Source organism: Paenibacillus baekrokdamisoli, assembly GCF_003945345.1.
In the GTDB taxonomy this organism is placed as follows: Bacteria; Bacillota; Bacilli; order Paenibacillales; family Paenibacillaceae; genus Paenibacillus_Z; species Paenibacillus_Z baekrokdamisoli.
Genome location: NZ_AP019308.1, coordinates 6,253,015 through 6,368,357 on the forward strand (window position 1 = coordinate 6,253,015; position 115,343 = coordinate 6,368,357).

Annotated in this window: 79 protein-coding genes and 1 pseudogene (2 of these 80 only partly in view); 75 read left to right on the forward strand and 5 right to left on the reverse strand. The window is 46.7% G+C overall.

All coding sequences use genetic code 11. The annotated features are described in order from the left end of the window. The 20 genes from EKN16_RS27530 to EKN16_RS27625 form a co-directional block, all read left to right on the forward strand. A protein-coding gene (locus EKN16_RS27530; RefSeq protein ID WP_125664237.1) for an alpha-amylase family protein crosses the window boundary here: on the forward strand, window positions 1-1,523 show its 3' portion. It extends 88 nt beyond the left edge of the window; only the last 1,523 of its 1,611 coding nucleotides appear in the window; the start codon falls outside the window, past its left edge; the stop codon is at window positions 1,521-1,523. Between the two features lie 359 nt (window positions 1,524-1,882). Beyond that, window positions 1,883-4,054, forward strand: coding sequence for a GLUG motif-containing protein (locus EKN16_RS27535; protein WP_232016597.1), 2,172 nt, complete (start codon window positions 1,883-1,885; stop codon window positions 4,052-4,054). Window positions 4,055-4,127: 73 nt separating this feature from the next. After that, a complete protein-coding gene (locus EKN16_RS27540; protein WP_125664241.1) occupies window positions 4,128-5,477 on the forward strand; it encodes an S-layer homology domain-containing protein in 1,350 nt (449 codons plus the stop codon). A 261-nt stretch (window positions 5,478-5,738) separates the two neighbouring features. Beyond that, window positions 5,739-7,082: an ABC transporter substrate-binding protein gene (locus EKN16_RS27545; protein ID WP_232016049.1), complete on the forward strand. Its 1,344-nt coding sequence runs from the start codon at window positions 5,739-5,741 to the stop codon at window positions 7,080-7,082. A gap of 162 nt (window positions 7,083-7,244) precedes the next feature. Further along, window positions 7,245-8,129 (forward strand): ROK family protein, encoded by an 885-nt coding sequence (locus EKN16_RS27550; RefSeq protein ID WP_125664243.1) that lies wholly within the window; start codon window positions 7,245-7,247, stop codon window positions 8,127-8,129. Between the two features lie 35 nt (window positions 8,130-8,164). Continuing rightward, complete coding sequence (locus EKN16_RS27555) at window positions 8,165-9,982, forward strand: cache domain-containing sensor histidine kinase (RefSeq protein WP_232016050.1); 1,818 nt, start codon at window positions 8,165-8,167, stop codon at window positions 9,980-9,982. Between the two features lie 3 nt (window positions 9,983-9,985). Further along, window positions 9,986-11,614: a response regulator transcription factor gene (locus EKN16_RS27560; protein WP_125664245.1), complete on the forward strand. Its 1,629-nt coding sequence runs from the start codon at window positions 9,986-9,988 to the stop codon at window positions 11,612-11,614. 239 nt (window positions 11,615-11,853) lie between these two features. Further along, entirely contained in the window at window positions 11,854-13,713 is a 1,860-nt protein-coding gene (locus tag EKN16_RS27565) for a glycoside hydrolase family 32 protein (RefSeq protein WP_125664247.1), read from the forward strand. A gap of 123 nt (window positions 13,714-13,836) precedes the next feature. Continuing rightward, entirely contained in the window at window positions 13,837-14,952 is a 1,116-nt protein-coding gene (locus tag EKN16_RS27570) for a Gfo/Idh/MocA family protein (RefSeq protein ID WP_125664249.1), read from the forward strand. A 22-nt stretch (window positions 14,953-14,974) separates the two neighbouring features. Continuing rightward, window positions 14,975-17,833 (forward strand): extracellular solute-binding protein, encoded by a 2,859-nt coding sequence (locus EKN16_RS27575; RefSeq protein WP_125664251.1) that lies wholly within the window; start codon window positions 14,975-14,977, stop codon window positions 17,831-17,833. Continuing rightward, on the forward strand, window positions 17,830-18,729 hold the full coding sequence (locus tag EKN16_RS27580; RefSeq protein ID WP_125664252.1) for a carbohydrate ABC transporter permease: 900 nt from the start codon (window positions 17,830-17,832) through the stop codon (window positions 18,727-18,729). The genes EKN16_RS27575 and EKN16_RS27580 overlap by 4 nt, the downstream gene beginning before the upstream one ends. Before the next feature lie 19 nt (window positions 18,730-18,748). Then, window positions 18,749-19,618, forward strand: coding sequence for a carbohydrate ABC transporter permease (locus tag EKN16_RS27585; RefSeq protein ID WP_197719111.1), 870 nt, complete (start codon window positions 18,749-18,751; stop codon window positions 19,616-19,618). A 19-nt stretch (window positions 19,619-19,637) separates the two neighbouring features. Then, the gene (locus EKN16_RS27590; protein WP_125664254.1) at window positions 19,638-21,131 is read left to right on the forward strand and encodes a hypothetical protein; all 1,494 of its coding nucleotides are present in this window, start codon (window positions 19,638-19,640) and stop codon (window positions 21,129-21,131) included. Further along, a complete protein-coding gene (locus EKN16_RS27595) occupies window positions 21,128-21,760 on the forward strand; it encodes a Yip1 family protein (protein WP_125664256.1) in 633 nt (210 codons plus the stop codon). Before EKN16_RS27590 ends, EKN16_RS27595 begins: the two co-directional genes overlap by 4 nt. A gap of 32 nt (window positions 21,761-21,792) precedes the next feature. Continuing rightward, window positions 21,793-24,051: a DUF5696 domain-containing protein gene (locus EKN16_RS27600; RefSeq protein ID WP_125664258.1), complete on the forward strand. Its 2,259-nt coding sequence runs from the start codon at window positions 21,793-21,795 to the stop codon at window positions 24,049-24,051. Beyond that, window positions 24,048-24,950: a carbohydrate ABC transporter permease gene (locus EKN16_RS27605; RefSeq protein ID WP_125664260.1), complete on the forward strand. Its 903-nt coding sequence runs from the start codon at window positions 24,048-24,050 to the stop codon at window positions 24,948-24,950. The genes EKN16_RS27600 and EKN16_RS27605 overlap by 4 nt, the downstream gene beginning before the upstream one ends. 37 nt (window positions 24,951-24,987) lie before the next feature. Next, entirely contained in the window at window positions 24,988-25,932 is a 945-nt protein-coding gene (locus EKN16_RS27610) for a carbohydrate ABC transporter permease (protein WP_125664262.1), read from the forward strand. Between the two features lie 162 nt (window positions 25,933-26,094). Beyond that, window positions 26,095-27,468 carry an ABC transporter substrate-binding protein gene (locus EKN16_RS27615; protein WP_125664264.1) on the forward strand — a complete coding sequence of 458 codons (1,374 nt, stop codon included), beginning with the start codon at window positions 26,095-26,097 and terminating at the stop codon, window positions 27,466-27,468. Window positions 27,469-27,578: 110 nt separating this feature from the next. Further along, the gene (locus EKN16_RS27620; protein WP_125664266.1) at window positions 27,579-29,018 is read left to right on the forward strand and encodes a glycoside hydrolase family 32 protein; all 1,440 of its coding nucleotides are present in this window, start codon (window positions 27,579-27,581) and stop codon (window positions 29,016-29,018) included. Between the two features lie 46 nt (window positions 29,019-29,064). Further along, window positions 29,065-30,552, forward strand: a complete 1,488-nt coding sequence (locus EKN16_RS27625; protein ID WP_179955568.1) for a glycoside hydrolase family 32 protein — start codon at window positions 29,065-29,067, stop codon at window positions 30,550-30,552. A 262-nt stretch (window positions 30,553-30,814) separates the two neighbouring features. On the opposite strand, the gene EKN16_RS27630 is transcribed toward EKN16_RS27625, so the two are convergent. After that, a complete protein-coding gene (locus EKN16_RS27630) occupies window positions 30,815-31,654 on the reverse strand; it encodes an alpha/beta hydrolase (protein WP_125664270.1) in 840 nt (279 codons plus the stop codon). An 82-nt stretch (window positions 31,655-31,736) separates the two neighbouring features. Further along, entirely contained in the window at window positions 31,737-32,744 is a 1,008-nt protein-coding gene (gene namA / locus EKN16_RS27635; protein ID WP_269462716.1) for an NADPH dehydrogenase NamA, read from the reverse strand. Between the two features lie 124 nt (window positions 32,745-32,868). On the opposite strand from namA, the gene EKN16_RS27640 reads away from it, so the two are divergent. The 7 genes from EKN16_RS27640 to EKN16_RS27670 all read left to right on the forward strand — a co-directional run bounded on the left by EKN16_RS27640 (window position 32,869) and on the right by EKN16_RS27670 (window position 41,764). Beyond that, window positions 32,869-33,867, forward strand: coding sequence for an aldose 1-epimerase family protein (locus EKN16_RS27640; RefSeq protein ID WP_232016051.1), 999 nt, complete (start codon window positions 32,869-32,871; stop codon window positions 33,865-33,867). 20 nt (window positions 33,868-33,887) lie between these two features. Further along, complete coding sequence (locus EKN16_RS27645; RefSeq protein WP_125664276.1) at window positions 33,888-36,173, forward strand: glycoside hydrolase family protein; 2,286 nt, start codon at window positions 33,888-33,890, stop codon at window positions 36,171-36,173. Between the two features lie 37 nt (window positions 36,174-36,210). After that, on the forward strand, window positions 36,211-36,837 hold the full coding sequence (locus tag EKN16_RS27650; RefSeq protein WP_125664278.1) for an SGNH/GDSL hydrolase family protein: 627 nt from the start codon (window positions 36,211-36,213) through the stop codon (window positions 36,835-36,837). Window positions 36,838-37,011: 174 nt separating this feature from the next. Beyond that, window positions 37,012-37,614: an SGNH/GDSL hydrolase family protein gene (locus tag EKN16_RS27655; RefSeq protein WP_125664280.1), complete on the forward strand. Its 603-nt coding sequence runs from the start codon at window positions 37,012-37,014 to the stop codon at window positions 37,612-37,614. Window positions 37,615-37,854: 240 nt separating this feature from the next. After that, the gene (locus tag EKN16_RS27660; RefSeq protein ID WP_125664281.1) at window positions 37,855-38,787 is read left to right on the forward strand and encodes an ABC transporter permease; all 933 of its coding nucleotides are present in this window, start codon (window positions 37,855-37,857) and stop codon (window positions 38,785-38,787) included. Window positions 38,788-39,092: 305 nt separating this feature from the next. Beyond that, entirely contained in the window at window positions 39,093-39,974 is an 882-nt protein-coding gene (locus tag EKN16_RS27665) for a carbohydrate ABC transporter permease (protein ID WP_125664283.1), read from the forward strand. A gap of 62 nt (window positions 39,975-40,036) precedes the next feature. Further along, the gene (locus tag EKN16_RS27670) at window positions 40,037-41,764 is read left to right on the forward strand and encodes a DUF3502 domain-containing protein (protein WP_125664285.1); all 1,728 of its coding nucleotides are present in this window, start codon (window positions 40,037-40,039) and stop codon (window positions 41,762-41,764) included. Between the two features lie 279 nt (window positions 41,765-42,043). Here EKN16_RS27670 and EKN16_RS27675 read toward each other — a convergent pair whose 3' ends face one another. Beyond that, window positions 42,044-42,961, reverse strand: coding sequence for a helix-turn-helix domain-containing protein (locus tag EKN16_RS27675; RefSeq protein WP_125664287.1), 918 nt, complete (start codon window positions 42,959-42,961; stop codon window positions 42,044-42,046). Window positions 42,962-43,161: 200 nt separating this feature from the next. On the opposite strand from EKN16_RS27675, the gene EKN16_RS27680 reads away from it, so the two are divergent. The 27 genes from EKN16_RS27680 to EKN16_RS27810 all read left to right on the forward strand — a co-directional run bounded on the left by EKN16_RS27680 (window position 43,162) and on the right by EKN16_RS27810 (window position 82,427). After that, the gene (locus tag EKN16_RS27680) at window positions 43,162-44,148 is read left to right on the forward strand and encodes a Gfo/Idh/MocA family protein (RefSeq protein ID WP_125664288.1); all 987 of its coding nucleotides are present in this window, start codon (window positions 43,162-43,164) and stop codon (window positions 44,146-44,148) included. Between the two features lie 29 nt (window positions 44,149-44,177). Continuing rightward, window positions 44,178-45,233, forward strand: a complete 1,056-nt coding sequence (locus EKN16_RS27685; protein ID WP_125664290.1) for a Gfo/Idh/MocA family protein — start codon at window positions 44,178-44,180, stop codon at window positions 45,231-45,233. Next, window positions 45,230-46,096, forward strand: a complete 867-nt coding sequence (locus EKN16_RS27690) for a sugar phosphate isomerase/epimerase family protein (RefSeq protein ID WP_125664292.1) — start codon at window positions 45,230-45,232, stop codon at window positions 46,094-46,096. The genes EKN16_RS27685 and EKN16_RS27690 overlap by 4 nt, the downstream gene beginning before the upstream one ends. Window positions 46,097-46,290: 194 nt before the next feature. Further along, the gene (locus tag EKN16_RS27695) at window positions 46,291-48,987 is read left to right on the forward strand and encodes a discoidin domain-containing protein (protein ID WP_125664294.1); all 2,697 of its coding nucleotides are present in this window, start codon (window positions 46,291-46,293) and stop codon (window positions 48,985-48,987) included. A 142-nt stretch (window positions 48,988-49,129) separates the two neighbouring features. After that, window positions 49,130-49,945: an IclR family transcriptional regulator gene (locus tag EKN16_RS27700; protein WP_232016052.1), complete on the forward strand. Its 816-nt coding sequence runs from the start codon at window positions 49,130-49,132 to the stop codon at window positions 49,943-49,945. Between the two features lie 377 nt (window positions 49,946-50,322). Then, entirely contained in the window at window positions 50,323-52,683 is a 2,361-nt protein-coding gene (locus EKN16_RS27705; RefSeq protein ID WP_164523015.1) for a DUF4838 domain-containing protein, read from the forward strand. Window positions 52,684-52,743: 60 nt separating this feature from the next. Beyond that, entirely contained in the window at window positions 52,744-58,095 is a 5,352-nt protein-coding gene (locus EKN16_RS27710; RefSeq protein ID WP_125664298.1) for a DUF4838 domain-containing protein, read from the forward strand. Window positions 58,096-58,400: 305 nt separating this feature from the next. Beyond that, window positions 58,401-59,876: an extracellular solute-binding protein gene (locus EKN16_RS27715; RefSeq protein ID WP_125664300.1), complete on the forward strand. Its 1,476-nt coding sequence runs from the start codon at window positions 58,401-58,403 to the stop codon at window positions 59,874-59,876. Window positions 59,877-59,961: 85 nt separating this feature from the next. After that, window positions 59,962-60,900 (forward strand): carbohydrate ABC transporter permease, encoded by a 939-nt coding sequence (locus EKN16_RS27720; RefSeq protein WP_125664302.1) that lies wholly within the window; start codon window positions 59,962-59,964, stop codon window positions 60,898-60,900. A gap of 29 nt (window positions 60,901-60,929) precedes the next feature. Then, window positions 60,930-61,769 (forward strand): carbohydrate ABC transporter permease, encoded by an 840-nt coding sequence (locus tag EKN16_RS27725; protein WP_232016053.1) that lies wholly within the window; start codon window positions 60,930-60,932, stop codon window positions 61,767-61,769. A 28-nt stretch (window positions 61,770-61,797) separates the two neighbouring features. After that, entirely contained in the window at window positions 61,798-62,556 is a 759-nt protein-coding gene (locus tag EKN16_RS27730; protein WP_125664304.1) for an SDR family NAD(P)-dependent oxidoreductase, read from the forward strand. After that, a complete protein-coding gene (locus EKN16_RS27735) occupies window positions 62,553-63,332 on the forward strand; it encodes a creatininase family protein (protein WP_125664306.1) in 780 nt (259 codons plus the stop codon). The genes EKN16_RS27730 and EKN16_RS27735 overlap by 4 nt, the downstream gene beginning before the upstream one ends. Next, window positions 63,332-64,447 carry a hypothetical protein gene (locus EKN16_RS27740; RefSeq protein WP_125664308.1) on the forward strand — a complete coding sequence of 372 codons (1,116 nt, stop codon included), beginning with the start codon at window positions 63,332-63,334 and terminating at the stop codon, window positions 64,445-64,447. Before EKN16_RS27735 ends, EKN16_RS27740 begins: the two co-directional genes overlap by 1 nt. A 29-nt stretch (window positions 64,448-64,476) precedes the next feature. Then, entirely contained in the window at window positions 64,477-64,869 is a 393-nt protein-coding gene (locus EKN16_RS27745) for a RidA family protein (protein WP_125664310.1), read from the forward strand. 30 nt (window positions 64,870-64,899) lie between these two features. Then, window positions 64,900-65,745, forward strand: coding sequence for an SMP-30/gluconolactonase/LRE family protein (locus tag EKN16_RS27750; protein WP_125664312.1), 846 nt, complete (start codon window positions 64,900-64,902; stop codon window positions 65,743-65,745). 42 nt (window positions 65,746-65,787) lie between these two features. Then, entirely contained in the window at window positions 65,788-67,248 is a 1,461-nt protein-coding gene (locus tag EKN16_RS27755; protein WP_125666743.1) for a M81 family metallopeptidase, read from the forward strand. Window positions 67,249-67,264: 16 nt separating this feature from the next. Further along, complete coding sequence (locus EKN16_RS27760; protein ID WP_164523016.1) at window positions 67,265-68,392, forward strand: mandelate racemase/muconate lactonizing enzyme family protein; 1,128 nt, start codon at window positions 67,265-67,267, stop codon at window positions 68,390-68,392. A 43-nt stretch (window positions 68,393-68,435) separates the two neighbouring features. Continuing rightward, the gene (locus EKN16_RS27765) at window positions 68,436-69,218 is read left to right on the forward strand and encodes an SDR family NAD(P)-dependent oxidoreductase (protein WP_125664316.1); all 783 of its coding nucleotides are present in this window, start codon (window positions 68,436-68,438) and stop codon (window positions 69,216-69,218) included. 45 nt (window positions 69,219-69,263) lie between these two features. Further along, complete coding sequence (locus EKN16_RS27770; protein ID WP_125664318.1) at window positions 69,264-69,479, forward strand: tautomerase family protein; 216 nt, start codon at window positions 69,264-69,266, stop codon at window positions 69,477-69,479. Then, window positions 69,472-70,470, forward strand: coding sequence for a thiamine pyrophosphate-dependent dehydrogenase E1 component subunit alpha (locus EKN16_RS27775; protein ID WP_197719112.1), 999 nt, complete (start codon window positions 69,472-69,474; stop codon window positions 70,468-70,470). The genes EKN16_RS27770 and EKN16_RS27775 overlap by 8 nt, the downstream gene beginning before the upstream one ends. Next, complete coding sequence (locus EKN16_RS27780; RefSeq protein ID WP_125664320.1) at window positions 70,460-71,443, forward strand: alpha-ketoacid dehydrogenase subunit beta; 984 nt, start codon at window positions 70,460-70,462, stop codon at window positions 71,441-71,443. Before EKN16_RS27775 ends, EKN16_RS27780 begins: the two co-directional genes overlap by 11 nt. Window positions 71,444-71,460: 17 nt before the next feature. Then, a complete protein-coding gene (lpdA, locus tag EKN16_RS27785; protein ID WP_125664321.1) occupies window positions 71,461-72,900 on the forward strand; it encodes a dihydrolipoyl dehydrogenase in 1,440 nt (479 codons plus the stop codon). Window positions 72,901-72,918: 18 nt separating this feature from the next. After that, window positions 72,919-74,067 (forward strand): dihydrolipoamide acetyltransferase family protein, encoded by a 1,149-nt coding sequence (locus EKN16_RS27790; protein ID WP_125664323.1) that lies wholly within the window; start codon window positions 72,919-72,921, stop codon window positions 74,065-74,067. Between the two features lie 249 nt (window positions 74,068-74,316). After that, window positions 74,317-76,224, forward strand: a complete 1,908-nt coding sequence (locus EKN16_RS27795) for a type 2 periplasmic-binding domain-containing protein (RefSeq protein ID WP_125664325.1) — start codon at window positions 74,317-74,319, stop codon at window positions 76,222-76,224. Window positions 76,225-76,365: 141 nt separating this feature from the next. Further along, a complete protein-coding gene (locus EKN16_RS27800) occupies window positions 76,366-80,133 on the forward strand; it encodes a discoidin domain-containing protein (RefSeq protein WP_125664327.1) in 3,768 nt (1,255 codons plus the stop codon). Between the two features lie 90 nt (window positions 80,134-80,223). Then, a complete protein-coding gene (locus EKN16_RS27805; protein ID WP_125664329.1) occupies window positions 80,224-81,132 on the forward strand; it encodes a GNAT family N-acetyltransferase in 909 nt (302 codons plus the stop codon). Further along, entirely contained in the window at window positions 81,111-82,427 is a 1,317-nt protein-coding gene (locus EKN16_RS27810) for a neutral/alkaline non-lysosomal ceramidase N-terminal domain-containing protein (RefSeq protein ID WP_125664331.1), read from the forward strand. The genes EKN16_RS27805 and EKN16_RS27810 overlap by 22 nt, the downstream gene beginning before the upstream one ends. Window positions 82,428-82,603: 176 nt before the next feature. Here EKN16_RS27810 and EKN16_RS27815 read toward each other — a convergent pair whose 3' ends face one another. Further along, window positions 82,604-84,184, reverse strand: coding sequence for a type 2 periplasmic-binding domain-containing protein (locus EKN16_RS27815; protein WP_164523018.1), 1,581 nt, complete (start codon window positions 84,182-84,184; stop codon window positions 82,604-82,606). A gap of 171 nt (window positions 84,185-84,355) precedes the next feature. Here EKN16_RS27815 and EKN16_RS27820 point away from each other — a divergent pair, with 171 nt between their 5' ends. The 18 genes from EKN16_RS27820 to EKN16_RS27900 all read left to right on the forward strand — a co-directional run bounded on the left by EKN16_RS27820 (window position 84,356) and on the right by EKN16_RS27900 (window position 111,638). Beyond that, the gene (locus tag EKN16_RS27820; RefSeq protein WP_164523019.1) at window positions 84,356-86,605 is read left to right on the forward strand and encodes a helix-turn-helix domain-containing protein; all 2,250 of its coding nucleotides are present in this window, start codon (window positions 84,356-84,358) and stop codon (window positions 86,603-86,605) included. Between the two features lie 226 nt (window positions 86,606-86,831). Next, window positions 86,832-88,313: an extracellular solute-binding protein gene (locus EKN16_RS27825; protein WP_125664337.1), complete on the forward strand. Its 1,482-nt coding sequence runs from the start codon at window positions 86,832-86,834 to the stop codon at window positions 88,311-88,313. Window positions 88,314-88,406: 93 nt separating this feature from the next. Beyond that, window positions 88,407-89,345: a carbohydrate ABC transporter permease gene (locus tag EKN16_RS27830; RefSeq protein WP_125666747.1), complete on the forward strand. Its 939-nt coding sequence runs from the start codon at window positions 88,407-88,409 to the stop codon at window positions 89,343-89,345. Between the two features lie 24 nt (window positions 89,346-89,369). Continuing rightward, entirely contained in the window at window positions 89,370-90,206 is an 837-nt protein-coding gene (locus tag EKN16_RS27835; RefSeq protein ID WP_125664339.1) for a carbohydrate ABC transporter permease, read from the forward strand. 30 nt (window positions 90,207-90,236) lie between these two features. Then, complete coding sequence (locus EKN16_RS27840; RefSeq protein WP_125664341.1) at window positions 90,237-95,693, forward strand: DUF4838 domain-containing protein; 5,457 nt, start codon at window positions 90,237-90,239, stop codon at window positions 95,691-95,693. Between the two features lie 107 nt (window positions 95,694-95,800). After that, on the forward strand, window positions 95,801-97,003 hold the full coding sequence (locus tag EKN16_RS27845; RefSeq protein ID WP_164523020.1) for a Gfo/Idh/MocA family protein: 1,203 nt from the start codon (window positions 95,801-95,803) through the stop codon (window positions 97,001-97,003). 254 nt (window positions 97,004-97,257) lie between these two features. Continuing rightward, complete coding sequence (locus EKN16_RS27850) at window positions 97,258-98,892, forward strand: response regulator (RefSeq protein WP_125664345.1); 1,635 nt, start codon at window positions 97,258-97,260, stop codon at window positions 98,890-98,892. A 34-nt stretch (window positions 98,893-98,926) separates the two neighbouring features. Then, window positions 98,927-100,633, forward strand: coding sequence for a sensor histidine kinase (locus EKN16_RS27855; protein ID WP_164523021.1), 1,707 nt, complete (start codon window positions 98,927-98,929; stop codon window positions 100,631-100,633). Between the two features lie 150 nt (window positions 100,634-100,783). Continuing rightward, window positions 100,784-101,704 carry an ABC transporter permease gene (locus tag EKN16_RS27860; protein ID WP_125664349.1) on the forward strand — a complete coding sequence of 307 codons (921 nt, stop codon included), beginning with the start codon at window positions 100,784-100,786 and terminating at the stop codon, window positions 101,702-101,704. Window positions 101,705-101,716: 12 nt separating this feature from the next. Next, a complete protein-coding gene (locus tag EKN16_RS27865; protein ID WP_125664351.1) occupies window positions 101,717-102,610 on the forward strand; it encodes a carbohydrate ABC transporter permease in 894 nt (297 codons plus the stop codon). A gap of 226 nt (window positions 102,611-102,836) precedes the next feature. Further along, window positions 102,837-103,010 carry a hypothetical protein gene (locus EKN16_RS32520; RefSeq protein ID WP_221226821.1) on the forward strand — a complete coding sequence of 58 codons (174 nt, stop codon included), beginning with the start codon at window positions 102,837-102,839 and terminating at the stop codon, window positions 103,008-103,010. A 2-nt stretch (window positions 103,011-103,012) separates the two neighbouring features. Further along, window positions 103,013-104,779, forward strand: coding sequence for a sensor histidine kinase (locus tag EKN16_RS27870; RefSeq protein WP_164523023.1), 1,767 nt, complete (start codon window positions 103,013-103,015; stop codon window positions 104,777-104,779). After that, window positions 104,772-105,818, forward strand: coding sequence for a response regulator transcription factor (locus tag EKN16_RS27875; RefSeq protein ID WP_125664355.1), 1,047 nt, complete (start codon window positions 104,772-104,774; stop codon window positions 105,816-105,818). Before EKN16_RS27870 ends, EKN16_RS27875 begins: the two co-directional genes overlap by 8 nt. Before the next feature lie 213 nt (window positions 105,819-106,031). Continuing rightward, window positions 106,032-107,027 (forward strand): DUF1861 family protein, encoded by a 996-nt coding sequence (locus tag EKN16_RS27880; protein ID WP_125664357.1) that lies wholly within the window; start codon window positions 106,032-106,034, stop codon window positions 107,025-107,027. A gap of 30 nt (window positions 107,028-107,057) precedes the next feature. Continuing rightward, entirely contained in the window at window positions 107,058-108,221 is a 1,164-nt protein-coding gene (locus tag EKN16_RS27885) for a glycoside hydrolase family 130 protein (protein WP_125664358.1), read from the forward strand. 236 nt (window positions 108,222-108,457) lie between these two features. After that, window positions 108,458-109,843 (forward strand): UDP-N-acetylmuramoyl-tripeptide--D-alanyl-D-alanine ligase, encoded by a 1,386-nt coding sequence (locus EKN16_RS27890; RefSeq protein WP_125666749.1) that lies wholly within the window; start codon window positions 108,458-108,460, stop codon window positions 109,841-109,843. Between the two features lie 102 nt (window positions 109,844-109,945). After that, window positions 109,946-110,488 (forward strand): GNAT family N-acetyltransferase, encoded by a 543-nt coding sequence (locus tag EKN16_RS27895; RefSeq protein ID WP_125664360.1) that lies wholly within the window; start codon window positions 109,946-109,948, stop codon window positions 110,486-110,488. Window positions 110,489-110,678: 190 nt separating this feature from the next. After that, window positions 110,679-111,638: a hypothetical protein gene (locus EKN16_RS27900; RefSeq protein ID WP_125664362.1), complete on the forward strand. Its 960-nt coding sequence runs from the start codon at window positions 110,679-110,681 to the stop codon at window positions 111,636-111,638. Between the two features lie 216 nt (window positions 111,639-111,854). Here the strand turns inward: EKN16_RS27900 and EKN16_RS27905 are convergent, their stop codons facing one another. Next, window positions 111,855-113,057, reverse strand: a complete 1,203-nt coding sequence (locus EKN16_RS27905) for an IS110 family RNA-guided transposase (RefSeq protein ID WP_125659312.1) — start codon at window positions 113,055-113,057, stop codon at window positions 111,855-111,857. A gap of 409 nt (window positions 113,058-113,466) precedes the next feature. On the opposite strand from EKN16_RS27905, the gene hisB reads away from it, so the two are divergent. The 3 genes and pseudogenes from hisB to EKN16_RS27920 form a co-directional block, all read left to right on the forward strand. Further along, window positions 113,467-114,051 carry an imidazoleglycerol-phosphate dehydratase HisB gene (hisB, locus tag EKN16_RS27910; RefSeq protein ID WP_125664364.1) on the forward strand — a complete coding sequence of 195 codons (585 nt, stop codon included), beginning with the start codon at window positions 113,467-113,469 and terminating at the stop codon, window positions 114,049-114,051. A gap of 316 nt (window positions 114,052-114,367) precedes the next feature. Continuing rightward, window positions 114,368-114,633, forward strand: a pseudogene (locus EKN16_RS27915) (CD3324 family protein). A 161-nt stretch (window positions 114,634-114,794) separates the two neighbouring features. Then, on the forward strand, window positions 114,795-115,343 hold the 5' portion of the coding sequence (locus tag EKN16_RS27920; RefSeq protein WP_125664366.1) for a phosphotransferase enzyme family protein. Its footprint extends 465 nt past the window's final position; 549 of the gene's 1,014 nt are visible here — the first part of the coding sequence; its start codon is at window positions 114,795-114,797; its stop codon lies beyond the right edge, outside the window.

Consider the following 115,343-nt stretch of genomic DNA (forward strand, 5'->3'; position numbering starts at 1 on the left):
AATGGCAGGATAAAGGACTTGAGCTGACGATTGCACGTAATCAAGACGTTGTAACGGTCGAACTCGAAGCAGCGACGATACCGGTCAAAACAATTAAGCTTCGTTGGACGGTTCCTACGCGTGGCCCTTTGACTGTCCTTGGTGATCACTGGGAGCGGGCTTATGGGGATCTCGAGTGGAGGGGCATCGTACCAGAAAGAACGATGCCGTGGTACTTTCTCACCAATGATGGTACGGTGACGAATGGTTATGGCGTGAAAACAGGGGCTCGGTCATTTTGTTACTGGCATCTCGATAGAGATGGAATAACGTTTACAGCTGATGTTCGTAATGGCAGCGAAGGTGTTCGGCTTGGGCAAAGAAAGCTGACAGTCGCCGAAATCGTTGGCTACGAGGGCGTGGACAAGGAGTCAAGCTTCACCGCGGCAACCCGTTTCTGCGCGATCATGTGCGAACGTCCTGTCATGCCAGCACAGCCGGTCTACGGCGGTAACAATTGGTATTATGCATACGGTAATAGCTCGCATCAGGAAATATTGGAGGATTCGAAGTTCATGTCGTCTTTAGCATCCTCGACGACGAATCGTCCCTACATGGTTATCGACGATGGCTGGCAATTGTCTAGCGGCGGTGCATGTAATGGCGGCCCTTGGCTGGGAAATAAGCATTTTCCACAGATGGAGCAATTGGCAGGCGAGATGAAGGAAATTGGAGTGAAGCCGGGCATTTGGTTTCGTCCGCTTCTTACGAGTGACTCTGAATTACGGGAAGGTATTCGATACACCGCTTCGGGCGGTAACATCTTGGATCCAAGCATGCCGAGTGTGCTGGATTACATAGCAGAATCGCAAGCTCGCATGGTTTCGTGGGGCTTTGAGATGATCAAGCATGATTTCTCAACCATTGACATGCTTGGTCAGTGGGGTTTCGAGATGAAATCCAGAACAAATGCTTTGACCCAGCCATTCCATGATCGTACTAGAACGACAGCAGAGATTACGCTCGATCTATATCGCGTGCTAGCTGAATCTTCTGGTAAAAGCGTCGTTATCGGCTGCAACACGGTTAGTCATTTGGCAGCGGGACTCTTTGAAATTCAGCGAACAGGTGACGATACGAGCGGCAGGTCATGGGAGCGGACAAGGTATATGGGGATTAATACACTTGCCTTCCGGATGCCGCAGCACGGCACTTTCTACAGTCACGATGCAGACTGTATTGGGATCACCGATCAAATTCCGTGGGAGCTTAATAAGCAATGGCTCGAGTTGTTAGCGGGAAGCGGGACTCCACTATTCGTTTCCGCTTCGCCTTCTGCTGTTACAAAGGAGCAGGAAGCTGCACTTCGCGCAGCTTTCGAGCTTGCGGCGAGACCGCTTCCGTCAGGCGAACCGCTGGACTGGCTGGAGACAACCTGTCCAAGCCGCTGGCTGCTGAATGGCAAGGAAACAGAATTTGCGTGGAACCGCGAATCGGTAGAGCTGATTACTAGCGCTGGCGAAGATAATAGCTGGTGGAAGTAAACGGGTAACATCAGCGAGGTAAGCATTGAACTTGCAATCGTATTGTAATGAAGCTGACATATAATTTTCAGCTTGCTTTCATAATCGTCCCTTATACTAAGAACAACCCCCCTTTTTACAATAGAATTACTTTTAAGACCCACAGCCCGTAGCTGTGGGTCTTTTTTTGTCTGCCAAAGGAGGTATCCGCTGGGAGATACATCTTTAGAAAAGTACCGATGTGAATGGCTTTTACCGCTCCTTGTAGGCGTACTCTTTTCCTAATGTCGAAGTTTGTCATTTTGCCGTCATTGGAGGGTGATAGAATAGTCTTGATGAAGCAATAACATGAATTTAGAGGAGGAAATGGAGTGCGTAATATGTATAAAAAAGGAATGTCCATCATTCTAGTCATGCTGATGGTGATGGGTGGAATATCGGGAATTATTGTGCCTGGAGGAGGAACAGCGTATGCTGCGGCTGATTTTGCAGTAGGAGCGGGTACAAAAGCTAATCCGTTCGAAATTGCAACAGCTGATGAGCTCAATGCGGTGAGGGATCATTTAGGTGATTATTTCAAGTTGACAGCGGATATTAATTTGAGTAGCTACGCTTGGCAGCCGATAGGCGATCAAAGTTATCCGTTTCACGGAAATATAGACGGCAACGATCACATCATTACGGGGCTTACAATTAATCAGCCTAACGGGACATATGTGGGGTTATTTGGCTCTGTAGGTGCGGATGGTTCTATTATGAATTTGAAGCTGAAAAATGTTGATATTCTTGGTAAAAATAGTGTCGGCGGCTTGGTTGGTCAAAATTACGGAACAATCAGCGACAGCTATGTCACTGGAATTATACAAGGTGGCACGGGAAGTAGGTATGTAGGCGGCTTGGTTGGTGTTAACATTGGAACAATCAGCAACAGCTCTGCGATAGGAATTGTGAGTGTAGAACAATATGGAGGCAACTTGGTTGGTAACAATGGGAATGGTGCCCTAATCAGCAACAGTCACGCCTTAGGAACATTGAATGGAGCTGCTGCTGGTAGATTGTTTGGATATGTATATAACAATGCAGATATCAGTAACAGTTTCTATGGATGGGATTCTGTAGCTCTGACACCAGGAACCAAAGTCGGAACTACGAAGTTGAACAATGTCTATTATGGTATGGAATATTCGACTAACAATGGTGTTGCGTACACGGAAATCACGAATACTTCTGTCGATGACATTGTTGTAAATGAGGGAAATTCAATCCGTGTCCGTGCAGCAGTAATTCCCTCAAGTGAAAAGATAATAACGGTTAAACAAGCGGACATCCAGTGGGATCTCGATTCACTTCAATTGGAGTCAAATGCTGGTATAGTTACGCAGGGGAAAGTAAAAGTTGTGAGAATACCTGCAACAAGTAGCACTTTTTGGGCAACCCCTGGACAAGTAACTGCAGAGGCGGATCCGGGAGTAGGGACAATGCTTAGCGATGTTGGCAAGTACAGCATTAATTTAAGCCAAACCCCTTTTGTACCGGCTGTCGCTGGTAATATCATTTCAGTTGTTGAGGTAGATAACACGAAAAAAGTGATTGGCTATAAGACAATTGAAGTTGCCACTGAGAATATCGGCAAGGTTCTACCACTGGTCGACAAGGAGAATCCGATTCTTCAAATAGCAATGAACGGAAGCAGCAGAATTTACGCTGGGGATCTGTACAATGACGCAGAAAATCATGGGATGACGATTGTCAGCGTTGAAAGCTCGAAACCAAATGTGGTTGGTGCAGCATTGATCCCTAATGGGAAAACCCCTTATGTACAGCTAAATGGTGTAGCATTAGGCACTGCTGTTGTGCACATCGATGTTGAGGATAATTTAACACATGACAAGTTCGGGAAGACAGTGCATGTCAATGTATTGAAGAGAGGACCTTATATTTATAACAATTCTGAGAGTGATTTTGTCGGTAGTGCAAGCAGTATAGAGATTGAACTTCCTGATAGTGAATGGGCATTGCCGACAATTGAAGTGAACGATGTGGTTGTACCGAGTACGAGCTTCAGCTATACTCCTGGGGATTATGCTAGTAAAGCAAAAGGGAAAATTTTGCTCAAGGCAGGTGTGTTGTCGGCTGGTCGGAATCATATTACTGTGAAGGTTGCTGGCTATGTTGATGGAGAAACCTATATAGATCTTTACAATTCCGAAGATAGTTTCTATATGGATATCGAAAAGACAAGCGATGGTCTAAAAGCATCTGTTAATGTCGTTTTGAATATTAAGGCTGGTTATTATTACTGGGGTAAGGCGACTGTTGTATTCCAACTCATGAATGGCAATGTACCGGTAAAAACGTATTCTACTCCAGTAAATGAGATGAAGGGATTTCAAACCTTTTCAGTTGATATCCCAGCTAATTCCAATTATTCGGTTAGAGCTTTTATCATTACGGGAGGAACTGCCTACGAGGATAATATGGGCTACAATCTAGCGAAGCAAGTAAACGCAGACGATTTTAAACAGCACTATGAGGATTGGTGGAATGACTAGATAAGAAAAGATAAAAAAAGAAAAGAAAAGAAAAGAAAAGAAAAGAATAGAATAGAAAAGAGGCAAAATAGAAATGAGAATACGTACATGGAGTTTAACCTTAATTATCGGACTATGCGTAGCGATGTTCCCCAGCTCATTATTTGCAGCTGTAACAGTGAGTCCAATATCCAATACTGTCCAACTGGGCGGTCAAGTAACGATAAAGGGCACATCAGATCAAACGGAGGTCATTATCAAAATCTATCGTCCTGATCTTAGCCTCCTGTATTTCAATATAGTCCAGGTGGTGAAAGGTTCTTACATCGACACCATTACCCTTGGAACGAATGAAGTTATTGGAACCTACGAGATCAAAGTCGGAAAAGGGGACCAAATTGAAACGACACCGTTGAAAGTGACAACCGCCAGCAGCGTAGGCGGTTCAATTACGCCAAGCGATGACACCGTTACCTCAACGGATGGCAAATTAACACTTCCCGTCGGCAAAAGGGGTCTGGTTAGTTTGGGAGATGCTGTCTCCATCACGATTCCGGCTAATGCGACTAACAAAGAGCTGAAATTAACGATCGAGAAATTGCTGGATACTCAAACTCTTCTAAACCATAAAGAATTTCTAGCCAGCCCTGTATTTGAGATTCTAAAAAATTTCACAGATAACTTCACCAATCCCATTACATTGACCTTTGCGTTCGATCCTACGATCTTGAAAAGCAACCAAAAGGCATCTGTGTTTTATTATGATGAAGTGAAGAAGGTATGGGTAGAAGTCGGCGGCAAGGTAAACGGTAATCACATAACCGTGGAAGTTAATCATTTTACGAAGTATGCGGTAATGGCTGTAGACACGTCAACGGAAGTACCCGTTCCCGGTACGACCGATAAGAGCTTTAGCGATATCGCTGGACACTGGGCCGAGGCTAATATCAAGCAAGCAGTAAGCGATGGAATCGTCAGCGGTTATCCGAACGGCACATTCAAGCCGAATGCTAGCGTGACACGCGCGGAATTCGCTGTGATGCTAATGAATGCATTGAAGCCACAAGATGAAGGAACAGCACTAACCTTCACGGATGCGGCGAAGATCGGGGCATGGGCGCAGAAAGCAGTCGCACAAGCTGTACAAGCAGGCATTATTACAGGGTACAAAGATAGCACTTTCCGTCCGGATGCAGACATTACGCGTGCTGAAATGGCAGCGATGGTCTCCAAGGCTCTGGGTAAATCACTCGAAGCGAATGCCGCAACAGGCTTTGCAGATGACAAAGATATTCCGGCGTGGGCCAAAGGCAGCATTGCTTACGTGAAACAAGCAGGCATTGTCCAAGGGAAAGGCGGTAACCGATTCGCCGCTCAAGACCTTACTACAAGAGCTGAGGCTGTTACGGTTCTGCTGAATATGTTGGTACAAAAAAGCAAATAAAGTTTATAAATAGAAAGCAAAAATGTCCTTTAGGTCAATTCCTAAAGGGCTTTTTTGCAGCATTGAAGGTGATGACAGATTACGCTGGACAGCTTAGAATGTTTAAGGCAGGGCTTAATCCAACTACTTTCAAAGTGATGATTCCTAATAAACTAATCATTTCAAAAGTCCTTATCCGAGAATAATGAAATCTGTACGGTCGCTTGATGGGTAAGATACAACTAGAGAGCTTCATCTTGTAGAGTGAAGGGGTCGACAAATTTGATAAATAAAGTACACCGACTGCGACTAATTATCTCGCTTGCAGCATTCAGCCTGTTGATGGGCTGCTCCTCTAATCATAATCAGTCCAAGGTGCCAGCCGAGGGGGCCGATAAGCTAGCGACGGAAGACGGCGTGACACTTACCTTCTGGAGGAACTCCGGGAATGATGCGGAGAATGCCGCCTACGAGAAGCTTGTTGCTCAATTCAATATGAATAATCCAACCATAACGATTGAGATGAATCCTATTCCCTATTCCGACTATGATACGAAGCTGCGTACGTCCATTGCTTCGGGCAATCCTCCTGATATTATGACAATCGATGCGCCGAGTATGGCCTCTTACGCTGAAGCAGGTGCGCTGAAGCCGTTGACAGGTTTCTTCAAATCAGACGGTAACCTGGAGGATATCCCAACAGCAACCTTATCTGCGTATACGTATAAGAATGATATCTTCATGGCCCCGCTTACGGAATCCTCCATCGCGTTGTTCTACAATAAGAAGATGTTTGAAACCAAGGGCATTCCGCTCCCATCTAAAAATCCGGAGGAGCCACTGACATGGGAACAAGTCCTGGATGCGGCCAAAAAGCTGACGGATTCATCCAAAGGCATCTATGGTATTGATCCTGCGCAAGGCTTCCAGAATGCGGGAGCGACGGCCTATTTCAAATACCCGATCATATGGCAGTTCGGTGGCGAAGTGATGAATGCCGATGGAACGACTTCGAAGGGCGAGCTGGATTCTCCGGCAACGAAGAAGGCGCTTCAGTTTTATGCCGATTTATATAATAAAGATAAGGTTTCTGCACTTGAGTATCCACCGGATCCGTTCCCCAATGGGAAGCTGGCGATGACTGTCGACGGATCCTGGTCGCTCTCCCATTATGCGAGCGATTTTCCTGATTTCAAGCTAGGGGAAGATTATGATATTGCCCCACTGCCCAAGGGAACCCGGCAGGCAGTAGCGAATGGCAGCTGGTCACTTGCGATCTCATCGAAGAGTAAACATGCAGAAGCTGCGTGGAAATTCGTAAACTTCGTTACTGGTTATGAAGGCCAGAAGGCCTATGTGGCGATGACTAAGGATATCCCTGTTCGCTATTCCGTGGCCAAGGAGATTGCAGAGCTGAATGATTATCCGAAGAACATCTTCGTCGTTCAAAATCAGAAATTTGGTCGTTCCCGTCCGATCACACCGATCTTCCCGCAAATGTCGGATGCGGTAAACAAAGTATTCGAGGAAGTGACAATCGGTAAGCGTGACATCGATACATCGGTTGCCGACGCGATCAAGAAGATTGACGAAGCTTATGCGGGCCTGCAAGCCCAAATTAAATAATCGCGTTAACAAAGAAGAGACATTCGGTGACGAATGTCTCTTCTTGCATGCAAGAAACAAGAAAATTGAAAGTCGAAGTCTGATGATAATGGAAGGATTGCGACATCGCGTCTGCTACAATGAAACCAAATAAATTTCAACCTTTAAGAGGAGACTTCATATATGCGTATTGGCGCCATTGAGGCAGGAGGCACGAAATTCGTCTGCGGTATCGGAAATGAACTTGGAACGATTGAGGATCGGGTCAGTTTCCCTACTGAGCATCCGGAACGGACGTTAAGCAGCATCATTGCTTATTTTGAAGATAAGCAAGTGGAAGCGATTGGAATCGGCACCTTCGGTCCGATCGATATTAATCCGGCAAGCTCGACCTATGGCTTCGTGACGACAACACCAAAGCCAGGGTGGTCGGGATTTGATTTCCTAGGGACGATGAAGCAAGCATTTGATCTGCCTTTTGGATGGGATACGGATGTTAATGCTGCTGCTTACGGCGAAGCGGCATGGGGCGCAGCCAAAGGGTTAGACAGCTGTGTCTATTATACGGTGGGTACCGGAATCGGTGTTGGCGTGTACGCGGAAGGCAAGCTTGTTCACGGTCTTGTACATCCGGAGGGCGGGCATATTCTAGTTAGAAGGCACAAGGACGATACGTTTCTAGGAAATTGCCCTTACCACGGTGACTGCTTGGAAGGAATGGCATCTGGTCCGGCTATTGAACAACGTTGGAAAGTCAAAGGAAACGAGCTTTCTACGGCTCATTCAGCTTGGGAGATGGAAGCCTACTATATCGCTCAAGCCATTACGAGTACAATTCTGCTCCTTTCTCCGAAGAAAGTCATCCTTGGCGGCGGAGTCATGCAGCAGAAGCAGTTATTTCCATTGATTCGCGCAGAGGTACAGCGTCACTTGAATGGCTATGTAAGCAGCTGCATGATCATGGGAGCGATAGAGACGTATATTGTACCCCCTGGTTTAGGCGATAATGCGGGTCTATGTGGCGCGCTCGCGCTTGGTTTAGCTGCTGTCAATCAAGCGAAGGGCTAACCCTATCTGGACAATGGCATCTATTTGTAGGATGCTTGGCATACAGACAGGATGAAGTCAGAGGTGATGACATGTTCTACTCGCTGCGCAGTCGGCTTATGCTCGTATTCTCAATTCTGCTCATTGTTCCGTATACCACTTTCATAGTGGTGCTTAGTAAAGAATCCTCTAATCTTATTCAGCATTCGATTGAGACGTCGACTGCTCAATCGATTGATCAGTTTGCCTCGCATGTTACGACGCTGCTTACTCAGATGGAGGATATCGGCACACAGGTAATGAGCAGCCGAATTACGCAGGATTGGGTTGCCGCAGAGCTCAATCCCGCTCAATCCATTGAGGAACGCGTACTCACGAAGCAGCGGCTTCGCGAGTATTTCTCCTCCTACGCCATTAATAATTCCAACAATATTACGCTCAGTGCCTTTACTGAGAATACAGGCGGCTTGTGGACACAGGATCGCAGTTATTTGCTTAGCGAATGGTACAGTCAGTTCAAACAAAACGATGGACGCTGGACAACTGCCCACAAGGATGGGGATCAATCCGATGAGATTATGACAAGGCGAGAGATCAACAGCTTTCTGCTGCCCTTGGTTCATCTTCAATCGTTAAGGGAAATCGGTTTCGTCAAAATCAATTATCCAACGGCTGTGCTGCGGGATGCGATTGAAAAAATAAGGTTTGGTGAAACCGGTAGAGTATTCTTGCTCACACAGGACGAGACGAGCGTGCTCAATCAAAGCCTTGCGGACAATCAGGCCGTGCTGCAGGCAGGACTCTCGCAATTGGCTGAGCAGCACAGCAAGGAAACAAGCGGCGTATTCTCGGTCAAACAGAGTCACCTCAACTATCTGATCTTTTATAGGAAGCTTCCAGCGCAGGATTGGATTATTGTAGGTGCGGTGCCGGAGCGCGAGCTGTATGTCAAGATCGATACGATTCGCCAAACGATGCTATTCGGCAGTTTCATTCTTCTCTTAATAATCATCGTGGTTGCCTTTAGACTTTCGCATGGCATTACAAAGCCCCTTAGTGCTATGGCCAAAGCAATGAAGCATGTGGAACGGGGCGAATTCGCACAGGCCATTTTATTAGTGCCTCATGCAAGGAATGGTCATAGCGAGATTGGCTATGTCACTCGTATTTTCGAGCGAATGACGAATCGTCTGAAATATTTGATTGAAACCGAGTTCGAAACGAATTTACGTCGCAAAAATGCGGAGTATAAGGCTTTGCTGCTGCAAATTAACCCCCATTTTTATAATAATACACTGGAAATTATAAGCGGCTTGGCGGCTACGAAACGCGAGGATCTTGTCATGGACGCAACTGAAGCGCTTGGGAAGATGATGCGCTACTCCTTGAGCTTGAATAGTGATATTGTGGCGGTAAAGGAAGAGCTGGATTACATGCGCGATTATCTATTCATTCTGAAGCTGAGATACGAGGATAATCTGTTGGTGACGATGCAAGAAGATCCTTCCGCGAACAAGCTGCGCATTGCTAAGTTTATTTTGCAGCCTCTAATCGAGAACGCGGTTAAGTACAGCTTAGAGAAGACTGGGATATCCGAGGTTTCCTTAATTACGAGGGTGGAAGAGGAAAAATTGATATTGATGGTCAAAGATAACGGAATAGGCATGACGAAACAATTAATGGAAAATCTCCTTTCTGAGCTGCAGGGCGGGGAAGCGGTTGCGATTCTAAGCAGCGAAGGGGAAAGCATCGGTCTGCGAAACGTGCTCTCCCGCTGCCGCTTGATGTATGGGGATCAATTTCAGTTAGACTTGGAATCCAAGCTTGGCGAGGGAACAATCATCACGCTGCGGCTTCCCATGGTGAGGGGCTAGTCTATGTATAAAGTTATGCTTGTCGATGATGAAGCGGGCGTTCGCAATAGCATTAAAGCAAAGGTCAATTGGGAGGCAGCCGGGTTTACTATCGTGGCGGAAGCTTCCAATGGCGAAGAAGCGCTGCGGAAGCTTGCGGAGGGCTTGCTGCCCGATCTCGTTATTTCGGATATTCGTATGCCGCAGATGGATGGCATTACTTTTATTAAGAACAGCAAGGAGCTGTATCCGCTGCTCCGTACCGTGTTGTTGTCTGGGTACTCGGATTTTGAATACGCGAAGGCGGCCATTCAGTTAGGCGTTAAAGATTATTTATTAAAGCCAGTTGTTCGAAGCGAGTTGTCCGAGCTCTTGATCAAGATAGCGGAAGAACTTGCGGAAGAGCGTCAAATGAAACAAGAAACCCAATTAGATCAATTGAAGAGTAGCCAGCAGCTTCTCGTGCTGCAGGAGCAAATGCTGCTGCAGCTCGTTAAGAGCGAGTGGTTCTCCCTCTCGGCGGTCAAAGAAAGATTGCAGCAGCTGCAGCTCTCGCAGCTTGCTCTTGATCATCTCGTTATGCAGCTTGTCACCGTGGAACTCCGTATTCCTAGCGGGCGTTTCGAAGATTGGAGTGGACGCAAGGATCTGCTGCATCTGGCTTTTCATATGCTGGGCAGAGAAACGGCAGATAAGTGGCAGGCGGTGTATCCCTTTCACGATGTCGGTTATCCGGCTATTCTGCATTTTCTCGTCTTGCAAGATGAGCCGTCCTTGAAGAATGACCGGACGAACCGGTTTGTTCGGGACATGAAGCATCATGTGAAGCAATACTTGAAATGCGAGAGCGTGATCGGAATTGGGGAGCCGATTATAGGGCTGAAGCAGCTTAAGAATGGCTATGCTTCGAGTATGCTGTCCTGGAGTCAAAGCACAATTTTCGAAGAAAGCGTGAAGGTGAATCCGCGCGCACTTGCGCTGACGCATGCGTTCACCCCTGAAGTTGAGCGAAAATTAATGCAGGCCATTGAAAATCTGGATATGTCGACTTTCAAGAAGCATGTAGGGGCGCTCTTCTCGGTGAACCGCGACACACCGATGTTTGCGGTGACTTTCCTGACCTTCCGGATTATTTTGTTATTCAATGCGGTTGCTAAGAAATTCGAGCTGGGGGAGACTTCCCTGCAGCAGCATTTGTGGAATTGCCAGATGACGATATGGAATCATAAGTCTCGGGAGCAGATCCTGGAACAGATCGATGCATTGGCGCAAATGGTCATGGATGAAGTCAGGAAAACAAAGTTTTCCAGTGGTCAGAAAATGGCTGAAGCCATTCGCATGTACGTGGAGGAGAACTACTGCTACGATTTGACGCTCGCCTCTCTCGCGGACATGTTCCATATTAATGAAAACTATTTATCAGGCTTGTTTAAGCAGAATGCTGGCGTGACCTTCAGTGATTATGTAACGAAGCTAAGGATGGGCAAGGCGGAGCAGCTGCTGCGGGAAAATGAGTTGAAGCTGACGGATATTGCGACGTTGGTTGGTTATTCGAGCTCAAGTTATTTCAGTACCTCGTTTAAGAAGTTCTATAACGTAAGTCCGAAGGAGTACCGCGAGCAGTATTTAGCAAGCTTGAATACTAATAATTGAGATGGTTAACAATCGTTTAGGGGCTTTTCTTGAATTACGAGGTGAGTCGAAGGGTTAGAGAACCAAATAACATGGGGCTGAGTTACAGGTGATTGCACCTTACTCAGCCTCTTTTTTATGCCCAAGCCCCAAGAAAAGTGGAAGAACGAATCCGAGCAAAGTGAAATTTTAATGGCGTCGTATTCCGTACAATGACTTCATGTCTTGAAAAACATCAGCTTGGATGGGGGAAGTTTGTTATGACTAACGGGGTTAAACGTTCGCGAATTATCATCATCGCAGCGATTATTGTACTGATTCTATTCATGGTCTCCATTGTGATAGTCAAGGTAGGTGGCAGGGAGGCGGAGCAGACGAAGACAGCATTTGCGTTCAATCCAGACCCGACCTATTATACGGAAAAATTTCGCCCGCAGTATCACTTGTCGCCGGAGAAAGGAAATATGAGCGATCCCAATGGGATGGTTTATTTTGAAGGGGAGTACCACCAGTTCTACCAGCATAGCGGACAATGGGGGCATGCAATCAGCAAGGATCTCGTTCATTGGGAGCATCTTCCGTTAGCAATTGCCAAAGACTCGCTCGGCGATATTTGGTCGGGAAGCGCAGTGGTGGATTGGAAGGATACAACTGGCTTCTTCGGCGGTAAGGCTGGGCTTGTCGCGATATTTACGCATTTCAAGGACGGTGTTCAGTCCCAAAGCCTTGCTTACAGCACGGACAAAGGGCGAAATTGGACCAAATATGAAGGCAACCCCGTCATTCCTAATCCGGGCTTGAAGGATTTCCGTGACCCTAAGGTAATCTGGTACGAGCCAAGTCATTCTTGGGTGATGGTCGTTTCGGTTGATAACCGAGTCCGATTCTATACATCTGCGGATTTGAAGAAGTGGGAGATGACAGGTGAGTTTGGCCTAGGCCATGGTTCGCATGCAGCTGTGTGGGAATGCCCTGATCTGTTCGAGCTTCCCGTTGAGGGCATGAAGGAGAAGAAGTGGGTACTCACCGTTAGCATCGGGAATAACACACAAACCAAGGGATCTACGGCTCAATATTTTGTCGGCTCATTCGATGGAAAGACATTCAAGGATGATAACAAGCCGTACAGCAAGCTGTGGACGGATTATGGCAGGGACTTCTACGCAGCTGTGTCTTATTCAGACATTCCGGCTGAAGACGGACGCCGAATTTGGCTCGGGTGGATGTCCAATTGGCGTTATCCGTTCTCACTACCGACTGGAATATGGAAAGGCAATATGTCCATTCCGAGGGAGCTTACGCTGCGGGACATTCCAGGGGAAGGAATTCGACTGATTCAAGAACCAGTCCGGGAATTAGATACCTTGCGCGATAAGGCGGTCAAGATATCGGAGCAGAAGCTGGAACCGGGTGGCAGCAACCCTTTGAAGGACGTGAAGGGAACCTCCTTTGAACTGGAAACGGAGTTTACAGCAACCTCCGCCGTCGAATCCTTTGGAATAAAGGTTAGGGAAGGCGGCAAGCAGGAAACGGTCATTCGTTATGAGACTAAGACGGCTCAGCTTGTCGTGGACCGCATGAATGCTGGTGAAAGCTCATTCGAGAATCAATTTGCAGAAGCGGTCTCAGCGCCACTGAAGCTGCGTGACAACAAGCTGAAGCTGCGCATTTTCGTCGATGATACGACACTGGAGGTGTTTGCAAACGACGGAGAAGTCGTGCTAACCAGCCTGATTTTTCCGGATGCAACGAGCAATGGGCTGGAGCTGTTCACCAAGGGTGGATCAGTCAAGCTGGACAAGGCGATCTTCTATCCGTTGCAGTCGGTTTGGCGGGATGAGAATCCGGATGGGAAGCAGCCGCTGCGGATTGTGGTGAATAAGAACATTCTCCAGATGAAGGAAGGGCAGACGCTCGAACTGGCTGCATCGATTCTTCCGCTAGGAGCGAAACAGTTAGTGAAGTGGGCATCGAGCGACGAATCTGTGGTAATGGTGAAATCAGCAGCGGGTACTACGGCGATAGCGACGGGGATGAAAGAGGGCAAAGCAGAGATTAAAGCGAGCAGCGATGACGGCAGTGTTACTTATTCTCTTAACGTATTCGTAGCAGCTCGATAATCCACTGATGAAATTGAAAGTCATTTGCGGAGGAAATTGAAATTTATGCGATTGTCGATTTGATATAACCATAAGTAAGGAAATCAAGTGAGTGAAGAAACGAGGAAACAGGGGGGATTATCGATGAATCTAGCATTTATCGGCTGCGGTGGCATTTCGGATGCACATCTGCACGGGATAGTCGAGCTAAGAAGAGCAGGTTACCTTGCGATTAACATAACCGCTGTATGTGACATTAATCTTGCCCGTGCTGTGGAGTTCTCAAGTAAGGTGAAAGCGCAGTTAGGAACGGATGCCGCAATCTATACCGATTACAAGGAGATGCTGGCCAAGGAATCACTGGATGCTGTCACAGTCCTTGTTACCCATGACTTGCATCATTCCGTCGCGGGAGATTGTTTTGCTGCCGGCGTTCATGTGCAAATGCAAAAGCCGCTAGCGATTGCGCCATCATTCGGACGTCAGATGATTGAGGATGCACGAAAATATGATCGTATTCTGACGTTGTCGGAGCCTAGTGTTCTGGGTGCTGCTAATGTTGCAGCTGCAAGGGCCGTGCAAGACGGAGTGTTGGGCCAAGTTTACCTCGTACTGGATTATGCAACGAGCGCAGCGGCAACCGGATTCTTCGGCGGGACGCCTTGGCGGCATATGAAAGGAAAAGCGGGAGCGGGCTGGATAAATGACCATGGGGTTCATCGGACACATTCATTTCTGGAGATGATCGGCGGCATTCGCGAGGTGTTCGCGTATACCGAAATCTTCGAGAAGGTGAGAAGAGGGAATGGCGTAACGATTCAGCCGACTGGGGAAGATGCCGCGGTAATGGTTTTACGATTTAATAACGGAGCTCTTGGTCATTGGATGTGCGCTACAGCCATTCACGGTGAGGAGATGGGCGGGGTTTACGTTTACGGGAGTAAAGGCTGTCTTCGGCCTGGCCGCCAACTTTCGCTGGAGGGAGGCAAGCAAATTCCGTTTGCACAGATCATTGAAACGTACGCTCCCGATGTGATGAAGGACCCTTTCGCGCATGCTTATTTGGAGTTATGGGAAGCGATATCAGACAAGAAGCAGCCAATATCTAGCGCGGAGAAGGGGCAGGAAGCTCTTAGCGTCGTATTCGCTGCATTGGAGTCGGCTCATATCGGCCAGCCCATTAGCGTCGAAGACATTATGGACGGCAGCAGACGCACTTACGAAGATACAGTCATTCGAGAAATGAACCTGCATTCCTAATTTCAATACCCGGGGGTCAACAGTGAGAACGAAACGGAAATGGAAAATGGCCACTGCTGTTTGTCTTCTTAGCGTATTGCTTGTATCCGTCATTACAGTGAGCTCGTATTCGGAGCAAAGCCGCAGCGCAGCCGCAGCATATACGTACACGGACGCCAAACCCAAGGCGGATGGTCTAATTATTCCGGCCGCAGATGCCATAACGGAAGGGACGAGCGCGAAGCTGCTGCCAGAATGGAAAGGCCGTCAGCACGTCCTGGAATGGATGGAAGGCCAAAGTGTTGAATGGAAGGCCGACATCACAAAAGCTTCGAAATACCAGCTGTCCATCGGATATTATCCGCTGGCAGGAAGCGGACAGGATATCGAATTTCAAATTTCGGTTGACGGCAAACCGCTAACCAAGAATAACGAGCCCTTCAAATTAAATCGGGTTTGGCGCGATGAGAGCGGTAAGATCAAGCAAAGCCGAGGCAATGACTTACGACCAAAGCAAGAAGAACAGTCTATCTGGCTGGATACCACAATCACACTACCAGGCAATGAGCTTGGTGGCGGAGCACTTGTTCTTGATTTGACCCAAGGTCAGCATGTGATTCGTCTAACGAGTTCACGAGAGTCGGCGGTTATTGATTACCTGCATCTGTTCCAAGGAACAGCAGTCCAAGATTATTCCGCTTATCATGCTGGACAGGCAAAGTCTTCAGAGGTGTCAGCCAGCGACGGAGGTAAGGGGATGATCGAGGTGCAGGCCGAACAAGCTTACTTGAAATCCTCGGCCGGATTGTTTCCGACAATGGATCGAACAAGTCCATTAACAACTCCGTATGATCCGGTAAAGATGCGAATTAATACGATCGGCGGAAGCAATTGGGATACACCGGGCCAGTGGATTAGCTGGAAGCTTGAAGTGCCTGAGGACGGCTGGTATAAGCTCGGAGTTAGATATCATCAGAACAAAATCAAGGACTCTTTTGTATCGAGAACGATCTATATGGATGGCGAGGTTCCTTTCTCGGAGCTTAGCCAGGTAAGGTTTCCCTATCATCTGGATTGGGCAGTCAAGGAACTGGGCGAAGAAACGGGAGAGCCGTACCTCTTTCACCTAGCCAAAGGGACACATGAAATCAAGATGGAAGTGACGCTCGGCGACATGGCGCCATCCATTAGCAGCGTGAAGAGTATGGTTGCCGAGCTGCAAGAGATATATCGCAAGATCGTCATGATTACGAGTGTAAGACCAGATACGTACCGGGATTACGAGCTGGATAAGAGTATTCCGGGTTTCATCGCAGATCTGCAGCAGTTGAAGGCGCGAATGGAAGAGGAAGCGGGTCGGCTGGAGAAGCTGACTGGCAGCAATAATAATGGTTCACGGTCGTTAATGCTTCTCGTGAGTCAATTGGAAGGCTTCATCGATCGGCCGGATTCGATTCCGAAGCGGCTGGATAGTTACAAGACGAACATGACGGCACTGGCAGATTGGATGCTCAATGTCAGCAGCCAACCGCTCGAGCTTGACTACCTCTATGTGGCGTCAGCTGACGTCGACAAGCCGAAAGCCGAAGCAAATGTATTGCAAAAGGGCATTCATGAGCTGCGGGCGTTCGCAGGATCATTCCTGGAAAACTATGATTCCATGGGTGATGACAAGGCGGGTAGACGTTCCATTACAGTATGGACCGGACTCGGCAGAGACCAAGCTTATGTCGTCAAACGGCTCATTGATGAGACCTTTACGCCAGAGACCGGCATTAATGTTCAATTCAATCTAGTAGAGAACTCCCTCGTTGTTGCTGTTATGGCGGGAGAGGGACCTGATGTGAATTTGCTGACAAGCCGCGGAGATACGATGAATCTGGCCATCCGTGGAGCGCTTGAGCCGTTGGATCCATTCACCGGCTTTGATCAATTGCCAGGGCAGTATATGCCATCGGCAATGGTGCCCTATCAGTACCAGAATCACACGTACGGTATTCCCGAGGAACAGGAATTCTTCATGATGTTCTACCGGGAGGATGTACTGAAGGATCTTGGCATTGAAGCACCGCAAACATGGGCCGATCTCATGAAGATTGCACCAGAGCTGCAGAATCATAACATGCAGATTGGATTGCCTTATGAGAACTTAGATGCCTTCCAGCTGCTGACCCGCGGTATGGGAACACTGAATCTGCTGCCTTCTCTGCTTATGCAGAATGGAAGCGGTGTGTATAACAAGGATCTAACAGCCACACGTTTTGACGAGCCGTCCTCGTTCAAGGCATTTAAGCAATGGACCGATTTCTACAAGCTGTTCGATTATCCGCTGTACAAGGATGATTTTAACCGCTTCCGCACAGGGGAAATGCCGATCGTCATCAGCAGCTATAAGCTGTATAACCGATTGGTGAAGGCGGCTCCGGAGATTACGGGAACGTGGAAGATGGTTCCGATGCCCGGCGTGAAGAAGGCGGATAACACCATCGACCGTTCGACCGGTGCGACCGGAACGGCGAGCATTATATTGAAAAAAGCAGCTGACAAGAAGGACGCGTGGACATTCCTGCAATGGTGGAATACGGCGGAGACGCAAACAAGATTCGCCAAAGAGCTTGAGAACGAGCTGGGTGTACTCGGTCGGCGGTCGCCGGCTAACGTTCAGGCATTCACTGCTACTAATTGGAGCCGTGCGGAGCAGCAAGCTCTGATGGAACAGTGGCAGCAGGTCAAGGAAATTCCGGAGCTGCCTGGGGGTTATTACACGTCGCGGAATATCGATAATGCCTTCCGCAGCGTTGTGTTTCAGAACGAAAATGCACGTGAAAGTCTTTTCTATTGGAATAACCAAATCAATGCAGAGATTGAGCGCAAACGGTATGAATTTGGGGTGAAACCATGATAAACCGAGCGGCTGCCGTTCTCCTGAAGCATCGGGAAAGCTACTTGCTTATGACGCCTTATATGATCTTTTTTATCTTGTTTACGATATTGCCGGTCGTCTTGTCTGTCGTAATGGGATTCACCTATTACAACTTGATCGAGCCTCCACGCTTTGTCGGCTGGTATAACTATATTCGGCTGTTCTTGGATGATGATATCTTCATCACCGCGCTGAAGAATACGATGCTCTTCGCCTTCGTTACAGGGCCGATCAGTTATGGACTCAGCTTTCTGGTCGCTTGGATCATTAATGATCTATCCCGTACGCTGCGATCAATTGCGACGGTGCTGTTCTACATTCCGACGATTATCGGGGTATCCGTGTACCCGTTGTGGAGGTTGATTTTCAGCCCTGATGCTTATGGTTATTTGAACGGAATGCTGATGAAATGGGGATTTCTGCAGGAGCCGGTCGCTTGGCTGCTCGATAAGAACCATTTGCTCTTCATCCTCATTCTCGTTCAGCTGTGGATGAGCATGGGGATCAGCTTCCTAGCCTTTGTCGCGGGCTTGCAAACGGTGGACAGCAGTTTATATGAAGCGGGTGTCGTTGATGGCATCCGGAATCGGTTTCAAGAGCTGTGGTATATTACGCTGCCTTCAATGATTCCCCAGCTCGTATTCGGGGCTGTTATGCAGATTGTCATTTCCTTCAGCGTCGCTGATGTTTCCATTCAATTGGCGGGCTTCCCGAGTACGGAGTACGCCGGGGAAACGATGGTCACCCATATCATGGATTACGGTAGTATCCGCTATGAGATGGGTTATGCATCGTCAATGGCCGCTTTTCTATTTGCAATCATGGTCTTAACCAATCGGATCGTAACCAAACTGCTCCACAAAGTGGGAATATGACCCGAAGGAGGTCTCACAATTGATTTCGCTCACCAGGAAAAAAGCCGGTATTCATTCGAGACGCTCGCTTACAGGCAATATTCTAGTATTCAGCTTTATCGGCATACTCGCCTTGTTCTCGGCACTGCCTTTTATATTTGCGGTTATTACATCACTCAAGCCAATTGATGAGCTGCTGCAGTTTCCGCCTAAGTTCTCGGTTGCCAGGCCTACGCTGGCTAACTTCGGTGATTTGTTCCAGCTTGCTTCGAACATGTGGGTACCGTTGTTCCGCTATGTCTTCAACACGGCGATGGTTGCCGTACTCGGTACGATATTCCATGTTGTGTTCGCAGCAATGGCCGCTTATCCCTTAGCCAAACACCGGTTTCCAGGTAAAAATATAATCTTCTCGATCATCGTGATGGCGCTGATGTTCGTGCCGCAGGTCACCTTCATTCCTCAGTTCGTATTGATGTCGAAGCTGAATCTGGTGAATTCTTACGCAGCATTAATTCTGCCATGGATCGGTGCTTCGCTTGGCCTGTTCCTGATGAAGCAGTTCATTGAGCAAATTCCCGATGCCATTCTGGAAGCTGCTCGAATCGACGGTGCGAGCGAGTTCACGACGTTCTTCCGTATTGTTTGGCCGAATACGACGCCTGCAATCTTGACTGTCGTTATCTTTCAATTTATTAATCTGTGGAACTACTCGCCTCGTGAACTGATCTACAGCGAGTCGTTGAAGGTTTTCCGGATGGCACTCGAGCAAATTGTGGCAGGTGATCCCGTTGCCAGAATGGGTGCGGGAGCAGCGGCTTCGGTCATCCTCATGATTCCTCCTATTCTCGTATTTGTATTCCTGCAGCGCAAGGTCGTCGAGACGATGACGTTCGCAGGAATCAAGTGATGGGAGGAGGAGAGGAGCTATGACTATCAAAGCTTATATCGCTGTCGTCCTCGCTGTCGTCCTGCTTCTTGCTCTGCTAGGCGTTAGCGGTTCTGGAACAAAAGCCTATGCGGCGGAAGGCCCTTATAAGTCTTATGTATATAACGAATGGAATCAATCCAAAGCCTCACCCAATAGCTTGCTGCCTGCTGGAACGTATACCGGTATGGATGCAGGGGCGGGTGCTTTTAACGAGCCGCAGGATTTATTCGTTGCTAAACAAGGTACGATCTATGTCACGGATACAGGGAATAATCGGATCGTTGTCTTGAATCCATCTTTCAAGAAGGTCGATGTGATCGACAAGCTGATCTGGAAGGGAAAAGAAACGACCCTGCAAGGGCCGACCGGCTCCTATGTGACCGATGATGGAACGCTCTATATCGCGGATAAGGGAAATGGCCGTGTACTTCGGATCAACAAAGGCAAGCAGGTGGATCTCGTGATCGAGAAACCGGAGCATCCGCTCATTCCGAAGGATTTTAAATTTAAGCCAGTTAAAGTTGCCGTCGACAATGCGGGGCGTATCTATGTGCTCTCGGAAGGCCAGTTCTTCGGATTGATGCAGTTCGACAAGGAGGGACATTTCCTCGGGTACTTCGGGAGCAATAAGGTAGAGGTAACGCCTGCCGTTGTTGTGGAGACGTTCTGGAAGAGTATTTTGTCCAAGGAGCAGCGAGAAGGGATGGTCAAGCTGCTGCCGATCGAATACTCCAATCTGGATATGGACGAGGACGGTTTTGTCTATACGACGACAATCGTCTCGCAAAACTCCCGTCAGGAAATCAAGAAGCTCAACCCGCTCGGTAATAACGTGCTTACTGGGAAGGATGGGGACAGTGACTTTGGAGATAAAGAAATCCCGGTAAAGAAGGCTGTTAAGTTAGATAGCTCCTTCGTTGATCTAGCCATTGATCAGGACGGCTTCATCGCGGGTCTGGACCGTACGCGAGGGCGGGTCTTTGAATACGACCAAGAAGGCAACCCAATTGCTATCTTCGGTGCTCTTGGGAATCAGAAGGGAACCTTCCAACAACCGGTGGCAGTCGCCTATTGGCAGGATTCCGTGCTTGTGCTGGATGCGGGGAAACGGAATATTACCCGGTTCAACAGGACGGAATACGGACAGCTGGTGCGAAAGGCAACGGTTCTATATAACCAAGGGCTCTATGAGGAAGCTGCGATTATTTGGCAAGAGGTCGCCAAGCGCAACATGAATAATGAAATTGCTTATGTGGGCATGGCGAAGGCGCTGGAGAAACAGGGCAAGTACGATGAGGCGATGCGCTATTACAAATTGGGGGCGGATCGTTCCGGCTATTCGGATACGTATGCACAGATTCGGATTAAGTCAGTTCGCACACATTTGCCTCTGATCATGTCACTTCTTATTATGCTTGTGATTGCTTATTACGGATATAAAGGCTATCGCTTCGCCTCCTCCAGAAGCAGACGAAAGGGGATGAGTGCATGAGCATGATGCAGCCCAGTCAAGGCAGATTAAACCCTTTTCGCTGCCTGCTTCATCCGTTCGATGGTTTCTATGCGATGAAGGAGGAAGGCAAGGGTTCTAGAGTCGCAGCGGCAGTTATCGTATTCATTTTCTTCCTGGCTTCCGTGTTGATCAGGCAGGATACGGGCTACACGTTCAATACAAACGATCCGGATGCACTGAATATTTGGCTCATCGCAGCGAAGACCGTTGTGCTTTATGGACTTTGGGTCATGGGCAACTGGGCGGTTGCAACCTGGATGGAAGGGGAAGGCAAGGCCGTCCAAGTCGCTATCGTAAGCGCTTATGCGATGATTCCCTATATCATCGCGATGGTTCTGACTACCTGGCTCAGCAACGTTATGCTGCAGGAAGAGGGAGCATTTCTCCATTACATGATGGTCATCGCGATGATATGGAGTGGAATTCTCATGCTGATCGGCATGCAGACGATTCATGATTATGGATTCGTGCGCAACCTGCAATCCTTGCTGCTAACGGTGGCAGCAATGGCCATTATGGTGTTTCTGGCGGTGCTCTTCTATACCTTGTTTCAGCAGGCCTACGTGTTCCTGCTGACGATCTATAACGAATTATTGTTCCGCATCTAAGCTAGGACAGTGATAAGGAAGGAAGGACGAACATGAGAGTACGATTGTTGGCAGGTATTCTAGCCGTTACGGTAGCTGCTGCTGTTGCCGGCATTATGAATTCGAACACCGGTAAGGCAGAGCAAGCCGCTCTGGAATCGGCCGTTCTTACCGTTTCTCAAGGCAGTCAGGTCGGAGGCACTGCCCGCGTGGCACAGAGCGGCGGGCTCCAGCTGGACTTTAATCCGGAGACAGCGGAGGTCACTGTCACGGATATATCGACCAGCACAAAGTGGTCGAGCAATCCCGTTGACCGAGCTAACGACAAGGTTGCCAAAGGGATTAAGAAAATGGATTTGAACGCACAATTACTTGTTGATTACGTAGATCCACTCAATAAACCTTTTCAATTAAATAATTACATCGGAAGTATTAAGGAGAAGGCCTTTACATGGAAGCAAATACAGGACGGAATCGAAATCACCTTTGATTTTCCCAAGGCAGGCTTCTCTATACCGGTTCAATATGCGCTCAAGAAAGATGCCTTCACGGCGACAATTGTATCGGATCGTATCCAGCAGCGTGATAAGTATCGTCTAGTCGCGATTAATCTGCTCCCCTTCTTTGGCGCAGGCAGCACGAAGGATGACGGGTATTTATTCGTGCCAGACGGCAGCGGTGCATTAATACAGTTCAACAGCAGCAACAGCGTATATAAAAGCTATAACGAGCGTGTTTACGGTGGTGATCAGGCCATTGACGTATCCGAGCAATCCCGTGTAAAGGAGGATATTCGCCTCCCCGTATTCGGTCTGAAGAGGAATGATCATGCTTTCCTAGCGGTCATTAACCAAGGCGCCTATCAAGCGGGTATCAGTGCGGAAGGAAGTGGCAAGAGTAACCAATACAATGCGGTTTCAAGTACCTTCACGATGACCGAATTCGAGACCAATACCCTTATGGCAGGCAGTCTCAATGAGAAGCAGGTGGTTCGGGGCTCGCAATCTATCGCAGGAAAACAGTCCTTCGAAGTTCGGTATTACTTTCTTAATGGACAGCAAGCGGATTACTCCGGCATGGCGGTGCGTTACCGCGATTACTTGATAAATGATCAGGGTGTTAAGCCTGTTACAGCTAAGCAGCAGGCAACCATACCGCTCATGATCGATTTTCTAGGCGGCGTCCAGAAGAGAACGACTTTTCTTGGCATTCCTTATCGGTCAGTAGAGGTACTAACTTCATTCAAGGATCTCACTGCGATTACTCAGCAGCTGTTCGAGAGTGGAATGAATAATCTGGCTATTCGCTATGAAGGCTGGGCGAGCGGAGGAATGAATGGCAAAGTGCTCACTTCATTGGATGCTGACAGCAAGCTAGGGGGCAATAAAGCTTTTCGGAGATTAATTCAAGAGATGGATCGCAGAGGTGTAGCCTTCTATCCGGTTGTCGATCCCGTGAAATTCTATAAAGGCGGCAATGGATTCTATAAGTTCTTTGATGTGACGAAGAGCATCAGCCGTGCACCAGCCGTCAAAAATCAGTATTTGCTAAGCAATGGAACGAAGGATAAGACGCTAAGCCCATGGTACTTACTGAAGCCGGAATCCGTCAATGAAGCGCTGGACCGATTCTCGGCAGCTGCAAAGGATAAGGGATTAAAGCATGCTGCGCTGGAATCAATTGGCTCGCTCGTGTATTCCGACTTTAGGCGAAGTATGCTCAGCAAGGATGGGACGGGTCAGCTGTGGGAGAGTGGCTTGGATACGGCAGTTAGTCGAATCGGCGGCTTATCCTTCGATCATCCCAATGCCTATACGTTTATTCGGGCGGAGAGCCTAACGGATGTTCCACTTGCATCCAGCGGGTTCGATGTAGAAGAGGAGTCTGTTCCTTTCTACAGCATTGCTCTCAGCGGACTGATACCTGCATTCGGGGAACCGATCAACCTGGTCAGTGACAGCAAGCCATACATGCTGAAGCTAATCGAGACCGGTACCTATCCAGCTTATCGGTTCATCGCAAGAAGCGGCAGTCTCCTGGCGGGAAGCCAATTCGATTCCCTTTACAGCGGCGATTTTCAAGCATGGTTCAGCGATGTAAAGAAGCAATATAACGAAATCAATAAGGCGCTTCTGCCGATTGCAGGCCAGCCGATTATGCATCATGAGAAGCTTGGTGAAGGCGTATATCGAACGACCTTCGCTAATGGAAAAGCCGTACTGGTCAATTATACGAACGAGCCCATTAAGAAGGATCAACAAGTCATCCCGCCGGGTGGCTATGTTATCCAGGTAGGAGGGGGAACACCGTGATCCGCAGACTGCAAATGATGTCCTACCCAAAGAAAAAACAACTATACGGATTTTTGTTCGTGCTCCCCTGGGTGCTTGGGTTTGTGCTTTTCTTCGCCAAGCCGCTGTTGGTTTCGTTACGCTACTCGTTCCAGAACTTAGAGCTGACACCGAATGGACTGAAGGGCAGCTTTATCGGCTGGGATAATTATAACTATGCGGTTTTTAAAGATCCGGCATTCATTCGACAAGCTGCTGACTCCTTCGTCAACATCCTGTACGGCGTGCCGCTCATTCTCATCTATAGCTTGTTCGTGTCGGTGCTGCTGAAGAACAAGTTCAGAGGCCGAGGAATCATGCGCGCCATCTCCTTCCTGCCGGTTATTATCGCATCCGGCGTTCTGATGCAGATTCTTAAGGAAGATGTATTCTCGCAAGGAATGCGAGGCGGGGTGGAGAGCGTGTATCTCTTCGGGGGTGCAGGAATTAATAACGTACTGATCGAGCTCGGGTTTGGTCCAAAAATGATTGAGATCGTTTCCAATGTCATTGCCCGAATCTTTGATCTGACATGGCGCTCCGGCGTCCAGGTTCTCTTGTTTCTCGCAGGACTGCATGCCATTCCAGGCTACCTGTATGAGGCTTCCTCGATTGAAGGCGCTAGACCCTGGGAGCAGTTTTGGAAAATCACGCTGCCTATGCTGACGCCGATGATGCTGCTAAACACCGTATATACGATTATCGATACATTCACGGATTACGGCAACGGGGTCATTCTGATGATCTACAATACGGCTTTCTCGCAGGTTCGGTTTGGATACAGCAGTGCGCTGGCTTGGTTATATTGCCTTGCGATTGCCCTGTTCCTGGGTCTAGCGTATTTGCTTCTGAAGAAACGAATCGTCTATCTACAGGACTAAAGGAAAGCGGTGAAACGAAGTGAACGATCGGTTACTCATGAGAAAAAAGCTGAAGCGACTGCGGTCGACTGCCATTTCCATACTCAGATTCGCCGTGCTTGCTGTACTCGCGTATCAGCTGCTGTATCCCTTGCTCTACATGCTGAGCATGGCGCTTCGACTGCCCGAGGAGGCGATGGATCCCAGTATCATCTGGATTCCGAAGACCTTTTCCCTAGCGAACTTTGCCGATACGCTTCGGGTCATGGATTTCTGGGATGCTTTCAAGAACAGCATGTATATTGGAGTCGGCTGCGGACTGCTTGACGTACTTTCTTGCGCCTTCGTTGCCTACGGATTCGCGAGGTTCCGCTTTCCGTTCTCCAATATGCTGTTTGCCCTGGTGATCCTGACGCTTATCGTACCTGTGCAAACGATCATTCTCCCCCTGTATGCGGAGATGAAATATTTTGACGGGTTCGGATTGATGAAGCTTGTGTCGGCGGTGACCGGCGGTCCTGACCATATTAGCTTAATTGGTCACTACTCCGCCTTCTATCTGCCATCCTTGTTCGCGATGGGATTACGATCAGGACTGTTCATCTTCATCTTCCGTCAATTCTTCAAAGGGATGCCCAAAGAGCTGGAGGACGCGGCATACGTGGATGGCTACGGGCCGTTCAAGACCTTCTTCCGGGTCATTCTGCCCAATGCGAAGAACGCGATTATTACGGTGTTCCTGTTCTCTTTCGTCTGGCATTGGAACGAATATTACCAGTCAAATCTGTTCCTCGGCAATTTGAAGAAAAACTTCGCGATCGCCTTGTCGTCGCTGCGAGTTGATTTGCAATCGGTCGTCAACGTGCAGACGATCAGCGATCCGCTCGTCGTCGTCACTCGCATCCAGGCAGGTATGCTGCTCTCGATCATTCCACTTGTTGTGCTTTACCTCGTTACGCAGCGGTATTTTACAGACAGTGTGGAGCATGTTGGCATTAAGTAATTGCTTCCGCTAGACTATTCCGCATTCGGAGAGGAGGCGATGCCAGGGAGAGCATCCGTCTCGGTTGAAGATTGTATTGGTAGGTAAACAAGCATTAAGCAAGCAAATTATTTATGGCATTCATGATTCCATTCATTCATTTATTCGAGGGGGAACAAGTCAATGAAAAACAAAACATCGTTGTCCACAGCAGCTTTAACAATTGCCTTAACATCCATGCTGGCCGTTACAGGCTGCGGAAATGGAAACAACACAGGCAATGCTGATAAAGCAGCGGCCAATAAGACGAATAACGCTGCAGATGCAGGTAATTCAGCCAACACAGGAACAAAAAATGCGGCTCCAGCTGAGCCAGTACTGAAGGATGGCGACATCACGATTCTGTACCACACGTCCAAGGAGCAGTATGACGAGAACAAGAAAAGCAATCCTGCTGCCTACGATGCAGTATGGGAAACAATCCCGCAATTTGAAAAGGCTTTCGGCGGTAAAGTGAATGTCGTTGCTGTCCCTTGGGGCGATCAGAAGTCGACGCTAATTTCGATGGTTAATGCCGGAGATCAAGTGGATATCGCGCAAGCAAATGACCAGAACTTCCCGGTCTATCCGCTCAAGAAGATCGTTCAACCCATTGACCAATATGTCGATATGACCGATCCGTTGTGGAACAGCGCTGTTTCGAAAACCTTTACTTTCGGCGGAAAGCCTTATGCTGTTGGCACTTCGGCAGCGCCAATCGTCATTTACTACAATAAGTCCCTATTCACGAATAATGGGGTCAAAACACCCTCTGAATATTACAAAGAAGGCAACTGGACATGGGATTCATTCCGTGATGTTGCCAAGCAGCTGACAGCAGATACAGACGGAGACGGCAAGAACGATCAATTCGGCTTCGGCTGGTGGGATGGCGGCTATCCGCTGTTCGTTGGCTCGAATGGTAAGACGCTGCTTTCCTATAACGACGATGGCACAATCACGACGAACTATGATTCCGAGAACGTGAAGGAAGCGATGCAGTTCGCGCAGGATGCGCTGCTGAAGGACAAATACATTGATAAAGCAAAAGAAGGCGACTCCTTCATTGGAGAGTTTAAGAATGGTAAGCTCGCAATGACAGCCGAGTACGGCTTGTCTGGATTTACGGTGTTCAAGAGCGACTACGAGCTTGATTTTGTACCGGTTCCAACAGGTCCCAAAGGTACAACAGATGCTGGACCCGGAGGGCTGTCTGGCTGGGCAATCCCGACTGCTTCCAAAAATCCTCAAGGAGCGGCGGAATTCATCAAGATGATGTCGGAGAACGAATCCAAAGTTGCTACCGATGCGAATGTAAAGAATTATGGGCAAGAGAAGGTAGATTTGATTAACAAGCTGGCTGGTAACATCTTGTTCACGCCGATCGGTGTAGAGAAATATTTTGATGCTAACGGTGTTGTATTGCAAGGGATAAAGGATGGATCACCAGTAGGAACGTTCGCCGTTAATGGTAAGAACATGCTCGAAGAAGGCATCAAAATTACGTTAACCCAATAATTAAACAGTAGGTAAGAGTGTTCGTACCAGAGAGGTCCTGATCGGTCTTGTCCCGAGAGGGGCCTTTTCGGTAAAACAGTATATCTCCCTAAGAGAGGAGAACGAGAAGTATGTCCACCTATAAGGAATCATATCGACTTCAATATCATCTTTCACCGCCAACAGGGCAGATGAGCGATCCGAACGGTATGGTCTTTTATAAGGATGAGTATCACCAGTTCTATCAGTACACTGGAAAGTGGGGTCATGCCGTTAGCCGGGATTTGCTGCACTGGGAGCATTTGCCGATTGCGCTCGCTCCTGATGAGCTCGGCGATATCTGGTCTGGCTGCGCAGTTGTGGATTGGAAGGACACAAGCGGTTTGTTTGGCGGCGAAGCTGGACTTGTCGCGATATTCACGCATTTCAAGGAAGGCTTACAATCGCAGAGCATCGCCTACAGTAAGGACAGTGGGCGTGAGTGGGAGAAGTACGCCGGAAATCCGGTTATTCCGAATCCGGGTTTGAAGGATTTTCGCGATCCGAAGGTCATTTGGCATGAAGAGACGGGTAAGTGGGTCCTGGTGGTATCGGCGGATAAACGGGTTCATTTCTACAGCTCGCTGGATCTGATTCAATGGAAGTTCGAGAGCGAGTTTGGCGAGGGTCAGGGATCCCATGCTGCGGTGTGGGAGTGCCCGGATTTATTCCCGCTGCCGGTGGATGGGAATACAGAAAAGCTGAAATGGGTGCTGCATGTCAGCATCGGTGACAATGAGGAGACGGACGGCTCGACTGCTCAATATTTTGTCGGTGAGTTCGATGGTCGGACTTTCGTAAATGATTGGCCGGGCGAGCAGGTGCGATGGACCGACTATGGTCAGGACTTCTATGCGGCGGTCTCGTATTCAGATATATTGCAAGAGGATGGACGACGAATCTGGCTGGGCTGGATGTCCAATTGGAAATATCCATTCGATGCACCTACCGAATCTTGGAAGGGAGCGATGTCTATACCGAGGTCTCTCGCGCTGCACAAGGAAGAAGGAGAGGTAAGACTCGCTCAGCTTCCGATTAAGGAGCTGGAGCTTCTTCGGGAAGCGCCTTTTAAGCTAAATGCCGTGAACATTACGGATGAAACACTCGCGCTTGATTTTGAAGGCGAACACTATGAATTCGAAGCGATCATCACATGGCAGTGTGTGCAGGAGTTTGGCTTTCGTTTGCGAACCTACGGATCGGAGGCAACTTTAGCCGGGTTCTCACCCGCGGAGAATCTCCTATTCCTAGATCGGACAAAGTCAGGCTTCGCAGATATCTATGATCGCTCAGGGAATCCGGCGCGGTTCAACAAACGGTTCGAGGCATCGCGATTTCGTTCAAGCAAGCAGCTTAAGATACGCGGTTATGTAGATGCATCCAGTGTGGAATTATTCGTTGATGATGGGCTGCAGGTATTCACTTCATTAATCTATCCTTCTCCAGGCAGCCTAGGCGTGGAGATCTATGCTGCGGGAGGAACCGCAGTATTCGAACGTGTAGAGATTTATCCTTTGAAATCGATATGGTAGGGCAGAGTAACGCAAGATCAGCACATGATGAATGCAGGAGGTAATTATGGAAACGAAGCAAAACTTGACGCACGAGCAGCGACTCGAGCTAGCAAATAAGAAAGCGGCCGAATTGGCTGCGGCTCTGGATAATGACAGATTTCGGCTTCATTATCATCTGATGCCGAGAACCGGTTGGATGAATGATCCCAATGGCTTGATCCAATTTAATGGGGAGTATCACGCGTTTTATCAGCATTATCCCTTTGAGCCCCATAATGGGCCGATGCATTGGGGGCACGCCAAGAGCTCTGATCTCGTTCATTGGGAGCATCTGCCGATTGCGCTCGCACCTTCTGAGCCTTATGATCTGGGCAGTGGCAACAATGGCTATGGCTGCTGGTCCGGAAGCGCCGTTGATGATAATGGCAAGCTAACGCTTATCTATACGGGACATGTTGACGGGAACAACCCAGTCGAAGTTCAGTGTTTAGCCGTGAGCAAGGACGGTGTCCAGTTCGAGAAGGCAGCTAATCCAGTTATTCCAGGTCCACCGGAGGAGGGATGCTTCGGATTTCGCGATCCGAAAGTATGGAAGCATGAAGATAAGTGGTACATGGTCATTGGCAGCGGCAAGGATGGGCATGGAAAAGTGCAGCTGTATACGTCTGACAGTCTCCACCACTGGCAATATTCAGGTGCAGCAGCGCAAAGCGATGGTACGATGGGCGATATGTGGGAATGCCCGGACTTGTTTCCTTTGGGAGAGGCAAATCATGTTCTCATTATCTCTCCGATGAATATGGGCTCAACGAAAACTATGTATCTATCAGGTTCATTTAATTACGATTCGGGGAAGCTGGAGACAGCATACTCCGAACGGCTCGATTACGGCTTTGATTTCTATGCGCCGCAGACTTTGCTCGATGATCAAGGTCGCCGCATAATGATTGGCTGGATGAATATTTGGGGTGCAAAGATGCCCGAGCAGGAAGATGGATGGATGGGCGCAATGACCATTCCGCGCGAGCTGAAACTGACGGAGAAGGGTACCATCACAATGGAGCCCGTTGCGGAGCTTACTGCTTTGAGAGGGAAACACCATTCCTTAGAGCGGCAGGTGATTGAACGCGATACAGTCCTGCGACTGCATGCACTCCAGTCTGACGCACTCGAAATCGTCGCGGTCTTTGAAGTAAGCGATTCTCACGAAGAAGAGTTCGGACTGTTGCTGCGCTGTTCGGCGGATGATAGTCAATATACAGAAATCTCTTACTGCACCAGCAATGGTCAACTCCTTATGGACCGCAACCAATCGGGGCAAGGAGACGGTGGAATTAGTGAGCTAACCATTGAACCGATGGAACGCGGGCGGTTGAAACTGCACTTGTTCTTGGACCGTTCTTCGGTAGAATTGTTCATAAACGGTGGCCACAAAACAATAACCAACCGGATCTACCCGAATCCGGACAGTCTAGGCATTAAGCTATTCTCACGGCAAGGGAGCACGATCCTCCATTCGTTCGACGCTTGGGAGCTGCAATCCATTTGGTGATACACCTTTGATGTTAGAATGGGTCGTAATATTAAGCGAAACATGAATGCGGAGATCGGGCTGTCTCAAAAGTTTTTTTTGCTTTTTGAGCCCCCTTCAATAGTCTGGAATTCGCGACAAAAAGCCTCAAGTTCCACTTTTCAGTGGTTTCTTGGGGCGTTTTGTTTTGATTTTGGACTACCTCATTCTCTCTTATTCTTTTGGGATAGACTCTCTGTTTTCGACCTAGGAATAATGTCCACCTGATGCCAAAATCATAAGGTTAAGAATTCCGCTGCTCCAGCCACCCAATCATAGTAGTGAAAACCTCTTCGCGTTTGCTCTCATTATGCAGCTCATGCTGGAATCCAGTCCATTCCATGAAGGTGCAGTTCGGACCGGCCGCTTGAGCAAATTGCCTGCTGGCGTTAATGGAGGTCACTCGGTCTGATCCTCCATGCATGAGAAGCAGAGGAATTGACCATTCCGAAGCATGCTTCAAGGCCCACAATCCAGCACTTTGAATAGATAAGAAGAATCTTGCTGTAATATTGCCATGTCCGAGCGTATCATTCCGGTACATCTCCATCATGCCAGGGTCGGAGGTCAAATGATCGACATTTAATGGCCTTTTACTTGTGTATGCAGGGAGAACTCGCTCCACGATTCGGGCTATAACAACCTGCAGCGGCGGAGGAGAGAAGGCGAGCTTTAGCCAAGGACCTGTTATTATGGCTCCCTCAATAGCAGGCTTGCGTCGCAAGATATAATTCAGTGTGACGTTACCGCCCATACTATGGCCAAACAAATAGACAGGTACGTCAGGATAAGTGTGTCTAGCATGAGCCAGCATGCCATCTATTCCGAGTAGGAGAGCCTCATAGGAGACGGTATGGCCACGCTTGCCTTCCGTACGTCCATGCCCGCACTGATCAAAGCCAAGGACAACGTAATCATTAGCAGTGAACATGTCTGCCACATGGTCGTACCGACCAATATGTTCGCCCATTCCATGGATAATACCGATAACGCCTTTCACCCTTTGTGTATTCTCAGGCTGCCATTCACAAGCAAACCGCTGTGAACCATCTGTACACTGCATTTGAAATGTTCGTGATCCCACGCCATCACCTCCGTTTCGCGGCCTTAAGACCGCCATTTACTATCAATTTGAGTAGCTGTCCATTCCATTCGTGATTCAGCAATTACCAAGCTCGGGCATATTGCTTAGGTGCCTCAATGGTTACGCCAAGCTCCTTAGCCGCAGTGCGCGGCCAGTAGGGGTCGCGAAGCAGCTCACGTGCTAAGAAGATCAGATCGGCTCTTCCGCTTTGCAGAATTTCCTCGGCCTGAACGGCACGAGTAATCAAACCAACCGCCGCTGTATCAATATGGGCCTCGTTACGGATTTTATCGGCAAAAGGAACCTGATAACCGGGGTATGTATGTGGAGCCATGGAAACTAAAGCCCCAGAGCTGCAATCAATTAGATCCACGCCCTGTTCTTTCAGGTTTGCAGATATTTGCACATAATCCTCTACATTTAATCCTTCCTCATGATAGTCGCTTGCAGAGACTCTTACGAATATTGGCCCTTCCCAGATGGCACGAATTGCGCTCACAATTTCGCTCAGGAAGCGGTAACGGCCTGCTGCATCGCCACCATACTCATCTTCTCTCTTATTCGATAACGGAGAAAGAAATTCATTAATTAAATAGCCATGCGCCGCATGGATTTCTAGAATATCGAATCCAGCCTCTATCGCTCGCTGTGCCCCTTTGACAAAGGCTTCAATGGCTTCATGGATCTGACTTATCGTCATCGCTTCCGGTGTCTTCATCTTGTCACTGAAGGCAATCGCGGAAGGGGCGATTATGGGTTCGTCGATGGTTGCTTTTCTACCTGCATGTGCCAATTGAATAGCAGCCTTGCTGCCGGAATCATGAATAAACTGCACAAGCTGCCGCAGACCAGAGATTTGGCCATCCTCCCATATGCCAAGATCTTGATAGGAGATTCTTCCTTGCTCAGTGACGGAGGTAGCCTCTACCATAATTAGTCCAGCACCGCCGACAGCTCTGGTCGTGTAATGAACGAGATGAAAAGGCGTTATTTTACCGTCTTTATTGATGCAGGAGTACATACACATCGGTGACATGACAATCCGATTTTTCAGTACAACATCTCTGACTTTATATTCGGAGAATAGCACAGCGCCACATCCTTCTTTTTGGCCCAGTATATCATAGCATTCGCATGAAAATAAAATGATTAAGATGAGGACGCCCATAGGGGAATAATTTTCAGAAAACAGGTGTTTTTTTTATACGGCCTTCTTGGATAACAAGAAAACCGCTACATCCCATCAATTCCGCATCTCACGCCTTTCTAAACCACCCAGCTATAGTAAGGACATGAACAATAAACGAAATTATGCCTGCAGAATCACAACGGATCTTGTTTATAAGGGATACGACACCGTTGTCATGGAGAATGAGGTCTTCCGATTAACGATGCTTCCTGGCAAAGGGAGTGATGTCATTGAACTGCTGCACAAACCAACGGACACCGACTTTTGCTGGATGACCCAGCTTGGCTTACGCAAGCGGGAAGCGCTATTCACTGCGTTTCAACAGCAATATGAAGGCGGGTGGCAGGAGATCCTGCCGCATTTATCAGGCAAGCACCAGTTTCAGGGTATCTCGATGGAAGCCTATGGTGAAGTCAGTTTAACCGAATGGTCGTATTCGATTCTGAAGGATACGCCGGAGGAGATAACGGTCTGCTTCACGAATCGACTTCGGACGATGCCGCTTGTTATTGAGAAGATGGTAACGCTGGTCACCGGAGCACCCGGCTTCCAGATTTATGAGCGGGTAACGAATGAGTCTATAGCAAGAATATTCGCGGATTGGGGACATCATATCACGTTCGGCACGCCTTTCCTGACTCCAGGAACCTCTATTGAGCTGCCTGTGAATAGGCCTCCTTTTATCGTGCCTGAGTTTGGAAGTCCGGGAGGATTCGAGTCGCTAAAGGTTGATCATGGAGCGTACCGACTAATGCGTCCGGATGGGATCGGTGCTCAGATCAGCTGGGATGCAGAAAAGTGGCCTCATCTCTGGTTTTGGAGAGATTTTGGAGGCGATACGTCACCTCCTTACTATGGAAGGCATTTCAATGTCGGATTAGAAATGTTCACTTCGCCGCCGGCAAGCGGGCTTCAGGAGTCGATCGATCGCGGAACGGCGATGAAATGGGAAGCCCATGAGACAGTGAGTGCCCATTTGCAGTTTACTGTGCTTCATGAAGATCTTGCGAGAATTGATAAATGAGAGGAATGAGATAATTAAGGATGACTATCAGCATACAGCCTTATATCATAGCGGGTAAGCAGTTTAAGTTGGTCTTCGATTGGCTAGAAGAAAAGGGTGGCTATGGCTATACACTTTACGTGAACGGCAAGGATAGGGAATGGAATGCCGTCTCCGCCCGTGGCAACTCCCTGGTTAAGGGAAAGAGCTTTGACCTTTATCCCTCGGCAATTACAATCGTGACTGCTGATCAGGAATGGAAGCTGACGGGGACGGGGCAAGCGCTCAATGCGCAGAAGGAAGCAATCACTTATCCATGGGAAGCTAGCATTACGTATGATAGCAGCAATGATTGGTTGAAGGTAAAGGTGAACGTGAACAGCGATCAGAATATTGCGCTGCAGATGATAGATGGCGTAGAGCCGGAACTTACGATCGATATGGGGCTTCTTCCTCCTTATGACAGAGGCGATCATGTCTGGTTCAAGACGAGTATCAACAATCCGACCAAATGGAATGATGAAGCGTACGGTAACGACTGTCCAGCGATGTATTATTACGATTCCTATTATCATTTTGACTTGATGATGTATTTTGATATGACGGATATGTCTTGGATGTCTCGTGACAATATTGCGAGATTCCTTAACTATCGCTGTGGTTTCCGTAGACGCTATAAGCCGTCACCAGCTTATGAGCTGGGTCTATATGCGGATGGATTCTCGGGGTATGTGTTCCCTGCGGGCGAGCAGACTTTTACGTTTTACTTGAAGGCTCGGAAGCAGCTGTCTTCGCCAACCGAGACGACCGCGCTTAAAGAGCTTATGGATCATTGCCTCCAGCTTGTACCCGCTGAAGCGGAGTGGCCGGAGAAAGCGACGGATTGGGAAGACTTCACGGAGCGCTGCACAACGGATCTCATGGATCCGCAATGCTGGAACTCGAATGATACGTTCGATGACTTTATTCTTAACTATGTTAATGGCTACTCACCAGCTTGGCAGGAAGCATTCGAGAGCAAGAACCTGACCATTGATTTCACGAAAAGTCCTTGTATCGATTCGGCAGTATTCATCGGTTATCCGCTTGCCATCGTTGATGCCGTGAAACCTAATCGTCACTACACGGCGCTTCTTGATCGTATTCTGGCGTTCATCCGCACTTATGTTGGTCACAAGGTAGAAGATGAGCAGGCCCGGAAGAATTCTGGGAACGCGGTATTCCGGGATGGTGTCATCGGAACCTGGCAGTTCGTTTACATTCTAGAGCAAACGTGGCAAATTGCGTATTTGAAAGGGGAGCAGGACCTGCTTGATTATGCACAGGCTGAGATTGAGGATGTGCTAATTCCCCTTAGTCGCAACGTGAATTATTTATTCCCGCTTAGCTTCAATATGGGAACATTGCGTAAGCACGGCAATGGTGATGCCTATATGGTCGCTGGTATTTATGCCTACTTCATGGTGAGCTTGTATAAGGCAACGGGTAAACCGTTATATCTAGAAGAAGCTTCTCGTGCGATTAAACCGCTCTTGAATATGCCGGTTAGTTCGCTTTCTCAAGAAGTATTCATGTTCGGTCTTGGCATTCAAGCCGCTTCGGAGCTGCATAAGCTGACTGGTGATGGGGTATACAAGGAAATTTATGAATACTTGGTCGCGCAGAATCTTCGCATGATGTACTGGTTCAATGATAATACGAAAGAAGAATACCAAAGCTATAATACCTTTGCTATGTTCCAGGCCTGTACGCCCATTATTTATCCGGCTTTCTTCGAGAACATCGAATGTTTGGCGCGAATTGCATCTACCTTAGATACACTTGAAGCAAGCAAAGGGCTGCTGCGTGTATTCAATCATGCTAGGAAGAATAATCTGTACATGTTCCCGCAGTGCTTGCCGGAGAACCGTCACAGCTCAAGTCTGATGTACATTCCATTTGAGAATCTTGGGGTACTGGAGGATGAGAAGACGGGCTGGATTGGGCAGGAGATCTATGGCTGCGGTCAGGTCTACCAGGCTTATCTCATGTGGGAGGCCTTCGGGAAGAGCAGCGACCGCGATATTTTGCTGCTTAACCTCAACAACTATAAGATTGCCGATCTCAATGATGTACAGCATATGGGACTTGCCTTTATTGCTTATAATCCGGAAGCGGTAGAGAAGACCTTTGATATCGTATGGACGGAGTCTGCTGCCAACCGCACGGTATGGATCAGCAAGCATGTAGATGATGCTAATCCAAGTGAAATATCCGTAACAGAAGGAAGAATTACATTAACGCTAAAGCCCGATGAGCATGTGTATATAAAAGTGGAGACGAGCTAATACATTGCGTGTATAATCATCTCTGAGGAGTGATAACATGACATTAATTGACAATAAAGCGGTCGTTTTGTTTCAAGGAGACAGTATTACGGATGCGGGACGAAACCGAGATAATGGAGCGGATCTAGGTCCGGGTTATGTGAATCTTATTGCATCACTATTTGCTAATAAGCATGATGATAAAGGGGTAAGCTTCCTTAATCGTGGTGTGAGCGGTGATCGTGTTGTTGATTTGGAGAGACGCTGGCAAGCCGATTGCCTCGATTTGAAGCCAACCTGGGTTTCCATTTATATTGGTATCAACGATACTTGGCGGCGCTATGATAGTAATAATCCATTAAGTGTAGAAGATTACACCAATACTTACCGCAAATTGATTCAACAGACTAAGAATCAGCTCAATGCCAAGTTCATCTTAGTCGAGCCATTCGTCTTGCCTGTTAACGAGCAACAGAAGACATGGCGCGAAGACCTTGATCCGAAGATTCAGGCGGTACGCGAGCTGGCCAATGAATTCAAGACGCTATATGTTCCACTTGATGGCTTGTTCGCAGCAGCAGCCACGAAGACGGGACCTGAGTATTGGGCACCGGATGGTGTTCATCCTTCGGCAGCTGGCAATGCACTAATTGCCAATGCTTGGCTCCAAGCGGTAAAAGCATAAATAGCATGCATTGATATCCTCATGAATATGGAAACGCTGACTGAAGGTTGGTTGCTTCCTATTCATGGGGATATTTTTGTTAACGAGGTGAATTTTTCATGGAAAGATATGTATATAAAAGTGGAGACGAGTTCATTCATTGCGTGTATAATCGTTTGCGGAGGGGTGATAATCATGACATTAATTGATGATAACGCGGTCGTTTTGTTTCAAGGAGACAGCATTACGGATGCGGGACGAAACCGAGATAATGGAGCGGATCTAGGTTCGGGTTATGTGAATCTTATTGCATCACTATTTGCTAATAAGCATGATGAGAAAGGGGTAAGCTTCCTTAATCGTGGTGTGGGCGGTAATCGTGTTGTTGATTTGGAGGAACGCTGGCAAGCCGATTGTCTGGATTTGAAGCCAACGTGGGTATCGATTTATATTGGTATCAACGATACTCCATTTCGTTTAGAAGAATACACCAGTACCTACCGTAAATTGATGCAGCAGACTAAGAATCAGCTCAATGCCAATTTTATTCTGATCGAGCCATTCGTCTTGCCTGTTAACGAGCAGCAGAAGACATGGCGTAAAGACCTTGATCCGAAGATTCAGGCGGTACGTGACCTCGCCAATGAATTCAAGACGCTATATGTTCCACTTGATGGCTTGTTCGCAGCAGCAGCCACGAAGACGGGACCTGAGTATTGGGCACCGGATGGTGTTCATCCTTCGGCAGCTGGCAATGCACTAATTGCCAATGCTTGGCTCCAAGCGGTAAAAGCATAAAATAGCATGTATCGATATCCCCATGAATATGGAAACGCTGACCGAAGGTTGGTTGCTTCCTATTCATGGGGATATTTTTGTTAATGAGGTGAATTCTTCACGGAAGGGGCGGTTTTTTTGCTCTGGGCCTTATTTTGTCACAAGAAAATCATCATTTCTCGATAAACCAGCTTGTAACGTCCTAAGGTGAAGATGGGCTACAATAAATGTACAGCAAGCTAGTGAAACGGAGGATGCAGCATGAAAACGACAGTTATCAAACATAAAGGCTTGCGGGATTTAGTCACCAATCGATATCTTTATGCTCTTGCTATACCGGCCGTAATATTCAGTGTCATTTTCGCTTATCTGCCTATGATCGGCGTCCTCATCGCCTTCCAAGATTTTAATCCCATTAAAGGGATATGGCATAGCGAATGGATCGGCATGAAGAACTTTGTGTTCTTCTTTCGCGGTCAGGATTGGCTCATCATTACGTCTAATACGGTACTCTTCAATGTGATGTTTATTATTACTGGAACGATTCTTGCACTCACGCTTGCGATTATGTTGACGGAGTTAGGCAAAAACATAGGTGTGCGCGTCATGCAGTCCGTCATGATTTTACCCAACTTTATCTCATGGCCGATCGTTGGACTATTCTCAGTCGCCTTCTTCACGGCAGACACTGGTGTCATTAATCATTTCCTGACCTCTATGGGAATGAACACCATTGATTTCTACACGGATGATAAGGTATGGCCGGTCATTCTTGTTCTCTTTAATCTCTGGAAAACGGCTGGTTTCGGTGCCATTGTCTACATGGCTGCTATTGTAGGCATTGATAAAGAAATGTATGAAGCGGCGCGAATCGACGGTGCATCTAGGTTCCAAAGCATCTTCCGAATTACAATTCCCATGCTGAAAAGCACGATTGTGATGCTCTTCCTGCTGAGCCTTGGCAATATCTTTGGCGGTAATCTCGATATGATCTATTCCTTGGTCGGTGATAATACGTTCCTCACGAGCCGCACAGATACGATTGATACGTATGTATTCCGGGCTCTTCGCACAACAGGCTCATTTGGAATGACGCAGGCAATTGCCTTGTTCCAATCCTTGGTCGGATTCATTCTTGTCATTACGGCTAATAAGGTTGCTGGGAAGCTGGATAAAGAATCTGCCTTGTTTTAGGCTCAACACTTGATATTCGAAGAAGGCCGCTACGCGGACGGATCATTCTTACGATCGCTGTTGTCTCCCTATTTCTTGATTATATCCCTTAGGGGTAGAAATACGGAGACAAAGGCGAACGCTATCGCTTCTTCAGAACGATTCCGTCCGCTCCGCTAGGTACTTCGTGATGGCAAGTGCACGCAAAAACTTAGGCAGGGCCACGCAAAAACTTAGATTACGCTTCCGAAGTCGTTTTTGCTTGAATGACCTCGTTCCTCGGTCTATCGGGCAGAGCCACGCAAAATCGTTTAGGAGGGTCACCCATGAAAAACTCAATCTTTGATCGGTGGATGTCGGTGATTTTCTATCTATTCACGGCTGTGTTCGCCATCTTGTGTTTATATCCTTTCTTACTTGTTATCGCAAGCTCGATTACGGATGAAACAGCCTTGCTCCGCGATGGCTACAAGCTGCTGCCAAACGAATTTTCGATTGCGGCCTACAAGGCTATTCTGACAACAAACACGATACCTAAAGCTTACCTCATCACGATATTCGTTACCGTAGTAGGAACGGCGCTAAGCTTGCTGGTAACCAGCATGGCCGCATATGCCTTATCTGGCGGAAGGCTGTATTATGCTTCACATATCGCCATGTTCTTTTACTTTACGATGCTGTTCAGCGGCGGGATGGTATCGAACTACATCCTGATAACCAAATATCTACACCTGAAAGATTCAATCTGGGTTTATATTTTGCCCGCGCTGCTGTCACCATGGAACCTCTTCCTCATGCGTAACTTTTTCAATGATATTCCGAAGGAATTGTTCGAATCCGCTAAGCTGGAAGGCGCGGGTGAAACGAGAGTACTGCGCTCGATTGTGTTACCGCTCTCATTACCTGCCTTGGCGACGATCGGCTTATTCTATGCCTTAGGCTATTGGTCAGCTTGGACACCAGCGATGCTTTTCATTGATAATCCAAATTTGTACTCGCTGCAATACATCATCATGCAGATTATTCGGAACGTCGACATGGCGCAGAACATCGCCGTAGCAGGCGCACAATCGACAACGGCTACTGCACCGGCATACACGGTTCGATTGGCTACGGCTATGGTAACGGTGGGACCCATTATTTTCCTATATCCTTTTCTTCAGCGTTATTTCGTTGGGGGCTTGAAGGTAGGGGCCATTAAAGGCTAAACTCGGCTTGTGGCCGATTGGCATATAGACTTTTTCATTCATTCATCGGGAGGGTTATACAAATGAACAGAAAAGTGACCAAAGCGGCATCGATTGTGATTACGGCTATGATGCTATCATCTCTGTTAGCTGCTTGCGGCAGTAACAATGAGACGACCAATGGGACGACCAATGGGACGACGAATAAGCCTACAACAGACAAGGGCACGAATGCGGACACTCCTAAGGAGGGGGCAAAAGTACCGGATGCTCAAACGCTTAACATTATGCTCTGGGGCGATAAGCCGAAGCAGTTTGACGATGTGGTGGCGGAGTTCGAGAAAGAGACCAAGGACTCGCTGAACCTGAAGCTGAACTTTACCTTCACACCGCAGGCAGACTATGTGAACAAGCTGAAGCTGAAGCTTGCTGCTGGTGAGCAAGTTGATATTGCTTTTGATGCACCGTGGATGAACATGAATACATTCATCTCCCAAGATAACTATACGAATCTGGATGATTACTTTAATAATGACAAATGGCCGGGCCTTAAGAAAGCCTTCGGTCAAGGCTTCCTCGATAATAATAAGTTCACCGGTGCAGATGGCAAGCTTCATACGTATGGGGTACCGCTTGGTCACTATTTGGGCGAGCTAGGGGCTATGTTTTATCGTAAAGATTTGGCTGCCAAATATGGCATGGGTGAAATTAACAATAACGACGATATGCTGAAATACTTCGATAATGTGCTGAAAAATGACAAGAACGTCATTCCATTCGTTGTCAAAAACGATGGTAATTACGGTGCAGCGGGAGTCATTGAAGGTAATAAAGAGCTACCTAACAAGCCGGCTGCCGGCATATGGGATCTCGTTCTAGGGCCTAACGTAATAGCATCGACGCTGATTAAAGATAACAAAGTGGTTGAAGTCACGCTGAGCGGGGATAAAGCAGCTAACCAGAAGAATTTCCCGGCTCCTTTTAATACCAAAGATTACTCGACCTATGAAACCGTTCGCGAATGGCATGACAAAGGCTACTTAGAGAAAGAGCCGATTGTCCGCAAAGATGCTACGGGCACCTTCGCAGCAGGTAAAGCAGCATCCATGCTCGAGACGATGTCTAACTTTGACGCGATTAATGCGCAGCTCAAAGCAGGCGTTCCTACAGCAGAGCTGGGTGTATACCTCTACCAGAATAAAACGCGTGAAAAGGTACAGCCAAATCCTTACTACATCAGCGATTTCCGAATTTGGAACTTCCTTTGTATTCCTAAAACATCTGCTAACGCGGACCGGGCTATGAGCTTCATCAACTGGCTCTTCGAGAGCCAAGACAATCATGATCTATTTGAACTGGGTATCAAGGGCAAGAACTGGGAGCCTGTAGGCGATGACAAATTCAAATATCCTGCGGGCACAGACTTGGCTACTAACTATAGCTTTAATGGTTACTTACTAACGTGGAGCCCGACGTATATTCGTCTATCTGAGAGCATTCCTGATAAGCTTGTTGAATACTACAAGTATATTGCGGATGAGAAAACCTTCATTAAATCTGCACTTTCTGGATTTGCTTTTAACCAAGAGCCTGTGAAGAGCCAGCTGGCAAATCCGGATTTCGTAAAAGTATTCAACGAGGAACTAGCCTACAAGCTTGGAATGGTGAAGGATCCTGCGGCTGGTATGACTAAGCTTCAAGCCAAATGGGAGGGTAATAGCCGCCTTCAAGCGGACATTGAAACCATTAAGGCAGAAGTGAAGAAGCAGCTTCAAGCATTCTTGGATCAACAAGCGACTGCAGCGAAATAAGATAGACAAGAGAATGGGAAAAGAGGGGCTGAGCTCCAGAGTCGTTAATCGGCTCTGGGTGCCAGTCCTTTTTGCGCTTGGCAGCGCATCGTACCAACGGGTGAAACACCCAAGTGCACCACGAGGTGGTGGAAGTAAATAGCTGACCCATGAGGGTTAGCGGCGACCATAAGTGTCTCGAGAGAAACCGACAGGAACCTTGGCGGTTTTTATTATGTTCAAGCAACCCGGCAAGGGCAATAAGAAAGCCGAAAGGAGGCATCCAGTTTGCGAAGCCTCCTACACTTGTGCCTGCATGGTTTTGGAATACTCAGACGGTGACATGCCGGTTGCGAGCTTGAACTGGCGCGAGAAATAATGGAGGCTTGTGTAGCCAAGCCGTTCGGCGATTTCAGTCATGTTGTACGTTTCCTCGCGAATGTGCCGCTTGGCCTGTTCTATCCTCAACCGCACGACGTATTCCGTTACACCGCAGCCGGTATGGTCGCGGAATAGGGAGCGAAGATATGACTTGCTCAGGGCGAATTCAGTGCATAACGTGTCGAGCGATGGATGCTCAAGGAGATGGGCGTCCAGATATTCGATGATCCGATTGACGAGGTCGCGCTGTCCTTTCTCTGCTGATACCGAAGACAGCTTCGGCTTTGTCGGCTGTCCTTGATTGCGGCGGATTAGTCGAATCAGCAAGGCCTCCAAATAAATCTTAATCAGCTGCTCGGCGCCGAAATCCGGCTTATCCCTTCGGGTCAGCGGAAACGACGGAAGATCCGACTTGGGTTTGGCGGACGGGCTCGCGACCGGGAGAAGAAACAGCTTGTCGGCCTCCTCGATCAGCAGCAAGAGCAGCTGCCGTTCTTCGTTGCCAAGACGCAGCATCTTATGCGTGAAAAAACGCATCGCTTCGGACTTGCAGCCAAACGCAACGATGAACGTGTTCGGTGGCGTTCTGCGATTGCACTTCAAGCTGTGAAATTCATTCGGCGAATAAAAGATCATATCTCCTTGCGTGAGATGGAAGGAGGCGAAATCGGTCGTAATCTCAACCTCTCCTTTGTCTACATACAAGAACTCCCAGAAGTTATGCTGTTCTCCGCTGTACACAAAGTCTTTATTAAATTCGTTGTAATGAAAGGAGTAAATTTTATCAATCGAAATTTGCTCCTTCAGCTTAATAAACCGATATCGCTTTTTCTCCATCTGCGACCGTCCTTTGGTTCATACTCGGTTGATTTATATCTCGCCCCTTCATAGTAAAGCGGGCGATTTGCTGTGTCAATAAAAGTGCAAACGAAATACAAAAGTGCAAATTTAACATCGTTTTAGCCAAAGCTTTTTATTCTGAAGCGCCTTTATTATTACGGGGAGAAGCTGTTTTGAATCGATAGGAGGAGAGAACGGTGGGGAAAATTCGTACGGCCGTTGTTGGATTGAATATGGGGCTTGCCCACGCGCATGCATTCAAAAAGTCGGAGCGTTCGGATTTGCGCTGGGTGGTCGATCTGGATGAGAGCAAAGCGGCGAAAACGGCAGAAGAACTAGGTTGCAATTATACGACCGATTGGACGAAGATACTGGATGATGTCGATGCGGTCAGTTTGTGCACGCCGCATCATCTACATGCGCCGCAAGCTCTTCAGGCGATTGCTGCGGGTAAGCATGTTCTGTTGGAAAAGCCGCTTGCGAACTCGGAGGACGATTGCCTCAGCGTTGTTCAAGCCGCTGAACATAAAGGCGTGACGCTAATGATGGCCTATGTCGTAAGGTACTTGCCTGCGATCCGGATATTGAAGGAAGCGGTCGACAGCGGCAAATACGGCAAGCCGATCAGCGCCCAAGTTTGGGTGCAGGGCTTCCTGAATCCGATGCCGGGGACATGGTTTGCGAGCAAGGAGAAACTGGGCGGAGGTGTATTGTTCAGCCACGGCTGCCATTACATCGACATCTTGTTGTACTTGCTGGGAGAGCCTGCACGTGTTGCCCAATTCGGAACGAGGGTCGGAACCGAATGGATGGAGGGCGAAGGGACATCCCACGGGATTATAGAATTCAAAAGCGGAGCGCTTGCGCATCTGGTTAGCAGTTGGGGAATGAAGTACACAAACACGCCCGCCATCTGCCAAATCCATTTGACGGAAGGCATGCTGCAATTGAACAGCGACTTATGGACCGTTGAAGCGGTGACGGGTAAGGGGACAACAACGTTGTTTGAGCGTCCACAGGAACTCGAATCAAGTATTGATGTGAATGTCGCGTTTGAAATCGAGCACTTTCTGCAATGCATTGAAACCGGCAATCGGCCCGAAACCGACGGCCATGAAGCACTAAAATCACATCGGACGATCTGGGCGATGGATAGCAGCGCCGGAGTTCAAGTGACTTTGTAACAGGAAAAGATAAGAAGGAGGAGCAGGCTATGACCATTCAAGTAGGTATAATCGGCTGTGGGCTGATGGGTTCTCTGCACGCCCGCACGCTGCATGCGCTGCCGGGCGTCAAAGTCGCTGCTGTTCACAACCGGACGCGTTCTAAAGCCGAGGCGCTGGCGGCGGAGGTAGGGGCTACCGTATACGATTCGTATGAATCGTTGCTGGAACAAGATTTGGATGCGGTATGGGTGGCGACCCCGGATCATCTGCACGTGGAAGTTTCCAAGGCGGTTCTGGAGTCGGGTAAACATTTGTTTCTAGAGAAGGCGATCGCCACTTCAACGGCTGACGCGGTCGAGATCGTTGAGGCCGGGGTGAAACATCCACATTTGAAGGCGATGGTTGGTTATCCGCTTCGTTTCTCACCTGTGTACAGAGCGATGAAGCAAGCCGTTTCGAGCGGCAGTGCTGGCAAGCCGATTCAAGCCTGGTCGATGCGCACCCATTATCTCGATCCGAATCAGAAGGTATATGATAAATACCGTGATCATTATTACGATACGCCGAGCTGGTATTTCGATGATGAGACCGCGAAAGGGCCGATTTTCTCTCACGGCTCACACGATTATGATCTGCTGATGTGGATGTGCGGCGAGATCGAATCGGTATTTGCTTACGGGGGGACATATCTGCTTCCGCCGGGAAGCGTGGCGGACGCATTTACCGTATCGCTTCGTTTCGCGAACGGAGGGATCGGACAGGTCAGCACGCCATGGGTGACCCGCGTCGAATACGACATGACGGGAGTGGCGACAGAGAACCTGACCGTCATCAATAACAACGGGCAATTATTGGAGAAGGACGACGACGGACCCGGGCGGACAACAACCTTTGCGGATAATGACATGTGGGTTCGCCTGAACTCGCACTTTATCGAGTGCATACGTGACAATAAACAGCCCCTTATCTCGCTTGCGGATGGACTGCGTGTAGTTGCCGTTTCCGAAGCAGCTTACCGCTCGCTCAAGGAACGTAGGGAAGTGCACGTTGACTACTCTGCCTTGGGGAGCGTGACGCGAGCAGGATTCAAGGTGCAGCCATGAAGCAGAAAGTCAAACTGGCGTGCATGACCTGGATATATAACCAGTATCCATTCGAGCAGTCGTTGGAAAGCATCGCCCGTGCCGGTTACCGATACGTATCGTTCGGCTTGCCTCATGAGGGCAAGCCGGCGTTCGACGACAGGGCGACAGGAGAAGCGGCGCGGATCATCCGCTTGCTGGAGCGATATGGACTGGAACCGGTGACGCTTGTCAGCACAGACGTCTTGGCTCCGGACCGTCCGATTGAGCTAGCGCGGCAGCGAATGGCGTTCGCGCAAGCGATAGGCGTACAGGAATTGCTTTCACTCGGTACGACGAGTTACCGGAATTTTCCCACTGAGCCGCTAACTGACGAGGAGATGATGCCGATAAACGATGATTTTGCGGCGAAATTTCGCGAAGTGGGCGAGGAAGCGGGCAAACACGGACTCATCGTCACGATCAAGCCTCATACGGGCAACACGGCTTCGGCGAACGTAATTGCCGATACGCTGCGAACCATCGGTTCTCAGCATGTGAAGGCTTCATACGATCCTGGCAACGTGCGTTTCTACGAGGGCATCGAGCCTTCCGCCGACTTACCATTAATTGCGGCGCAGACCGTTTCGTTCATCGCGAAGGATCATCGAGGTGCGCGCGCGGAGGCAGGCTTTCCTCTTCCGGGAGAAGGGGACGCCAACTTCCCAGCCATGTTCGCGACACTTCGTGAAGCGGGTTTCGCCGGTCCGGTCGTCGTGGAGCGACTTGACGGCGCTGACGGAAGCTTCGGAGCTGGTATACCGATCAGCGTACTGGATGAAAGGGTGGCAAAGGCGCGGGTCAATCTAGCGCGGATGCTGAAAGAAGCCGGGTTCGATACCTGAGCATAAGATAGATTGATATAAACCAACGAACAATGGAGCCGTTGGCAAGCAGGCCAAATCACCCGTCAGGGTGATTTTTTTTACGTCTTGGAGCATGACGTTCTAGAATGGTTGGAATCAGAATATCGTTTAATAATTTCATATGTATGAATTTATTAGACATATGAGAAAAATATATTAAAGGGGTGTTAACAATGAATTTGGAAAAGGTAGTGGTAACAATAAAACGGTTTATATTTTTATCGATTGCGCTTTTTACAGTCTTATCAGGGGGTTCATATGCCAGCGCTACCGGTACCGGAACATTCGAGGTAGGAGGTTTTTGGCAGCCGCCCATCTATGTTGGAGCAGATTACAACACCAATACGAATTGGGCAAATATAGCTGCTGCTAATATTGATGTCATGACAGGAGTCAGGATGTGGGCGGGTACAATGAATAAGGCTGCTAATGAAACCGGTATTGCCAACAGTTATGCCAACAATGTAAAACTTCAGGTCTCTGATGATGATATAACAGGTAAACTTGTATATACTGCAGCTGATATCGCTGCCTTGCAAACGGCTTTGACCCCGTATAAAAACGATTCGCGTGTGACAGGTATTCATATCGTGGACGAACCGACGGCGTTTCAGATGGAAGGCTTCGCCAATGCTTATAAACAGGCTAAGGTATTTGCTCCTAACATGGATTACTATGTCAACATGCTGCCTAACGTAACAGATGAAAGAGTACAGGCACCCTATGGTAAATTATTTCTATCCAATTCGGGGGCTCAAGGCAGCGGCTCCACCATAACATCGACTCATAGCTTGGGACAGACGATTATGATACCGGCAGGCACTCAATATCTAGATGGAGTTGACCTGTATATTGATGCAACCCAATGGTCCTCGAGTGAAATGCTGATCCTTAGACTTTGGGATAGTCCGGCCAAATCTCTTCTCTTGAGTGAAGCGCTCGCTCTCGGGACTGGTAATAACAAGGACCCGGATTATTATCACTACTTTCAACTAAGCAAAGCAGTAACGCCGCTATCCACGTATTACCTGGAGCTGGTCCATACAGGGGGAGGCGATAATTCGATTGGGGGTATCTCACGTTCGAGTACGAATGTCTATACGGGCGGCGCTGCATATGAGAATGGCGTTAGCCAATCCTACGATTTCTTTTTTAGGCTGTATACGACTCGCGATAATCAAGGCTCGAATTATGAGAATTATTTAGACGACTGGATTCAATACAGCGGGGCGAATTATATCCTTTATGATAGTTATAATTTTCTGTATGGTTCATCTGATAATCCAAGTTACTTTCAGAATGCAGAGTTGGTTCGCAGCCGGGGACTTTTTCATGATGTACTTTACGGTGGATTTCTGCAAAGCCTAGATGGAGATACGAGAACCGTCACAATGGACATGATGAGATGGAATGTGTATACCCTATTAACCTACGGGGCCAAGAAATTGAATTGGTATACCTATTGGCGCCCAGATCCTAGCGTGAGTTTCAATGGAACTGCTGTCGATGATAATGGGACACTTCTTCCTCGTTATACACAAATTCAGACACTTAACTCAGAGATGCGCAAGCTAGGAGGAACACTGAAGGATTTAACCTCCTTGCGTGTCTATCATACCGGAACGACTATTCCTATGGGAACAAAGTCGCTCCCTCCTAATTTTTTTGTCAAACCAGCCGATCTCACGCAACCGGTGATGATTGGTTATTTTAAGAACACCAGCGGCCGTAAATACGTCATGCTAACCAATCGGGACTATACAGCGAGTAAAACAGTAAGCTTTAATTTCAGCCCGAATCCGGCATCCATAACGGAAATATCCAAAACAACCGGCTTGGAAGTTAGTGCATCTGGATACAATTCTACAACAGGAATCTTAAATATAACGCTCAGTCCAGGTGAAGGGCGATTGTTTGCTATGCCGAGTGGGTTCTCACCGAATCTTAACTTAGCAGCCGAAGCAACGGTAACTGCTTCAAGCTCTTTAGAAAGCTCAAATACAGGTTGGGGTAAGCAGCTGGTTAATGATGATCAACGCAATACAGTTGCGGGTGCTCTAGGATGGCAAAGCAATAGCAATGTTGCTGCTAATCACACCGAATCTATTACAGTTGATCTGGGCAATGCGACAACAGTTGGCGAGGTCGACTTATTTCAGCGTAACGATGCAGGAAATGTCGGCACTGGTTTTCCAATTGATTTTACAATCAAAGTCGCAACAAGCTCTTCAGGCCCCTGGACGACAGTTGTTACAAAAACAGGCTATCCATTAACCGGGAATGTCAGTCAATGGTTCGCATTTACACCTTTAACAGCAAGATATGTGAAGTTTGAAGCAACGAATCTAAGAGTTAATGCTGGTGAGTATCGCTTGCAATTATCCGAGTTTGAGGTCTACGCAGCTTCTAATTATGCTAAAGGATCATTAGTAACTTCCACTAGTTCTGTAGAAAATTCCAATTGGGGTGTAGCTAAAGCAGCCGATTTGACGCGGAATTCGGTATCTGGATTGATGGGCTGGTCCAGCAATAGCAATACGGGTACCAATCATACAGAAGCGATTTCGTTCGATATGCAGCAGACAAGAACGATTAGCGAGGTCGATCTTTATCCGGTAAACAATAACGGGAATGTGGGTTCTGGTTTTCCAATCGATTTCACGGTGCAAGTGGCGGCCAATTCTGGAGGTCCCTGGACGACGGTTGTTACTCGATCGGGATATGTGTTGCCGCCTGGTTTAGTACAGAGCTTCACATTTGCTGCACAGACTGCCAGGTATGTCAAAGTGGAGGGAACAAGCCTGAGACAAATTACAACTGAGTCTGGCCTGCCCTATCGCATGCAGTTTGCCGAGGTTGAGATTCACTAGTATTTGCAAGTGTCGCGGAGAAGAGGTATTATCCTATACCTTTTCTCTGTAATGCTTTGAATTCAATAATCGTTGGACAATTGTAATGGAATTGGATAAAATGAGAGGGAATTCATAAGTGTGAATTCAATTCGGTAAAAGGGTGATTAAATTGGAAAAAATTTCTCCAAAAGTTAAATCTGCCGATCGTGTTCTTGATATTTTTGAGCTTTTTACTGGTGGAACAGACACATATAATTTAACGGAAATATCCAAGAATCTCAAAATGCCTCCGAGCAGTACCTACGGCATTTTACAGAACATGCTTAATCGAGGATATTTGGAGGTCGACAAGTCAGGAAAGCAATTCAGAATTGGGTATAAGCTATTTATGATCCAAAACAGGTATACGCAGGGCACAAGCCTGAGTGATGAATTTTATCAGATTGCCGAGAAAATAGTTGATGATCTCAATGAATCGGTTAGCTTATCGGTTCGGAAAGACAGCCAGCTTCATTACATCGGAGAGAAAGTGAGCTCGCAAGCTCTGCGCTATGCACCCAATCAGGGAGATACGCTTCCGCTGCACGCTACTGCCTCCGGAAAAATATTGCTGGCTAATCTGACGATTGAGGAGCTGCGTGTACTGTATCCGACGAATCAATTGGATCAAGTCACAGATAAAACAATAAGCAATTTCGCCGATTTGTTAATCGAGCTAGAGACAGTAAAAAGAACGGGGATCGGCTACAATATCGGCGAAACTGTAAACGGTGTGCATTGTTTAGCGAGTGGGGTGTACGATCAGAATAATGAGGTCGTAGCGTCAATCAGTATCTCGATGCCAACAGTGCGGATTACTGAGGATACGTGGGCTAAGGCTCATTACTGGATTGAACGTGCCAGCTTTGAACTTAGTCGAAAGGTTTACAATAACGTCGATCGAACTCATGCTAATGAAATAGATACTCCTGTTTGAGAGGCTTACGCGTAGATACAAATTGTTCGAATAGAATGATTATCTAATTTGGGACGACGTGAATTCAGGTTGTCCCAAATTAGATTATAAAAGGTTTATTTTTGTGTGGCTATAACCTCCAATATATTTGCGAAATGATCGATTACTTATATTCCCCCTGCGTTCATCCTCTCAAAACCCTTGTGCTGCTCGTTTTTGACTCTTCCGATTTAAAACTCCCTTCAATAAAATTCAAATATAAGAATTTAATTCACAAATAAGAAAAAAGTGTTGACACTCAAATTGCAGTCACTTACAATACAACTAAATCCATAATCTATATCATCGTATATGTAAGCGCTTTTTTATCTTGTAAGTATGAAATGAGGTTATCTATCATGACAACTGAAGCGATCAAAATTAGCGAAGGAGGAGAAATCACAGCAATAATAGTATTGGCTCCTGATGCAAATGCTCAAATTTGTCACGCAGCATCGATACTTGAGAAATATTTACAGCTGTCTACAAGTGGGCAAATGCTCCGATTTATTACAACAGATCCAGATATACCCCATGACAAAAACCGTATTTATATTGGTGTTCTTGATCCGGAAATCGAATTAAATGCAGAAAGTGCTCTCAATGGATTGGGAGATGACGGCTTTGTTATTTATCCGCAAGGAAACAGTATTAGCATCATTGGAAATACGTCTTGGGGTACGGAATACGGAGTACTCGAGTTTCTGGAGCGCTATGTTGGCGTTTGTTGGTTAATGCCAGGGCCTGATGGGGAGGATGTTCCGCGTCATACCGATATTTCAATTCCAGTTGTCATAGTACGGGATGCACCCCAATCTATCTCCAGACATTTCTTCGGCACGGATAAACTGGCTACGAGCACGGAATGGGCCAGACGAAACAGAATGCATGACATGATTCAGTTCCATCACAATATGTCCGTTTTATTTGACACTGAATTTCACGCGGATCATGCGGAGTATTATCCGGATGGAGTTTTGCCGGATCATCCTGATAACTGGCAGCCAAGTATGAACGACACAACGGCGAATGCTGCAATTCAGCGTATCATTACTTATTTTGAAAGGAATCCAGACGAATTATCTTATTCTCTGGGCATTAATGACAGCCAGAATTACTGTGAAGCCAATCCTGCTCATCCCTTGTATACGGGCAAATTAAATTCAATCGGATATTTGGATATGTCAGATGTCTATTATCCATGGATTAACAAAATTGTTGCGGGAGTCACCGAGAAATTTCCTGATAAATATTTCGGGCTGCTGGCCTATTGGAATGTTTATGACCCGCCGACAAATGTAAAGCTTCATCCTCGAATCGTACCTTACATTACAGATGATAGAATGACTTGGATAGATCCCGTTAAGCGGCTAGAAGGGCATGACCATACGGAACGATGGAAGAAAGCGGCGGATCATCTTGCGTTCTATGAATATCTATACGGCACTCCCTATTGTGTCCCGCGAGTTTATATCCATAGAATGGCTGAGAACTACAAATATGCAAGGAATACGAACGTCATTGCACATGTTGCCGAACTGTTTCCCAATTTTGGAGAGGGACCAAAGCCATGGATTTCAGCGAAGCTTCAGTGGAATCCCTTTCTGAATATCGAAGATTTACTAAGCCAATGGTATATTCGAACGGTTGGAATAAAAGCGGCCTCATACTTGCGTGAATATTTTGAATATTGGGAATATTTCTGGGAAACGCGTATTTTCAAGACGAAATGGTACCGTAAATGGGCAGATTCCCCCATACATTTTAATTTTCTTGATTTGTTTGATTCCAGTTATTTGCAAGCAGTGACAGACGATGATATGGCAAAGAGCCGCAGGTTGATGGAGAAGGTCGTCTTACATGCAGAAACAGACGCTCAGAAGAAACGAGCTCATCTGCTTATGAGCACCTTTGAATACTATGAAGATTCTGTGCTGAGCTATATGAGAACTAATAGCATTCTCTGCCCGACAAACAATCAGGAAGTGGCCGAGCTGCTATTCGATAGTAGTCGCACAGTATCAATAGCAAAGAGGAGGCTGCAGGGATTAAAGGTTCCGCAGGTCGATCCGATACTCGTATCACCCAGTGATCTATTTTCCTTCGATGGTGTTTGGATATGGCGAGGCACGGAAAGAGCTTTATCTCCCTGCCTAGCACAATGGCTTAAGCATACGTCTGATCCTGAGGAGTTCATTCAGCAGCTTAAACTGTACGGGAATGGTGAGGAACAAACGGATTTACGAGATTATGCGCGGTTTATGTTAGCGGAGTTAGATCAGGGTGAGAATCTACTGCATAACCATTCGATTTGCACTAGACCTGCCAAGAATTCACCGAATGAAACAATCCAATGGGATTGGTCAGAAAATGCATTAACGAAAATCCGCACCGGTATATGCAGGTTACAAGAAGTTCACTTGGAACCGGGCTGTTACGGGGTAGTAATCAGACTGAATGTTACGGATGAGATGGCATTAGACGCGACAATCAATTGGTATTTTCAGATTGCCAATGGTCAAGGTGAGATTGTCGATTCTATCATTACAGGCAGAATACCATTAATAACAGGCAAAGGTGACGAAATCACTTTAGAAGCGATGTTTGAAGTTGTGAATGAACCTTGCAAGGTTCCATTGGTATTTCAAGTTTACGAGATTAAACCGGATGAACGACTGGACTTGGAGATCTCTCATTTTGCGCTGTATAGGCTGAATTAGGTCTAGGCTAACCGTTTATTGTATGCATTCATCATTCATAACCAAAGGGGGCTTCATGAAATGATAACGAGCAGAAAGGCTCGAATATCTATTCTATTAATTATCTGCCTACTATCATTCAGCTTCAGTTCATTATGCGGCGCAGCGTCTGTTGCCGGCGTGAACACTGTCGAATTATCGGATTCCAAAGCTTCTGATTCCAAAGCTTCTGGTTCTGTATCTGACATAAGGGGGAATTGGGCAGAGCGTACTCTTCTTGAATGGCTGGATCGCGGTTGGATTTCCGGTTATTTGAATGGGAAATTCGAACCGAATCGAATTGTAACCAGAGGTGAAGGCTTTGCGCTGATCAATCGCTCCTTCGGTTTTACCGAGAAGGCCGAATTACAGTTCTCCGATCTTTCTGCAACGGATTGGGAATATGACGAGGTAGCTAAAGCGGTAAAAGCCGGATACATAAAGGGATATGGGAACAATTCGATAGGTAGTAAAAATCATGTGAACAGACAAGAAGCAGCATTGATGATCGCCAGACTGCTTCATATGGATGAGACTTTGGCGGATTCCTCAATCTCATTTACGGATCATGCAAAGATTGCTTCATGGAGCAAGTCTGCCATTCAATCGCTTGTTGCCAAAGGAATCGTCAAAGGGTACCTGGATGGCAGCTTTAAACCGGAGGCGTCAATCACTCGAGCCGAAATGGTAGTCATGCTGGATCGCGCCTTGAAGGTGTCAGCTGGCGTACAGCAAACGACGACCTATGATAAGGCAGGTGTCTATGGAACTGCTGAGAAGCTAACAACAATTAACGGTAATGTTGTGGTGAACAAACCAGGAATTACATTGAGAAATTTTAATATTCAGGGTGATTTGATTTTGGCGGAAGGCATCGGTGAAGGGGACGTATCACTGATCAATGTTTCAGTCAAAGGAGAAACAAGCATACAGGGAGGAGGAGTTAACAGTATTCATGTTGTGGATTGTACGTTGGTCCATGTATCTGTTAATAAATCAGCAAGCCCTGTGCGTATTGTGGTAGAAGGTACGACAAGCGTTGAAGATATTGCCATCTTATCCTCTGCTTTGCTTGAAGAGCTCAATCTTACGGGGAAGGGATTTCAGAATGTACAGGTGAGCGACAAGCTTCCTCCTCATTCGAGTATCTCGTTAACCGGACAATTTGATGAGGTTTCGATTTCCGCAAAGGATATAGATGTACATGTACAGACAGGATCTCGTATTATTCGATTGATTCTAAATGCAGTTGTCAAAGTATATGGTCAAGGTGTGATTCAATCTGCAACAATCAGTGAAGCGGCAAAGGGATCAACTTTTGAGCGTCAGCCTGAAAGTCAGACAGGCGGTATGACGGGGGTTACGGGTACGAACATCGTAAACTCACCTAACTCGTTAACGATTGTAGATTCAGGTGCAGCAGCTGCAACGATTCTGGTGAGCGAGACTGCCGACAAGCAAACCTTGGAAGCAGCTGATCTATTAGTCAATTATATTAAGAAATCGACAAGTGCAGAGCTCAAAATTTACACCATTGGGGATGTTGGGATACCCAGCGGAGGTACTCATATCTATGTCGGGGCAATTGCTCCAGGCAGCGAGTCTAGCGTAAATAGCCAGCTGCTGAATCTGGGCGCAGACGGCTTTGTAATCTATCCCCAGCTAAGCAATAATTCGATCTCTATTAAAGGGCCAAGCTCTTGGGGAACGGAATTCGGTGTAATTGAGTTTCTTGAGCGGTATGTAGGCGTACGCTGGCTGCTCCCTGGGCCAGATGGTGAAGATGTGCCGCAGGCATCGAAACTTGTCATACCTCTTAGTAGTGTCCGGGATCAGCCCTCATTTATTTCTAGAAAATTTTTCGGAACGGAAAGCCCTGCAACGAATGTTGAGTGGACAAAGCTCAATCGTATGCATGATACCATTCGTTTCCATCATAATTTGAATGTATTGTTTAATCCCGCTGAAAACAGCGATCACCCTGAATACTATCCAGGCGGTGTAGTTCCCGCTACAATTCACGGTTGGCAGCCTTGTATGAATGATACAACTGCTGCAGCTGCAATTGTAAAAATCAATGCCTATTTCGCGGCCCATCCGGGTGAGATATCTTATTCACTAGGCATTAATGATAACAGTAATTTCTGCGAGGCGAACCCTTCGGATCCTCATTATCCGAATCCGCCTGCATTGAATTCACTTGGCTATCTGGACATGTCGAATGTTTATTATGCATGGGTCAATAAGATCGTGGAAGGTGTTCTGAAACAATATCCGGACAAGTATTTCGGATTACTGGCTTACTGGAATGTTTACGATCCGCCGACTGATCCCGATCTTAAACTGAACCCAAGAGTTATTCCTTATATTACGGATGATCGGCTTTCCTGGAATGATGAAGCAAAGGCAGAAGAAGGGCACCGGCTCACGGAGGACTGGTCGAAGAAGGCTACCGGCCTGGCTTTTTACGAGTATCTATATGGCTTTCCATATGGCGTTCCGCGTTTCTATCCGAATGTCATGGCTAAGAATTATCAATATTCATTAGCTAACAACGTCGTTGCGCATGTTGCAGAATTATTTCCGAACTTCGGTGAGGGGCCCAAGCCTTGGTTGTCCGCAAAGCTTCAGTGGAATCCAAACCAGGATGTGGACGCGCTGTTGAATGACTGGTATGTGAGAGCAGTCGGCCAGGAAGCAGCACCTTACTTGAAGGAGTACTACGATCACTGGGAACAATTCTGGTCAGAGCGGATTTTCAAATCTGAATGGTACTTGAACTGGGCCAACTCACCGAACCGCAACAATTTCATGAATCTCTATGACTACATTTATCTGGCTGAAGTAACGGACGAGGATTTGTCCTTGAGCCGTAACTTAATGGAGCAAGTGGTTAAACATGCAGGAACAAAAGCTCAAATTACCCGTGCAGAGAAGCTGCTTGATACATTCGAATATTATGAGGCCTCGTCGCTTGGTTATATGCGCAAAGCTAAGATAGAGGCACCCACTTCATTACAGGCTGCACTGAATATGCTGACTGAATTAAGCACTGCGATGGAGATGGCAGATAAGCAGACGGCTTTGAATCTAGCTTCGAAAACAGATCCTATTCTTTATTTGACTAGCAATCCAATTAAAGGAACCTTCGGATGGAATGGAACCCAACCGGGCTTGTTCTCCTCGTTGTTGTTATGGCTGGAGACAGCACCATCAAATGAAGTAGATGCCTTTAAGGTGAGTCTCAATTCTATCGCACAAGAGGGCCAAGGACCCTATGTGAAGGAATATGCCTTGCTGTTATTAGCGGTACTCAATGATGCTCCAAATCTGGTTAAGAATCCATCTTTTGAAATCGGGAAAGCGGGCGATCCGAACGAAGCAAGGAACTGGAGCCATTGGCAGAATGAAGCAGAGGGCTCATTCATCAGAACTTCAGAATTAAGCCATTCTGGCAGCCAAAGTATTGAAGTCAACAGTGTAGCTGCAGTTGGAGGACTTGCCCAGAATATCCCCATTACACAACCTGGCAAGTATGGAGCGCTTCTGCGTTTTTATGTGCCAGAGGATTCCGTGACCAAAGGGACCATTCAGTGGTATATCAACTTACGTGACAAAAACAACAATATTATAGATAGTGTGATTACGAATTATATGCCGACCTATGCAAACAAGGGTAAATGGGTGACGATGGAGGCCATCTTCAATGCTCCTGCATCCACTGTGACTGCTGAGTATGGTCCTCCGATATGGGGCTTGAAGTCCGGAGATAAACTCTATATGGATGACATGGCTTTGTATTTGTTGGACAGTTCAGTGATCAAACCCATACAGGTAACTTCTGTAGAAGCAGAGCTAGGTGCTATTAAAGTTGGATTTGATTCGCCGTTAATGTCCGAACCTATGCTGGCGGATTTTAAAGTTACGCAAATGCAGAAAAGTATGATCGAAGGGAAGGCTGTTCTATCCTCGGTTAAGGATATTACGCCGAGTGCTATTTCATGGGATGAATTAACCCAAACGGCAAGGCTGACCATCCCCGTACCTGTCTCGGCCTATTTGGAGCAAAGCATTATTTATAGTGTTTCCTATCAGAATCGTACGGCATTACTCTCTAATGCAGTAGAGCTGGAATCTGCAGCTCATTTAACCAATCTGCTGCAGAATCCATCTTTCGAAATAGCTGATGGGACATGGTGGTTGTGGAAGGAAGGGACAAACGGTAATTTAAGCCGAAGCAATACTGTAAAGAGAACGGGTGATTACAGTCTTAAGCTTGAAGGGGTTGCCAGCGTAGGCGGACCGATTCAGACGGTAACCGTTGCTCCTGGTTTATATGAAGCAGTAGCCTACTATTATACGCCTGCTGGTTCCACGACCGGAGCAACGATTCAGTGGGGACTTAACCTGCGGGATCAGAACAATGCAATTGTCAGCAGCGTGGTGACAGCGAAGGAGGGAGTAGCTGCAAGCAAGGGAAGCTGGAAAATGATGGAGACTATATTTGAAGTAACAGCGCCGGTGAATCAGGTGCAGCTTATTTTCCCGACATGGGATTTACAGTTGGGAGAGACGGTGTATCTGGATGACATTGCTCTATATCGGCTGGATGCTCCAGCGTCTAAAGTTGCATCCGTGCAAGCCGGGCAGGGAGCGCTTGAAGTTGTGTTTAATCAAGCGCCAGCAACAGTGCCAGAGCTGACGAGCTTTAAGGTCGAGCAGCAATCAGGCAGCGCTGGGCTGGTGGAAGTGACTCCAACCGCAGTGGCATGGGATGAGAATACGCTAACGGCAACCTTGACGATTCCGAGGCCCTATGCTGCTTCAGTGGAGAAAAGTATCGTATATCGAGTCTCCTATGAAGGTGGAGCCTATATTGAAGCAGCTCCGTATGTTGTAGAAGCTGCAACGAATCTATCAAATCTGGTGCTGAATCCCTCCTTTGAAAATGGTGATGCACCATGGTGGCTCTGGAAGGAAGGGGCAAACGGAACAATAAGCCGCAGCGGCACTGTTACGAGAACGGGCGACTTTAGTCTGGAACTTGATGGAGTTTCCCTCGTGGGCGGACCGATTCAAACGGTAGCTGTCGAGCCAGGTGTATATGAAGCGGTATTCTACTATTATACGCCTGCAGGTTCGACCACCGGAGCTGCGATTCAGTGGGGCCACAACTTGCGGGATCAGAACGGTGCAATTGTCAGCAGCGTGGTGACTGAGAAAGAATCTGTAGCCACTAGCAACGGCAGTTGGAAGAGGATGGAGCTTGAGTTTGAAGTAACTGCGCCGGTTACCCAGGTGCAGCTTAGTTTCCCGACATGGGATTTGCTAGCTGGAGAGAAATTATATCTGGATGATGTCGCATTATATAAGTTGTCGGTACCAGCGGAATAGCTCAGGCAGGGTTCTGTACAGAGGGTGATTATGAATCATCCTCTATACAGACATTGGACAGATCAAAGAATCAAACAATGGATGTAACATAAGTCTCGTCATATCTTATTTTTTCACTAATGTAAAACTATTTCACAAATACAAAATAGTTATTGACATCAATCAATCTAAGAGGTAATATCAATTTGACAATACGTGAAAACAATTCATATCCGTGAATTAATAATTAATATGCGGGTTGCTACAAAGCAATTGTGAATTGTATAGCGGACAGATCAAACATATTAATTTCGGGGGGCGTCTAAATGAAAGTGTCTATGAACAAAGCCTTAGGCATGTTAGTAAGTGTGGCTATGATGTTTACAATCGTAATCGGTTGTAGCAGCAGCAAGGAGACTGGAGAACAAACAACTAAGCCATCCAATAGTGACTCTCCGTCCACCTCGACAAGTAAAGATGCCGATGTATATCCTGAGAATGGATTGTCCAAAACCGAAAAGGTAACCATCAGATTCGGTTACTGGGAAAACGGATATGGTCGTGAATGGGTGGATCATGCAATTGCAAAATTCACAGAAAAATATCCGAATGTAAAATTTGATGTCACTTATTCTCCTAAGATTATGGATCTGATCAGTACAAAAATTGCTGCTAAAGATGATAATGACATGTTTGACATTATTTCACCAGCATTTAATACAAAAGATGAGAAGGTTCAAGTCATTAAAGCAGGATTGTTTGAAGAGATGACAGATTTATGGAATCGTGTGCTGCCTGATTCGAATGGTAAGACTTTCCGCAATCTTGTTAATGAAGGGACATTTGAGTTCGCGGAACAATATGATGGGAAGTTTTACGAACTTCCGATGGGCGGATCTACAGTGGGCCTATTCTATGACAAAGCGCTGTTTGAGAAAAATGGATGGAATCAAAATCCTAAAACTTGGGAAGAATTTCTTCAATTAATGGCAGATATTAAGGCTAAAGGAATTATCCCAATTACATATCCTGGTGTACATCCTACGTATCTATCATTCGCATTTGGAATCAAACAGTTTGAGATTGCAGAGAAAAACGGTAATTTAGAAGAGTTTACTAAAAGATTCCGGAAGAGCGAAGAGCCGATTTATACTTCAGTAGAAAATAAGGAAATTTGGAAGCGTATTTATGAGATGGGTAAACTAGGTTACTTCCCTCCTGGAGTAGCTGCACTGAATCATACACAATCCCAAATGCAGTTGCTGCAGCACAAGGCAGCACTTGGAGCAACAGGGGATTGGGTACAGAATGAGATGAAAGATTCCATTCCAGATGGTTTCAAGTGGGGCTTCATGGCAATTCCGTTCAGCAGCACAGCGGGAGATACGATATGGATTGAGAATTACATTGGAGCCGGCGGCATTATGATCTGGAAAAATAAAAGTGACCTGATTAAGAATTGGGCCAAAGAATTCAATTTGTTTCTATTGAGTAATGATATCCAGGCCTATAATAATAAGTTTGCCGGGATTTATCCAATTCGTAAGGACTTCCTTGACAATCCGGACAATATTAAAGAATTGCAAGATGCACCGAGAGCGATTATGGAATTCTCCAAGAACAACAAGGTGAAATTAGGTTTGACGATGAAAGAAGTTCTTATTACCGGCCCTATTGCTGCCCAAGCCGATAAGATGGCGACAGAAATGATCAATGAAGTAACATCTGGCAAGAAGGATCCTATGCCAATATTGGAAGCGGCGGAGAAGTTAGTAGAGAAGGCCATTAAAGAAAAGAAATAATAACCACAACCATAATCGAGAGGGAAGGAATCAGGATATTCCTTCCCTCTCGTATTAATGGAACAATCTGAAAGGAGATTTGACAATGGCATCGCCTGAAACAACAAGCAGAGCACATAAAGGGTCTTTGATGAAGAAGAGTGATATGCAGAAGCGATTGTTTGTCCTATTCGCAGTTTGGCCCTGTTTTATTGGATATCTGCTATTTAATCTATATCCGAATATCGTTTCCGTTTACTACTCGTTGTTGGAATGGAATGGAATTTCTGAGGCGAAGTTTGTTGGCCTTTTTAATTTCGTGTCTATGTTTAAGGATGAATATATGTGGCGTGCTCTATATCATAATTTGATATTAATTGTTACCATCCCTGTTTTAACGGTTTATATTTCACTTATTTTGGCGTATCTGCTCATAAATAAAGGTTATTTTGAAGTTAAAATATACAGGATTCTATTCTTTATTCCAAATATATTAGCCGCTATCGTTATCGCATTGCTATGGTCTTTCATATATGACGGAAGCTATGGCATGTTGAACGGAATACTAAAAGTGATCGGCATCGATATGAAAGAATATTATTGGCTGGGTGATGAAAGAACAGCACTTTGGGCTTTGCTGCCGCCATTAATTTGGAGCGGGGTGGGATTATATGTCGTTATTTTCATGAATGCCATGAAGAGTATTCCTCCTTCTTTATATGAAGCAGCGGTACTAGAGGGAGCAAACCATACGACGAGACTATTCAAAATTACCATCCCATTGCTCACTCCTATTATTAGGGTTGGTATTTTGTTCTTATCGCTTGGTGTGTTTAAAGGATTCGAGTTTATGCTGATTTTAACCAATGGCGGTCCGTCTGGATCGACTGAAGTTATTGGACTTTATATGTTTAGTATGGCTTTCGGCAGCACGTCGCATAATTATGGCTATGCTTCAGCCATTGGAATGTTTCTATTCGTTATTCTTATTGTCGTGAAATTAGTTACCGACAGAATCGGATCAAAGGATAGCCTCGAATATTAATTATTGCGATATTGAAAGTAGGGGACAGATTGAAAGTAAATGAACGAACGATAGGTGACTATTTGTGGAGAATAATTCTGTTCATCTGGGCAATGTCCATTGTTGTACCTTTGCTGTGGGTGTTATATGAATCTTTAAAGACTAACCAGGAGTTTTTTGCTAATGTGTGGGCCCTTCCGCAGAAGTGGGCCTGGGTCAATTACAAAAAAGCATGGGTTTCATATGAGCTTGGTTCGACGATGTTGAATACTTTATACTACGTTGGCGTCAGCCTGATTGTAGGGACATTCCTTACGACAATTAATGCCTATGCTCTCGTCCGATTAGAGTTTCGGGGACGGAAGATGATATGGTCAATCATTATGCTTTCTTTGTTCTTGCCCGGCATTAACGCATTGATTCCTCAATATATACTTATGCGAGACCTGCATCTGCTTAATAGTTTGACGGGACTTGTTTTATTGGATAGCTTGGGCGAGAGCGTGTTTTTTCTGATGCTGCTCGGAGGATTCATGCAGTCACTGCCTAAAGAACTAGAGGAAAGTGCGTTTATGGATGGTGCTTCGCTATTTCAAACCTTCATGCGTATTATTGTTCCATTGTCCACTCCAGGCATCGTCACAGTTGCTATATTCAAATTTCTAGGTTTATACAATAATTTTCTAGGTCCATTTATATATTTAAGCGATGAAAAGAAGCACACAATTGGGGTGAAAATGTATCACGCAAACCAGATTATGCAATATAAATCGGATCTGGTGACGTTATTCGCCGGGGTCACAATTGCTATGCTGCCAACCCTTATTCTCTATATTGTATTCCAGAAGAAAATAGCTGAAGGAGCAACATTGGGAGCGGTGAAAGGGTAGCAATTTTCAATACAGGAGGCGATACGACATGAGTTCATTGCAATTGCAAGACAAGGTGATTCTTATAACAGGAGCTTTAGGTGTAGCTGGCCAAGCGGCCATTCAACTGTTCTTGGACAAAGGCGCGACAATCGCTGCAATAGACATTAAGGAAATCGAGAGCTTTCCTGAAATATATAGCCTGACTGAGAGGTATGGAACAGATCGTTTCACTTATATGGAAGCCGATTGTACGAATGAAGACCAAATAAGGGATGTTACCAAACAAATCCACAGTCAATTTGGCCGATTAAATGGCTATTATCACAACGCTTATTACCAACCTTCAAGATCTATAGCGGAAATGTCTTTGCATGAATGGGAACATTCATTAAGGGGAACGTTGACCAGCGGATTTCTCATTTGTAAATATGCTGCACCGTACATGATTGCCTCCGGAGGGGGATCAATCGTGAATACTTCTTCCATAATGAGCTCCAGACCCAGGGTGAACAACGCGGCATATGGTTCAGCCAAAGCCGGTCTTGAGCAGCTGACGCGTATTATTGCGCTGGAATATTCCGCATATGGGATTCGAGCGAATGCCATTGTCCCGGGTGATTTTAAATCCACGCAGCAGTTAGCAGATTTGGGTCGTGAGCATATCGATGGAATGAAAATAGAGTCGTTGGTCGGTAGAAGCGGGCATCCGAATGAAATTAATGAGGTAGCCGCGTTCTTATTATCCGATTTATCTTCCTATGTAACAGGATCAATCTATCCGGTCAATGGAGGGCTTTGGATATGAGAGAGTGGATGCTGCATGAATTGACACGTGAGGATATCACGAATAAGGCCCGAAGCGGTTATGCCGTAGTTGTTCCGCTTGCTGCCACTGAACAGCATGGTCCTCACTTGCCGGTATATACCGATAGCTTGATCTGTGAGCATATAACGACAGAAGCGATAAGTAAAGCGGCAGACCAGGTACCCATCTTAATGGCACCAGTGTTGACGATTGGTTGTTCCCAGCATCATCTGTCATTCGGGGGAACATTATCCTTCACTTCATCGACGTACTTACAGGTGCTCAAGGATATAGGTGAAAGCCTTATAACAGATGGTTTTACAAAGATCATCTTCCTCAATGCGCATGGAGGGAATGAGCCGATTATGATCCAAACAGCCAATGATCTTGCGGTTCGCCATCCGATATGGGTAGCTTCCGCTTCCTATTGGCACTTGGCTTCTGCGGCTTTGAAGGAGATGGGCGCAGCGGAAATTGGAATGGTGCCTGGGCATGCCGGTGGATTTGAAACTGCGGCGGTCTTGGCACTGGCGCCTGAGCAAGTTCGCCAGGATAGGATTCAGACGACGCATACGGAAAGGGAATGGATTACCAAAGGCAGGCCCGGAACCTTCATCGGCAAGCATCGGGAGTTAACCGGGGTGGACGGATATACGGATGCTCCTTACAAAGCAACAGCTGAAGCGGGGAGAAAGTATTTGTCCTGCATCGTAGATTGTGTTGCGGAATGGCTGATAACGACCGTGCAAGCGATGGAGAAAGGAAGTGTAGAATAATGGCGGTAAACCCTCTTAGTCCGGGACAGAATTCGAAACGAGTTGCTGTTATTGTCACGGAATACACTTTCAATTCTCATGCGGACGTCATACTTGGCCGGCTGTTGGGTGATTTCGAATATACACCGCGAATTGAAGTTGCTGCCATTTATACGGATCAGGTTCCGGAGAATGACATGAGCAGGGAGCGTGCCGCCTCTCGCGGAGTGCCCATATATTTAACCATTGAAGAAACATTGACATCGGCACATGCTGACGGTGGCTTGGACGGTATCATCATCATTGGTGAGCATGGGGATTATCCAGAGGATCAATACGGCCGAAAATGGTATCCGCGTCGTCGCTTTTTTGAAGAAGTTCTACGTGTATTAGACAACTTGAATGAGACAACGATACCGATTTTCTCAGACAAACACTTAGCCTATAACATTGACGATACAGTGTGGATGTATAACGAGCTTCTGAAGCGAGATCATCCGTTTATGGGGGGGTCTTCCATTCCGCATGCTCCACATGTTCCCGCTCTTGATCCAACAGATATAGCAGATGCCTCGGAATGGTTAGTTGTCAGCTTCTCTTCCCAGACTGAAAAGTATGGATTTCACGCTTTGGAGGTACTTCAATCGCTGGCCGAGAGAAGGCAGGGAAGCAATCTTGGTGTCCAATCCATTCTAGCCCTGCAAGGGAATGAAGTTTGGGAAGCGATGGCCCGGAACGAGTGGCCGGAAGATCTGATGATGAGCGCGCAGGCTCTGTTTAATAAAGCGGATTCAACACATCCGAAGCATTCGAGTGAAAAAACGGTATTGTTTATCGTTAATTATGTGAATGGTACCCGTGGGTATGTCATACAACAAAATAATTGGATTGACCGTTGGGGATTTTCTATCCGCAGTAACTCAGGCGACATTCATTCAGCAATATGTCTTAGCGATTTGGAACGCCCATTCGGACATTTCGAAACATTAACGAGGATGATTGAGGATTTTATCAATACAAGGGTGGAACCATTTCCCAAGAAACGGACATTCCTGACGAGCGGCATGATTAATTATGCGATGGAATCTTTATATGAAAGAAAACGTATGGAAACCGCTGAATTGATATTTAAATAGATTAACAATTGGATGGAGGCAACTCTTTTATGAATGATGACACTACAATATCACGGCTTGCTCCCAAGCCCTTCTCCAGCTCGTTCCAGACGGACTCCTGCCTCTATATTTCCGGGCAGGGTGGACTTGATCCCTTAACTGGTGATGTCGTGGGTTCCGATATTGAATCTCAGACTGTTTCGACGATGGAGCATATACGCAGAATACTAATCGAAGCCGGGTTATCCTTGAAGGATGTCGTTAAAGTTAATGTATATTTGACGGACCGAAGCCTATATAACGAGTTTAATGAGGTATACGCCCGTTTCTTCGAAGCGCCTTACCCTGCGAGAACGACGATCTATTGCGACCTGAATTACGATTTATTAGTTGAAATTGATGCAATTGCGGTGGATGCATTGAAGAAGAATACACGGTCTTGAATGACCACAAATGCTATGGGAGGAATCGTTATGGAAAACTATCAAGCTCGAACGTTTACTGCCCCTTTCTTATTTACCGAAGGAATCGAAGGCCCAGCCTGTGATCGGGCCGGAAATATATATGCTGTTAATTATTCAACTCAGGGAACAATCGGAATTGTATCCCCGCAGGGACAAGGAAGCGTATTTGTTGAATTACCGGGAGGAAGCATTGGCAATGGAATCCGGTTTAGCAGCCGGGGGGAGATGTTCATAGCCGATTATACAAACCATAATATTCTGAAGGTTGATATGCATACGTTGAAGTGTTCTGTTCACGCACACGAGCCCTTAATGAATCAACCCAATGATATCGCAATTACAAGCGATGATATTATATTTGCCAGTGATCCCGATTGGGGCAGCGGAACGGGCAACCTTTGGAGAATAAATCTGGATGGAACAACGCAATTATTAGATTCGAATATGGGTACTACGAACGGAATCGAAGTGAGTCCGGATGAAGAGGTGCTCTACGTAAATGAGTCCGTTCAGCGTAGAATCTGGGCTTACACATTGGATAAGGACAAGAACATTCATAATAAGCGGTTGTTCATTGAATTCCCGGATTATTCATTGGATGGGATGCGTTGTGATATGGCAGGCAACTTATATGTAACCCGTCATGGCAAAGGTGTTGTCGCGAAGCTGTCTCCGTCGGGAGACATACTTGAGGAGATTTCACTTGAGGGCATGCAATGTACCAATCTTACCTTTGGAGGTCCTGAAGGCAAGCATTGTTACGTTACTGTAGCTGATCAGGGCAACATTCAAATGTTTCTCGTGGATACACCGGGAAGATGCTGGGGAATGCGGCAAAAAAACGAAATACGCTAAATAAGAATGATTCATGTGAAGGAGTTACATAAAGTGAGTGAAATGAAAACGGTGATTGCGGTTGCTGGCATATTTCATGAGACCAATACCTTTGCACCCGGCCAGACGGGAGAGGAAGCGTTCCGCGAGGAATGGGTTTGTGATCTTGACCAATTCGTTAATGACTATAGAGATACGCAAACAACCATGGGAGGTCTGATTGACGCAGCCGATAAATGCGGGGTAAGACTGAGCTCAGGTTTATATACGGCTGCACTGCCAAGTGGAATGGTTAGGGCTTCTGTGGCTGATTTACTGTTGGACGCTATTATTGAATCTCTTGATGATCATGCGCACGGATTAGTGTTAATTATGCACGGGGCGATGGTATCCGAGAATTATGAAGACTTCGAAGGGGAGTGCCTGAGAAGGATTCGTGAGCATCTTGGACGTGAGATCCCGATTGTATTAACCTTAGATCTCCATGCGAATATCTCTCATCAAATGGTCGATTTCTCTGATCTGATTATAGCCTATAAAACCTATCCGCATATCGATATGTATGAACGCGGCGTCGAGGCTTTGGAGTTCATTATTCGTATGCAGAACAAGGAAGTTCATCCTGTTCAAGCTTATGCTCATACAGGAATGCTTCTCGTACCGCAGGGGATGGTAACCTCTGAGGGCAGCATGAAAGAGTTGATGGAACAAGCTTTCAGCATGGAACAGATGGATAAAGTTCTTAATGTAACGGTTGCCGGAGGATTCCCCTACAGCGATATTAAAGATGCGGGGATGTCATTTGTCGTAACGACGGACAATGACCAAGCGCTTGCGGATAAATGCTCCCAACAACTATTGATGATGGCAGCCGAACGGCGGGAAACCTTTCAGGTTAGCTATTATTCACCGCAGGAAGCGATAGAGCAAGCGCTGCATGCAGTCGAAGGCCCAGTTATCCTCGTTGAGGGATCTGATAACGTAGGAGGAGGGGCACCTGCGGATGCGACCCATTTATTGAAGCATCTGGTTGGGATAACGGTACCCACCTTGATCGTTATCCGGGATATAGAGGCTGTTAAGGCAGCGGCTTATGTCGGTATCGGTGCTACATTCTCTCATTCTATCGGCGGGAAGAGTGATCGTCTTCATGGAGCTCCTGTATATATAGAAGGAAAAGTGCGTCATCTGTTTGATGGAGCCTATCATTACGTGGGGCCCTTTCGGAAAGGACAGTTGGCTGATATGGGAATGACAGCCGTGATCGAAGCCGGTCTGCTTACAGTTGTGCTGACAGAGAAGCGAACGGCGCCATGGGATTTAGGCCACATCCGTTATGCGGGATTATGGCCTGCGGATTACAAAATAATCGTCGTTAAATCGGCAGTCGCCTGGCAGACCGCATTCGGATTGTTCGCCAAAGAGGTCATTAACGTGGATACACCGGGCTGCTGCAGCGCCAATTTACAGCATTTTCATTATGATCATGCAAGGGGGCTTATTGCTCCCCATTCACTTGAGTAACAGGGAGTGCGGAGTGATGCAAGAATGCATTCGCAGTGTTAGGGCTCGAAATGTTGAAATCCCCTTAGAGGTGCCATTATGGATCGGCGGAAGTAAAATAGTCAAACGCGATTATTGTTTTGTTGAAGTGTCTACGACGATGGACCGTAAAGGCTATGCAATCGGATTTGCCAGAGGGGCAGATCTATCCTCAATTATTGTAGAACAGATTGCACCTCAAATCATGAAATATCCGATTGATTGTACCGAGAAGATATGGGAAGCCATGTACGATAACGGGCGGTTAAATGGCAGGCAGGGCATGATCATGCGGGCAATAAGTCTGATCGATATCGCTCTGTGGGATCTGAAAGCGAAGAAGGCCGGTCTTCCACTGCATACCTTGCTGGGCGGTTACCGTGAATCAATCCCTTTACTTATGTCTGGTGGATATTATGCGAATGACAAGGACCTGGGCAAGCTTCAGGAAGAATATAGGGGCTATGCGGAACAAGGGTTCAAGCACCTCAAGCTAATGGTTGGCGGAGCAACGATGGAAGAGGATATGCAGCGGTTTATCACTTTGCGCAAGTGCCTTCCGGAATCCATCTCTCTAGGCGTTGATGCTAATGGTGCTTGGAAGGATGTTAAAGCCGTTAAACGCTGGATCGAAAAAGCCGGGAAAGAGACAAGTGGCCTATCGTTTGTTGAAGAGCCGCTCCCCCCGGAACAAATGGAACAAATGTCGTGGCTTTGTAATCAGGTGGACGTTCCAATCGCCGTCGGTGAGTTTCTGGCAGGAAGATGGACATTTAAACAATATATAAGCAACGGTTGTATGGATATTGTCCGTGCGGATGCAACGCTCTGCGGAGGAATTACGGAGTGGAAGCGAATCGCTGCACTAGCTGCTGCAAGCAATCTTTCACTGCTTCCCCATTATTTCGGATCGATCCATATTCATTTAGGCCTTGCATTGCCAGGCTGCAAGATGATAGAGGCTGTATCTACGGAAGGAAGAAACAGCAATTATCATCTGATTGTGGGAACAAGTTATATGCAACGAGACGGTATGGCGTATCCGACTAACTCCCCGGGGCTGGGCCTGACCATCGACCCCATCCTGTTAGACATGTATACAAGTAAGATCTTGACGACCGAATAAGGGGATATTGTCATTTCTATTAATCTATAAAGGGGTACTTCATATGGGGAATCTTGACGGAAGAGTTTGCTTAGTAACTGGCGCGGGTGGAGGTATTGGGAGAAGCATAAGCCTTAAGCTAGCTTCTCAAGGGGCCAACCTTGTTCTAACCGATATTAATGAGGAGCAGTTGAATGATACGGTTCAGCAATGCTGCGAGCTAGGGGTATCTGCTTCTGGATACCGCATTGACCTGACGGATTCAACGGCTTTGGAATATGTAGTCGAGCAAACAAAATCACAATTTCAAAAAATAGACGTGCTTGCGAACGTGGCAGGGATCATGGAAACGCGTTCGTTCTTGGAAATCAAAGCGGATGAATGGAATAGGATGTTTGCCATTAATGTGACGACCACCTTTCAGCTCATTCAATTGGTAGCCAAAGAGATGATTGAGCAGGGGAATGGCGGCAGCATTATTAATTTGTCATCCACTGCAGGGCGGCTGCATCGACCTATGGCAGCACATTATGCCGCGTCCAAAGCAGCGGTCATTAGTTTGACACGTTCAGCGGCTGTTGCGCTGGCTCCGTCTAACATAAGGGTCAATGCTTTATGTCCAGGAATCATCGACACACCTATGATCCAGCAGGTCCGCGAATCCCGTTCTGAGCTATTGGACATCTCACAGGACGATATTCAGAAGCATTGGGAACGTATTATTCCAATGGGCAGATTAGCTTCACCGGATGAGGTGGCCGATTTGGCTGCTTTTCTGGCAAGTGATGCAGCGCGTTATATTACGGGGGAAGCGATTGGAATCAATGGAGGTACAGACGCTTCTTAAATCGCGTATGACGATGTCCAAGCTATACGGAATGGGAGATGAAGAATGCCTTATATAACAATGAAGCTGATGGAAGGCCGCAGCAGTAAACGTATCGCGTTGCTTGCAGACAAGATGACCGAGGCGATCTGTGATGTCCTGGAAATTATGCCGGCGGAAGTGCGTATTGAATTCATCGAATTGAAGGAAGGCACCTTTGCTGTGGGCGGTCATCTTGCACCCAAGAAGATAGATGCTGAGGGAGGAAGCCCGCATGAGTGAGTATATGACGAAGCATGTATGGAATGAAGCTTCGTGGAACTGGGACGAGGATCGTGTGCTGCAGGCATGGCGGCTTCTTAATCTCATTCGTGAATTTGAGGAAAAAAGTATAGAAATGTACAAAGAGGGGCTTATGGGCGGCTCACTTCACTCTTATATCGGTCAAGAAGCAGTGGCTGCAGGGATGGGAATGGTTATGGCAGAGCAGGATTACATGACCATGACTTATCGAGGAAGAGGACAAGCATTGGCCAAGGGAGCGGATCCGTTTCGTCTCTTTGCTGAAATGATGGGGCGGATTGACGGATATTGCAAAGGGAAGGGAGGGCCCATGCACATTGCTTCCCCTGAGCTTGGCATTCTGGGTGCCAATGGCATTGTGGGAGCTGGTATTCCTATTGCGGTTGGTGCGGCATTTACTTCTAAGCTCAAAAAACTAGAGCGGGTGTCCGTTACCTTTTTCGGAGATGGCGCGACGAATCAAGGCGCCTTTCATGAGGGCTTGAATCTGGCGGCTGTATTTAAACTGCCTGTTGTATTTGTTTGTGAGAACAATTTGTATTCGGAAATGACGCCCATTAAGGAGTCGCTCTTGAACGAGCACATAGCAGAGAGAGGGGCGGCTTATCGGATTCCATCTGTCATCGTCGATGGGAATGATATTCGAGCGGTTTATGAAGTCGGACAAGAGGCGATGGCACGTGCGCGGGCAGGCGGCGGACCTACTTTTATTGAAGCAAAGACATACCGCTTAGTCGGGCACATGTTCGGCGATTCCGAAAGCTATCGTGAGCGGGCCGAGGTAGAGAGCTGGCGGAAGAAGGAACCCTTAACTCAATTCAGAGAGCTATGCCGTAATCGCAATCTGCTTAGTGAAGAGAGTTTGTCAGCGGTAACGGAAGAAATACGCACTCAAATCGGTGACGCTTATGAACGGGCCAGAAAAGCCAGTGAACCGGAATTGGAGGAAATATTCACGCATGTCTACTGATCGATTGATAAGTTATTCTGAGGCGATCAACGAAGCCTTACAAGAAGAAATGAGACGGGATGCGGATATTGTATTGATGGGTGAAGACATTGGATCGTATGGCGGCGTCTTCAAAGTAACCAAAGGCTTGTACAATGAATTCGGCGCGGAAAGAGTTATAGATATGCCCATTTCAGAAACCGGATTTATCGGCGCAGGCGTCGGTGCGGCCATGACAGGGCTTATACCAATCATCGAAATCATGTGGATTGATTTTACCTTGGTTGCGCTGGATCAGATTGTGAATCAAGCCGCGAAGATGAAGTATATGTCGGGCGGGCAGACGTCAATCCCGTTAGTTATCCGCACGCAGGGCGGGGGCGGGCGCGGCAACGGAGCACAGCATTCGCAAAGCCTGGAAACGATCTTTGCCCATATTCCTGGACTTAAAGTCGTTGCGCCAAGTACGCCTTATGATGCGAAAGGGCTGCTGAAGAGTGCAGTAAGAGAAGGCAGTCCCGTTATTTTCATTGAACATAAAATGCTATATAACCAGAAAGGTCATGTACCCTTGGAGTCGTATACAATTCCACTGGGCCAAGCGGATATCAAACGGCGAGGCAAAGATGTAACGATCGTTACCCTGTCCAGAATGGTTCCCTTCTCACTGGAAGCGGCCGAGCTGCTCAGTAAGGAAGGGATTGAAGTGGAGGTCATTGATTTGCGAACCCTCGTTCCGCTCGATATCGCTGCCGTCATTCAGTCGGTTAAGCAAACCCATCGGTTGGTTATCGTACATGAAGCGACCGGTGCCTACGGCTGGGGAGCTGAGATATCGGCTAGAATCCAGGAAGAAGCCTTCGACGAATTGGATGCGCCGATTATCCGGGTAACCGCAGAGAATACCCCCGTTCCCTACAATATGAACCTGGAGAAGGAAATGCTGCCGCAAACCATTGATATAGTCAACGCTGTTCGCAAAACAATTCGGTAGTGCAGGAGGTGATTGTCATGCCGGGTATGGATCAGTCCAACGTGTATGACGTCGCGATTATCGGCGGAGGTACGGGAGGTTATGTTGCGGCAATTCGTGCGGCGCAGCATGGGAAAAGAGTTGTGATCGTGGAGAAGCATCTTCTGGGAGGCACATGCCTTCATCAAGGATGTATCCCGACCAAATCTTTACTTGAAAGCTCCAAGCTATATAATCGAGTGAAGCAGATGGACGAATTCGGTATTGAGGTCAATCAGGATTCCCTTTTCTTTAATGCGGCAAAGGCGTTTGAACGTAAGAAAGCCATCGTGAATCAACTATATCAAGGGATTCAATATTTAATAAAGAAAAACAAGATTACCCTTCTACACGGTCATGGGCATCTTGTTGGTAAACAAAAGCATTTCGAAATCGGGGTTGAAAACGAGTCAACGGGTAGCGTGCAAACCATTTTCTCCAATCACGTTATTTTGGCTACAGGATCCAGGCCCAATATACCAAGAGGCATCACGATCGATGGAATCAAGCTGTTCACCAGTGATGAGATTCTCGCTCACCCGCTTAGACCTGATCATATTACGATTATAGGCGCTGGAGCGATTGGTTTGGAATTTGCCTGTTATTTTCAAGAACTGGGCAGTGCTGTTCGGATTGTCGAGTCGGAAGATCGCTTGGCTCCGTTGGAAGATAAGGAGATATCAGAGCAGATCGGGAGTGCCTTCGATAAAAGAGGCATTGAAACGATGCCGGGTTACCGGATACTCATTGAACATATGGAGCAGATGGAAGACGGGAAGATGTTGTATACCCTGCAGTCAACAAAAGGGGAAACATCCGTGCATCAGACGGATGTCATCCTATTCGCGGTAGGGAGAAAAAATAACATCTCCGCATTAGGCTTATCAAACGTCGGTATGGAAGATGAAGGAGCATTCTTGCAAACCAATGCTTATATGGAAACCGCTGTACCCGGATTATACGCTGTAGGGGATATCGCAGGCAGCTATCAATTGGCGCATGTCGCGACTCAGCAAGCTCTGATCGCAGCGGATACCATTTGTGGGATAAGCACCTTACCCTATCAGCCCGAAAGAGTGGCACGCTGCACGTATACGCATCCTGAAATCGCCAGTGTTGGTTTGACGGAAGAACAGGCCAAAGCTGCTGGATACAAGGTGAAGATAGGAAAATTTCCGCTGCATTTTAACGGTAGATCACTTATTCATGGTGATGGGGAAGGCTTCATAAAAATGATCGTGGATGAGAAGACGGACATGATATTGGGCACGCATATGATTGGACAAGGGGCTACGGAATTAATTGCAATGTCCGGCTTTGCCATATTTATGGAAGGTACTGCTTGGGAAATGGGAATGAATGTTTATCCGCACCCTAGCCTTTCTGAAATATTCGGAGAAGCGGCAATGGCTGTGTCTGGCATGGCGATTCACAGTTAATTAGCTGCCAAATAAGAGGTGAGAGCACTGAACATAGAGATTAGATTGCCGAAGATGGGATCAACCATGGAAGAAGCGCACATCGTCACATGGGAGAAGCAGGTTGGCGAATATATTCAAATGAAGGAAGTCCTGGCCACGATAGAGACCGACAAAGCAACTCTGGAAATTGAATCTTCTGAGCAAGGGTTTCTTATCGAACAGCGGGTCAAGCCCGGTGATGCGATTGCTGTTGGTGGCATAATCGGCATTCTTTCCGACCATCAGGGGAGTGGAGACGTGATACGCAGCGAACGAATTCGTGTATCGCCAGCCGCAAGAAGGCTTTCCGTACAGAAGGGTATCGAACTTAACACGATCGACGGAACAGGACCGGATGGAAGAATTGTGCTGCGTGATATTATAGGTGTACCAGTAACGATGGAGTCTTCTGAGAGCGGTGCAGAGCGAGAAGCACCCCAAGACACGACTTCCAAGAAACCACTAAGTGCCATGCGAAAAATGATCGCTGAAAGACTTACCTATAGTTTCCGTGAAATCCCGCAATTCCAAGTAAAGAGCAGTGTGGATCTATGCCATGTGTTGAAAATCCGTGAAATGTTAGTCCATAGCGTTGAGGAGACAGTCGGGGTTCGGTTATCCGTGCTGGATTTCATTATTCAGGCTGTGGGCCGTGTATTAAGGCAGGTACCTCAGGTGAACGTTTCCTTCTGCACGGATCCAAGCGGCTCGTATATTTTGGAGCATCAAGAGGTCAATATTGGACTAGCCGTTTCCGTACAGGATGGTCTTGTGGTGCCGGTTATACGTAATGCCGACCAATTGTCTCTTGTTGAGATCGCCAAGCGGAGACATGCCCTTGTAAGTAAAGCCAAAGCGGGCACATTAAGTGTCGGTGAGATGACGGGAGGCACGTTCACGATTTCAAGTCTGGCCACCTTTGATATTGCTGAATTCACAGCGCTCATCAATCCACCAGAGGCTGGTATTCTGGCAGTCGGTATGGCTAGGAAAATGCCGGTTGTAGTCGGTGATTCGATTGAGGTTGCTACAATGATGGATTTGAATGCTTCTTTTGATCATCGCCCTTTTGACGGGGCAGATGGGGCACAGTTCATGCAGCTGCTCTCGCGTCAATTGCAAAGTGATCGCTGGAAATTGGTCTGAGGATAGATTGAAATGAAGTAACGACTAATTGAGCAGTTTGCAAGCAGGACCAAATCACCCACCAGGGTGATTTTTTATATGAAGCCGCTCTTCTCCCTTTTAGCTAATCTATCATCCTAAGCAGATATTAATGTTTTTAATCAGATCGTAATATTGTTGTGCGTTACTGGATTCAATAGAATTAATATAAGCGATATGTTAACGCTTTCAATTAGGGTTGATACCAAGCACAAAAGGGGAGACATGAGTATGGCAAAAAAATTACTAAGCTTAACCATCGTAATAACATTACTTGCCGCTATTATCTCAGCGTGTACGAACAGCAATAATACCGTAACTCCATCCAGTGGCAAAACAAGTAAAGAAACCACACAGCCATCGTCCTCAGCTGCTGAAGAAAAAGGCTACAAGCCTACAAAAGATTTGGAGCTGACCATCTGGAATACGCAAGGTACTGACGTGCAAGCCGTGGATAGGCCGAAGGAAGATATCCCAGGCGATTGGCTATATCAGAAAACGAAGGTAAAGGTTAAGGAGTTCTATGGGAATGGAGGGCAACAATGGGAGCCAAAGCTTACAACGCTAGTAGCGAGCGGCAACCTGCCTAGTCTCGTTCTCACACAAGCAGGTCAAGGTCCTGCTCACCACGCTAAGCTGCATGAAGGCGATCTGAACTGGGAACTGACTCCGGAGATGCTGCAGAAATATGCTCCCGAAGTATGGAAAAATGTGCCGGAGTATGTATGGGAATCTATCAAAGTAGACGGTAAGATCTATGGCGTTCCCTATAATTTTCGCGTGAATAAGGAACTGGACCCCGGATTGTCTGACGATATGATGAATTCATTCGGTACATTTAAAAATAAAATTGCCAGCGACATCCTGTATGTTAGAGACGACATCCTGAAGAAGCTGATTCCGACGGCAATGAACTATGAAGAAGCGATGAAGCGGATTAAAGAAAAGAACGCTCCCATCGGTGACGACTTCGTACTGCCTATCAAAACCACGGATGAATATATCAAGTTTATGTACGACATCAAAGCTCTTGGGTTAAAGGAAGGGAACAATCCCGTCTTTGCCAGCGGATATGACGGCGGCGACAACTGGATCGCTCTCAGCGTTCTTGGAGCAGAAATGATGGGCTACAAGGGCTACTATTACACCGGCTGGTTGAACATTCCGGAGAGAAAAATGGATTTCGGCTATTTAAACCCCGTCTTTAAAGAAGCGGCGAAAATTCAAAACAAGATGATCAACGATAAAGTCATTGATCCGGAATCGCTCGTTCACAACGCAGAGAAGTTCAAGGAAAAGGTCATGAACGGTCAGTATGCGATAGTACCGGTATCATGGATCGGGATGTCGGTCGATCAAGTAAATACGGAACTGGAAAAGGCGGGTAAAGCGTTCAGGTATATGCCTTTCTATACGCAAGTGGCACAAAGAGCCGAATTTCCTGCGTATTTGGAGGGGCCGCCTTCGTTCCTGGACACATTGTCCATCTTGAAAACGGTCAAGGAAGATCAAGTGCCGCAAGTGCTTAACTGGATTAATACGATGTTTACAGCCGAATGGGATGAAATCAAGTTCTGGGGAACGAAGGAAGCGGGCCTCTATGAGGAGCTTCCAGATGGAACGAGAAAGTTTAAAGATGCCAGCCTCCAGAAGTTCTTGATCGACGGCGATATGGCCGCGATGGATTGGAAGGATGCCAAAGGGCTGAACTTCAACAGCATTCCCTACAGCGGGGGGACCCCGGGGTTCTGGTACGGCGTAGAGAAATGGGCGGATTCGGCCAGTGTATTCAATCCTCTTATTCTGAATAAGCTTACCCGCTTTGATACATTGGCCAAGGCGATTAAAATTCCGGTTACAAGCCCATGGGTGAAGGGATTGGTGCCCGTTCCGAATGTGCAATCCTGGTCGGCAGAATATGCCAATATTCCTGAAGTGCAGAAGCTTTGGTCGACAAGAGCGACATGGGATAACCCGTTCAAGATCACTTTAACCGCCAAAAATGAAGAGGAATTCAACAAAAAATGGGATGCCGCCGTTTCCAACTTCAGAAAGGTAATCGACGTGGATAAGATGCTTGAGGAGCAGACCCGAATTGCCCTTCCTCTATTGGAGAAGCGGGAAGCTCAGACCAAATAAATTCCCATAATGGCACCGGCAGGGAGTGTGCAGGCTTTGCGGCACTGGCTTTGCAGTACTGGCTTTGCAGCACTGGCTTTGCAGCACTTCCTGCCGTTGTCATAGGAGTACTCAAATCAACTCGATTGGGAGGGAATTAAAATGAGCATGAGAAAATTCGTTTTATCCTTCGTCCTGTGTTTGGTTCTGTTTACTTGTTTGTTTATATTTACGGCATCGGCCTCCACCCAAGCCTCTTATTATGTAGACCCTGCAGCAGGCAGTGATACGAATTCCGGCGCGATCGGCTCCCCTTTCAAAACAATTGAGAAAGCGCGGGATACCGTTCGCACGATTAACGCCAATATGACCGGGGATATTATCGTCTATCTTCGGGGCGGAGACCATGTTCTGACAAGCGCTCTTCAATTAAATCAGAGCGATTCGGGTACGAACGGCAACAACGTCATCTATAAAAGCTACCCGGGAGAAACGCCCGTCATAAGCGGCGGTCAAACCATAACGGGATGGACTTTGCATGATGCCGTAAATAACATATGGAAAGCTGACGTCAGTCCCTCATTGGAAACCCGCCAGCTCTATGTGAACGGTACACGGGCCGTTCGCGCAAGAACCTCCGGCGGACTGCCGGGGGCTATCGTCAATTCCACGGGCTACACGACATCGGATACGAATATGCAGAACTGGGCGAACATAAGTGACGTCGAGTTCGTGTATAAAATAGCCTGGGTGGAGCTGCGGGTAGGTATTGCAAGCATCTCCGGCACGACGATTACAATGAAGCAGCCCGCATGGGAAATGGCTTACAACATTGGCGCGGTAACGATCAAAGATAATAGTCCCAACCCGACGTATATGGAAAATTCCTATACGTTCCTAGACGAGCAGGGAGAATGGTATCTCGACCGCACTGCCCATAAGATTTATTACAAGCCGAGAACGGGAGAGAATATGGCAACCGCTAACGTCGTCGCTGCCAAGCTTGAAACACTTGTAGAAGGAACGGGAACTTTGACGAATCCCATCCAACATATCCAATTCGAAGGCATTACCTTCGCTTATGCAACCTGGCTCGAACCTAACGGCAGCAACGGCTTCGCTCAGATTCAGGCATCTACGTTATCCAATCCGGATTATAGTTCTGATGTGGATAAAAGGGTCATTGTACCGACCAATATACGTTTCACAACGGCCAAAAACATCCGGCTGGAAAGAAATAAGTTTATCCACCTGGGAGCTTCAGGCGTCGGCTTCAGCGGCGGAAGCCAGAACAACGTCATCTCCGGGAATGAGTTTACGGATATTTCCGGGTCGGGCATCCAGATCGGCGGAATTTCGATGAACGATAGCTACCCTCAGGACACGAGATATATCGTGAAAAACAATGAAATCAAGAATAACTATATCCATGATGTAGCGGCTGAATATCGAGGGTGCGTAGCTATCTTTGTCGGGTATACGGAAGGGACATTAATTAGCCACAATGAAATATCTGATCTGCCCTACACGGCTATCTCATTAGGCTACGGATGGGGAGATCGGGATTTTGCGGAAAAACCCGATCTCATTTTGAAAGCCGAAGATCAGTGGAGAGCCGAATATAATGTTCCGCAGACAAGTAAAAACAACGTTGTGACCTACAACCATATTTATAATATTATGACTTACTTGCGGGATGGAGGCGGTATTTACAATTTAGGCGCCCAACCCGGAGGCGTAATCGAAGGCAACTACATTCATGATGTGCATGACGAATTCGGTGCCATCTATTTGGATTCGGGCAGCAGATATCTTACGGTTGCCAACAATATTTTGCACTCCTACGTAACCAACGTTATCGATACCTCTAATGACAGCGATATCGAATTTAATTACTGGACGATAAACAATGGTTACTGGTGGGCAAGATCCGGTTTAGTGGCGAACAATTACACGATAGGCAACGGGAACGTTCCTTCATCCATTCTGGACAACGTGGGATTGGAAGCGGCTTATGCGGATTTGCTGCCGCGAACCAACGTCAATTTCGCTCTGGGGAAAACGGCTTCGGCCTATTACAATAACGGCTCTGCCGCCACCATGCATGCAGGATCCGAAGCTTATAGAGCTGTAGATGGAAATCCTGCGACGTACGCATTGGCGACGAATCAATTCGCGTGGACGCAAGAGGTTGATTTGGGCAACAGCTATACGATTGACAGAGTGGTCACGATATTCGCTGCAAACCCGCCGACGACTGCGAATTTATGGGCTACAGACTATGAAATACAAGTATCGACGATCGGCGGCAACGGAAATTTTACAACGGTTAAAACTGTGACAGGATCTACCGGAGGGGTAAGCGAGCAAACCTTCACCCCGGTAAATGCAAGATATGTGCGGATCAAAGCCATTAAGCCGGATGCCGGGGGACAGACAGGAACCCAGATGGCTATCGCGGAATTACAGGTGTACGGCAAGGTCGCGTTTACGCCTTCCTCACTTCCTGTTCGAGCGCCTGCCATTACGCCCATTTATAATCGCGCCTTCGCTCAGAAAGCAACCGGTTATTACAATGACGGAAGCCCTGCATTCATGCAAACTCTCTCAGAGGCCTATAATGCGGTGGACGGCAACCCCAACACAAGCGCAATCGCCGCCAATCAGTATCCGTGGACATTGGAAGTGGATCTTGGGGATTTGTACAATATCAATCGAGTCCGAACGTTGTTCCTGCCTAATAATTACGCGACCAATTATGAGATCCAGGTTTCCGCAACCGGCGGCAGCGGAAGCTTCACAACAGTGAAGACGGTTACCGGCGGCACGGGAGGGTTAAATGAGCAAACCTTCACACCGGTTGTTGCCAGATTCGTGCGCATTAAAGCGATTAAACCGGATGGAGCGGGACAGACGGGTGCCCAAATGGCCATAGCTGAACTGGAAGTATACGAATATTTTAATTATGCGTACAAAAAATCGACGACGACCTACTACAGTGACGGAAGTCCAGCCACGATGCAAGTCGGAGCCGAAGCCGCCAATGCGCTGGATGCGAATGCGACCACATTAGCTATGGCAAGCAATCAATATGCCTGGTCACAGGTGGTGGATTTGGGTCAAGTGGTCGACATCGACAAGATTGAAGTGGTGTTCGGTCCTAACAACTGGGCGACAAGCTTTGAAATAGCGGTCTCTGATACAAGTCCGACAAGCGGATACGGCCTCCTCACAGGGGTGACGGAATATGGCGTGGCTGACGGAAGAAGAAGCATCACCCGGTTTATTACGACTCCTCCGACTTATATGGAGCCCGCGCATGTGTCGGCCAGATATGTGCGAATTAAAGGAACGAAACCGGACGGACCGGGCCAGGCCGGCAATCAGATGGCTATCTCGGAATTGCTGGTGTATGCAAGCAATCGGGCTCTTAAGCTGTCTCAGAAGACGGACGGCGCAGCAGCAGATAAATATTATTACCGTACGATTTCCAATCAGTCCTTCACATTTCAAGCGGGAGATGTCATCTCCTACGATGTAAAGCTTTCCACTAACTCCTCGGAAATTGGCGGTATCGATATTAAGAATACGGACAACAGCGTCTTTAGAGACCAGGTCTGGCAAGATCAGAACGGCATTACAGGCAAACCTACCGGTGATCTTAGATCAAAAGCATTCGGGAAATGGTACCATCGCGAGCTTACAGTACCAAGCACTATGGCAGGTAAAACCTCGGCTTCGTGGATGCTGGCATTCGAGAACGATTCGGTTTCGGAAGTCCTTCAAGCTTCTTACGATAATATCAGGGTGACAAGGGCAGGCGTTACGGTAATGACCCTATATCGAAGCGGTAATCCGAGCGTTAACGTCTTGGATCGTTCCAGCCACTATAGCACAGACGCTCCAGCAAGTATGGTCAATAGAAACTAATATGAAGTTGTCCGGCGTCCCGGGGTGCAAAAGCGCCCCGGGAATTCCTAATCGAAGGTAGGGACAAGGAAGAAAGGCGGGAAAAGACCCATGCAGCTGCAGTCACATGAAATCAAGTTGGAAAGGTTGCATCATTGCACCTTCGAGCAGGCGCTTACGTTAAAAAACAGAGGCTTCGAAGGCTACTACACGAATATGACAGTCACGTTGGAGCAATTGCTGGCTAGCTTCTCTGATTTCAGCATTCGTCCCGAGTTGTCTGTCGTGGCCTATATCGGGGATCAGCCTGTAGGGTTTGTGTTTCTAGCTTTCAAAACTGTAAATGGGGTAAAGATGGCCTGGAATGGCGGGACGGGCGTATTTCCAGAATATCGGGGGCAAGGGATTGCTAGAGCGATGATGGGCGAAGTTCGGCGCATTCTGGTGAATGAAACGGCAGATCGATCATTTCTGGAAGTCGTGACTAAGAATACGTACGCTGTATCGGCCTACGAAAAAGGCGGCTTTCGTATTGTTGATCGGCTCATCGGGCTGTCAAGCTCCGAACCTTCAGGGTATCCGTTCTCCGGTTTTCTCATCCCGGTAGAGATGGAAAGGACTTACGGGAAATGTTCCGATGCCGCCTCCATTCCCTTCTACCGCGATCTGGCGGCTTGGGAATGCCAGTGGCATAACATCCCGGAAGGCGAATGCCTCAAGTTAACCGATTCATCGAATCAAGTTATTGCTTATGCCTTGTTTCAATGCAAGAGGTCCGCAGATGGAGCAATTAGCTCGATCAATCTTTATCAGTGTGAGGCAGACCCTAAACGTGAAGACAAGCCGTTATTATTCCGCATCCTGCTGCAGCAGCTGTTCGGGCAGTTTGATGGGGCATATCCGAAACAAGCCGTAAATTTATCAATGTCTAATCCGGAGTTGATCGAGATGCTTGAGGAAGCCGGATTTACGTCTCAATACGAACAATATCTGATGATGTGGGAGAGAGAACTAGGATGAAATGCGGAATGAGTGAAGTCGATATTACCCCTCCGCTTGGAAACACGATACCCGGTTACTTCCATGACCGGAAAGCGACTGGGATTAAAGACAGGCTGTATGCCAAAGCGCTGGTTGTTCAAGCTGTCGGGGGCATCGTCGCGATTGTCGCGCTCGATTGCCTCGACCTGACCCCCTTGATTGTTGCCGGCATTCGGGGACGCATCGCCGCTTTTACAGATATCCCCTACTCGTGCATCATGGTATCCGCTACACATACGCACACCGGGCCGCCGGTCATCAGCACTTCATTTTACGAGGCTGATGATCAGTATCTTTCCTGGATGAAGGAGCGGGCGGCGGATGCGGCTATTGCGGCTTATCGGCAGCGCCGGAATGCGCGCATCGGCTTTGGCGTGGGATATGAACCGCATATCGCTTTTAATCGCAGATTTTATATGAAGGACGGAACCGTAAAGACGAATCCGGGTATTGGAAACCCGTTCATCGATCGTCCGACCGGTCCTATCGACCCGCAGGTTTTCGTGATGCGAATCGATGATGAGCAGGGTAGCCCGATCGGTGTGCTGACGAATTACGCTTGTCACACGGATGCTGTAGGAGGCACCGAATATAGCGCGGACTATCCGGGCGAGCTCTCGGTCAGGCTGAAGAAAGAGCTTGGGGATCAAGCCGTCAGTCTGTTTCTGATGGGAGCGAGCGGCAATATCAACCACGTCAACGCGATGGACGGGAACGAAGCTGATTACGACCCGTCCATCGCCCATTATAAGAAGATGGGCCGTATCCTCTCCCGGGAAGTGCTGAAGGCCAGGGAGAAAATTAAAACGGCGTCCAAGCTGCAGGTCGCTGTGAAACAAACCGTATTCCCAGTTCAGTATCGTTTACCGTCGGAAGAGGATATTCAGGCTGTACAGCAGATTCAACTTGAAGCTTTGTCTCCGGCTATTAAGGCTAATTTCGCGCAAGAGCTGCTGAAAGCGTCGGAAAGCAGGGACACCTCGTACGTGGAGGCCGAGATTCAGGTGATAAGCTTGGGTGAGCTGGCCATTGTCGGACTTCCCGGCGAATTATTCGTCGAATTCGGTCTGGAGATTAAAGAAAAGTCTCCCTTTCCTTTTACTATCGTGAACGAGCTGTGCAACGGTTCCACAGGAGGCTATATTTGTACACGCATTGCCTATCAGCAGGGAGGATATGAGCCGATCATCACCAGCCACAGCAGGCTTGCGATCGATACGGGCGAAATCTTCGTTCAGCATTCACTCCAGCTGCTGCACAAGGTCGGCCAATGATAGAAGGGAACCTCCGAAGGCCATAGAAAGAAAGCTCGCGAAGGTCATAGAAAGAAAGCTCGCGAAGGTCATAGAAGGAAAGCTCGCGAAGGTCATAAAAATAAAGCAAGCTGCGGTTTCCGGTTTAACACAGGAGCCGCAGCTTGCTTTATTGAACGTTCCAGGAAGTTCACTTCCTACTTCTTTTGAGAAGACCTGATTTTATCCTCATAATGCTTAATGATGACATCTCCGTTATACTTCGACATCAGCTCTTGGCGGTATTGCGGCCAGTTCTGGCCTGATTTATCCGAGAATAGCATTTTCACCTGAAGTTCATCCTGCCTGCTGCGCATAGCCTCCACATTGATGGTGAAGGGCGGTGTTAAAGTCGTACCGAGACCTTCATGCACCGGTATGGCTGCTAACGATTGCAAGATCTTCTTATCCCGTTCGGTTACACGCGGATCGAGAACTGTAAGGCCCAGAACTTCGGGCGCATCGGGTGTGAAGAAGTCCCAGATTTGCAGGAAATCTCCTTTATTACGAATATCTTTTTCGATAGCTTCCGGTATTAGTGTAATTCGGTTTCCTACCCTCGTGTAATGTTTTCCTTCCAAGCCGTAATGAGTAAGCAAGTAGCCTTCCTCGCCTGCCAGCCAGTCAAGAATACTCGCCGTCTTCATCAGCTTCTCCGGGTTGGCTCCTGCCGTATTGTTGGAGAAGACGAACGGGTAATCGGTTGAAACTGCCACGCGCAGTGGATGATTGCCAAACGGGTTGAACGGTACCCAGTTGGCCTTTGGATTGATGATGCGGCTTCTTGACTGCAGGCTATCCCGGTTCGAGTCCAACGCGAAGTCAGCCGTATCGCCCATAATGATTCCTACTTTGCCTTGAACGGCTTTGGTAAATTGCCTTTGCGTCGAATTTAGAAACCAATCCGGGTCAATTACACCCGTATTCATGATCTTGACAATATCGTTCACGGTTTGTCCGACACGCACATCCGTCTGCATGTCGACCAATTGATTGTTGTCGTAATATGCCGGATATAGAAGGCCGTTCTTGATATATTCCGGCCATTCCATGGAAATGCTCGTCCCGTTGCCGGATGTTGTGAAGCCATAAGTGTCGTTGATGCCGTTGCCGTCTGGATCGTTAAAAGTAAAGGCGCGAAGCACGTTGACATATTGCTCGTACGTTTGCGGAATGGCTAGCCCAAGACGGTCGAGCCAATCCTTGCGTATATAGTAGGCGCGGTATGCCTTTCGGTCATAGGGAATTGGCGCGCGGGTAAATTTGTTGTGCACCTGGTATTCGCGCAGCTCTTTCTCGTTGATCCAGTACTTGAAATAGTTCGGCATAGTGGAAGGGGTTGCAAAAAATGACATGTCCGCTAGCACATTATCCAGCGTATATTTAGCGCCACCATCTGAACTAATATTGAGCCACATGTCGGGTGGGTCGTTGGAGGCCAGTTTCGCCGCAAGTATCGCGGTATAATCGTCGCCCGGAGCCATGACCGTGACTTCCAGGTTGACATCAAACTTACTTTCAATCGTTTGCAAGACGAAGTCTTCTTCTGGAACAGGCAAAGTTGATGTGGGAGGTCCGCTGATGAAAAACTTCAAAGTAAGCTTCTCTGCGGTGTTCCCTTGCGTAGTGTCTGGATCGCGAGATCCCAGCCATCCGTTGTGTAACATGATATAGGCACCGCATGCGACGAGTAGGATAACAGCTAGCGAGACGCCGATCTTAATCCTGATTCCTCTCACTTGTTTTCCTCCCCTTAGTGATTGATTTCTCGTCATTTTATTCGTTTATAACTTATATTAATTGTTTTTTCGTGTGAAATAAACAACTTTTGTTAAACGGCTTTACAGCAAATGCTATTTGACAGGATAATAGGGACTAGCAGGGAAGTCATTGGAACCGAGGGAAACGACATGGGGAAAAGTTGGTTTTACAAGCTGCTTCATTCTTATTTGCTGGTGTTATTTATTATTTGCCTTAGCTTGTTCTTAATTACGTATTTGACGATTAACGAGATGTCCAGAAAATCGGCTTACAAAGCAAATGAAGCGCTATCGCATAATGTCATGGAGCTGGTTGACAACACATTGGCCGGAATTGATTCGATGATGCTGTACGAAATTCAAAATAACGAGCGAATCAAGCTTTTTTATACCGAAAAGACGCCCCAAGAACGCAACTATGCCGATTTGCAGGCGGTGAGCGCACTCAAGGAGCTGATGCAGAACAATCCGATAATCGACTCGATTTACTTATTCCGCACTGCTGATCAGATCGTTTTAACCCCATCAACGCTGATGAGGCTGAATGCGTTCGCCGACAAGCAGTATCTCGGCCTGACCGTCAGCAGCAAGAAACCCTACGGTTGGACGTTAAGAACGCTGCAGGTCTCAGGACAGGAGGAACAAATGATCAGCTTGGCTAAGATCGCCGATTTGTCCGATTACAGCATCATGGTCGTCAATATCCGCCCCGAACGTCTTCGCATGCTCATGCAAAGCATGGTATATACGCAGACGAATTTCGTGGAGCTGGCCGACCGGAACGGCAAGTTCATCGTATCTACCGAAACGGATCGTACACCGGATACCGGGAACAATCCATCCAAGTCTATCCAAGCTAAGGTTTTGTCCGAAGCGAATTCGAATATGACCGGTTGGACGTTTCGAAGCGGAAACCACGGAGGCACGATCGTCAATTTCGTATCGTCTTTATTTTACATTTGGATTGGGCTTGGCTGTCTGATCATACTGGCCGGGATGGTATGGATGATTTACGTTTCGAGGCGTAATTATAGGCCGATCAGGTCGTTGTTGAACCTGATATCGAATGTCAGGCCGATTTCGGCCGAAGAGAACGCGGCGCGGAAAGTAGACGATTTTCAGCTTATCGAAACGACGATTGAAGGGCTGCTGGACGAATCGAATATGCTTCAGGAACAGCATCAGAAGAACATGGTGTACCGTAAACGGCATTTGTTCCTGAGCATGATGGAGGGGAATGCGAATTCGCGGCCTAAAGCCTGGCTGGAGGAACTGAAGCAGCTGGGTTTGAACGGCAAGGTGACGGAGACGGTCGTTGCTTTGGCCGAGATCGATCACTTCGCGGAATTTGACCGTCAATACCGCAGCGATCAGCATTTGCTGAAGCATGTCCTCAGCAAGGTCGTACAGGAAATGAGCGAGAACAAGCTTTATACGGTATGGGCCGAATGGATCGATCAGTGCCGGATGGCCATACTGGTGATATTCCGCCATCAGGAAGACGGGGAACAGGAAACGGTACTATTGTGCGAATCACTTCGGCAATGGGTGGAGGAAAATCTGGATTTTACCGTTACGATCGGGGTCGGCCGGCATACGGACGGATTGGAACGGGTATCGGAATCATTCCGGGAAGCGATTGCCGCCGTCAGCTTTAAACCGTCGCTTGGATATAACCGGATTATCGAACATGTCAATGTTATATCTAGGCCCAAGGGCGAGCTATTCACCCAGCTGCAGTGCATTCGTGCCGTCAGCCAGTCGTTCCGGGCAGGCGATAAGGAATGGGAACGACATTATCAGAAAATGTATGACAATATTCAAGATCAATTATACTCTTATGATGATTTGTATAGTCTGATGCAGGTGCTGATCGGGCATCTGCAGAAGGAAATGGCCGAGCTGCCGGAGGAGCTGTACCGGATATGGAACGAAGACACGCACGGAGCGCTGCTCAATGCGCTCAAACATAAAGAAAGACTGGACGATATATTCAATGAATTCCGCAGCATCCTGCAGGATACCCATATTCGAATCGGCGAGCTGCGCGAGGGTAAGTCGACGCATCAGCTCGTGCTTCACGTGAAGCAATATATCAGCGACAATTCCCATAATCCAAATCTGTCGCTCATGCAGCTGAGCGAGGAGTTCGGATTAAACGCGAATTACTTGAGCCGGTTGTTCCGGGAAGCGTTCGGGGTCAAATTTGTAGAATACGTTACCTCTATCCGGATGGAGAAGGCGGAGTGTCTACTGGTGGAAACGGAGGACGCGATCCAGGACATCGGCCGGGCCGTCGGTTACGAGCAGTCGCTGACCTTCATTCGGGTATTCAAGAAGCATACCGGCGTTACCCCTGGACAATACCGGAAGACAAAAAATAAGAACGAGCCCGGCTGAATAAAGCCCGGGTTTTTTTTATAAAAAGCATCAAATACCTGCGCTGCATCAGCCTTTTGAGCTTCTATTCGAGAAAATATCTACAGGTAAATAAAAGTCTATTGCCTGAAAAATCAACTTAATTCTTGATTATATCTACCGTGTATTAAATGGTCTATTTACGATGAAGAACCGCGAATGATACTTTTGTTGAGGAAACGTAAATCAAATTGGGAGGGTTCAACAAATGAAACGAAAAGGTAAAGGGGTTTGGGCACTGACGGTGCTGTGCATGGTAACTGTCATTTCATTGACAGCATGCAGCGGTAATAAGGAAAACACGGCCGACAAACCATCGGCAACTAACACGGATAAAGGAACCGGAGCCGGAGAGAAAACGACGGAATCGGATGTGTATCCGGAGAACGGGCTTCCTAAGAATGAGAAAGTAACACTTAAATTTGCTTATTGGGAAAACGCAAACGGCAGGGAATGGATCGATTATGCAATGGATACATTCAAGAAGAAGTTTCCGAATGTAAGCTTTGAAACGACGTATTCACCGAAAATTGATACGATCATCGGGACGAAAATAGCTGCTAACAACGATGACGACATGTTCGATATTTTTGCGAACTTCGTGACCGGCGGACCCAGTACGATCCTCAGTCTAGCGGAAGCAGGCAAAATCGAGCCGCAGGACGATCTGTGGGCGCACAAAGCGTTCGACAATGAAGGAAAAACGTTGAAAGAGCTGCAATCGGGCATTTATGAGGGTGCACCAAAAGTATTGGGGAAAGTATATGCATTTCCATTTGGACAAAGCGTATCAGGCCTGTTCTACAACAAAGTTTTGTTCGAGAAAAACGGATGGAATGAAAATCCAAAGACATGGGGCGAATTTAACGACCTTGTCGACAAGATTAAAGCGTCGGGTCTTATTCCGATAACCTATCCGGGTAAATATCCCGTTTATTTAAGCTTTAGCTTTGGAATCGCACAACAATACGAAATGGCTGAAATTAACGGAAGTTTGGACGCATTCGATGATACGTACAGAAATTACAAAACTCCTTTCTATACGTCTCCAGAAAGTTTGGAGCTGTACAAGCGAATTTATGAGCTGGGCAAGAAGAAAGCGTTTCCGAACGGTGTAGCCGCATTAACGCATACGCAATCGCAAATGCAGCTTCTGCAAGGACAAGCTGCGTTGGCCTCGACGGGCGAATGGGTGCAGAACGAAATGAAGGATTCCATCCCAGACGGCTTTAAGTGGGGCTTCATGCTGGCGCCGATGGGCGATAATCCAGAAAGCACGAAATACTATCAAAGCTATGCAAGCGGAGGCCATTATATTTGGGCGGCCAAGCCGGAAATAAACAAGAAATGGGCGAAAGAGTTTCTTGCCTGGATTTGGAATCTGGATGTACAGCAGCGTTTCGCGGAGAAGGCAGGCTCACTACCGGTGCGCAGCGATTTCATGAATGATCCGGCGCTCATTGACAAGCTGCAGGATGCACCTAAAGCCATTCTGAATTATTGGAAAAATAATAAGGTCAAAGGCACAACTGATTCACGCAACGTTACACTGACCGATCCAAACGCTGAGAAGGCAAGAAAGTCAGTTGAAGAAATGTTAAACGATGTTGCTTCAGGCAAGCTAGATCCTGCGCCGAAGCTGCAAGAAGCCGAAGACATGCTGAATAAAGCGATCGCTGCGCAGAAGTAATAAACGCCGCTAGCCAGTATTTAAGCACATCCCGGAGCGCTGATGCTTCAGCGCTCCGGGAATATCAAAGGGGGCGATATCACTTTGGAAGAAATGTCTGTACCGATCACGAATGCCGGTCATCCTAGACGTAGTTGGCAGCAAAAGACGAAATTTCAAAAACGACTGTTTATTTTGATGGCAACTACCCCCGCTTTCGGAGGATATATCCTGTTTACGTTATACCCGAATCTGCTTACCATTTATTATTCGCTGCTCGATTGGGATGGAATTAAAGAGCCTGTATTTGTCGGTTTTCAAAATTTCATCAATATGTTTCAGGACCAATACGTATGGCGGGCGTTATGGCATAACGTGCTGTTCATGGTTACCATTCCTCCTCTGGTCATTTTCATTTCACTGATTCTTGCCTATTTGATGGCCAATAAGAAATACCGATTCAATTCGATTTATAAAGTGCTGTTTTTCTTCCCAAATGTGCTTTCTACGGTTGCAATTTCCTTGCTATGGGCTTTTGTGTACGATGGGACCTTCGGATTATTGAATGCCGGACTGCGGCTGATTGGGATTGACGTCGGGAATTTCTACTGGCTGGGTGAGCAAGAAACGGCTTTATGGGCGACCATTCCGCCAGCTGTCTGGGGAGGAGTCGGGTTCTATTTCGTCATTTTCATGAACGCGATTAGCACAATTCCGAAATCATTATATGAATCAGCCATACTCGAAGGGGCAAGCCATACGACCCGGCTGTTCCGCATAACGCTTCCGCTCATCATGCCGATTATTCGTGTATCCGCGATTTTTCTCATTCTGGGCGTGTTTAAGGGATTCGAGAACATCTTAATTTTAACGAACGGCGGACCTTCGGGTTCAACCGATGTCATTGGGTTATATATGTTTAATAACGCATTCGGTACCGGAACTCACAATTATGGTTATGCATCTGCGATTGGCATGTTCTTGTTCGTTATTCTCGTGCTGGCGAAGCTGGTGATTGATAAACTTACAGCGAATCGGGATGCCGAGTATTAGAAGGAAGGAATAGGAGGAAAAACAGTGAAAGAGAAAAGAACGATCGTCGATGCCTGGTGGAACATCATTCTCCTGATCTGGTCAGTGTCGATCCTGTTTCCTTTGATCTGGGTATTCTATGAATCGCTGAAGACGAATCAGGAGTTTTTCCAGGGTGTATGGGAACTGCCGAAAAAGATGAACTGGATCAATTATCAAGACGCATGGAGTGAATACGGAATCGGCAAGTCGCTGATCAATACGATTTATTATGTAGGAGTAAGCTTGGTGATCGGCACTTTCTTAACGGCTATCAACGCTTATGTGTTAACCCGTTTGGAGTTTAGAGGACGGAAGCTGATGTGGGCTGTTATCATGCTGTCGCTATTCCTTCCCGGCATTAACGCTTTGGTGCCGCAATATATTCTCATGCGGGATATGCATTTAACGAATAGTCTAACAGGACTGATTATTCTGGACAGCTTCAGTGAGAGCGCTTTCTTTCTTATGATGCTGGGTGGATTTATGCAGTCCCTGCCGAAGGAACTCGAAGAAAGTGGAGCCATTGACGGTGCTTCTATCTTTCAGATTTTCTTCCGTATCATTATGCCGCTGTCAACGGCCGGTATGGTGACGGTGGCGATTTTCAAACTTCTCGGCTTGTATAACAATTTTCTAGGGCCATTCATTTACTTGGGCGATCCGGCGAAGTATACGATCGGTGTCGCCATGTATCAGGCAAGTCAAATTATGCAGTACAAATCAGACTGGGTCACTTTATTCGCTGGACTTATGCTCACGATGATTCCTCTCGTCATTATGTATATTTTTCTGCAGCGCAGAATTATGGAGGGAGCTACATTGGGAGCCGTGAAAGGATAAAAAGCTCGAAACCAAGGAGGCAATGAAAAGATGAGGACAAGTCTACGCTTCAGGAGAGTTATATCAATAATCATGATTGTCTGCCTATTCCTATCATCACTCAGCTCAGCTTATGCTGCTTCAACCTCTTCAAATGATCCGAATAGCGAAAACGCCGAACGAACAGAGCAAAAGTCTTCCGATGTTACCGGTCATTGGGCGGAGAAGCAATTACGGGAATGGATGCTCAAAGGATTGATTAAAGGTTATGGTGACGGTAATGTAAAGCCTGATCAACCTGTTACTAGAGGCGAGTTTATTGCTCTTGTCAATCGCTCCTTCAATCTTACCGATGAGGCTGATGTCCGTTTTAGCGATTTGTTGACAACGGATTGGGATTACAAAGAGGTCGCTAAAGCCGTTAAAGCAGACTACATCAAAGGTTATGCAGATGGAACGATTCGCACGAACGATAAAATAAGCCGGCAAGAAGCAGCGGTTATTGCAGCCCGCTTGCTGAAGCTTGACCTTCAGGGAAGCGGCAGTGAGGCGGAACATTTTAAAGACTTTGTGGATATTGCGGTATGGAGCCAGGATGCCGTCGGAGCAATCGCTTCCATGGGCATTATGGTCGGGTTCGCCAATGAGAGCTTTCGACCCCTTGCATTCATTACGCGTGCAGAAGCTGTTGTAGCGTTGGACCGTACCCTTACGGCCCGGAGTCCGATCACCTATGACAAGGCTGGAACTTATGGCCCCAGTACGGGGGTTCAGACAATCCATCGGGATGTCGTGGTTAACACGGCTGGCGTTACGCTGCAGAATATGAAAATCACCGGCAGCCTGCTTTTGGCTGAAGGAATCGGTGAGGGCGATGTTTCCCTGAAAAACGTGACAGTTGAAGGGGTAACGACCGTTCAAGGCGGCGGTTCCAACAGCATTCACTTGGTAAATAGCGTGCTGCATACCATCATTGTAAGCAAGAAAGGCAGTACAGTCCGGATCGTTGTGGAAGGATCGACAACTGTCGCAACGGTTATTCTGCAGTCCTCCGCTGTCTTAGAGGAAGCAAACGTTACAGGAGACGGGTTTACTAACGCGAAGCTGAGTGCTGAACTACCACCGGACTCCAAGGTATTGCTGCTCGGTACTTGGATGAATGTGGATGTTGAAGCCCGCAAAATCAGCATTGAAATACCGCGGGGAACTGTTCATCAGCTCCACGTGTCCGATAAGGCAGAAGGCATGAACCTGAACCTCGGCAAGGATGCTGTTATCGATTCTCTGATATTAGACGCTGTCATTCGGGCAATCGGCCAAGGTAAAATCGTGACAGCAATCATTAGCAATAACGCAAAGGATTCAACATTTGAGAAACAGCCTGAGAAAAAGGAAGGTCCTGGGGCCGCTACTTCCCCGACCTCTTCTTCAAATCCAACAACTCCACCGCAGCCAGTTACACGGCCTTCCATTGTCAAAGATGGTGCGGCCAATGCGGTAGTCATCGTTGCACAAGATGCAAGTAAGCGAACCTCTGCGGCAGCGGGCACGCTTGTCCAGTATATAGCCAAGTCAACTGGTGCTGCACTTCCAGTTATGACGGAAGCCGAATTTAACACGATGAAAGGAACAAATAGCGATTTAGTACGCATCTATGTGGGTACGACCGCTTCGGACGGCGACACGCATATAGCTGGCAAGCTTACCGATTTGCTTGAAGATGGTTACGTCATCCATCCGCACGGGAAGAGCGTGACCATTATCGGACCTACCGATATCGGAACGGAATATGGCGTCGATGAATTCCTTGAACGTTATGTAGGTGTAAGATGGCTTATGCCAGGTATAGACGGTGAAGATGTGCCGAAGCTTGCGAATCTGTCGGTGCCTGCCCAGGACGTGCGCGAACAACCGGCATACTTGTCCCGCGTGATGTATCCTCTTCAATATGTTGATTTGGCCGGCAGCAATCCGACCATCCATGAATGGGGAGTACACAACAGGCTGCGACTTCAGAACAGCGGTTACGAACATAACGTATGGCAAATGTTCCCGCCGAGTGAATACTTAGCAGCACATCCCGACTATTATTCACAAAAAAATGGAGTGCCTTATATTCCCGGCGTTAACTGGGGCTGGCAGCCCTGCTACAGCAACCCGGATACGGTTCAAGTGGCCGTGGATTGGATTGTGAACTATTTCAATAGTCATCCGAACGAACCGTCTGTATCGCTCGCGGTCAATGACAATGGTTCATTTTGCGAGGAAAATCCAAATCATCCGAACTACACGGATAAGCAGAATTCACTTGGTCTGACTGACATGTCGGATATTTATTATAAATGGGTGAATGAAGTCGTCGAGAAAGTGCTTGCACATGAAGGACTTCAGGATAAATGGTTCGGCTTACTTGCCTATCAGGAAGTATATGATCCGCCTTCTTTTTCACTGAACAAACGTGTCGTTCCGTACTTGACTAAGGACAGGATGGCCTGGAGCGACCCTGATGTTCTAGCGAAAGATCAAGCGGTTATGGCAGCATGGAATAAGAGAGCGGCCCATATCGGATTCTACGATTACACATACGGAGTACCGTATGCGCTGCCACGTGTTTACAATAATGTAATGGCAGATATGTTCCAGTATGGCAAGGACAATAACGCGATTGCTTATTTCTCGGAGCTATTTCCAAACGTAGGAGAGGGGCCGAAAATATGGCTAATGGCCAAGCTCCTATGGAATCCCGATCAGAATGTCAACGCCTTGCTAAGCGAGTGGTACACGCGTGCGGTCGGCGCTGACGCTGCGCCGTATTTGAAGGCCTACTATGATCATTGGAACGACTTCTGGGAAAATCGAATCAAACAATCAGGGTGGTTCGAGGGACGGAAGAACACAACGTACTTAAATTTCACCTCGTCATCCTATCTGTCGCTCGTGACCGATGAAGAGATCGCGCAGAGCCGAGTCTGGCTGGAAACAGCGCTGGAAAAGGCAGTGACGGCTCAGCAAAAGAAACGGGCGAGCTTATTGCTTCGCGCATTCGAGTATTATGAAGCGTCGGCGCTGAGCTATCCGAAGGCGGTTGGGCCGCTGAACAATGATACTAAAGCGCTCGAATTGCTTAATGATGCTGTCAATTTCGAGCATAAAATGGCATACGCCCAAAAGAGGCAGACACTGCTCGCTGAGTACGCGGACGATCCTGTCTTGAAACATAATCAATACGTTGATATGAATGCCTATAAAATGTTATGGTCCGGACTGAATGCAGACGCATTCTGGAAGTTGGTTGCCTATATCAAAGCGGATCAGTCGACTACACACTTGGTCCGGGATAAGGTGGATGAATATGCTTCGACGGGGCAGTCGCCATCCATTCGCAACTATGCGAAATTATTACTTCGAGCCGTAAATGAAGGGCCGAATAATTTGAATGCCTCCTTCGAAGAGGCTTCAGAAACCGACAATGGCAAAGTGACAGCCAAAAACTGGGATGCAAATATTCTGAATTATGGAAAATTTGAACGAAAAGTATATTCTGACCAATCGGACAAAGACAAAGTTACCTCGGGAAGTGCGAGTATCTATGTGAAGAATTTCTATTACGGCGACATCAATCAGACCGTCTCCGCTCAAGCTGGATTAGTTATTGCCCGGCTCAAATATTTTGTCTCCAAAGACATCGTATCCCTCGGCGATATATGGCTGGAGCTGAACCTGCTTGATAAGGACGGCAATAAGCTGGCGACATTAAAGAGTGAACAGCAGCCCTTCAGCAATTCTATGGGACGATGGGAAACCATTCAAATCATGGATGTCATTCCAAGCAAGGTGAACGGGGTAGCAGTCGAAAGCGTTAGCATGTCGGCTACCGTAAACGGGTTTTTCGAGGGCGGGACATTGTACCTGGACGATTTCGAGCTCTATCAAGCGAATGAGCCAAGTGAAGTGCCGCTGCTGGCTTCGGCTGAAGCCGAGAATGGTACACTGCGGATAAAATTTAGTGAGGCGCTGGAACAAGGGCCGCTTGCTCGAGATTTTACAGTGGAACGGGCGGATAACGGGGAGAAGGTAACCCCGACCGATGTAAAGTGGGATCCTGCGACGCATACGGCTACGCTGACTGTGCCGACATTGTCTCCGGAGCCATGGGAGCAAAGTGTCGTTTATGAAATCACTTACGGCAGCAAAGACCTCATCCGCACGAATGCCGTTGCTGTCGCTCGGAAGGAAGGATATACATCGGTTTTTACCAACTCTTCCTTCGAGCAGTGGACAGAAGGGGCTCCTAACGGCTGGTGGTTCTGGGGCGCTGGCTTCGGGCTTTCGGATATTGTTAAGCGGAGCGGTCAGAACGGCGTTGTTCTGAACGGACAGAACAGTCCTGCCTCCTGCGTGGTTCAAGATTTGGCAACCATCAAACCCGGACATTATGTCGGGATGTTCAACTTCCTTACTTCGTCTCAGACAACGGGAACGTTGAAGTATTTGTTTGTACTAAAAGATGCGACGGGCAACACTATTTACGCTATCCCCACAACGGCTGCCGTGCCAGTGGCAAATTCGAACGGAAAGTGGACGACAGTGCCGGTGGAGTTTAACGTTGAATCGCAGTATAACGGCGTACCGGTGGCAAAAGCTCAATTGTGTATGCTTACAGAAAATATCCAAACAGGCGCAAAAGTCTATCTGGATGACGTGGAGTTATACCGCCAGAATGAGGTAATTCCGCCGGGGCCGGCTTCGGCTGAAGCCGAAAATGGCAAGCTGCGAGTCGTATTTAACAAGGCGCCTGAACAGGCACCGACCATTCAAGATTTCACGGTGGAACGGATGGACAACGGGGGCACGGCAACCCCCCCGAACGATGTAATGTGGGATGGCGCGACGCTTACGGCTACGCTGACTGTACCGACTTTGTTGCCGCTGCCATGGGAGCAAAGCGTTGTCTATGAAGTTCGTTACAAAGGCGGGGAAGCCATCGTTACGAATGCCGTAACCGTCGCGCGGCAGTTAGGCTACACATCGGTGTTGGCCAATTCTTCCTTCGAGCAGTGGACGAATGGGGCCCCTGATGGCTGGTGGTTTTGGGGCGATGGATACACGGTTTCGAATAACGTCAAGCGCAGCGGCCAGTACGGCGTTATTCTGTATGGACAGAACAGTTCTGGCTCCGCACCAGTTCAAAACTTGGAAAGTATAGTCCCCGGTCATTATGTCGGGGTGTTTCACTTCCTGACTTCGGCGCAGACAGCGGGAACGTTGACGTATTTTTTTGTACTAAAAGATGCGGCGGGCACGACTATTAAAGCCATCCCCGCAGTGGCCGTGCCAGTGGCAAATTCGAATGGCAAGTGGACGACAGTCTCGTTGGAGTTTGACATTGAATCGCAGTATAGCGGAAAAGATGTAAAAAGTGCCCAATTGTCGATCCTTACGGAAAATATCCCAATAGGGACACAAGTCTATTTTGATGACGTGGAGTTAATCCGCCAAATTCCATGAAAAGATAGGAATTAATATAGGTTATAACTGGTGAGTTATGCATGATTTGCATAACTCACCCTAATTCATTCAGCAGGCATCGATTCAAGATAGAAAGGGATGTTTACATGAGTAAGAATAAAATGGTTCGGTTAGCTGTCGTAGGCGGAGGGCGTGGAGGCACCTTTAGTAAAGTGCTAGGCAGCTTGGCCGATAAAGCTCAATTGGTTGCTGTTTGTGATCACGATGAGGCGGTGCTGCATCTATGGAAGGAAGAGTTTCCGGAAGTTCGGTCGTACGATAATTATGAGCGTTTATTGGATGATGAACAGGTCGACGCGGTATTTTTGGCAACACCGTTATTCATTCATGCCCGCCAAGCCATTCAGGCCTTGCAGGCTGGGAAGCACGTCATTAGCGAAGTCATTGCGATAACGACTTTGGAGGAAGGCTGGGAATTGATCGAAACCGTAGAGAAAACCGGCTTAACCTACATGATGGCGGAGAATTACTGTTTCATGCGTCCAAACATGATGATCAATAATATGGTGCAGCATGGCCTCTTTGGTGATCTCGTTCATGTAGAGGGCGGTTATATTCACGATGTTCGGAATCTTACTCATTATCCAGATGGGAAATTGACGTGGCGCGGCAATATGTTGAAAAATTACCGAGGTAATACATATCCAACACATTCGCTTGGACCTGTGGCTAAGTGGCTTGATCTTCATCGTAATGGAGAAGATCAATTTGACAGTCTAACCACATTCGTGTCTGAAGGCTTAGCAGGGCAAATCTATTACAAGGAGCTTTTCGGAGAGGAGCACCCGGGAGCAGGGCTCGATCATTGGCAGCAGGGTGATTCCGCAGTTACACTGATCCGCACGAAGAAGGGGAAGTTAATTACTTTACGCTATGATATACAATCGTCACGCCCGCACAATATGTTGCATTACGCTCTTCAAGGTACTAAAGGAGCATATCTTTCTCCCCGTCATCATAATGAAGATCCTCTGATTTGGTTGCAGGGACGGTCGCCAGGAATGTCCTCGGATGGTTCAGCAGAGTGGGAGCCGCTTTGGAATTATGCGGATGAATGGGAACATCCGTTGTGGCAAACCTGGGGCAGCGTTGCCGAGCAAGCCGGTCATGGAGGCGGTGATTTCTTTATCCTGCATGAGTTTGTATCGGCGATTCTGGACGGAACCAAACCAGCTGTTGATGTATACGATGCTGTCATGTGGAGCTCAGTATTCCCGCTATCCGTGCAATCGGCAGCAGCAGACGGGAAACCGGTAAAATTCGTAGATTTTTGGGGATCTAAATCATAATTAGTGCTTGCCAGCACGAAACAAAAGCGAAGCGGACGGAATCGTTCTGAAGAAGCGATAGCGTTCGCCTTTGTCTCCTTATTTCTACCCCTTAGGGATAGAATCAAGAAATAGGGAGACAACAGCGATCGTAAGAATGATCCGTCCGCATAGCGGGCTTCTACGCACAAGGCTTCGAATTTATCAACTTATTTTAGTGTTGAGCCTTTTTTGGAATGGTAAAAAATAAGCACCAATGACGGGGAGTTGAGCGAATGTTCTCCATCCTTATAGTTGATGATAATATTTCCGATAGAGTTGGAATCAAAAGGCTGATAGATTGGGAAGCTCTTAATATTGAAGTTATAGGCCTTGCGGTTGACGGACTAGAGGGATATCAACAGGCAGTCGAGCTGCTGCCTGACTTTATCCTGACGGATGTCTCTATGCCCGTATTAGATGGAATTAAGATGACTGAAAAGATTAAAGCCGAACTTCCGGATATAAAATTCATATTCATGAGCTGCTTTGATGACTTCGAATATTTAAAGGATGCCATCAGCCTTGAAGTGCACGGCTATATTCTAAAGCCGATAAATCTGGCAGAATTAACGAGCACGATCGAGAAGGTCATCAAGCTAAAGCAAGCAGAAATGGACAAAGTGCATGATGATCATATGCTAAGGAGACAAATCCAAGAGAGCATGCCGGTGCTTCAAGAGCAATTGATTAGAGACCTCTTATATGGAAAGTTAGACGGTGAAGAGGATATCAGGCACCGGATGGCCTATTTGGGGATGGATTTTGCGGATAAATGCTACTCGGTGCTATTCCTGCAAATCGACAATTACGACTTGCTCTATGCGGACATTACGGTGGAAAACAAGCATTTCATGATTTATCGCGTGCAGCAATGCGTCGAAGAGACGATCATGCTTGAAATGCACGGTTACGTAACCAATCAGCAGAACAATAGCTTGGCTATTATTCTTATCCTAGACCTAGCAGAGCGTGCTGATGCGATAAATCAAATCGTTAATAGAGCTAACCAATGCAAGGAGTATGTTAAGGATAAATTAGATCTACCGATTACAATTGGGATAAGCGATCTTTCCACTAGTATCATGCTGCTTCCCAAAGCGTTTGAATCCGCGCAATACGCAGTAACCTCGAAGTTTTTCAGCAGTGGAAACAGGATCATAATGGCAAACGAAGTACAGGAACCCGAGCGAGAGTTTCAATATAACATTCTGGAAATTAAGAGCAAGCTTGACTGGATGATCGAAAGCGGACAATCGCAGGATATTATTACTTTCATTGATCATCTTTTTAATACGGAGCTGCATTATCCCCCTGCGTTTATCAAGAGTCTTACCTATTCCATTATTAACGTCGTGCAAACCTATCTGATAGAGAGAAATGAGAGCTTCGGCAGCATCTTCGGAGATGATCTGATCGTATGGAGCAAGCTTCAGAAATTTGAAACGATAACCGACATCAAACAATGGATGATTCAAATTATCGATACGGTCAGAAATTTTTTCGCAAAAGTAGACAGCGGACGGTATCAGAAAATTGTTGACGATATTAAATGGATTATTGAAGAACGTTATGCGGAAATCGAAAATGTTGGTCAAATCGTCAGCTCGCTTTATATTAGCAGCAGCCATGCGAATCTTATCTTCAAGCAGCAAACGGGGCATACCATATTCGACTACTTGATTATCAAGCGAATGGAAGCTGCGAAGCAGATGCTGCAGGACCCGTATATTAAAATATATGAAATCGCAGAGAAAACGGGTTACAAAACAGCCTCCTATTTTGCTGCTGTATTCAAAGAGTACACGGGCTTAACCTCTAAGCAGTACAGGGACAATACTCGGTCTGAGAGGTTGCGGCAGCATGATTAAAGAGAAGATCCGTTCCTTTCTTCCCGCCTCGACCATGAACAACCAGATTTTCAAAAACTTAATTATTTTCACCAGCATTCCGATCATACTTATTTCAATCTATGTTTGCTTCTATACGTATCAGAAGAACAAGGGGGAATATTTAGACGCGATCGGGATCCGGCTAAATGAGAGCAAAAATTTAATTGATGAGCTATTAGTTAAATATATTGATAAAAGCAGCTATATGATTACGAATCAGAAATTGATCAAGAACCTTCAAAAAAACTACGGCAATGATCTGGAGCAAATGATATATTTCTTCGAGGACACCGATGCGATGATCGGCGAGCCCTATTATGAAGACATTCGAAGCCCTTTCATTATTCATGCCGACAATGAGACCTTATTTGATGGCAAGTTTATTGATAAACTGACGAATATAGAATCGAATGACTTTATTGAAGAAGCCAAGAAATCACCCACCACGGAGATTATATGGAAGTCGGACCTAACCGTGAAAGATGATCAACGTTATCTGACTTTCTACCGGAATATCGTTGATTTCAAAACCTCCATTGGCATTCTTGAGGTTAACATCCCCTACAACATCGTGGCTTTGAAAATGGACATGATTGGGGTTCCTGATAGGGGATTGATCCTATCCGTAAACAAAGACGGAGATATTCTGCATCTCAACAATCAAACTCAACTGGAGATCCCGAATCTGCAATCAATCTCCCAGAAGGACTATTTTATCGTTAGCAGCAGCTTAAAGGATGGGAATCAAATCATAGTTGCCATCCCGAAGATGGAAGTTAATAAGAAAACATTCCGAACCATTATGTTGGTAGTCGGTTTTTTCATGATTTATATTTTCGTGATGCTGCTCGCTTCCAAAACGACCGCGCATCGGATTACGGGGAACTTGGAAAATTTCATTAACAAAATCAAGCGTAACGATCAGCTCCTACTCAATGAGGAGTTGATTCAAATTACGGGAACAGACGATGTGTCGATCATCAAACTTAAATTAAAAGAGCTTGTTAGCCGCTTGAATGAAATCCATAAAGAGATGGTAACCGTTAAGCTGGAAAAAAGCTCTTTGGAAATCGAGCTGCTGCAATCCAGAATCAATCCCCATCTTCTCTATAACTCCTTATCGGTTATTAATTGGACAGCTTTATGGAACAAAGATCATAAAACGGTTGAGATTATTGATGCCATGACGAAATATTATCGAATTGCCCTGAGCAAAGGGAATAGCCTGATCAGCGTAGCCTCAGAGCTGGAAATGATTAAAGAATACGTGAAAATTAATGTCATTGCGCATTCTGTAGACTACCAATTGGTCCTTGATATCGAGGAAGAGATATTAGGTTTCTATACGTCCAAGCACCTCATTCAGCCGGTTGTTGAAAACGCGATTCTGCATGGGCTTAACGGGAAAAGTGAAAATGCGATCGTGACGATTAAAGGATACCTTGCCCTACCCGATATCGTCTTCGAAATTAGCGATAATGGGCGCGGTATGGGGCCGGAAAGCATTAACGACATTATGAACTTGAATTTCACGGCGAGCTTCGGGGGATACGGAATCAAGAATGTTATCAAGCGAATCCAAGCTTATTACGGGAACAACCACGGGATAGCCATCGAAAGTGAAGTGGGAAAAGGCACAAAAGTAACGATCCGAATAGAAGCGTTAAACGAGGCTGAGCTAAATGAGAGAAGAGAGTTCAGGACGTTCGATGCGAGCTGAATATTAATTTTAACGCCGTCTGCGCATGCACAGATGGCGTTTTTTAATAAGCAAATTTTGATAGATTTAAGCAATCTGTTGACTTAATCGTACTCCTACCCCTTTGTATAATGAATATATGATAACTCGCAGAGAGGGGAACAAGGCAAAATGCAGAACCAACTTACGTTATCCCAGCGAATAAGACGAAATAAGTTCCTCTATTTACTGATTTCAGGGGCAGTGCTGTGGACGATTATTTTTTGTTACGTGCCGATGATCGGTATCGTGATGTCATTTCAGGATTTCAATATTTTTAAGGGGATGTTCGGTAGTCCCTTCGTCGGATTTAAGCAGTTTGACGTTATTTTCTCAGATCCGGTATTTGCCAAAGCGGTCGTAAACACCCTCTATTATAACTCTATTATTCTGATTATCGGCTTTCCGTTTCCAATTATCCTTGCGCTGCTATTCAATGAATTAAGAGGAAGATTCTTTAAGCGATTCGTGCAAACCGTCAGTTATTTACCTTACTTCCTGTCCTGGATTTCGGTCGTCGCCTTGTTCTACGCCTTCTTCGAAATGAGCGGACCTTTTAATGACCTGAAAGAGTTTTTGGCCGGGCATGAAATCGAGCGAACGAACATTTTGATGGACCCTGATAATTTCGTAGCCATCCTATTCGGATCTCATCTCTGGAAGAACATCGGGTGGTCATCCGTTATATTCCTCGCCGCGATCGCGGGGATTGACTCTCAATTATATGAAGCTGCCAAGATCGACGGTTGTGGGCGCTGGAAGCAAATGATTCATATTACGCTCCCAGGCATTATGCCTACGGCGATGATTATCTTCATCCTTTCGTCCGGCAGCCTTGTCTCTTCGAATTTCGAACAGGTTTACGGATTTCAGAATTTATACACCATGGAACAAACGCAGGTGGTCAACACGTTGGTTTACCAGCTTGGCATTCAGCAGGGGAATTATTCCTTGGCAACGGCATTCGGTTTGGCACAAGGCATCGTCTCGTTCTTGATCGTATATGGGGTCAACTGGATTTCCAAAAAAACAAGTCAAGTCGGAATATGGTAAAGGAGAGAGCTCATGAGAACAAGTTTTGGAGAAAAGGCATTTCGGCTGTTTAATATCGTATTCATGATCTTTCTCTGCGTCATTACATTGTACCCATACCTGAATCAGCTGGCCGTTTCTCTTAACGACGGACAAGATACCATTTTCGGTGGCATCACGGTGTTTCCGCGGGAATTTACTTGGAGCAATTATGAAACCGTTTTCTCGAATAGCAGCTTTGTAGGCTCGCTCATCATTTCGGGAGGAAGGGTACTGCTCGGAACCTTGCTCGGATTGATTCTGATTACGGGCGCGGCTTATGCGTTGACGAGGAAAAACTTGCCGGGGAGAAATTTCCTGATCATCTTTCTCATTATTCCTACGTTCATTTCGGGTGGACTTATCCCGCTTTATTTTCTATACAGGTATCTACACCTGATGAATAATTTCTTGATTTATGTTCTACCGATGGGCTTCGTATTCTTCTATATGATCATCATAAGGACTTATATCCAATCGCTTCCTAGCGGCCTTGAAGAAGCAGCGATTATCGACGGGGCAAACGAAATTCAGATTTTGAGGAAAATCATTATTCCATTGTCCATGCCCGTAATGGCCACCGTTATATTGTGGTTGGCTGTGACCCATTGGAATGATTGGACCACTTCCCTCTATTTTGTGACCAAGAAGGATTTGTACACCTTGCAGTTCGTCATGTACAAGGTGATCAAGGAAGCGGAACTGGTCAACGAGCTTGCGGTAACGCAGGCGAGAATGGGTGGCGGGAGCAATCAAGCGGTTACCGTCACTCCCGAATCGATCAAGGCAGCGACGATCATCGTAGCGACTTTTCCGATCGTTGCGCTGTACCCGTTCCTTCAGAAGTACTTCATCCAAGGCGTAATGATCGGAGCCATTAAAGAGTAGGAAGCAAGTGAGGCGACCTGTTCCTTGAGGATAGACTGCCATGACCACTATCCAATCCCCCTATTATTTTGCTCCGATAGGGGGAGTAATTTGTTCTGCAGCAGGAGGATGCAAGAGAACATCCGTAAATGGATAAATGCTCCTGTATCTCCTTGTTTTCAATCGAGGATACAATAAAGTCAGAGAGAATGGGTAGAGCGCTGCCAGATCGGGTTTGATCGGTAAGATGAAGGCTGAAGCAAGATCCATGTCATGCGAGCAGGTATTTATCCTGCTCGCATTTGGTGTTTACCCCGGTATTCCAGCCTTAACAGCCCATCTAGATCGTTCTGAGACAGGTATCAATCATGGTATAATGGGTCAATCTGGCGTCGTTTTTCTTGTGAAGGGATGGTTATAGCAATGGACAGCATGGGAGCCGGCAGCCGCCGATGGAGAAACGTGATCTGGCCGGATACACTCAAAGGCCGCCTTATTATTCTATTAATCGTTGTCAGTATTACCCCGATCGCCTTGATTGGCTTCACGTCTTATTATTGGATGTACAAGGTGCAGCTGGAGAAGATCAGTACGAATTACCAGTCGCTTGTCGATAACGAGAGAGAAGCGGTGGAGAAAGCACTCGCCAATCTTAGCAGTGTATCGCAGCTGCTCGTGGTCAATGGCGGATTGGGTGACGACGTGTTGGATTATTTGAACAGCACGGAGCCTGTGGACAAAACGGATTTGTTTCTGCGCATCGATAAGTCGCTGACCAACATTATCTACTCGAATCCGAGCGTAAATGGACTGTTCTTGTATCTCCCAGAGTATGAGAATGCGGTTCAATTTGAGTCCTCTCCCCTCAAGCCGGCTTTTAGCTTCAACAGGCTGGAGGATCACTCATTTAAGCTTCTCTATCAAGCGAATCTGCTTTCCTTCAACAGCCCTCATCCATCGGTATTAAAGGGACATGATGAAAGTGTTCTTTCTCTCATACGCAAAATCGATTACAGATCGAATCAAAGCTACTATATTTATTTGGAAACGAGATTTGGTGATCTCCTTCATACGTTTACGAATACCTTAATTGGCTCGCAAGTGAAGCAGCTGCTCACGGACAAGAACGGAACAGTCATGTTTAGCGAACTGACGCCGGAAATTCCGGAGGGTACCCAATTAAGTGCGAACGATGCCAGATTAGAGGCTTATAAACAATTCTCAGCCACAAGCAGTCAAGGCTGGATGCTGTACTTTCTTGTACCTCTGACCAGCTACGAGAAAGAAATGAACGCCTGGCAGATTCAATTCATCGGAGTGGCGATTCTATCACTAATTGTAACTGTGCTGGCTGCCTCCTATATATGGCGGATGGTCTATCGTCCCCTTCAGGGAATTAATAAGGAAATGAAGCGATTCAGCTATAAGCAGGACGAGCAATCCGCTTTAAAGACGAATTTGCAGGAATTTGATATCCTGTTCAGCAGCTTCCGAACGATGCGAGAGAAGATTGTCGAGCTCATATATGAAGTGGAATATAAGGAAAAGCGAAGAGGGGAGCTGGAGGTGGAGAAGCTGATGTCTCAGATCAATCCGCATTTTCTCCATAACTCCCTCAATACAATTCAATGGCTTGCTCGGGCAAATGGCCAGACGGAGATCGTTAATTTAGTGAAGGTATTTACACGTGTGCTGCATTATAACATGGCGAAGAGCAGCATGATTGTAACGATCCAAGAGGAAATTGGAGCTCTGTATGACTATATTGAACTTCAGAACGTAAGGTACGATCATCGTTTTAACGTCAAGGTAGAGACGGATCAGGAGATTAACGATATTCCCATTCCAAGGTTCGTCCTGCAGCCGCTTGTGGAAAATGCGCTCTATCATGGTTTGCTAAGTGAGCATGGCAATATCACCGTAACGATAGGCAAGGCCGCACATAACCGAGTTTATATTACGGTTGTCGATAGCGGGAAAGGCATGAGCGCAGAGAAAATCCAAGAGCTGGTGAATGGACAGGGTAATCGCCAATCAGGTCTAGGTATTGGACTTAATTATGTAAAGAAAATGCTGGAGGTATACTACGGGCATAATGCTGAGATGGTTATTGAAAGTATTATGGACGAAGGAACAACGATTACGATTGTCATACCGGATCAATTAACGGGGAGGGAAGCCGATGCTTAGAGTGATGATTGTCGAGGATGAGCCATTAGTCCGCAGAGGGATACTCAGCATGCTGCCATTTGCGCGTTTCGAAATGGAGCTTGCAGGTGAAGCAGAAACCGCCGAGGCGGCACTCAAATTGATCGAGCAAACACCAATTGATCTTGTGTTTACGGATATTTCCATGCCTGGCATGGGAGGTATTGAGCTGCTTCGGGTACTGAAAGAGAAGCATTCCCATATCCGTTCGGTGGTGCTGACCTGTCATCAGGATTTTGATTTCCTACAGCAGGCGTTGCGGCTCGGGGCGATTGATTACATTGTGAAGACCCAGCTAGACGATGATTCCGTCTTGGATTTGCTTAAGCGTATAGCCGATCAGTTCGCGCAAGCGGCTCGAGATGGCAAGCGAGAAGGAATAGCTGCGGCAGATACAACGGATCATGAAGCGTTTGCTCATCGATGGTGCGCTTTGAAATGGTTTGTCGATAAGAGTGAATACGAGACGATTATGGGTCTTTCACTTCATGGATTTCAGACCTTTGGCTTTAAAGCCATCCTTCAGCGTGCACAGGAGCAGTGGATTATTAGCTGCCCTTCCTTGGAAGAGCTGCAGTCCCTGAAGCCATTGCTGGACAGCAAAGAGTCGATGCCCGAGCTGAAGGAATGGATTGAGACGACTCGCCAGAAGGCAAGAACTCTGCTTCGCAATACGATGTACTCCGAGGAAGTTGTACAATCTATTATAACTTCAGTCGATATGCTTAATGATCATGCGGGCGATAAGCTAACCCAGACTGAAATCTGCAAAGCCATTAATATGAGTATTAGCTATTTCAGCAAAAGCTTCAAGGAAATCGTAGGCATCCCCTTTGTAGCCTTCGTACAGGATTTGAACATTAGACGCGCAAAGGCTTTGCTTGAATCCACCAATTATCCCGTTTATCAAATTTCAGAGCAATCCGGCTTCCATGATGAGAAGTACTTCGGCAAGATCTTCCGGCAAAAGACAGGCTGCTCTCCGAGTGAATATCGTCTGCTGTTCCGGGGAAATGCATAACTGAATCTGTGATGATAACCGACCTGCAGGAGTGAAGAGAAATTCTTCGCTGATGCGGTCGGTTTTTTTGTTGAGTCCTTCTATTAAAGGAGAAAAACCATCTTATTTCAATAAACCGGCTTGTAACGGGAAATTCCCAAGGCGTTCTATAATGAAGCTGATAAGATCCTGGAGTTAACGACATCAGTCTACTACCATCATGGAGGGAAGTTTATGGCACTTCAGCGGCAGACCAGTACTCAATCTTGCTCCGAACTCTTAGAGCAATTCGAGAACGTTTGTGCAAATCGGGATATCAGCAAACAACTAAACTCCAATAATCAAGCCAGCGCAAAGCACAGCAATCGAATTATTTTTGAAGATGTCGATGACAAGGATGTTTATAATATTACAGCCGCTTTTCTCGATCAGAATGATCTGATTATAGCAGGAAGGGTAGAAAGCCGTGATACCGAGCTCTCGCAGGTTATCTTCTTCCGGCAGGAGGGAGAAGCTTGGCGGCCTCATCCCCATTACCGGACCTATGAGCTGCAGGATCCCTTCATGACCCGCATAAAGGGAGAGCTTATCTTAGGTGGCGTTAGGGTCACTGCAGACCCGATGAATCCTAAGCATATCATTTCTTGGGTAACGGAAATGTATCGAGGCGCTAGTCTGGATACATTAAAGCTCTTCTTAACCGGACCTGAGCATATGAAGGATGTGCGGGTGGTAGAGCTTGCGGGCGGTGAAATCGGCGTGCTTACAAGGCCCCAGGGTGAGAAGGGCGGCAGGGGCAAGATTGGATTCTTTAAGACTAATAAGCTTGAGGCAATTACCGCACAGCAAATTAACGATGCGCCTGTCTTCCAGGATCAGTTTGTAGCGGAGGAATGGGGCGGAGCGAATGAGCCGCATCTGCTGGCGAATGGACTTATCGGTGTGCTCGGTCATATCGCTTCGTTTGATAGTGAGGGAGATCGGCATTATTATGCGATGACCTTTGCAATCAATCCCCAAACGATGGAGAAGACACCAATGAAGCTCATCGCACGCCGCAGCATTTTCCCAGAAGGACCCACGAAACGGCCCGACCTTGTCGATGTCATCTTCAGCGGTGGACTGGTTCGCAAAGAAGGCGGAATGGCAGCGCTCTATGTCGGTGCCAGCGATGCCGCGGCCTATGTGGCCGAAATTCCAGATCCTTTTCTGGAATATGAACAGCTTTAGTACCACCACATTTATTCGGGAGGCATTATAATGAGCGAGCAGTCAAATGAGCGTAAAATCTTTTTCGGAGATGGATTCTTTGAGTGGCAGCTGGGTGGCAAGGCCCATCATCAAGAGATGTACGAGGCAACACAATATAACGAGGAACGTTATTGGGGTGGATTCTCCAAAGCTCCGGTTGATCTGGATCATTACCAACTGCCGGATTGGGCGATCGGGCCGTTTCATAAATTCGAAGGTAATCCGATCTTCGCTCCTGCTGAAGAAGGCTGGGACAGAGGGCGCTTCGGTGGAGGCGTTCATAATGGAGCCGTTGTTCGAAAGGATGGCCAATTCTATTATATCTACCGCGGGGAAGAGCCGCTTCGGGAAGACTTTTGGGGTGGGCAGGAAGTAGGCAAGACCGATATGGGCAGCATTGATTACATCTGCGACATCGGAGTAGCCGTCAGTGAGGATGGCATTAACTTCGTTCGAATGAATGCTTATAACCCACTGTTCCGTCATGGAGAAGATGCAGACTTCAGCTTCGAGGATGTATGTGTTGTGAAGCATGAGGATACGTATTACCTTTACTGCAACAAGTGGGACTGGCGTGATCATAACAATCCGACTCGCAACGGGGTGTTCATGGCAACCTCGAAGGATTTGCTCCAGTGGGAGAAGGTCGGCTTTGCTTTCCCGGAAGCAGCCCGCATTCACCGCAATCCATGCGTGCTTCAGAACCCGGATAATGAAGCGGTAAGCATTAATGGCCAATTCGTTATGTACATTAATGATGGTCTAATCGCTTATTCTGATGATCTGCTTCATTGGGAATCTGAGGAGCTTAGTGAGTTCTGGCCGGGGGGAGAAGGCTGCTTCGCCGTAACGGATTATTCCGATGAGCATCCTGACCAAATCGTACTATTCACCGGCGGGCACCATACGGGGCATTTCTATGCAGTGGGCGAAGTACTGTTGTCTAAGGACAATCCGGGCAAGCCACTGGAATGGCTGCCTCGTCCTGTTCTCATTGCGGAAGAGAAGTATCCGTGGGAGAATGCACGAAGCGTGTCTAATCCGGATACAATCATCTCCTACTTCCGCGATTGTATCTTTTTTACCGGTATTACTCGTTATGAAGGCAAATGGATGGCATATTACGGGGGCAGTGAGGTGTACACTTGTCTGGCTATGGCGGATGTGAAGTGATCATCAGGATAATCATTCAATGACAAAGTTTCTGGTTTTCTAGGCAAATAAGCTGGATTAACGAAGAACTATAGTGGAGGAGCTGCAGCGATGCAGTTCCTCCTTTCTTTGATTAAAGCAACGGGAGGTTAGTGTAGAGAGAATTACCGTACTAATGCCTAGGATTAACTTAGAAGGAATATCCTTATTGATAGGGAACCATAATGATTAAGTTAAATATAAGAGGTGGTGTTTCAATGATTTGTCATAAGCTAAAAGTTATTGAACATATGGCTGAAGGAAGTGGGCTATCCGTTCTGCATGAGGATCTTTCAATTCAAGGAGTGTCCATTGATTCTCGAACAATAAAGACAGGAAATCTATTTGTCCCAATAATAAGACGATTAGATGGCCATGACTACGTGGAAGAGGCAATAGCAAAAGGGGCAACAGCATCTTTATGGCAAAAGGATCACCCGAACCCACCCATTCATTTTCCATTAATCTATGTAGATGATTGCTTAATAGCACTACAAACTCTTGCCACTAATTATCGAATTGAATTACCGATCAAAGTAATTGGAGTTACTGGCAGCAATGGCAAGACGACCACAAAAGACATGATAAATTCAGTGCTGGGAACAACATATCGAGTTCATAAGACAAAGGGGAATTTAAACAGCCAAATTGGCGTACCCTTGACCATATTAGAGGTAGATAAAAGCACAGATGTTGCAGTAATTGAGATGGGGATGAGTGAACGTGGGCAGATCGATCGACTCTCCCGTATAGCCCAGCCAGACATAGCTGTCATTACAATGATAGGTGTGTCTCACTTGTCGAGTCTTGGATCTCGGGAAGAAATTGCAACCGCGAAATTAGAAATTGTAAATGGAATGCAAGATGACGGGAAGCTCATCTACAATGGTGACGAACCACTTTTAATCAATGGACTTAAAGGAATAAACATCACGAAAACGATATCTGTAATTAGTTTTGGCGAAAGCAAGTCAAATGACTATAATGTTGCATCGATCGAAACGAACTCAGAAGGTTCCTTTTTTACAGTCGGTGACGATAAGTTCTATATACCGCTTCTTGGATCTCACAACATCTCAAATGCACTTGCCACAGTTGCTGTCGCATCAAACTTAGGTATAGGTCCAGCAAAAGTGGATGAGGGTTTTAGATCCTTGAAAATAACCAGCATGCGAATGGAGAAGATTATTTCCCCCTCGGGACTAACAATAATTAATGACGCGTGGAATGCAAGCCCGATCTCGATGACCGCTGCAATAAAAACCTTTGAAGAATTGACTGGTTTTTCAAGAAAATATTTAGTGTTAGGAGACATGCTTGAACTCGGTGAACAAGAGCTGGAATTTCATCGAGATATAGGGCGCAATATTGATCCCAGTAAAATTGATTATGTTTATACCGTCGGCACTCTCGGTAGGCATATTGCATTACAAGCGGAGAAGAGGTTTCCCAATGGCAGTGTCCAGGCGTTTCTGGACAAAGAAGAGTTAATGAAGGAATTAAAGAATAAGTTGATGCAAAACGATGCAATTCTGCTGAAGGGATCAAGGGGTATGCAATTGGAGACGATTCTGCCGATTTTATTTACGATGGAGATGACATGAATGAAGGGATTTATGCAATATATCCAGAGTTTAGTAGGGATTGTGGAAGTAATTGAATTGTAGGGCTTCATTCGAATGTCGAGTTATAACGGAGGTTAAAACATGGAACCTATATTCGAAACAAATCGCGTAATACTTCGACTTTTCGAGCCAGCTGATGCTAAAATGGTTCAAAAATTAGCTGGGCACGAAGAAGTTGCACGTACAACTCTCTCCATTCCTCACCCATATCCAGATGGGGCGGCTGAAGCATGGATTGAACGTACCCGGCAAGCGGCTGAAAACGGTGAGATTTATTCTTTCGCTATGGTCAAAAAGGAAGGAAAATCGCTAATTGGATGTGTAAGTTTGCGTGTTTCCAAAAACGATAATCAAGCAGAATTAGCTTACTGGGTAGGTCGTCCATTTTGGGGGCAAGGCTTTGCCACAGAAGCCGCCCAAACGATAGTTCAATTCGGCTTTGATGAGTTGCAGTTAAATCGTATTTTCGCTGCTGCGATGACGAAAAACCCAGCATCTTACAAGGTAATGAGTAAAATTGGGATGAAGTATGAAGACACTTTCCCTAAACATGTATTAAAGTCGGGAATCTATGAAGACATAGTATTTTATGAATTGGTCAAAACAGAAAATTTGTTAAGCTAACGAAGAACGATAGTGGAGGATCTTACTGTGAGGCAGATCCTCTATTCTATTGAAGTAACGGGCAGGATAGTTACAAAGATAACGAGTGATTAAATGATGCCATATCGAACCAAATAATTGCTGACTATTCCATTTTTACGTAGTATGGATGTAAGTAAGGCATATATCAAATAGAAAGGAATTCTAAATAATGTATCAGTTTTGTTTAAGTAAGAATCGGAATAGTATCCTTGGAAGTTCAAAGATTCTCTCTCCAGAAATCCAATTTGGAGAAGAGACAGCCCAATTTAGGGGTTCATTATTGACTTTGTTTGGGCAACCCGCTTATAAAACTTCAAATTCAGAAAATGCGTTTCAGTATTTCATTACAGCAACGGACGATGCTGGACAATCCTATGAGTTTACTGTTTATGAAGGCCCCAGTGGTCTTGCTATTGGGGGGCACCGGATAGATTCCCATACTATACTGGCAGCACAATCATTCGTTCAATATGTAAAGGAAGCCTCACCTGCTGATTTTGAAGAAACAATGATGTACGAAGATACGGGATGTACAATAGTCTACGGTTGTAAGGACGGGGTTTGTTACTATAGAGAAATTCCAAAGTTTACGACCATAGAACATAATAATAAGGAACTACCGGATTTAACTCAGAACCAGTTGGATGAGGTACTTACAATTGATTTTTCGAATATTAAAGATGAGGATGATTTATGGTTCTGGAAAAATGATATGCTCGACTTTTCCAATGTCCATTTCCCAACGATTCGGGACTTAATGCGAAAGGACTTGATTGTAACCCTGGGTAAAACGATCGGTTTGGAAGAAGTGAAAGTGATTGGGGTAGAGGAAGGATTTTGTCCAGAATTCAGTGCTGAAACTCCCGAAATGGCATTAATTGCTTTAACGGAAGTCTGGGCTTGGAAAACGACTGCGGGTAAGCCGACTAAAAAGAGACACCTTAATTGCTCCTCATTTGCTTGGACGCTTGCGCGGGCTGTTTATGGATTTTATGGAGGGAATTTAGATAAAACTCATGCACAGGCAAATGCTTTCTACGAAGTGTATGAAGATAAAATTTCTTCTCAGGAAGACACACTCCGATTCTTCTATGCATTACTCGATCTCTTCAAATTTAAGCGACTATAATAGTAAAGGTTATTGAACTAACGGGACATAACGCACCATGGAGCAGTTTGCTGACGGCAGCTGCTCCTTTTTTCATTACGTTATTCCAGCTAATAGCTTGTCAATATTTATTTATTAATGAACAAAACGAAGGATGCTATACTGGAAAAAGGATATGACAAATAACCGTCCCACAGATATTGGGAAGGTTTTCCTCCATATCTAAGCGCTGCATATTCAGTCTAGGATAAATGCTTCTTTCTTGGTCAAAATCGCAAAAATCCAGTGGAGTAGTTTATTTGCACACGCGATCACAGCTACTTTAAACAGTTTTCCCTCTGCACGCTTTTTATCGTAATAAGCTCTTATTCTTTTGTTACGTGAGCCTTTCAGACCACACCTTACAGCTTGATATAAGGCTGTCCGAAGCCTCCTAGAACCGCGTTTGGTGATTTTATTTCGTGTTGCTGTAAACTTGCCGGAAGCAAACACACTTGGATCAATACCGGCAAACGCAACCAGTTTCTTGGCGTGATCGAACCGATCAATTTCCCCGATTTCAGCTAAAATTGTTGCAGCAATTTTGGTGCCAATGCCGGGTATCGATTGGACTAAATCATACTCTTGTAATTCTTCAGCCAGAGCCTCTATGGATTGATCAAGTTTCGCTAGATGCTCTTGGTATTGAAGAAGTAAGTTAATGAGCAATTCTAAGGCAATTAAATGACTCGGAAAAGCAGTCTCCCTAAAGGGATTTCGCTCTGCTGCAGCTATTAGCTTCTGTGCCCGTTCCAGCGACCACCGGTTAGAGTTGACATGTCCCACAAGGTGCTGTATCCGAACCGTTACGTCGTTCTCAGACATGGCCAGCACCGATTGAGACGTTGGGTATAGAGCCAGGAAACGGAGTGACACCTTCGAATAAAGGTCGCCAAACACGCCATGATATTCCGGAAAGACCTGATCTAACACCGCCTGAAACTGCAGCTTTGCTTGGACATACATACCCGTCAGAGACTCATATTGCCGAGTCAGGTAACGGAGATTCATCAGATACTGACCCCGCTTTTTGTAAGGCTCCAGCTCTTCTTTGTAGAACATTTCCCCCAGTTGATACGCATCAGCAACATCCGTTTTCACCTTGCGTAATTGGCTCTTTTTTGCTTGGTGTGAAAGGAACGGATTGATAATAATGTACAGATACGGATGCTCATCCAGGAACTGAATGACTGGGCTGTGATAATGGCCCGTTGCTTCTAATACAACGGCCGGACGCTGCCTAGTAAAGGACTCCAAGTCTTGAAGATAACGGAGGAAGGACGCTAATCCGTCAAGATCGTGCTTAAACCGGAAGGTCTTTCCGTAGGGCGTTCCCCGATCTGAAAAAGCTTGTGCATGACTTTCTCCTTTAGATACATCCAATCCAATGACAGGGTTCATTCAACCACTCCTGATCTGATATTCGCCGGCAACCCCTAGCCTTCTTGTCGTCCACAGTATCGCTTGTTATTCGGGATCTCTGTCCCAACCAGCCTAATCATGGTTTAACAAGTAGGGGGGGATGAACGGAATAGCTCTCGGGATCCAAGTCCCACGGGCAGAAACGTTCGATCCCCGGCTACCGCTAGCTTACTACCTCATAAAAATAAGGTCACCAGATCTATCTGGTCGACCTTATAATACGAACGAGCAGTTTAGCGTGGCTGACCTACTTACATAACTTTACATTATCACTTTATTACGATAACATATTAGAGAAGTAAAGTGATAAAGGATGTGGTCTTAATCGAATTCATTCGGCTAGAAATACCAAAAGGCAATACCTCAGATAAGAAGGGAGTTTGTTATTGTGCGAGAGGCATTAATTAACAGAAAAACAAAAGAAACAGAAATAAAACTGGAGCTTAATCTCGATGAATACAGTGAAGGCAATATCAACACGGGAATTGGATTCTTTAACCATATGCTCACGCTTTTTGCTTTTAGGGCAGGAATAAAACTAAATGTGGATTGCAAAGGTGATTTAGAGATAGATGGGCATCACACGGTTGAGGACATTGGAATATGCTTGGGGCAAGCAATCAAAAAGGCTATAGGGGATAAAAAAGGCATAAACCGTTATGGTAGTTCACGTATACCTATGGATGAGAGCTTAGCATTAGTGGATTTGAGTATATCTAATCGCTCTTTTTTAGTGTTTAACGTGGAAATGCCGTCAACACGAGCAGGCGAGTTTGAAACCGAATTAACCAAAGAGTTTTTTCTCGCTGTAGCGCATAATAGCGGGATAACCATGCACATCAATTTGGAATACGGCAGAAATACACACCATATAAATGAGGCAATTTTCGTGGCATTCGGCGATGCGTTGAAGAAAGCAATTAGGATAACAGGCGATGTTGTTCCGTCTACGAAGGGTACGTTATCATTATGAAAAAAATATGTATAGACGCTTACGTTTAAAAAATTATGGGGGAGGAATTTGTTTCATTGGACATCTGACGATTACGCTAACGGGTAACGAGAGCTCAATAAACTGCTCTTGTGCTCGAAACGATATTTTAGGAAGGATGGTCACTATGGCAAGGTTTATGATAAGCTCTGTGCAAAGTCTACACTATAAACGACGGCGGTTGTTTGTATGGAGCTAGCAATAAATTACCGCCTTAATTCCTTGCATGGTGATAATTGTTTATAGTATAGACTTTGCTACCTTAAAACTCTCAACTATTTTAAGGAGTAGAGCTATCATGAAATATGTAAACGCTGATATTATCTTTCCAGAAGAATTGCTAAATGAAATACAGAAGTATATACATGGTGGAATGGTGTATGTCCCTAAGCCTCAAGGATTACGTAAGAAATGGGGCGGAAATTCAGGAAGCAGACAATATTTGAACCTTAGAAACAATGAGATCCGTCAAAATTTTCCTTTGGTTTCACTATTGATCAACTTTCAGATCATTTCTGTCTTTCCCGCGATAGTATTAAAAAAATCGTTTATTCAAAAAAATAGGTTATTCAAAGTCATGTTGGATTAAATTCTGATGTGACTTTTTTTTGTGTAATATATAATTTCTACTTGTTTATTATATATTTTCAAGATGTTGCTACTAGTATAATTACATGTATAACAACAAAAAGGTGATGTTAATAACAGTTGAGGGGGGACAACATATGTATGAATTTTTTCAATATGATACGGATGAGAATAGGCGGTCTTTGCTAGTTCGAGCGAGGAAAGTTGCTCTATCGGCACTACAACAGTATGACTTGGAATGGGATCGCATTCAATTTATCCAACTATCCGAAACGATTACGTATAAAATTGAGACAAGTACAGCGAAAAGTTATTTGCTTCGTATTCATTCGGATCGATTGAGCAAAGAGGAGATCCGTTCAGAACTTACTTTTCTCCAGGCATTGAACAAATCGGTTGATCTAACTGTACCAGAAGGGTTGGTAAGTTGTGATGGCTCCTATGTATTGGAGATCGCTACCGAAGAGGGATATCGGCGCCCCTATGTCACGATGATGCGATGGATAGAGGGAGAGCATGCAAGTGGGGAATTTACGGATAGCTGTGCCTATAATATGGGAGTATTAATGGGTAGACTTCATGAAGTAGCTGCGAGTTTCGTCCCACCTCCTGATTTTGTTAGACCCACATGGGGAGCAGACAGTTTCAGACGTGAAATGATTAAGTTGGAACAGCATTATACATGT

What these genes read in the sequence shown, in the direction of transcription:
- EKN16_RS27535 (WP_232016597.1), top strand. Translation starts at nt 1,883, where the DNA reads ATGTATAAAAAAGGAATGTCCATCATTCTAGTCATGCTGATGGTGATG.
- EKN16_RS27540 (WP_125664241.1), top strand. Translation starts at nt 4,128, where the DNA reads ATGAGAATACGTACATGGAGTTTAACCTTAATTATCGGACTATGCGTA.
- EKN16_RS27550 (WP_125664243.1), top strand. Translation starts at nt 7,245, where the DNA reads ATGCGTATTGGCGCCATTGAGGCAGGAGGCACGAAATTCGTCTGCGGT.
- EKN16_RS27560 (WP_125664245.1), top strand. Translation starts at nt 9,986, where the DNA reads ATGTATAAAGTTATGCTTGTCGATGATGAAGCGGGCGTTCGCAATAGC.
- EKN16_RS27565 (WP_125664247.1), top strand. Translation starts at nt 11,854, where the DNA reads ATGACTAACGGGGTTAAACGTTCGCGAATTATCATCATCGCAGCGATT.
- EKN16_RS27570 (WP_125664249.1), top strand. Translation starts at nt 13,837, where the DNA reads ATGAATCTAGCATTTATCGGCTGCGGTGGCATTTCGGATGCACATCTG.
- EKN16_RS27580 (WP_125664252.1), top strand. Translation starts at nt 17,830, where the DNA reads ATGATAAACCGAGCGGCTGCCGTTCTCCTGAAGCATCGGGAAAGCTAC.
- EKN16_RS27590 (WP_125664254.1), top strand. Translation starts at nt 19,638, where the DNA reads ATGACTATCAAAGCTTATATCGCTGTCGTCCTCGCTGTCGTCCTGCTT.
- EKN16_RS27595 (WP_125664256.1), top strand. Translation starts at nt 21,128, where the DNA reads ATGAGCATGATGCAGCCCAGTCAAGGCAGATTAAACCCTTTTCGCTGC.
- EKN16_RS27600 (WP_125664258.1), top strand. Translation starts at nt 21,793, where the DNA reads ATGAGAGTACGATTGTTGGCAGGTATTCTAGCCGTTACGGTAGCTGCT.
- EKN16_RS27610 (WP_125664262.1), top strand. Translation starts at nt 24,988, where the DNA reads ATGAGAAAAAAGCTGAAGCGACTGCGGTCGACTGCCATTTCCATACTC.
- EKN16_RS27615 (WP_125664264.1), top strand. Translation starts at nt 26,095, where the DNA reads ATGAAAAACAAAACATCGTTGTCCACAGCAGCTTTAACAATTGCCTTA.
- EKN16_RS27620 (WP_125664266.1), top strand. Translation starts at nt 27,579, where the DNA reads ATGTCCACCTATAAGGAATCATATCGACTTCAATATCATCTTTCACCG.
- EKN16_RS27625 (WP_179955568.1), top strand. Translation starts at nt 29,065, where the DNA reads ATGGAAACGAAGCAAAACTTGACGCACGAGCAGCGACTCGAGCTAGCA.
- EKN16_RS27645 (WP_125664276.1), top strand. Translation starts at nt 33,888, where the DNA reads ATGACTATCAGCATACAGCCTTATATCATAGCGGGTAAGCAGTTTAAG.
- EKN16_RS27650 (WP_125664278.1), top strand. Translation starts at nt 36,211, where the DNA reads ATGACATTAATTGACAATAAAGCGGTCGTTTTGTTTCAAGGAGACAGT.
- EKN16_RS27655 (WP_125664280.1), top strand. Translation starts at nt 37,012, where the DNA reads ATGACATTAATTGATGATAACGCGGTCGTTTTGTTTCAAGGAGACAGC.
- EKN16_RS27660 (WP_125664281.1), top strand. Translation starts at nt 37,855, where the DNA reads ATGAAAACGACAGTTATCAAACATAAAGGCTTGCGGGATTTAGTCACC.
- EKN16_RS27665 (WP_125664283.1), top strand. Translation starts at nt 39,093, where the DNA reads ATGAAAAACTCAATCTTTGATCGGTGGATGTCGGTGATTTTCTATCTA.
- EKN16_RS27670 (WP_125664285.1), top strand. Translation starts at nt 40,037, where the DNA reads ATGAACAGAAAAGTGACCAAAGCGGCATCGATTGTGATTACGGCTATG.
- EKN16_RS27675 (WP_125664287.1), bottom strand. Translation starts at nt 42,961, where the DNA reads ATGGAGAAAAAGCGATATCGGTTTATTAAGCTGAAGGAGCAAATTTCG.
- EKN16_RS27685 (WP_125664290.1), top strand. Translation starts at nt 44,178, where the DNA reads ATGACCATTCAAGTAGGTATAATCGGCTGTGGGCTGATGGGTTCTCTG.
- EKN16_RS27690 (WP_125664292.1), top strand. Translation starts at nt 45,230, where the DNA reads ATGAAGCAGAAAGTCAAACTGGCGTGCATGACCTGGATATATAACCAG.
- EKN16_RS27695 (WP_125664294.1), top strand. Translation starts at nt 46,291, where the DNA reads ATGAATTTGGAAAAGGTAGTGGTAACAATAAAACGGTTTATATTTTTA.
- EKN16_RS27705 (WP_164523015.1), top strand. Translation starts at nt 50,323, where the DNA reads ATGACAACTGAAGCGATCAAAATTAGCGAAGGAGGAGAAATCACAGCA.
- EKN16_RS27710 (WP_125664298.1), top strand. Translation starts at nt 52,744, where the DNA reads ATGATAACGAGCAGAAAGGCTCGAATATCTATTCTATTAATTATCTGC.
- EKN16_RS27715 (WP_125664300.1), top strand. Translation starts at nt 58,401, where the DNA reads ATGAAAGTGTCTATGAACAAAGCCTTAGGCATGTTAGTAAGTGTGGCT.
- EKN16_RS27720 (WP_125664302.1), top strand. Translation starts at nt 59,962, where the DNA reads ATGGCATCGCCTGAAACAACAAGCAGAGCACATAAAGGGTCTTTGATG.
- EKN16_RS27730 (WP_125664304.1), top strand. Translation starts at nt 61,798, where the DNA reads ATGAGTTCATTGCAATTGCAAGACAAGGTGATTCTTATAACAGGAGCT.
- EKN16_RS27735 (WP_125664306.1), top strand. Translation starts at nt 62,553, where the DNA reads ATGAGAGAGTGGATGCTGCATGAATTGACACGTGAGGATATCACGAAT.
- EKN16_RS27740 (WP_125664308.1), top strand. Translation starts at nt 63,332, where the DNA reads ATGGCGGTAAACCCTCTTAGTCCGGGACAGAATTCGAAACGAGTTGCT.
- EKN16_RS27745 (WP_125664310.1), top strand. Translation starts at nt 64,477, where the DNA reads ATGAATGATGACACTACAATATCACGGCTTGCTCCCAAGCCCTTCTCC.
- EKN16_RS27750 (WP_125664312.1), top strand. Translation starts at nt 64,900, where the DNA reads ATGGAAAACTATCAAGCTCGAACGTTTACTGCCCCTTTCTTATTTACC.
- EKN16_RS27755 (WP_125666743.1), top strand. Translation starts at nt 65,788, where the DNA reads ATGAAAACGGTGATTGCGGTTGCTGGCATATTTCATGAGACCAATACC.
- EKN16_RS27760 (WP_164523016.1), top strand. Translation starts at nt 67,265, where the DNA reads ATGCAAGAATGCATTCGCAGTGTTAGGGCTCGAAATGTTGAAATCCCC.
- EKN16_RS27765 (WP_125664316.1), top strand. Translation starts at nt 68,436, where the DNA reads ATGGGGAATCTTGACGGAAGAGTTTGCTTAGTAACTGGCGCGGGTGGA.
- EKN16_RS27770 (WP_125664318.1), top strand. Translation starts at nt 69,264, where the DNA reads ATGCCTTATATAACAATGAAGCTGATGGAAGGCCGCAGCAGTAAACGT.
- EKN16_RS27775 (WP_197719112.1), top strand. Translation starts at nt 69,472, where the DNA reads ATGAGTGAGTATATGACGAAGCATGTATGGAATGAAGCTTCGTGGAAC.
- EKN16_RS27780 (WP_125664320.1), top strand. Translation starts at nt 70,460, where the DNA reads ATGTCTACTGATCGATTGATAAGTTATTCTGAGGCGATCAACGAAGCC.
- lpdA (WP_125664321.1), top strand. Translation starts at nt 71,461, where the DNA reads ATGCCGGGTATGGATCAGTCCAACGTGTATGACGTCGCGATTATCGGC.
- EKN16_RS27795 (WP_125664325.1), top strand. Translation starts at nt 74,317, where the DNA reads ATGGCAAAAAAATTACTAAGCTTAACCATCGTAATAACATTACTTGCC.
- EKN16_RS27800 (WP_125664327.1), top strand. Translation starts at nt 76,366, where the DNA reads ATGAGCATGAGAAAATTCGTTTTATCCTTCGTCCTGTGTTTGGTTCTG.
- EKN16_RS27805 (WP_125664329.1), top strand. Translation starts at nt 80,224, where the DNA reads ATGCAGCTGCAGTCACATGAAATCAAGTTGGAAAGGTTGCATCATTGC.
- EKN16_RS27820 (WP_164523019.1), top strand. Translation starts at nt 84,356, where the DNA reads ATGGGGAAAAGTTGGTTTTACAAGCTGCTTCATTCTTATTTGCTGGTG.
- EKN16_RS27825 (WP_125664337.1), top strand. Translation starts at nt 86,832, where the DNA reads ATGAAACGAAAAGGTAAAGGGGTTTGGGCACTGACGGTGCTGTGCATG.
- EKN16_RS27830 (WP_125666747.1), top strand. Translation starts at nt 88,407, where the DNA reads ATGTCTGTACCGATCACGAATGCCGGTCATCCTAGACGTAGTTGGCAG.
- EKN16_RS27840 (WP_125664341.1), top strand. Translation starts at nt 90,237, where the DNA reads ATGAGGACAAGTCTACGCTTCAGGAGAGTTATATCAATAATCATGATT.
- EKN16_RS27845 (WP_164523020.1), top strand. Translation starts at nt 95,801, where the DNA reads ATGAGTAAGAATAAAATGGTTCGGTTAGCTGTCGTAGGCGGAGGGCGT.
- EKN16_RS27850 (WP_125664345.1), top strand. Translation starts at nt 97,258, where the DNA reads ATGTTCTCCATCCTTATAGTTGATGATAATATTTCCGATAGAGTTGGA.
- EKN16_RS27855 (WP_164523021.1), top strand. Translation starts at nt 98,927, where the DNA reads ATGAACAACCAGATTTTCAAAAACTTAATTATTTTCACCAGCATTCCG.
- EKN16_RS27860 (WP_125664349.1), top strand. Translation starts at nt 100,784, where the DNA reads ATGCAGAACCAACTTACGTTATCCCAGCGAATAAGACGAAATAAGTTC.
- EKN16_RS27865 (WP_125664351.1), top strand. Translation starts at nt 101,717, where the DNA reads ATGAGAACAAGTTTTGGAGAAAAGGCATTTCGGCTGTTTAATATCGTA.
- EKN16_RS32520 (WP_221226821.1), top strand. Translation starts at nt 102,837, where the DNA reads ATGAAGGCTGAAGCAAGATCCATGTCATGCGAGCAGGTATTTATCCTG.
- EKN16_RS27870 (WP_164523023.1), top strand. Translation starts at nt 103,013, where the DNA reads ATGGACAGCATGGGAGCCGGCAGCCGCCGATGGAGAAACGTGATCTGG.
- EKN16_RS27875 (WP_125664355.1), top strand. Translation starts at nt 104,772, where the DNA reads ATGCTTAGAGTGATGATTGTCGAGGATGAGCCATTAGTCCGCAGAGGG.
- EKN16_RS27880 (WP_125664357.1), top strand. Translation starts at nt 106,032, where the DNA reads ATGGCACTTCAGCGGCAGACCAGTACTCAATCTTGCTCCGAACTCTTA.
- EKN16_RS27885 (WP_125664358.1), top strand. Translation starts at nt 107,058, where the DNA reads ATGAGCGAGCAGTCAAATGAGCGTAAAATCTTTTTCGGAGATGGATTC.
- EKN16_RS27890 (WP_125666749.1), top strand. Translation starts at nt 108,458, where the DNA reads ATGATTTGTCATAAGCTAAAAGTTATTGAACATATGGCTGAAGGAAGT.
- EKN16_RS27895 (WP_125664360.1), top strand. Translation starts at nt 109,946, where the DNA reads ATGGAACCTATATTCGAAACAAATCGCGTAATACTTCGACTTTTCGAG.
- EKN16_RS27900 (WP_125664362.1), top strand. Translation starts at nt 110,679, where the DNA reads ATGTATCAGTTTTGTTTAAGTAAGAATCGGAATAGTATCCTTGGAAGT.
- EKN16_RS27905 (WP_125659312.1), bottom strand. Translation starts at nt 113,057, where the DNA reads ATGAACCCTGTCATTGGATTGGATGTATCTAAAGGAGAAAGTCATGCA.